The following is a 112,890-nucleotide window of genomic DNA, read 5'->3' as shown; positions in this document are numbered from 1 at the left end:
CGACTTCGTGGCGAACGATGTTCAGAACGCCACCGATCTTGAGGCCCGGAGACTTTTCTTCATTGACGAAGTGAACCGGGATTTCCACGGTGACGACGCTGTCCTTCGAAACGCGAAGGAAGTCGACATGCATGGTGAAGTCACGGACCGGATCCAGCTGGTAGTCCTTCGGCAGGACGCGGATCTTCTCGCCGCCAACGTCGATCGTGGCGATCGTGGTCATGAAACCACCGGCGTGAATCTTCTGGGTGACTTCCTTCGTGGAGAGGGCGATGGAAATCGGTGTCTGCTTGTCACCGTAGATGACAGCAGGAATAAGACCGTTGCGGCGAAGTTCACGGGAGGACCCCTTACCAACCCGTTCGCGCGTTTCGGCCTTGAGCTCATAGGATGCGTGGCTCATGGTCGTACCTTTCTGGTGTTTTTGGAGAGCTCATCCGCTTATCTAGCAAGACAGGATGAACCGAGACGTTTGACCGCCTCATCCGCGTTTGCCTCCAAGGGTGTCTGCGCGGACGCGCGTCCATAACCGAGAACGCTCCGAATTGCAAGCAAAGCCCGGTTTTGTCGACGAAACCCGGTTTTGCCGGAAAACCCGCTCGAAAGTGGCGACGCAACCTGAGTTGCACGTTATGCGAGACTTCCTTCAGGGATTGATAACCGTCAAATGATCAAGTCCGGATCACGTTAATCTCTCTTAGTCGTTGCATGGCACATTGCGCGCACGGTTAAAACAGGTGCCCCATGCTCAAGATTCTTTCCTGCATCGCAACAGACCATAACTATGGTCTGTTGGCCGTTGCAACGTTCGTCTGTATCCTCGGTTCGGTTCTGACCATGCGGCTCTATGCGCGTGTCAGGCGCACCGTCGGTGTGCAGAAGCTGAACTGGCTGTTCATGAGCGGGGTCATCGGCGGTTCTACCATCTGGACAACGCATTTCATCGCCATGCTGAGCTTCAGGCCTTCTCTCGAACACGCCTATGAGCCGATCCTGACAATGATGTCGCTCGGGGTGGCGATCGGCGTCACGACGTTCGGCTTCTTCATTACCGCCATGCGCAAGACCGGCCCGACCATCGAACTCGGCGGCGCCATCGTCGGCGCGGGTATTGCCATCATGCATTATATGGGCATGGCGGCCTATCAGATCGCTGGCCGTATGGAATGGGACTTTGGCTATTATGCAGCCTCGATCGTCCTGGGTATGAGCTTCGGCGCCCTCGCCACGAGCCGGATTGCCCGCCCGGTAACGCGCTTCTGCAAATATGGCGGCGTCGTCGCACTGATCCTGGCGATCGTCAGCATGCATTTCACCGGCATGACTGCCGTGACCATCATTCCCGATCCGATGATCGAACCGTCCGCGGCCCTTATTCCCGACAGCCTGCTGATCATCATGGTCATGGCGCTGACTTGCGTGATGCTGGGTCTTGGCGCATCGACCTACATTATCGACCTCCATTCGACGCAAGGGGCCGCCGAGCGGTTCCGCCATTTGTCGCTCCATGATCCGTTGACCGGCTTGCCGAACCGCGTCGCCTTCGGCGAGCATCTCGATGAAATCATTCGGCACCAGAAGGACGATACTGCGCGTGTCGCCGTACTCTCCTTCGACCTCGACCGCTTCAAGGACGTCAACGATGTGCATGGGCATGCGGCGGGTGACGCGGTCCTGCGTACGATCGCCGAGCGGATGTCCAAGGTTCTGGGCGAGGGGGAGTTCATTGCCCGGATCGGTGGTGATGAATTCGTCGCGCTCACCTCCAATTTCTTCCTGAAGAGCGAGGCAAAGACTTTTGCGTCGCGCCTGATCGCGGAGATCGGCAAGCCGGTCGAATGGCAGGGCACGACCTTTCTGGTCGGCACCAGCGTCGGCATTTCACTCTTTCCAGTCGATGCGCGTGCGCCCGAGGAGCTTCTGGCCCAGGCGGACCTGGCCATGTACCGGGCCAAGGCGGCCGGCTCCAATTCCATCCGGCTCTATGAGCCGTCCATGGATGACGCCGCCCGTGATCGCAGCATCCTTGCCATGGATATGCGTCGGGGCATCGACCGCAACGAATTCGAACTCTACTACCAGTACCAGAACAGTTCGCTGACGCGCGACGTCATCGGTTTCGAGGTCCTGCTCCGCTGGCATCATCCGGTGCGCGGCATGGTGCCGCCGATGGAGTTCATTCCGATTGCCGAGAAGAACGGCTTCATCCATGAACTGGGGGACTGGGTTCTTTTGACCGCCTGCCGGCAGGCCGCGTCCTGGGAAAACCCGATCAAGATCGCGGTCAATGTGGCGCCGGCCCAGCTTGCCGACACGAACTTTCCGAGCCGCGTGCGTGAAATCCTCGTCGAAACCGGTCTCGACGCCGCCCGCCTCGAACTGGAAATCACGGAATCCGGTATCATCGCCGACCAGCAGCACGCACTGCATATCATCCGGCAATTGAAGCAACTCGGCGTCAACATCGCCATGGACGACTACGGCACGGGCTATTCGTCTCTCTCGACCTTGCAGAATTTCCCGTTCGACAAGATCAAGATCGACCGGGCCTTTATCGACGGCGTCACCAGCAACCGCCAGTCGGCGGCGATCGTGCGCTCGACCATCATCCTTGCCCAGAGCCTCGATATTCCCGTGCTTGCCGAAGGGGTAGAGAACGAGGAACACATGGACTTCCTGCGCAACGAAGGCTGCCTGCAGGTGCAGGGATTTCTGTTCGGAAGGCCGATGCCACGCAGCGAAATCGAACATGTGGTCAATGCCGTCGCAAAGGGTGCCGGCAAATCCGAAAAAACAACCGAGCACGACGCACGCGAGGAAAGTGCCGCCGCCTGATCCATCGTTTCGGTTCTCCTGGGCCGAAAGTGGTCTGAGGCGACCATGACGCGGCCGCCTGGCCACGGGCGGGGCGTGCGATGTATCGCATCGATACACTTTTTGGGTGTATGTTCCTTCGGCCCGCGTCACGCATCACACGCGAAAAAGCGCTGTTTTCCGGGTATGCCGCTGGAAACGGGGCTGGTACTTCCGGCCGGCTTCCGCCAAAAAAAGTGACGCAACCGCCTTTAATGATTATTAGTGGTTGTGTGAAACGATGCCGAGCGTATCAACGCGGGTATTGTCTATGCTCAAGGTTCTTTCCTGTATCGCCATGGACCATAGCTACGGTTTTCTTGCATTTGCAACTCTTGTTTGCATATTGGGGTCGATCCTGACTGTCCGGCTCTACGCTCGCGTCCAGCGCAGCATTGGCATGCAGAAGCTGAGCTGGCTGGTCATGACCGGGGTTGTCGGCGGATCGACGATCTGGATGACGCATTTCATCGCCATGCTGAGTTTCAACTCGCCGCTGGCGCATGCCTACGAGCCGACGCTGACGATGGCGTCGCTGGCTGCTGCGATTGGTATCACCACCTTGGGATTTCTCGTCACCGCGACAGGCAAGCCTGGCGTCGCGATCGATCTCGGCGGCGGCGTTGTCGGGGCCGGCATTGCCATCATGCACTATATGGGCATGGCCGGTTACGAGATTGCGGGCCGGCTCGAATGGGATCCCGACTACTACGCGGCGTCCGTGTTTCTGGGCGTCGGCTTCGGCGCCGTCGCCATGAGCCGGATCGCGCGACCGGTCACGCGGTTTTGCCAGTATGGCGGCATCCTCGCCCTGATCCTGGCGATCACCACGATGCATTTCACAGGCATGAGCGCGATGACGATCATCCCGGATCCGCTTATTGTTCCCTCGGCCGATGTGATCCCCGATAGCCTGCTGACCGTTGTGGTTGCCATTGTCGGGATGATGCTGGTGCTTGGGGCATCGATCTACGCCATCGATCTTCATTCCACGCGGGGGGCAGCCGAACGGTTCCGTCATCTGTCGCTGCATGATCCGCTGACGGGACTGCCGAACCGCGTCGCTCTCGGAGAGCACCTTCAGGCGGTCATTCGCGGCCAGAAGGACGATGCTGGCGGGATCGCCGTCCTGTCCTTCGATCTCGATCGGTTCAAGGATGTCAACGACGTTCACGGCCATGCGGCGGGTGATGCCGTTCTGCGCGGTGTCGCCGAGCGCATGTCAAAGGTGTTGGGCGAGGGGGAGTTCCTTGCTCGCATGGGCGGTGATGAATTCGTTGCGCTGACCAGCAATCTATCCATTGGCAACGAAGCATCGGCTTTCGCGTCGCGGCTGATTGCCGCGATTGTCGGGCCTATCGAATGGGAGGGGAAAAACCTGCTGGTCGGCACCAGCGTCGGCATTTCTCTCTACCCCGATGATGCGCGCATGCCGGAGGAGCTTCTGGCGCAAGCGGACCTTGCCATGTATCGCGCCAAGGCTGTCGGCTCGAATGCCGTGCGGCACTATGAGCCGGCGATGGACGATGCGGCGCGCGACCGGAGCGCTCTCGCCATGGATATGCGCCAGGGCATCCAGCGCAATGAATTCGAACTCTACTACCAGTACCAAAACAATTCTCTGACCCGTGACGTCATCGGCTTCGAGGTTCTGCTGCGCTGGCATCATCCCGTTCGGGGCATGGTGTCGCCTGCCGAGTTCATTCCGATCGCCGACAAGAACGGCTTCATTCACGAATTGGGAGACTGGGTTCTGCGCACAGCCTGTCAGCAGGCGGCGTGCTGGAGGAATCCATTCAAGATCGCCGTCAATGTCGCGCCGGGCCAGCTTGCCAATGTCAACCTTGCGGCGCGGGTGCATGAGATTCTTCAGGAAACGGGCCTCCAGCCATCGCGGCTGGAACTGGAAATCACCGAATCCGGCATCATCGCCGATCAGCAGAACGCCCTGCGTGTCATCCGGCAGCTGAAGCAGCTGGGTGTCAGGATCGCCATGGACGACTACGGCACCGGCTATTCGTCTCTGACGACCTTGCAGAATTTCCCGTTCGACAAGATCAAGATCGACCGTGCCTTCATCAACGGCGTGACGACCAATCGCCAGTCAGCGGCGATCGTCCGGTCGACTATCATCCTGGCCGATAGTCTTGGCATTCCGGTTCTGGCCGAAGGCGTGGAACGCGAAGAGCATATGGCCTTCCTGCTGAAGGAGGGCTGCCCGCAGGTGCAGGGCTACCTGTTCGGCAGGCCGATGCCATTGAGCGAGATCAGCCATGTGGTCAACGCGCAGGCTGGAGATCGAGACGGCAGCCAGGCTGACAGCGACGAGGTGGAAATTGTTCCCATGCGCGCCGCCGTCGGATGATGGTGTCTTTCAGCGTCCACGGGACCGGGTGAACCGGGCAAGTGCGAGCATGAGACCGCCGGCCAGCAATCCCCAGAATGCGCCCGAAATTCCAGCGAAGCTGACGCCGGAGGCCGTTACCAGAAAGGTCACCGCGGCAGCTTCCCGGCTATCCTGCTCCTTGAAAGCCGCCATGGCGGAGCCCGCGAAGGCGCCGATCAGTGCAAGGCCGGCGACGGCTTGAATGAGGATCGGCGGGGCGAGGCTGACGAAAGCTGTCACGGTCGCGGCCATCAGGCCGAAGACAACGTAGCCGACACCGGCGACGATTGCCGACCAGTAGCGTCGGGCCGGATCGCGGTGCGCATCCTCGCCGGCGCACATGGCGGCCGTAATCGCTGCAAGATTGACCGCATGACCGCCGAAGGGCGCGCTCAGAATCGAAAACACTCCCGTGGTGGCAAAGAGCGGACCGGGTTGCGGCTCGTAACCGTTGACCTTCAAGACGGCAATACCCGGGATATTCTGCGAGGCCATGGTGACGATGAACAGCGGCAGGGCGATGCTGACGAGGCCGGCGATGGTAAAGGCGGGAGTGACCCATTCGACATGCGGGACGAGCGTCGCTGAAATCCGCGCCATGGCGTCGGCAGGCATATCGACGCCGAAGGTCAGCACCAGCACGAAGGCGAGAAGCGCTGCGGGCACGGCAAACAACCGGTTGATGCTACCGACGACGACCCAGGCGAGAACGATGGGCAGGCCGAACAGCGGGTTGAAGGCAATGGCCTTGACCGGCGCGAAGCAGAGCCCGATCAGCACGCCGGCAAGCATCGCATTGGCGAGAGCCGCCGGGATCGCCGCGACGGCGCGGCCGAGCGGTTTCCACAGTCCGGCAAGGATGATCAGCGCGCCGCAGATCAGAAATCCGCCGACGGCGGTGTTGAACCCGCCTTCCACCGCGCCGGAGCTTGCCAGCAGAGCCGCGCCCGGTGTCGACCAGGCGATGCTGACCGGCAGCCGTGTCGCGATGCTAAGTACGATGGCGCAAAGCCCCATCGCGATCGACAGCGCCATCAACCCGGACGCCGCCTGAGCCTCCGTGGCGCCGACCCCCGTCAACCCGTGCAGCACGACGGCAAAGGAACTGGCAAAGCCCACGAAGGCGGTGAGCAGGCCCATGAAAAGGCTCTGAAGCGAAAATTCACGAAGCATTGTGCAAGAAAACCAGGAGAGCGTGGGGATGAAAGCAACAAGTCTGCCCTATCACATCGTCAAATCGGCGCAATACCATGCCACCAATGCCGCTGACAAAAGTCGCCTTCGCCCCTTTTGTCTTTGACCTTTGTTCAACTGGACGGTTTATGGTGCCTACACGTATAGTGCGATGCGCGTCAGCCCTCGGGGAGGAGAGCCGATGAAACATTCAGATCACGTACAAGCAGTCGCACATCACACATCGGCGGCAGCCAGTTCGCCCGTGGCGGCCTCCTGGCGCCGGTGCCTGACGGTGCATGGCCTGTCTCCCGAGGAGGCCCGCTCGCCGCTTCGGCTGTCCGAGCAGGAATTCCGCGCTGCCCGTGAAAAATCCGGGCATCTGATCGAGGAGGCGCAGGGTGAACTCGACCGGCTGTTCTCGACGGTTGGCAAGGCTGGCTGCTGCCTGCTTTTGACCGATGAAAACGGTATTGCGCTCGAGCGCCGCGGCGCTTCGGGCGATGACAACGACTTTCGCGGGCTGGGGCTCTGGTCCGGCACGATCTGGAGCGAGGCAAGCGTTGGCACCAACGGCATCGGCACGGCGATTGCCGACGAGCGGGCCGTCGTCATCCAGCGCGACCAGCATTTTCTCAGCTGCAACACGGCTCTCAGCTGCGCCACTGCAATCATCCGCGATCATCGTGGCCAGATAGCCGCGGCAATCGATATTTCAACCTGTCGGGAGGACGCCGGCGAGATGGCCATGCTGCTCCTCTCGCAAGCGGTACGCGATGCCGCATCCCGGATCGAAGCCAATCTGTTCCGCCGCGCCTTCAACGGTGCGCGCATCCTGCTGGTGCCGGCCGACAGCAAGAGCAATCCGGGGCTCATCGCCATCGACCGCGATGATCTCGTGCTTGGCGCCACCCGCGCGGCCCGTCTCAAGCTTAATCTCGACGACCGGCGCATCGCCAGCGGTATTCCCGCCGCCGACCTGCTGAACGAAACGCCGATCGGGCAGGGCGAGGATCTTCTCGACGCCGAACGCGCAGCCCTTCGCCGCGTCCTGTCGCGGGCCAGCGGCAATGTCTCGCTGGCTGCCGATACTCTGGGGATCAGCAGGGCGACACTCTATCGCAAGATGAAGAAGCTCTCGGTCAATTGAGCTTCGCCGTATCGCTGATACTATTCTTGCTGCGTTGCAGCATGTTTGTTGCCGCCCGCGTGTCGCACATCTGAAACACTTGCAGACGCCTGCGGACACTGCGCCTCTACCTTCCAGGAGCCTTCAGGCGCACCTTTCCTCCCAGCAGATTGTTGGAGTCTGTTTTCGGAGGAGAAATCACATGTTGCATCAGAAAATCGTCGAAAACCCGTTCAAGCAGAAATATGGCAACTTCATCGGCGGCCAATGGCGCGAGCCGGTCAGCGGCCGCTATTTCGACAACACCACCCCGGTGACCGGCGGCGTGCTCTGCCAGATCGCCCGCTCGGAAGCAGCCGATGTCGAGCTGGCGCTGGACGCCGCGCATGCAGCCAAGGACAAATGGGGCCGCACCTCGTCGACCGAGCGCGCCAATATCCTGATGAAGATCGCGAGCCGCATGGAAGACAATATCGAGCTTCTGGCAAAGGCCGAGACCTGGGACAACGGCAAGCCGCTGCGCGAAACCATGGCCGCCGACATGCCGCTTGCCATCGACCATTTCCGCTATTTCGCTTCCTGCGTCCGCGCCCAGGAGGGCTCGATCGGCGAGATCGACCACGATACCGTCGCCTATCACTTCCATGAGCCGCTCGGCGTTGTCGCTCAGATCATTCCCTGGAACTTCCCGATCCTGATGGCTGCCTGGAAGCTTGCGCCCGCGCTTGCCGCCGGCAACTGCGTCATCCTCAAGCCTGCCGAACAGACACCGGCGTCGATCCTCGTCTGGATCGAACTCGTCGGCGACCTCCTGCCGCCCGGCGTGCTCAACATCGTCAACGGTTTCGGTCTTGAAGCCGGCAAGCCGCTCGCCACCAACCCGCGCATTAACAAGGTGGCGTTTACCGGTGAGACCTCGACCGGCCGGCTGATCATGCAATATGCCAGCCAGAACCTCATTCCGGTGACGCTGGAACTGGGCGGCAAGTCGCCGAACATTTTCTTCGAAGACGTCATGCGCGAGGACGACGACTATCTCGACAAAGCGCTCGAAGGCTTTGCAATGTTCGCGTTGAACCAGGGCGAGGTCTGCACATGCCCGAGCCGTGCGCTGATCCATGAAAAGATCTACGATCGCTTCATGGAAAAGGCGATTGCCCGTGTTGCGGCGATCAAGCAGGGCAACCCGCTCGACATGTCGACGATGATCGGTGCGCAGGCTTCCAGCGAGCAGCTGGAAAAGATCATGTCCTATATGGACATCGGCCGCCAGGAAGGCGCCGAAGTGCTGATCGGCGGCGAGCGCAACAATCTTGAGGGCGAACTTGCGGGCGGCTTCTACGTCAAGCCGACCGTGTTCAAAGGCCATAACAAGATGCGCGTCTTCCAGGAGGAAATTTTTGGGCCTGTCGTGTCCGTGACCACCTTCAAGACCGACGCGGAAGCGCTCGAGATCGCCAACGACACGCTCTACGGTCTCGGCTCGGGCGTCTGGAGCCGCGATGCTAACCGCTGCTACAATTTCGGCCGCGACATCCAGGCCGGCCGTGTGTGGACCAATTGCTACCATGCCTATCCGGCAGGGGCGGCGTTCGGCGGCTACAAGCAGTCCGGCATCGGCCGCGAGACCCACAAGATGATGCTCGATCACTACCAGCAGACCAAGAACATGCTGGTGAGCTACAGCCCCAAGGCTCTGGGTTTCTTCTGATTTAGCTTTACCTCCCCCTCGAGGGGGGAGGTCGCAGCGCAGCTGCGGGTGGGGGTGATCCATTGGGTTACGCCGAAGTTGCTCCCACCCAAATCTTAGTCACAGAACAAACAGGCGGATCATGACAGCGCTTTTCCCGACCAAGGCACTCGCGGCTGGTCACCCACCCCAGAGCTTGTGCTCCGACCCTCCCCCTCAAGGGGAGGGTAAATAATGACCGATACCCTCAACGGCGAACCGCGCGTGCTGGCCACGGACGCGGCGCTCGCCTTCATCAAGGAGATCCAGCAGGATCATCCGGACATCCTGTTCCATCAGTCCGGCGGCTGTTGCGACGGGTCATCGCCCATGTGCTATCCGGCTGACGACTACATCGTCGGCGATCATGACGTGAAGCTCGGCGAGATCGGCGGGGTGCCGGTCTATATCTCCGCCAGCCAGTTCGAGGTCTGGAAACATACGCAGCTGATCATCGACGTCGTGCCGGGCAGGGGCGGCATGTTCTCGCTCGACAATGGCCGCGAGCGGCGGTTTCTGACCCGCTCCAAGCTTTTCAATGGCGGCGAAGCCTGCGCCCTTCCGATCGTCAAGCGGGGATAGCACCACCCACCGGTTTCGACGATCGCGTTGCCCGCTAACTGTCGATATGCCGGAACGGAAATCGTCTCTAGACGGCTGACGCATCCTATGCATGATGCCGTCCGGTTGCGGCAAAACGGTGCCGCTTCATGACAGGGAACGAAGAAACGCATGCTTGAAAACGGTTACCACGACGTCCCTTCCGACAAGACCGTCAGCATCGTCACCTATCTGCAGATGTTCGAACGGCCACCTGCACGCGAGGAAGCAGTTGGACCGTGGACGTTGCGTCGTTATGAGAGGGTCGATCTGGAGGAATGCCGGGGGATCTACCGCAGGATCGGCGCCGAATGGCTCTGGTCTTCCCGCCTGCTGATGAGCGACGCGGAACTGGCCTCGAACGTCCATTCTCCGGATGTCGAGATGTATATTCTTGAGCTCGATGGCGTTGCCGAAGGCATCGCAGAGCTTGATTTCCGCGCATCCGGCGAATGCGAAATGACGTTTTTCGGGGTGTCTTCGGTGCTGATCGGCACCGGTGCTGGTCGCTGGTTGATGAACCGTGCGATCGACATGGCTTGGCGCCATCCGATTAAGCGGTTCTGGCTACACACCTGCACCTTGGACAGTCCGCCTGCGCTGCCGTTCTATATCCGATCCGGCTTCACGCCGTTCAAGCGCCGTGTGGAAGTTGCCGACGATCCGCGGCTGACTGGTCACAGTCCGAAAACCGCGGCGCCGCAATTGCCGATCCTCGTTTGAAGCCGGGACCGATCAATCGAACAAGCTGGAAACCGATTCTTCCTGGCTGGTGCGGTTGATCGCTTCGCCGATCAGGCTGGCGGTCGAGATGACGCGGATGTTGTGGGCGGACTGAACCGCCGTGGTCGGCTGGATACTGTCGGTGATCACCAGTTCCTTCAGCTTCGACGACGTGACGCGGGCAACCGCGCCGCCGGACAGGACGCCGTGGGTAATGTAGGCGGTGACGCTGGTCGCGCCGTTCTTCAGAAGAGCCTCGGCGGCGTTGCAGAGCGTGCCGCCACTGTCGACGATATCGTCGATCAGCAGACAGTCCTTGCCGGTGACGTCGCCGATGACGTTCATGACTTCCGACTCACCGGCCCGTTCGCGGCGCTTGTCGACGATCGCCAGCTGGCAGTCGAGACGCTTGGCGAGCGCACGTGCGCGCACCACGCCGCCGACGTCCGGCGATACGACCATAACGTTTTCGAGATTGTAGTTTTCCTTCACATCGCGCGACAGGATCGGCACGGCGTAGAGGTTGTCCGTCGGAATATCGAAGAAACCCTGGATCTGGCCGGCATGCAGGTCGAGCGTCAGCACGCGGTCGGCACCGGCCTCAGTGATCAGGTTGGCGACCAGCTTGGCTGAGATCGGCGTGCGCGGACCGGGCTTGCGGTCCTGGCGGGCATAGCCGAAATAGGGGATGACGGCGGTGATGCGGCGGGCTGACGAGCGGCGCATGGCGTCGATCATGATCAGCAGTTCCATCAGGTGGTCATTGGTCGGAAACGACGTCGACTGGACGAGGAAGACGTCCTCACCGCGCACGTTTTCCTGAATTTCCACGAAGATTTCCTGGTCCGCAAACCGTCTGACGGTTGCTTTGCCCAGGGGCAGGTTGAGATAATTGCAGATCGCTTCGGCGAGCAGCCGGTTCGAGTTGCCTGCGAAAACCTTCATCGATGGTCCGCCTGTGCTGGCGTGGGTCGTTACCCACGCAAATTCCGTAAGCCAGCCGGGGTCTCGATCGTCCCAAGCTTATGCGCGCTTCATAACGTCCTTGACTTTGAATGCAAGAGGATTGCCGCGTCGCAGCGTGGTTTATCCTAAAAAGTTTTCAGATAACGTGGCGAAGAGATGACAGCGGCAGTGTTTAACCAGCGTTGTTTTCGCGCCAGCTGAGATATTCGCCGATCGTTTTGGTGGCGATCGCCTGCATCGTCTGCGGCGGAACGACGGACCAGAGATCGGCGGCGGTGGCATCCACGGTGTCCTGCCCCTGAATGCGGTGCAGCCGGTTGCCCGTGCCGTCGAGGACGTCCCAGACATAGACGACCGTCGTCTTGCCGCCGTCGTTCAACACCGAGAAATAGCCCTTCAGGATATGCTGGCTGCTGGTGTCGGATGCGGCCTTGATGGTCAGGCCGTGCGAACGGGCCTCGCTGCCGAGCTGTTTCGACAGGGGCGTGACGGCCGTGACGGGGGCGCCGATGATCGGCAGAAAGCGGATCGTGCCTGCCGTTGCCGCAGGGGCGATCGCAGCGGCTTTTTGCTGTTGCTGGACTTGCGGCTTCTGCTCGGCTGCCTGCTCGACGGGCTCGGTGGATTGCTCGACTGGAGCCGTATTGTCATTTGAGGCAGTGTCCGCCGGTTCGGCGATAACCGGACGGCGCGTGATCCGCTGCTCCTGCGCCGGGACCTGGCCCTGCTGCAAGCGTCCGGCCTGCGCATCCAGCGATCCGGCGGGATCGGTATAGTCGGCGTCGCCCTGCGCCATCAGCGTGCCGCTCGGGCCTTCGGAAAAGCCCTCCTGTTCCGGCGCGGCAAGCTGCGAGGTTTGAACCGATGCCGTTGCTTGCGGAGCGACCTCGACCGTTTGCATGGAATCGAGATCGGTCTGGCTGACCGGTGGGGAGCGAAAGCTGCCGCCGCCGACGTCTACCTGCGGGGTCAGGTCGTCCATGCTGTTGCAGCCCGAGAGAGCTAGGGCAATTCCAAGGCTTGCAAGAAGCGTGATCGGCTTGCGCATTGTTCTACCGTCCGGTTTCCTCGGCGGCGGAGTGACAAAGGCCCCCACCTTTCTCCGCCAATCGGCCAAACGATAGCTCAATTTTCCTAAGCAGTTATGAAGTCCAGTCCGTAGCGCGACAGTGCCTTCGGCGCGCTTTCCGTCGTCAGGTAGGTCTGGCCGAGCGTCATGGCCGTGCCGCTGTCACTGTCCATGATGATCATGTGCACGAACAGCGACATGTCGGGAAGGATCTCCTGCGGATTGCCGATGTGGAACATCTGCTGCTCCATCCAGGAGGGCGAGAAGCGGGCGCCGAGCGAGTAGCCGCAGGCATTCAGCCGGTGACGGGTCAGGCCGCGCTCGTCCATGATCTTGGAATGAATGTCGAACACGGTGCCGAAAGTATTGCCGGGCCTCAAGACCATCTCGATCGCCTGAATGGTCTCGCGGCAGGCGCTGTAGAGTTCGCGGTGGCGATTGGTCGGCTCGCCGATGACGACGGTACGCATCATGGCGGCGTGATAGTGAGCGCTGACGCCGGCCCATTCCAGGGTCAACTGATCCTGAGCCTCGAGGGTACGGCGGCCCGCCTTGTACCGGCAGAGCAACGCGTCGGCGCCGGAGCCGATGATGAACTCGTTGGCCGGATAATCACCGCCGCCGGCAAAGACGGCACCCTGCATCGCCGCGAGAATGGCGGCCTCGCTGCCGCCGGCATGGATTAGCGGAATGGCGGCATCCAGCGCGTCGTCGGCAAGGCTCGCGGCCTTCTCGACATAAATGATTTCGGCTGGGCTCTTGATCAGGCGCAGGCGGCCGACCAGCAGCGAGGCATCGACCAGCTCGCCGAAATTCGTCAGCTGATGGTCGAGCAATCGGGCGATGCGGCCGGTCATGCCATGGGTATCGTATTCGATGCCGATGCGTGTGCCGAGCAGGTCGAGATCGCTGAGCAGGTTCTTAAGGTCCATCGTCGGATCGGCGTTGACCCGGTCGACCCAGACCTCGACGCGCTCGATGTTGGACGTGTGCTTGGCCTGGCGCAGGTCGGCCGAGCGGGTGAGCAGCACCATCGATCCGTCGGCCTTGACCACCAGCGTCTGGAAGAAGCAGTAGCCGAAGGTGTCGTAGCCGGTCAGCCAATACATGCTTTCCTGCGCAAACAGCAGCATGGCGGCAAGCTTTTCTTCCTTCATCTTTGCCGTCAGCCGGTCCAGCCGCGCTGAAAATTCGTCCTGCGTAAAATGCAGTGCCATGTCATGCCTCCCGAATGGATATTGCAGAGATTTGCCGGCCGTAATCCGGCTCGCTGCGATGGGTCGTGCGGCGGTAGGAGAAGAAACGCTCCTCGTCCGCATAGGTGCAAAGATCGAGATTTTCCGCCGTGACGCCCGCGTCCGCGAGCCGTTTGGTCGTCAGCCCCGGCAGGTCGAACATGGCGTGGCCCTCGCGCGGCGAAGGAGAGAAGAAGATCGCGTAGCCGGGGTCTTTTTCCAGGAACCGTTCGACGAATTCCGCGCCGACCTCGTAGTTTCGCCGGCTGATCGAAGGTCCAAGGCTTGCAATGATCCGCTCACGGCGGGCGCCGAGCGATATCATCGCGCCGATGGTGCTTTCGAGCACGCCGCCGAGCGCGCCCTTCCAGCCGGCATGGGCCGCGCCGATCACGCCTGCTTCGGCATCGGCAAAAAGAACGGGACCACAATCGGCCGACAGCACGCCGATCACCAGCCCCGGCGTCGCCGTCACCAGCGCGTCGGCCTCGGCCCTGGTGCCGTCATAGCTGCCATCGACGATGACCGCGTCCGGCGAATGGACCTGATGCACCGTTGCCAGCTTCTGCGGATCTGCGCCGAACCATGCGCTGACCCGCGCACGATTCTCTTCGACTCTGGCGCGCTCGTCATTGGACCCGAGCCCGACATTGAGGCCCCGGTAGATGCCGTCCGAGACGCCGCCTTTGCGGGTGAAATAGCCGTGCTTTACGGCCTTTCCGGCTTGCTCGGACAGCAGCGGGCTTTGGACAGGTGAGGGCAAGGCATCATCCTTCATCGGTGGTTTTGCCCTTTCAATATGCTGCGATGCGGTGGGTTTTCCGGGCATGCCGTTTTCGTCGGCCCGGGTGATTTGGCCGGATGTTGGCCTTAGGGGCCGCCGCTGTCAATCCACCGAAACGACAGCCGGCGTCGCCACCAGTCCTTCCGTGCCGTTACTTCTGGAAGGGCACAAGAGCGACGCTCGGGCTGCTGACGACGAGGACCTTGAACAATTCGCCCATTTTCCCTTCGCCGGCACCCGCCAGCCTTTCGGCATCCGCCCGGATGTTCTCCTGCATTGCCGTGTCCTTGCCGCGGCCGAGTGCTGCGGCTCGTTCGGCAAGGCCGAGGGCGATGAGAAAATCGCCTTGATAGGTCAGTCCGTTGATCTGCAAACCTTCGGTCACCGCTCGCCTTGCAAGCTGTTCGAAATCCACATGGCTGGTGATGTCGGCTTGCCCTGGATGTGCAAGCGGGTGGTCAAACTGGTGGTCGCGCACCGCCTGCAGCGTATCGCCGAGGCCCGTTGCCATATGACCGTAGTCGATGATCACCGCTGTGCCGCCGCCCGTGCGGAGGCGCTCGCTGAGCGCTGCCATGACCGCGTCACGGGCTGGCGCAATCTCGAATGCCGTGCCCAAGGGGGCGGTCTGGGCGGCAGGGGGCAGGAGGTCCGGATCGATCCCGGCGACGCCGGCCGCAAAGGTCAGCTCGCCTTCGGCGTCGAGGCCGACAAGGCGTTCCTTGAACCCTTGCGCCGTCTTGACGAACTGGCGGATCGGGATGGCATCGAAAAGCTCGTTGGCGGCCAGAAGCAGAAAGCCTTCCGGCAATGTATCGAAGCTGTCGTGCCAGGAAATCTTGAATTTGTGGGCAACAAGGGTCTGTTGTTGCACTTTCTGCAGCCGTTCGCTGGTCTCGACCAGATGTACGTTGGCCGCCTCATAGAGGGCAGGCGAGAGCTTGGCGATGACACGCAGGATATCCGACATCATCGTGCCGCGGCCCGGGCCGATCTCGGCGATGTTGACCGGGGCAGGTTCGCCGTGCCGCTGCCAGGCCTGAACGAGGAATATGCCGAGCATCTCGCCGAACAGCTGGCTGATCTCCGGCGCCGTGATGAAGTCGCCGGACTGGCCGAACGGCTCGCGCGTCTTGTAATATCCATAATCGGGATCGGCCAGGCACAGGGAAAAATAGTCGGTGACGCTGATCGGGCCGTTGGCCAGGATCAGCGCCTTGATCTTTTCTGCAAGGGGAGACGTCATTGCGCGCCCCTCAGATGAAGGCCGCGCTTGCCCGGCGGGCCCGCGCGATCGCCCACAGACCGATGAAGACCATCGGCAGCGACAAGAGCATGCCCATCGTCAGCCAGCCGCCAAAGAGATAGCCGAGTTGCGCGTCCGGCTCGCGGAAGAATTCCACGAAGATGCGGGCGAGACCATAGCCGGTGACGAAGACGCCGCAGACGAGGCCCGGTGTTTTCAGCGCGTGGCGGCGATAGATGAGAATGGCGAGAACGGTCAAAAGCACGAGGCCCTCGAGTGCTGCCTCGTAAAGCTGGCTCGGATGGCGCGCGAACGGGCCGCCGGTCGGAAAGACCACTGCCCAGGGCACCGACGACAGCCGGCCCCAGAGCTCGCCGTTGATGAAGTTGGCGATGCGCCCGAAGAACAGACCGATCGGGACAACGGCCGAGACGATATCGAACAGGCTCCAGACGGCGATCCTGTTGCGGCGGGCAAACAGGATCATGGCGATCATGGTGCCGATCAGGCCGCCGTGGAACGACATGCCGCCATTCCAGATTTCCAAAGCCCGGATCGGGTTGGCAAGCACGCTTTGAAGATCGTAGAACAGGATATAGCCGATGCGCCCGCCGCCGACGATACCGGCTGCGACCCAGAGCAGGAAATCGTCGAGCTGTACCTCGGTCGCAGCGGGCTTTCCGTTGCGCCAGAGGGATGCATTGCGGACCAGCCGGCGGGCATATTGCCAGCCGATCAGGATGCCGGCCACGTAGGCGAGGCCGTACCAGTGGATCTGCAAGGGACCAATGGAAATCAGCACCGGATCGATTTCCGGAAAAGGCATGATCGAGAAGAGTGTCGCTATTGTTTCCAAGGTCTTGCTTCATTCCAGTCCGTTGTTTGCCGGAACATGGCGCTCCGGCAAGGCAGGGTCAAGGCGGGCCGCTTGCAGGAAAGGCGGTCATCACCGGTATTTTTCCTTGCATCGGCCCGCTTGTCCTCCTACCTCCTCTGTCAAGTCCGCAATGCGGGCAAGGGACGATAGGGATCGGAGACCTAAGACGATGAGCACAGGCGCAAACCGTATTCTGGATGATTTCGCCAAGTTGATGACGGACGCGGCGGGCGCTGCCCAGGGCGTCCGCAAGGAAATGGAAACCGTTTTTCGCGCGCAGGGCGAGCGGCTTCTGAATTCCATGGATATTGTCAAGCGCGAGGAGTTCGAGGCTGTCAGGGAAATGGCGCTCAAGGCGCGTGATGAAAACGACGCGCTTCTGGCCCGCATCGCAGCCCTTGAAGCGCGCCTTTCAGAAACCGGCAAATGACGATTCCCGAAGCGGCGGCGTTGATTGCGTCGCCGCTTTTGATCCGCCCGCCGCGCCTGCGTCCCGGACCGGCACAGGGCACCGGGTTTTTGGCTCTGCCTGAAGGGCATTTTTCATAAATTTTTTACCCTGTGGACACTGCCGAAAAATGCTTACGGCAGAGTCGTTTAAGAACCTGGGCTGAATCAATTTAAGAGAGCCTATCCACAACCACCGGCGCTATTTTTCACGCGGGGGGCTTTCATGCGGACTCCGGCATTATACACTGATTTTAAATGATGATTCGAAACGGATCACGCAAGCTCCAGGCAGGGTACGTCAGCCAGGATGGTCGTGTTTCCGGTAATCATAAGTGTTCGTTTCTGGTGTTCGAGTTTGCTGCCCTCGTGTGTGAACGCGACGACGCATGTCTGCACCGGGACTTTTGGGGTGATGCATGAGCCTGATGGAACTGGAACTTGAGCGCCAATCGAACCCGGTCGATATGATCGAGTTCGTCGCAGCCAACAATGACTGGTGCTTCGAGCGCTCGGGCGAAGACGAAATCGCCATGACGGTCGAGGGCAAGTGGACCGACTATCATGTCTCCTTCTCCTGGATGGAAGAGTTCGAAGCGCTGCATCTTGCCTGCGCCTTCGATATCAAGGTTCCCGAAAGCCGCGTCAATGAAGTGATCCGGCTGCTCTCCCATATCAATGGCCAGGTGCTGATGGGCCATTTTGATCTCTGGCGCCAGGAAGACGTTGTGATCTTCCGCCAGTCGCTGTTGCTGTCCGGCGGCGCCGAGCCGACCAACCAGCAGGTCGAGGTGCTGCTTTCCAGCGCGCTCGAATCCTGCGAATCCTATTTCCAGGCCTTCCAGTTCGTCGTCTGGTCCGGCGTCGATGCGCAGAGCGCGGTCGAAGCGGTGATGTTCGAAACCGTCGGAGAGGCATGACGATGGCTGTGCTTGCGGCTGGTCCGATCGTTCTTGTCGGTGCCGGCAATATGGGCGGCGCGATGCTTGCCGGCTGGCTGAAAAGCGGCATCTCCGGTGCCGATCTGCTGGTGATTGATCCCGGTCCGCCGCCTGCCATGGCCAAGCTGATCGCCGACAATGGCGCACGCCACGAAACCGCAGCGCCCGCCGGATTGAAAGCCGGCGTCCTGTTCCTTGCGGTCAAACCGCAGATGATGGGCGCTGTGCTTCCTCCTTTGAGGGGGCTTGTCGGGCCTGAGACGATTGTGGTTTCGGTCGCCGCCGGAACGACGCTGTCCTTCATGCAATCGCATCTCGGCGACGCTGCCATGGTGCGTGCCATGCCGAATACGCCGGCGATGATCGGGCGCGGCGTTACCGGGGCCTTTGCCAATGGTGCGGTATCCGCTGAAAAGCGCGATCTCGTCCACAATCTCCTGAAAGTCTCCGGCCCGGTCGAATGGGTCGAAACCGAAGCCGATATCGATGCGGTCACTGCCGTGTCGGGTAGTGGCCCGGCCTATGTCTTTTATCTCGTCGAGTGCATGGCGGAGGCCGGCCGCAAGGCCGGTCTTCAGGCGGACCTTGCCATGCGGCTCGCACGGGAAACTGTCGCGGGGGCTGGTGAACTGTTGCACCAGTCCCCCGATGACGCCTCGAAGCTCCGCCAGAACGTCACGTCCCCGGGCGGTACGACGGCGGCGGCGCTCAACATCCTCATGGCCGATGACGGCATGCAGCCTCTGTTCGACAAGGCGATTGCCGCAGCCCGCAAGCGGGCGGAAGAACTGGCTGGCTAATTCGGGATTACTCCATGACCGAGACCATCACCTACGCCGATTTCGAGCGGGTCGATATTCGCACCGGCACGATCATCGAGGCTTCACCCTTTCCGGAGGCGCGCAAGCCGGCGATCAAGATCGTCATCGATTTCGGGCCGGAGATCGGGCTGAAGAAATCCTCGGCGCAGATCACCACGCATTATACGCCGGAAACGCTGGTCGGCCGGCAGGTGCTGGGCGTGGTCAATTTCCCGCCACGCCAGATCGGTCCCTTCCGCTCCGAAGTGCTGACGCTCGGTTTCGAGGATGAGGCCGGCGCCATCGTCCTCGCCGCGACCGACAAGCCGGTGCCGAACGGCAAACGGCTCTTGTAAGGATACATCCGATGGATATGGCCGCCGTCCGCGAATTCATCCGCGTCACCTGCCTGCGCGACGCGGCCATGGTTGCCGGCGATTGGTCCGCCACGCATGTCGTCTCGCTTCTCGATCCGGAACTCGCCGAACAGCATGTGCCGCGCATCTCGGGGGCAAAACACCATGTCGTGCGGTTGCGTGACCAGGAGAACGCAGTGGCCACCGGCCATTTTCCCGAAGCGATAACGGCATTTTTCGATGCGGTTCTTCCTGCCATCGAGCAGCAGGACAGCCGCATCGTCGTCCATTGCCATGCGGGCGTCAGCCGCTCCACAGCGTTTGCCTACGGCATTCTCGCCCACCGCTTCGGCGCCGGGCGCGAGGACGATGCGTTCGCGGCTCTGATGTCGATCGTCAACAAGCCCTGGCCGAACCGCCGTATCATCGAGATTTTCGATGCCCATTGGCAGAGGGAAGGGCGCTTGCTGGCCCCACTCGATGCGATGCGGGAAAAACATCCGAAGCGCATCGATGCCTGGCACCGCTTCAACGCACGGCGCGGAATGGGCGGCGGTTATTCGCGGTGAGCGGGCTCCTGATCCGAGGTTTTGGAACCTATGCTACCTTTTGAAGAGATATAGAAATGACCGTCTACGATCTCGATTTAAGCGATGCCAAGTTTGACATCATGGGGTGGCATGACTCCAGGGTGTATTCACTGATCTTGCCGAAGGACGATTGCAGCCTCACTATTGACCTAGATTATATATTCCAATGGCATCAACGTGATGGTCAGTTTGTCGGTTTTGATGTCGCTCCCTGCCTTTTGACTTTCCACAATATCTCGGGATTGAAGATCGCGCTGGATTATGCGAACCGCGGCTCTGCCTATATCAGCGACATCCACCGCAAAGGCCCTAAGCCAGCTCCCAAAGCGGGCGTGGAACTTTGGGAATACGAGATAGAGCTGGATAGCGGCACGATCTCGTTTACTGCCACGGGATACACGCAATCAGTAACGGGACCGATTGTCTTTTCCGAGTCGCAAGACCTTGGGCGGTAGGCGTCCTGCGGTTTTCAGCGCATTTGGTAGTGTTGATCGCCCGATCAAGCCGGTACCCGCACCACCGCCCGCAATCCTCCCATCGGACTATCCGACAGCGTGACATTGCCGCCGTGGCTTCGTGCGATGTCGCGAGCGATGGCAAGACCGAGGCCTGTGCCGGAACTGTCGAGATTGCGGGCCTCGTCCAGCCGGAAGAACGGCTTGAAGACGTCGTCGCGCGAACGTTCGGGAATACCGGGACCGTCGTCATCGACCGTGACCGTCAGCCATTTGGTGCTGTGCTTGGTGTCGATATGAACGGTGTTGGCATATCGGTAGGCATTGGACGCCAGGTTGGCGACCAGACGGGTAAACGCATTGGGGCGGACGCGGACATTGTCGTCGCCCTCGACGGACGTTGTCACTGTCTTGCCCTGCAGTTCGGCTTCCAGCGTCAGCCGGTTCATCAGGTCGCTGAGCTTCAATTGCCCGACATCTTCCTCCGCTTCGCCGCGGGCGAAGGCGAGGTAGCCCTCCAGCATGCTCTGCATGTCCTCGACGTCCTGGTTGAGGTTATCGAGATCGGCGCTGTCGCCGGCCAGCGCCAGCTGCAGCTTGAAGCGGGTGAGGATGGTGCGCAGGTCGTGGCTGACGCCGGTCAGCATGGCCGTGCGCTGCTCGATCTGACGCTCGATGCGCTCGCGCATCTGGATGAAGGCAAGGCCGGCACGGCGGATTTCGTCGGCGCCGCGTGGCGAAAAATCGTCGATCTTCTGCCCCTTGCCAAAGCTTTCGGCTGCCTTGGCAAGCGTCAGGATCGGCCGGATCTGCCCGCGCAGGAACAATATGGCGATCGTCAAAAGCACCAGCGAGGCACCGACCATCCAGACGATGAAGATATGGGTGTTGGAGGCATAGGCCTGGCTGCGACGGGCATAGACGCGCAGGATGCGCCGATCGTCGAGCTTGATGCGGACTTCGACAAGATCGGAATTGCCGACCGTGTCGATCCAGAACGGCTTGCGGATCTGGTCGGAAATCTCCTCGCTGAGGATCTGGTCGAGGATTTCGAAAAATGGTTTCGGCCGCGGTGCCGGCAATTCGCCATCGGGCTCGATGGAGACGCTGAGGTTCAGCCGCTCGCGGGCGATGCGGACGATGTCGGAATAGTCGCTGGTCGGCATCGCGTCGATCAGGTCGATGACGGCGGCGATATCGCCGGTGACGGCCCGCGACAATCGCTGGGTGACGAGCTGCCAGTGCCGCTCCATGAAGACGAAGGCGACGACCGACTGCAACAGCACCATCGGGATAATGACGATCAGCAGCGAGCGGGCATAAAGTCCCATCGGCAGCTGCCGGCGCAGCCAGCGGAGGGCGCGCTTCCAGGGCGTGTCGGCGGTGTGCGAGCGGTAGCGCCTCAGGATGTCAAAGCTCGCCATGGATGCCATCCAGCCGGGTCATTTTCTAGTCCACGCTCAGTCGGTAGCCGATGCCGCGCACCGTCTGGAGCCAGACGGGATTCGAGGGGTCGTCCTCGATCTTGCGGCGCAGGCGGTTGATCTGGACGTCGATGGTTCGCTCGCCGACCTCGGCATCGTCGCTGACCAGTTCATGGCGCGGGATGGTCTCGCCGGCGCGCTGCGAAAACAGCATCATGATCTCCTGCTCGCGATCGGTCAGCCGGATATGATCGGCGCCACGCCGGAGCTCCTTGCGCACGACGGAAAATGTGAAGGGGCCGAAAATCACCTGCTCCACCTTGGGTGCCTTTATCGGCGCGTTGCGTCTGAGGATATTGTTGATGCGCAGCACCAGTTCACGCGGATCGAAGGGTTTGGGCAGGTAATCGTCGGCACCGGCTTCCAGGCCCTCGATGCGAGCATTCGATTCCGCCAGCGCGGTCAGCATGATCACCGGCACCGTCTTGACCTTGCGCAGGCTCTGGGTCAGCGAGATGCCGGTTTCGCCGGGCATCATCACGTCGACGATCAACAGGTCGTAGTCGATGCCCTCGAGCTTGCGGCGTGCTTCGCCGGCATCCGCGGCGGTGGTCACGCGGAATCCCTTTTCCATCAGATAGCGGTTGAGAAGATCGCGGATACGGCGGTCGTCATCCACAACCAGCAGATGGGCGGCATCGTCGTCGATCCTCGTCGTCTTTATCATCTGTCGTATGCCCTGTCATCTCGCATAGGCCGGCCCCCGCGGGCCGGGATTTTCAATTGTCGTCGGCATTCTTCATGCCTGCCAGGAAGCGCTTGACCAGTTCCCGCGCGCCGGGACCGGTCTTGGCCATGGCGTCGGCGATGCGCCGCGATTGTGGCTCGGCCAAGGCTCTTGCGAGCGTCTTGCCTTCCTTCGTTGTATAGAGCTTGCGCTGCCTGCGATCCTCCGGCCCGGCAACTTGGTGAATATACCCTGAATCGATGAGCTGCTTCAAAACGCGAGCAAGGCTCTGCTTGGTGATCCGCAGGGTATCGAGCAGGTCGGCAACGGTCATGCCGGGTTCACGATCGACAAAATGCAGGACGCGATGATGGGCACGTCCGAAGCCGCGCTTTTCGAGAATCACGTCGGGATCCGAGGTAAAATCCCGATAGGCAAAGAAGAACAGCTCGATGATTTCAAAATCCACCGCTTCTATGGTGTCTGTCCCGGCCGCGGATGCGTCCTGTTCGGCTTTCTGGTTCGGCTGTCCTGCCACGCAGTCATTTCCTTTCAATTGCAATGCATTCTACGAAACATTCGAAAAAATATGTCAGTTATATTGACATATTTTTTCGCTATTGGTAAGCCACTGGTCGCAGAAGGGCGAACACCCGGCGCCATCCTATCCTTGAAGATAGGCCGCGCCGCGCCGATCTCCAATCCAAAATCACAATAGCGGATTTCCCTGCTTCGCGTTTGCCGATAAAGTGGAACAGGGATGACAATCAACACAAAGAATGGCGTATGGACGCCCAGGGATGAGACGATGGCAGCAGTTCCTTTTGATCAGTTGGACGGTCAGATCTGGTTCAACGGCGAGTTCGTCGACTGGAAGGATGCGAAGATCCACGTACTCACCCACGGTCTTCATTATGCCAGCGCCGTCTTCGAAGGCGAGCGCGCCTATGGCGGGCGCATCTTCAAGCTGACCGAACACAATCAGCGCCTGCACAAGTCGGCCGAAATCCTTGGATTCTCCGTTCCCTATTCCGTTGCCGAACTGGACGCCGCCACGGTAGAGCTTCTCAAGCGTCAGGGCTTTTCCGATGCCTATGTTCGCCCCATCGCATGGCGCGGCTCGGAAATGATGGGCATCTCCGCCCAGAACAACCGCATCAACGTTTCCATCGCCATCTGGCAGTGGGGCAGCTATTTCAATCCGGCCGAAAAGCTCAAGGGCATCCGCCTCGACATCGCCGAATATCGCCGCCCCGATCCGAAGACCGCGCCCTGCGCCTCGAAGGCCGCCGGCCTCTACATGATCTGCACCATTTCCAAGCACGCCGCGGAAGCCAAGGGGTATGCGGATGCGATGATGCTCGATTATCGCGGTCAGGTCGCCGAAGCGACCGGCGCCAACATCTTCTTCGTCAAGGACGGCGTCATCCACACGCCGGTGCCGGATTGTTTCCTCAACGGCATCACTCGCCAGACGGTCATCGAACTCGCCAGGCGCCGCGGATACCAGGTGGTCGAGCGGGCGATCATGCCGGAGGAGCTTGCGGGCTTCTCCGAATGCTTCCTGACCGGCTCCGCCGCGGAAGTCACGCCGGTCTCCGAGATCGGCCCTTATACGTTCAAACCGGCGACGATTTCCGAAACGCTGATGAACGACTATATGAAGGAAGTCTACCCTGTGGCGGCGGCGGCGGAATAAGCGGCTATCCTTGTCCGAGTTAAAAAAAAGGCGGCTCATGGGCCGCCTTTTCGTTTGATATTCAGCCAGGCTAAATGAGCGCGACCGGGTCCGGACCGCGCGAAATGGTTCAGGCTCTCTTTCCGCCCAGCACCAGACCTGCAAGACCGGTGAGCACGCCACCGCCGACAAGTCCGCCGATGGCCTGGGTGATGAGCCCAGCCGCAGCGGCTTCGCCGCCCAGCATCTGAACGAGAAATCCGCCGCCAAGGCCGCCGATCGCACCGACGATCGTGCGCACAACGACGCTGAGTGCCTGTTGCTTGAGAACCGCTCCAGCTGCGTTGCCGCCAGCGGCGCCGGCGATCAATTGCGTGATGATAGGCAATAATGCTTCCATTGCTCTCTCCCGTTTCAGCCACCGGCCCCCGGACTCAGTGGCACGCCGTCGATCCGGCATGCGCAGGTTGAGATGAAAATCCGCACGAGTCAATTTCGCAACTGCGAAATGAGCGTACTCAATAAATCGCCTTCAGGTGGAGAGAAAAGCCGGGCGAATTTCATCGGCCTGTCATGCAGGGCGATAACGGGAAGCGGGCTTGGCAAGGCGCTTCGTCGTTTTGCCCCGCCGACCCCAAAAACCGCGTTTCCCTTGCCGTCCCCTGCAAGCATTTGACGGTTGCCCGCCTGCCGCCGGCGTCTGTGCCTCGACCAGGCGCACCAGAGCGATGTTCCCCGCGGAACTGCGAATACCGGGAGAATGTAAAATATTGCACCCGTTCCGCTTTCCCGGAACCTTTGCGCAATTCCGGTGTTTAGACGCCGACAGAGGGGACCATCACGATGCAACAGGACATAACTCAGGATCCGCATTCGGCCGTGCGCCAGCTGCGCCCGGTCGTCATCACCGTCGTTGCCGCCAAGCTTGCAGTTTTTGCACTTTTGATGACCACGATCAATTTCCAGGCGCCGTTGCCGGCAACCGTCGAAATCGCCGAGATGCGCTAAAGCCATTTTCTCCGGTGCCGACGCAACGCAGCTGCTCTCCGCGCGATTGACCGTCTTTCCCGTTTTCATTGCCGCGCGTCCGTCCTATATGCTTTGCAACACATTGAGACAGCGAGGCGCAGGCGGCATGTTACAGGCGGGCATTATCCCGGTTACCCATTTCCAGCAGAATTGCACGGTGTTGTTCGACACCGACACCAAGGAAGGCGTGATCGTCGATCCGGGCGGTGATGTCGATATCATCCTCAAGACGATCAAGGAAAACGGCATCGCGCTGAAAGCGATCTGGCTGACCCACGGCCATATCGACCACGCCGGTGGCGCCAAGGAACTCAAGGAAGCCCTGAACCTCGATATCATCGGGCCGCACAAGGACGACCTGCCGCTGCTCGAACGGCTTGAAGCCCAGGCTGAGAAATTCGGACTGGCGATGAAGGTGGAGAACGTGCTGCCGGACCGGTGGCTGGAGGACGGCGACACGGTGTCCTTCGGCGATCACGTCTTCGAGGTCCTGCATTGCCCGGGGCACGCGCCCGGCCATGTCGTCTATTTCAACCGTAAACAGGGTTTCGCTCATGTCGGCGATGTGCTGTTTCGCGGCTCCATCGGTCGCACCGATCTTCCAGGCGGCAACCACCAGCAGCTTCTCGATTCCATCCGCGACAAGATCCTGCCGCTCGGCGATACCGTCGGTTTCATCTGCGGTCATGGTCCGGGTGGCCAGATCGGCGAGGAGCGCCGGACCAACCCCTATCTGCGTGGTTTGTAGGCCTCGCTGGTCAGCGCACGCGGAAGTGTCTTCAAAATCGGCACAACAAAAAAGGCACGCGCCGGCTGGCGCGTGCCTTTTTCACGGATTGGATACTGTCTCAGCCGGCGCGGCAGAAATATTCTCTGCCGTCATAACCGACGAAGGTGCCGGACCGGGAATCGAACGAGCGGTAACGCTGCGAGCAATAACGGTACCAGCCGGGGGACCAGGGCTCAAGCGCACCGTAGCTCTCGACCACCACGGGACGGGGGCGGCGATAGACCGGGCGCGGTTCGTAATATTCAGGTTCCGGATCGATATAGACCCGTTCCTGGTAGCGCGGCTGGCTGGCAATGGCACCGCCGATGATCACGCCAGTGGCAAGACCCAGTGCGCCAAGGGCAACAGCGTCGCCGTTGTTGTGGTGTCCACCGTGGCGATAGTAGTTGCGGCGTCCCCAGTCTTCGGCCTGCACCGGCGTGACTGCCGGAATGACAGTGGCAGCAGTGGCAAGGGCCAGAACAGCAGCTTTGATAAACTTGTTCATTGTTTTGATCCTGTGAATGGGCCGGACCGTTTCCGTCCTTCATGATGGAAACAGATTAATATGGCGAAACTGAATGCAGGCTGAATGAAAAAACCCGGCAACGAGGCCGGGCTTCAACGTGAATCGGTTTGCAGCGAGTGGACTGTTTAGCCCGAAACCTGCAGGTTGACCGCCTTCGGGCCTTTGCCGCGGCGATCCGGTTCCGTGTCGAAGCTGACCTTCTGATTTTCGGATAGTCCGTTCAGGCCCGAGGCCTGGACTGCGGAAATATGCACGAAGATGTCGGCGCCACCGTTATCAGGCTTGATGAAACCGAAGCCCTTGTCGGTGTTGAAGAATTTAACAATGCCAGTCTCGGCCATGCGTCAGGTCCTTTTTCCTCTGCCCGAATGCGGCGGGCAGCATTACGATGTTTGCCCCAGGGGCGTGCGGCAGGCAGTTCTCGACTATGAGGAAAGGGTCCTGTAATTGCAGCCAGCCATCGAAAAACTCTGTCTTTGCCTGACTGCCCGGAACATTTTGCGTGTCCGGCGCGCGTTATTTAAAGGTCTTCCCGTGTTCGCAAATTGCCCGAACACAGTAAGCTTGCTGTGTTTATTTTAAATTGGCAAGCAAAAGTTTTTTGAAACAAGTGTGCCATTTTGGTTTGTTTAAAAAGCAATCAACTGCCGAAAAATATGATTTTTCGGATTATATATTGCAAGCTATTGAAAATATTGCCGTTTGCTATTTTTTGCATATTTTTTAGGCTGTTTTCGGCAGGGTTGGCCATAGAGCGGCGTGGTACTCCGGTGCACGTCCATAGCTTCTTCAAATATTAACCGTTTGATAAAACTTGCAACTTCGTTGCGGGACCGTGCCGTTGCTCCAACATCGACTCTGTGGAAAGCAAGGGCCTGCCGCTCGCAAAGACCCATGCTTCGGCAGCAGCGGCCAAGTGCGCCGCCCCATACGACAAGGCGGAGCGATCAGCTCTTCTTGTCCGCAGCGGAGATCCGCAGCAGCGCGCCATCGTCTCCGTCCGTCAGCATCAGGATGGAGCCGTCGGGCGCTACCTTGACGTCGCGGATGCGTCCGAATTCGCCCTCGAACAGCCGTTCCTCCGAAACGACCGCGCCGCTGTCGTCCCGCTCCAGCCGTGCCAGCAGCTGATACTTCAGCGCCGCGACCAAAAGATTGCCTTCCCACTGCGGAAACATCGCGCCGTGATAGACATCGATGGCTCCGGGCGCGATCGACGGATCCCAGTAGTAGAGCGGCTGCTCGTAGCCGTCAGCGGCCTGGCCGACGCCGATCTCCACGCCGGAATAGTCTTTGCCATAGGTGATCACCGGCCAGCCGTAATTCCTGCCCGGCTGCGGCGTGTTGATCTCATCGCCGCCGCGCGCACCATGTTCGACGGTCAGCAACTGGTTGTTGGCGGGGTCGATAACGATCCCTTGCGGATTGCGGTGACCCTTCGACCAGATCTCGGGAAGCCCGGTCTTGCCGTCCTTATAGGGGCCGTCCTTATAGGGATTGCCCGACGGGATGCTGCCATCCGCGTTGATATGCAGAATGGCGCCCGCATGGTCGCGCATGTCCTGCGCGCGATCCCGTTCGCCGCGATCGCCGATGCCGAAAAACAAGCTACCATCGGCGGCGATGGCGATCCGTGATCCGAAATGCTGGCCCTTGCCGGTGAATCTGTTCATCCGAAAGAGCTCCTTCACCTCCGCCAGGCTCTTTCCGTCCTCGGCAAGCACGGCGCGCACGATCGCCGTTCCATAACCACCGCCCTCCGCAACCGCCATCGACAGGAACAGCGTCCGGCTGGTCGCAAAGCCCGGATCGAGCGCCACATCGAGAAGCCCGCCCTGTCCCTGGCGCGCCACCTCTGGAACGCCGGCGATCGGCTCCGAAAGTTTGCCGTCCCGGATGGTGCGAAGCGTGCCGCCAAGCTCGGTGACGATGAAGCTGCCGTCGGGCAACACCTCGACCGACCAGGGATTGTCCAGGCCGGAGGCAATCGTGCCGACCTGCACGGATGCTTTCTCCGTCGAAAATTGCGCTGGCTCCTGAGCGAAGGCCAGGGAAGGGGAAGGGGCAGAGAGAAGAGCCGCCGCCAGACCGGCGGATTTCAACAGGTATCCAGGTGTCGTCTTCATCTCGCGCTCCATGTGCTTCCCCTGGAAGCTGGGGTCTCAGACGACGGGATCAAGGCCGGTTAAAGGGTTTCTGCAATCAAAAGGATTTTACCGGGAGTTGAACGGGCTTATCGAGTGCCGAGAGCTTCGATTGTCCGGCGTCCGGAACAAGTTCCGCATTGACGATATAGCGCAAAGGGCCTTGCTCGGTCGCATCGAACGGCCAGCAGGTGGCAAGCGCCAGATTGCGGCCGGGCGCATCCGCGTTGATGCCGCTCTCGTCCCAGCGGGCGATCCGGCTGGTGCCGGCGCGGAAGGTGAGGTTTGTTCCATCCTTGCGGGTGACGAGCAGAAGGTCGCCCGGCTTGACGTCCTTCAGCCAGCGGAAATGCGTGTCACGATGGGCGGCGATGACGGAGGTGCCGAGTTCGCCCGGTGCCGGGGTGTTGGCCAGCCGCGCCGGCCCGAAGGCGAGCGCCTCGCCGCTGGCGCCGGAAAGCACGACGGCGGTCTTGCCGATGCGCGGAGCGGCGATCTCCGCCTCGGTGGAAAAATCGGCCCAGGGCCATGGTTTGACGTCCGCGTCTCCCTGCAGCTGCGCCTCGAAGCTGCGCTTCAGCAGCACCTGCGAAACCTCCGCCTTGGCCTTCATGTAGAAGCCCTTGCCGACCAGCATCAGGCCGGCGAGCGCCACGAGCAGGATCCCGGCCAGCACGACCGTCTCCAGCGCGTTGAGGCGCGCCAGAAAGCCGGCGCGCCCTTCGTCGGTGTGGTTGCCATCATTGCTGCGTTTATCTGACACGGCCGCGTGCCTCCAAAACAAGGCCGCGCAGCTGCCAGCGCCACAGGCTGAAGGTGGTGGCCGCCATCAGGGCGAAGGCGAGCAGCATCAGGCCGATCAGGATATGCCGGTCGGCCAGCGTCGCCGTCTGCGGCAGGTCCACCTGTGTCCCGGCATCGGCGATCAGGCCGGCTGCGCGCGCCGTTGGCGCCGCGGCCATGCGGTCGGCAACCAGCATTGCCTGTTCCTCGCTCTGTTCAAGCGACGCCTTGCGCTGGCCTTCCGGGATCGTCTGTTGCGGCTTTTCGCCAAAGACCTTGTCGAAGTCCCAACCGTCGGGCAGGTTGAGCGGCAGATCGGTGCTGGCCACAGGTTGGCCGGCGGGACGCGATGGCGTGACGTCGACGGCAACGAGACTGGTGACGCGCGAGACGAGATGGTTGGCAAGCGCCACCGTCTCGATCTGCTTGTCGAGCGTCGCCGCGTCGTTCACGGCATAGGCGCTGGCTTCGAGATCATCGATCTTGCGGCGTGCCCAAAGCTTGGCGATACCCTTGCCCTCGGAGGCCTTGGCAACGTCCATCTCGATACGCCAGGGCTGGCTGCCGGTCTTGCCGATGATCTGCAATTTGCCGACAGCCGATGTGCCGTCCAACTGTGCGGTCAGTGCCACCGGCTCGCCGCGATAGAGATCCGGCATCGGGTTTGGTGTGATATCCTGCGCATTCGCGCCATCGAAGGTCACGGCGATATCGGTCATGACAGGCTTTTCGAGCTTGTCGAACAGTTCGCCCATGCGGGCCGCGACCTGATCTTCCGAGCCGATCAGCGTAAACGTGCCACGGCCGATTTCGGCGGCCTTGGTCATGAAGTGAGTGTTGGGCGCCGAGCCGATGCCGACGGTGAAGACGCGGGCATCGCCACGATTCCTGGAGATTTCCGCGAACAGCTGTTCTTCGTTGCCGATTGCGCCATCGGTGAGGAACACCACCTGCCGCAGGGCACCGGGTTCGACGGTCCCTTGCGTGCGCAGCGCCGCCTCCAGCGCCGGCAGCATTTCCGTGCCGCCGTCCGCCGTCAGGCCGCGAACGAAGGCGATGGCATCCTCGCGCTTGTCCGGCGTCGCCTGGACCAGGGACGGAAAATGTACGCTCATCGTATCGTCGAAGCGGATGACGTTGAACCTGTCTTGCGGTTGAAGCTTGGAGATGGCCAGCGCCAGGCTTTCGCGGGCCTGCTCGATCGATTTGCCAGCCATGGAGCCGGAATTGTCGATGACGAAGACCACCTCGCGCTTCGGCCGCGCGTCTGTCGCGGCGGCATCATCGGCCGGCGGCGTCACGAAGCCGAGCAGATAGGTCTTGCCGTTCATCGTCTCGCGGAACAGGCCCGCATGCGGCGTCTTGCCGGCGCTCGCAGTCCAGCTCAGCTCGAAATCCTTGTCGGCCGGGACGCTGCCGCTCTTCAGCGAAATCGTCCGCGCCATGTCGTCGACGGTCTGCGTGTCTGTCGCATGGAATGGCGAGGTCACGTTGCCGAGCGGGAAACCGGCGTTCAGGTTGACCGTCAGCGTCACCGGATTGATCCGGGCGTTCTCGGCCGGGTCCAGCACCGGTGCCGTGATCCTGTCGCGATCCGGAACCGGGTCGTTGGCCGCATAACCGGAATTGGGGTCGAGATCGACGGTCTGGACGATCGGATCCGGATTGTAGCGGGGTGCGACGACCATCGGGAACCGGAGCGAAAATTCGCCGCCCGACTGATGCACGCTGCTCTGGTATTCGATCTGCACGACGATGGTTTCGCCGGGGCCGATATTGGCGACCTGGTTGGTGAAGATGTTGGGGCGCTGCTGCTCTAGAAGCGCCGTCTTCTTGCCCTCGGCCTTGGCCTGCTCATAAACCTTGCGGGCCTCTTCGCGGGCCTTGATCTCGCCCTCGATGAAGCGGTCGCCGATCTGCATCTTGAGCGTATCGACGGCGGAGTTTTCCGGCAGCGGAAAGACATAGGTGCCCTCGACCCAGCCCTTGCTCGGGTTCTGGAAGCGCTGGGTGACGCGGGTGCGGATGATCGGGCCGTTGACGTCGATCACCACGTCGGTCGCCAGGCGCGGCGCTTCGACGAAGGAGCCGGGCTCCTTGGAGGGGAAGAGCAGGGCGCCGGTGCCCATGTCGTTGGGATGCACATAGCCGGCGAAACGTTGCGGCTTGCCTTCGGCCGTTTCGGCTGCCGCGTGCGAGAAAAAGCCCATCGCGAAAAGCAGGACCAGAGTTACCGCCGCAAGGGCTGCGACCAGCAGATATTCGATGTGTCGGGTGTGCGAGCGGCTTGGCGGCGCTCCCGCATTTTCGGTGTCCAGAAGCATTGCAGGCCCCCTCGGCGCAAATGGATTCGTCTGCCATCAGAAAAGCCCCGGAAACCGGCTGCACAAGGACGGAATTGCGGCAGGCCAAGGCATTTGTTGTGACCAAATCAAGGCGTTGCGGAAATTCGTCAAAGCTTTTGTTTTTGATGAATAAATTCCCGTACAGGAACGTTATTCTCCCTCGTGTCCATGAGGCCGCAGCATCTTGCCATTTCTCTTTAGCCGGGTCGAAAAAGCAGAGTCGTTTCAGGTATCTGCGCAGCGTGGCCGACAAAGTGATTCATCCAATCGGGTGATGTCACCGATGAAACATTGTCATGGTCACGCATTTTGCCGACTTTTACGGGCATTTGCGCTTGAAACCGGGGCTGTCTTTCGACATACACCTAACCGCTATGGAGGCAGGCAGAGCCCGCTCCATTGGCCGCATGCTGTTTCAACCTGATCAGGACAAACATATCATGGCCTTTCTTGCCGACGCTCTTTCCCGTGTAAAGCCATCCGCCACCATCGCCGTTTCCCAGAAAGCCCGGGAGCTGAAAGCCAAGGGCCGCGATGTGATCGGGCTTGGCGCCGGGGAGCCGGATTTCGATACGCCGGACAATATCAAGAAGGCCGCCATAGACGCGATCAACCGCGGCGAGACGAAGTACACGCCGGTTTCGGGCATCCCGGAACTGCGCGAGGCGATCGCCAGGAAGTTCAAGCGCGAGAACAACCTCGAATACACCGCCGCCCAGACGATCGTCGGCACCGGTGGAAAGCAGATTCTTTTCAACGCCTTCATGGCGACGATGAATCCAGGCGATGAAGTCGTTATCCCGGCACCTTACTGGGTGTCCTATCCGGAGATGGTGTCGATCTGCGGCGGCACGCCGGTGTTCGTCGAAGCGACGCAGGCCAATAATTTCAAGCTGACCGCCGAAGACCTCGACAAGGCGATCACGGACAAGACCAAGTGGTTCATCTTCAACTCGCCGTCCAACCCGTCGGGCGCTGCCTACAGCCATGCGGAACTCAAGGCCCTGACCGACGTGCTGCTCAAGCATCCGCATGTCTGGGTGCTGACCGACGACATGTACGAACACCTGACCTATGGCGACTTCAAGTTCGCCACACCGGTCGAAGTCGAGCCGAAGCTCTATGACCGCACACTCACCATGAACGGTGTTTCCAAGGCCTATGCCATGACCGGCTGGCGCATCGGCTATGCGGCCGGCCCGCTGGCGCTGATCAAGGCGATGGACATGATCCAGGGCCAGCAGACCTCGGGCGCCTGCTCGATCGCCCAGTGGGCGGCTGTCGAGGCGCTCAACGGCACCCAGGACTTCATTCCGGAAAACAAGAAGATCTTCGAAGGCCGCCGCGATCTGGTCGTCTCGATGCTGAACCAGGCCAAGGGCATCGAATGCCCGTCGCCGGAAGGTGCGTTCTACGTCTATCCGTCCTGCAAGGGCCTGATCGGCAAGACGGCGCCTTCGGGCAAGGTCATCGAAACCGACGAGGACTTCGTTTCCGAGCTGCTGGAATCCGAAGGCGTCGCCGTCGTCCACGGCTCGGCCTTCGGCCTCGGCCCCAACTTTCGTATCTCCTACGCGACCTCGGAAGAGCTGCTTGAGGAAGCCTGCAAGCGCATCCAGCGCTTCTGCGGCGCCTGCAAGTAAGGAATCACTGCAATGCAACAGGAGCCCGCCGGAAACGGCGGGTTTTTTGTTGGTAGTCATTGGCTCCCATCGGGCAGTCAGCGTAGCGACATCTGGCCTAACAGCCTTAAATTACTGCCCCGAACACGCCCCGCGGGTTCCACTTCCGCGCGATTCCCGGTACATGACCGCCTGTCGAGGAGCCAAGTCATGAATATCGCGCCGCATCACAGGATCTACATCTGTTTCTTCCTGTTCGCCGTCTCGCTTGGGGCGCTGCTGGCCCGCATGCCTGATTTGCAAGTGGCTTTGAATGTCAACAAATCCGAGCTGGGACTGACCCTCATCGGCATGGCGATCGGTGCGCTGATTTCGCTGACATTCTCTTCGCCGCTGATCGCGCATCTGGGCGCGCGAACGACCGCCTTCGTGACCGTTCTTGGCACTGCTGCGTCGTTCGCAATCGTTCCCTGGGTCGGCGCGGCACCGATGGTTTTCTGCGTGCTGTTCGGGGCAGGGCTTCTGGCCGGCGCGCTGGAAATCAATCTCAATGTCGAGATCGACCGCCTCGAGGCGCAGCTCTGCCGCGGCATCATGAATCGTGCCCACGGTTTCTGGAGCTTCGGCTTCTTTGTCACGGCGCTGATCGCGTCGGCCGTGCGCCAGGCCGAAATCTCGATGCAGCTTCATCTTGCAGTCACGCTCGCTGTCGTTCTGATCGTCGGAACGATTGCCATTTCCGGCATCCGCAACGCGCCGGCGCGGGCTGTTGTGCATGAGGCGAAGGCGCCGCTGCTGGCCCTGCCGACCCTTGGCCTCCTGCCGCTCTGCATTATCGGCGTCGCTGCCTTCCTCGTCGAAGGTGCCGGCATCGACTGGTCGGCGATCTACATGCGTGACGTCTTCGCGGTCGAGCCGTTCATCGGCGGCCTCGGCCTGACGCTGTTCACCTTCTTCATGGCGATGGCACGACTATTCATCGACCCGGTCGTCGACCGGTTTGGCGCCCGCGCTGTCGCCACGGCCCTGCTGATCCTGTCGGCGATCGGCCTCAGCGCCGTCTGGCTGGCGCCGCACGCCTATGTCGCGCTGCTCGGCTTCGCGCTGATGGGGGCTGGATGCAGTGCGGTCTATCCGCTGGCGGTGTCGGCTGCCGCCCAGCGCACCGACCGGGCGGCGCAGGTGAATGTCGCAGCGCTCGGCCAGGTGACGTTCATCGTCTTCTTCCTCGCCCCGCCGCTGCTTGGCTTCATCGCCGAACATGCCGGCATCCGCACGTCCTACCTCGTCTGCCTGCCGTTGATCATCTATGCGCTGTTCTCGGTCAAGGCGCTGGCGCCGCGGCGAGGCCCGGAAGGCGCGGCGGATGGCTCATTGCCATCGCTCCCATAGGTGTTTGGCGGCTTGCGACACCAGTTCGTGTCGCCTCGTACCCTAAACAGACGCATTCTGTTGTCGCCGGATGACCCTGCGATCTCAGACAACCTTGGCGGCGGTCACTTCCACCTCGACCAGAAATTCCGGCCGGGTGAAGCCGCTGACGATGATCAGGGTCGAGACCGGTTTCGGCTCCAGTGTGTAGCGGTCGCGGACCGCCATATAGGCCGGAAAGTCCTCGCGTCTGGTGACGAAACCGCTGATGCGGATAACGTCGGCGAAGCTCATGCCGGCGTCCGACAGGATGGCGCCGATCGCCGCAAAGCAGAGTTCGGCCTGCGCCGTCACATCGGGCGGAATGGTGTCGTCGAGGCCGATCCCCAGTTGCCCGGAGGTTACCAGCAGGCTGGCGCCCGGCGGCACCATCAGGCCGTGATTGTAGTTGCCGAAGGGGCGGCGGACCGAGGGGGGATTGAAGGCGGTTTTTTCCGGCATCGGCTCAGAACCTCTCCATCTTCGCCTTCACCTTTGCCATGAAGCGCGACCGGGTTTCTTCCGTGCAATTGTTCATGTCGTAGTGGGCGAGAAAGGTGACAGGCGACCACGGATTGATCTGGGCGCGCAGCAACCGCTTGACGATCTTCTTCGGCGGATTGCCGGCGACAAACGCCCGGAACGGTGTCGCGCCATAGGTCATGACAGCGCCGAGCTTGCGGATATGGCGCAGCCGCGATTGAACCTTGCCGTCCACCAGCTCGAAGGAAATGCCCGGCAGCCAGACGCGATCGAAATAACCTTTCAGGATCGCCGGAAAGCCGAAATTCCAGACCGGCGTGACAATGACCAGCCCCTGCGCCGCCAGAAGCCGGTCGCAATAGTCCTTCACCAGCGCGGTATTGTCCGGATAGTCGTGATAGATCAGCCGGTCGCGGCGCGACAGGACCGGATCAAAACCCTCTGCATAGAGATTGCAATCATCGACGTCATGACCGGCCGCCTGAAGGCTTTCGCGGGTCAGCCGGTGCAGGGCGCCGCCGAAACTTTCCTCGACCGGGTGGGAATGCAGCAGCAGGACACGCATCAGACCCCCAGTGCCGCAAGGCCGGGGAAGAGGTAGTTCTTGCCGGCAGTAAAGTCGAAATCCGGATTGTCCCAGGCGATCATCTTGCCGGGGTTGAGCAGGCCCTTGGGGTCGGTCTGTTTCTTGAAGGCGAGCTGGGTCGTGTCGGTCTGCTTCATGCCGCCTTCTTCCAGTGTGTAGCGATGCGGATTGAAGATCGGGCAACCATTGTCTTCATGGATGCGGATGATTTCTTCCAGCCGCGCTTCAGTGGTGTAGCGCACCAGCGGCAGGCCTGAGCACTGGATGGCCGCATCGAATTTGATGAACTCGAGATGCCCCGGCACTTCGTCGCCGAAGATCTCCACCAGTTTCCCAACCTTGGCAACGTGATCGGGACCTGGGTACTGCACCTGCAGATAGGTGAAGTTCGGATCGACCTTCAGGGCGCGCAGCGTCGTGTGGTTCCAGGCGAGTTCATAGGCATGCGGGATGCCTTTCATGCTCTCGACCTTGTCGGAGCGAAACAGGATCTCGCCTTTCTGCTGGGCGACGAAGGCAGTGAACGGATCCATCGCATGCGGCGCGATCATGATCACCACGACCGACTGGTTGCGATCGCGCAGGAAGGGCTTGTGGCGGGTGAAATAGTCGTAAGGGATCGGGGCTGCGATCGGCGCCACCTCCTTCAGCAGCAGGCCGTTCATATGGCTGAGCGCATCGGAAAAGCGGACGGCCTCCATGAAGTCGTCATAGCCGACCAGAACGTCCACCCAGTCGTAGGCCGGGGCGAGCGGCATTTCGACTTCGGTGATAATGCCGTTGGTGCCATAGGCGTGGCTGACCTTCTGCAGGTCCCAACCGGTGAGGTCCAGCACCTGCGGTTCGGCCTCCATGGTGACGACGCGCAGGCGGAGAATATTGCCGAGATCGCGCAGCCCACCCCAGGTGATCGAACCGACGCCGCCCGATCCGCCGGCGATGAAGCCGCCGATGGTTGCGGTCTGGGCGGTCGAGGGGTGGAAGCGCAACTCCTGGCCGGAATGGGCCTTGGTCTGTTTGTCGAGCTGGGAAATGACGACGCCGGGCTCGCAGATAACCCGGCCGGGCTGGATGGATTTGACCTTGTCCATGCCGGCGAGGTTGAGGATGATGCCGCCCGAGAGCGGCATGGCCTGGCCATAGTTGCCGGTGCCGGCGCCCCGCGGGGTCACGGGTGCCCCGTGCGCGTAGGCGACCTTCAGGGTGCGGATAACCTCTTCCTCGGTCTTGGGCGAAACGACGAGGTCGCCGGTGACGTTCTCCAGCTGACCCTTCAGGATCGGTGAGTACCAGAAGAAGTCACGGCTCTTCTGGCGCACCAGCGCTGGATTGTCCTCGACGGCGATGCCTTCGAGTTCCTTCTTGATGGCGGCGTAGTCGGGCATGTCATGCTCCAAGGATCGGGTCGAGTTCGCGGTAGTCCGGCAGGCTGCGGTCGATGCCCATGCCATTCCGCATCACGATGCGGTCGGCCTGCGGACGGGAAAGGAATTCGCTCCAGCGGCGGGCGCTGAAAAGCACGAGATCGGCGGGACCGCCGACGGCAATGCGGCCAAGGTCCGGGCGGCCGAGAATATCGGCGGGCGAGGTGGTGACGACACGGGCCGCATCCGTCAGCGGATGATCGAGATGCAGGATGCGCACGGCCTCGCGGAAGACTTCGACCGGGTCCATGTCGCCATAGGCATAGAAGGGATCGCGGGTATTGTCCGACGACACGGCGGTGGCGACGCCGGCAGCCGCAAGCTCGTGAAACAGCGTCACCCCGCGCCAGCGCGGCGTGCGGCCCGGATGCCGGTCCTGCAGATACATGTTGCACATCGGCAGCGACACGACGGAGATGCCGGCACGGGCAACGAGGTCGATGGTGGTGCTTGCCACGTCCTCGTCCTGCCGGGCGAGAGAACAGCAGTGGCCGACGGTGACGACACCTTCGAAGCCATGACGAAGTTTGGCTTCGGCGATGGTCTTCAGTGTCAAAACCTGTTTTTCCTCGGTCTCGTCGACATGCAGGTCGATGTCGAAGCCGTTCTCCGCGGCAGTGCGAAACAGGAGATCGAGGCGCTCCTCCAGGTCCGGCATCAGGTAGGTGACGCCGCCCAGAACACCTTTTTGCTCCCGGATGACCGAAACAAGATCATCAAAAAACGCCTCGTCGTAAATCTTGTCGAGCGGGAACAGGGCGACCGCCTGCAGCGCAATCCGGTCTTTCCACGCCTCGCGGACCTCGGAGAACACCTCGAAGGAAATGCGGTGCTGGGGTGCAATGGAATCGAGGTGGGTACGGATCAGGTGGGTGCCATGCGCGTAGGCCGAGCGCAGTGAAAATTCCATCCGCGTCCTCACGTCGGAAGCCGACCAGTTGGCCTCGCGGTCGATGCCGACATTGTCGAGCGCGCCCATGAAGGTTCCGTCCGGGTTCGGGCGGCGCGGCCAGATGTGACCCTTGTCGAGATGGGTGTGCATGTCGGCAAAACACGGCCAGACCATGCCCTGGCGCAGATCAGCCTTCGGCAGTTCCGCCGGAGCGGTGCCTGCGGGCAGGACGGCGTCGATCTTGCCGTTGGAAATCACGATATCGACAGACGCCAACCCTTCGATGGCGGGGCCGGTGGACGCGGTCACCGCGATTGCCGGAACCGTGGCGTTGCTGAGCGCGAAATGCGGAGCGTCCGGCAGGAAAAGGAAAGGGGTCGACATCAGTTTTCCCTTTTCAGGCTGCTCTCGTGCCAACGATGCAGGCTCAGCCATGAGATGAAGGAGGTCAGCGCGAAGATCGCCACGCCGAGCAGCGACAGCAGGATCAGGGCTGCAAACAGCCGCGGAATGTTCATCCGGTACTGAGCCTCAAGCAGCCGGAAGGCAAGGCCGGAACCGGCGCCTGCCGAACCTGCCGCGAATTCGGCGACGACGGCGGCGATCAGCGCCAGCCCGCCGCCGATGCGAAGCCCGGTCATGAAATAGGGCAGGGACGCCGGAAGCTTCAAGTAGAGCAGCGTCTGCCAGCGCGACGCGCCGTAGAGATCGAACAGGTTCAAAAGGTTGTGATCGACGCTCTTCAGCCCCTGCACCATGTTCGACAGGATCGGGAAGAAGGCGACGAGAAAGGCGCAGATCAGCAGCGCAACCTGCGTCGAGGGTGCATAGATCAGGATCAAGGGCGAGATGGCGACGATCGGGGTCACCTGCAGGATGACGGCGATCGGGTAGAAGGCGATTTCGATCCAGCGTGATTGCACCAGGAAAACCGCAAACCCGACGCCGCCGATGAGAGCGAGAAGAAGCGACAGCAGCGTGATCTTGGTGGTGATCCAGAGCGCCGGCGACAGGGTGTGCCAGTCGGTGACGAGGGCGTTGGCAACGGCAACGGGGCTCGGCAGGATATAGGGAGGAACCCCGGAAACCGTGACGCCGATATGCCAGAGCAGGACCATGATCGCGAGCACGAAGAAGGGCACGAGAACGCGCAGCAGCAGGTCGCGGTTCCTGTTGCGGAAGGATGAGGGGATGACAGCGGATGTGTCGGACGCTGTGCCTTGCGTGCTCATCAGTGCTCTCCCGATCCGATAGCTTCGAGCAGCATGGTCGAGACTTTTTCGCAGGCCTGGCGATATTCCTCCGAGGTCCGGTAATGGGCGTCGCGCTCCAGGCTGGTGCGCAGCGGAAAGTCGGCATGGACGCGGCCGGGCCTGGCCTTCATCACCACGATGCGGTTGGATAGATAGGCGGATTCGAACACCGAATGGGTGACGAAGATCACTGTGATGCCGGTTTCCTTCCACAGGCGCAGCACGTCGTCGTTGAGCTTCTGGCGAGTGATCTCGTCGAGTGCGGCGAAAGGCTCGTCCATCAACAGCAGCTTCGGCTTCGTCACCAGCGCGCGGGCGATGGAGACGCGCATCTTCATGCCGCCGGAGAGTTCGCGCGGATAGGCGTCGGCGAAATCCTTGAGGCCGACGGTCGCAAGCGCCTCGACGATCTGCGGGCGGGCAGCGGCTTGCGAGACGCCGCGCAGTTTCAGCGGCAGATGGACATTGCCGAAGACGGTCTGCCAGGGCATCAGCGTCGGCTCCTGAAAGACGAAGCTGATGTCGCCTTCCGGCAGGCCTCTGGAGTTGATTCGTGAGCTTGGCCAGTCGATCTTGCCGGACGATGCGTCGCCGAGTCCGGCGATGATGCGCAGCGCCGTCGACTTGCCGCAACCTGACGGCCCCAGCAGGCTGACGAATTCTCCGCCTTCCACGACGAGCGACATGTCGGAGAGCGCCAGCGTGCCGCTCGAAAACCGTTTCGACACCGAATCCATGGCAACCAACGGCCGTTTGCGTCCGTCGATGGACCGCTTCGGCGCGTGCGTCCCTGCTAAAATCATTGCTGTCTCGGCTGTTGGACAGTTTCTGTGACCCGCCGCCAGGCCGGCGGCGGGAAATGACCGGGGTACCGTTATTTCTTCAGCGCCATGCCGACGCCCTTGCAGGTAAACTGCGCGGCAAAGGCCTTCTTGTAGTCGGTTTCGGCCTTGAACAGCTTCATGGCGACGCCGTCGTCGAAGAATTTCTTGTAGTGCTCCTCGGTGAGGCAGCCGATGCCTTTTTCAAGCGCCGCGCCGGATTCCAGAATGCCGTATTCCTTCATCTTGGCGATCGAATAGGCGATCTGGCCGTCGGTCATTTCCGGGTTGTCGGTCTTGATCAGGGCGTTGGCCTTGGCATTGTCGCCATAGAGATAGTTGTACCAGCCTTCGATCGAGGCATCGACGAAGCGCTGCACCAGGTCCGGGTTGGTTTCGACCAGCGATGCCTGCGTGGTGATCATCGTCGAATAGGGCGAGTAGCCGCTGTCGGCCAGCAGGAAGACCTTCGGCGTCATGCCAGCCTGCTTCTCGATCTCATAGGGTTCCGACGTCAGATAACCCTGCTGGGCGGATTGCTTGTCGGCGAGAAAGGGGGCCGGGCTGAAGTTGTAGGGCTTGTACTGCTCGTCCTTGAAACCGGGGAAGTTCGCCTTCATCCACTCGAAATAGGTGAGGTAGCCGTCCTTGCCCATGAAGATCGTCGGCAGTTTGGCCAGATCCTCGAATTTTTCGATGCCCTGATCCGGATGGGCGATCAAAACCTGCGGGTCCTTCTGGAAGATGGCGGCGACATCGACGATCGGGATACCCTGTTCGACAGCGGAAATTTCGGCCTGTGGGCTGCCCATGAAGAAGTCGATCTTGCCCGAAATCAGGAGCGCGCCGTTGGCGGCGTTCGGTCCTCCCTGTACGATCGTGACGTCAAGACCGTGCTTTGCATAGGTGCCATCGGCGACTGCCTGGTAAAAACCGCCATGCTCGGCCTGCGCCAGCCAGTTGGTGCCATAGGTCACCTTGTCGGCGGCGGCGGCCTGGGTGGATGCGAGGACCAAGGCGCCGAGGCCGGCAATGACAGGAATTGCATTCGATTTCAGTAGATTGCGCATTCTGCGTCGTTCCCCTTTGATGCAACGGACGGCCGTCATTGATCGTCCATTTTCTCCATTTGAGCGGTTGCTTTGCTCTTTGAAAAGCATCAAAATTCGTCCGCATTGATGCCTTTTAAGCATCTATCTGCGGACTGCGTTCAAAGTGTCGGTCCGCTGCGCGAACGATGAAAGAACAGGCTGATGCTGCATTCCCGAAAGCTGCAATATATCAACGAAATCGCCCGTTGCGGGTCCATTCGCAAGGCCGCCGCCCGCCTGAATGTCGCGTCCTCGGCGATCAACCGCCAGATCCTGGCGCTGGAGGAGGAAATCGGCGTACCGATCTTCGAGCGGCTGCCGCGCGGTCTGCGGCTGACGGCTGCGGGCGAACTCTGCATCGAGCATATCCGCGACGTGCTGAAGAATTACGAGCGGCTGGAATCGCGCATTCGCGGTTTGAAGATGCCGCAGGCGGGCAAGGTGTCGATCGTGACCACGGTCGGATTGGCAGCCGGGCCGTTGCCGGAAATCATCGCCAAGTTCATCGGCCAGCATCCGCGTGTGCGTATCCAGTTGCGCAACGACGGCGGCTCGACCACGCTTCACCCGGTTCTGACCGGCGAGGTCGATATCGGCCTCGGTTTCAATATCCCGGCGACGCCCGGCATCCGCACGCTTGCCAATTTCGACGTGCCGATCGGTGTCGTTCTGCCGCCCGGACACAAGCTGGCGGGCACCGGTCCGATCAGTCTCGCCGATGTCGTGCAGGAGCGGCTGGTGCTGGCGCAAACCGGCACCAGCCTGCGCGATGTCATCAATCTGGCGCTGGCGCCGCTGCCGGTTTCGGTGGAGCCGGTGGTGGAGACCAATGCCTCGGAGATGCTGAAACAGTTGGTCAAATCCGGCACCGGCCTGACCCTGCTCAACCCGCTGGATGTGATCGTCGAATGCCGGCGCGGCGAACTGGTGTTCCGCCCGATCGCCGAGACGCATTCCCGCCAGCCGATGAAGCTGTTTGCGCGGGCGCGGGCGCCGCTCGATGCCGCCACCAGCCTGTTCGTCGAATATCTGATGGCGGAATTGCTGGCGATGATGCAGGAACTGCAGACCAACGGTCACATTCTGGCGCCGGAAAAATGAGGCCGGACCGTTCCTATTTCGAATAGAGATGGGAGAGAGGGTAGTTGGTCAGATCGTCGAGAAGGTCGATGAAACCCTTTGCCTGGTGCCGGGCGATCAGCGCGCCCTTTTCCGCCGTGCCGAGCGACGCGTCGCCAACGACGCCGTTGGGGTTGAGATCATGGGCGATCCAGGCCAGTGAATGCGGTGGCAGGGGTTGCAGGTAGCGGGTGTTGTCCTTCATCCATTCGGCCCTGGAGGCGAAATTCTCGGCCTTGTCCATGCGCACCAGATCGGCACGGAAATGCAGCATCATCGAGGTTTCCATGTCGCCGCCGTGAATGCCGAACTTCTGCTCGTGTTCGCTGATCAGGCCTTCGGGGCTGCCGAAGCGCGACCACTGGGTGGCGACGACCGCCATGGAAAAACGCACGCGCAGTTCGCGCGCGACGATGTTCATGACATCGAGATTGCCGCCATGCGAATTGACGATCACCATCTTGCGCACGCCGGCTTCCGCCACCTTGCCGCCGATTGCGGTCCAGGCGGGAATGAGGATCTCCGCCCCGAGCGACAGGGTGCCGGGGCCGTAGATATGCTCGTTGGCCTTGCCGATCTCCTGCGTCGGAAGAACGAGAACGTCCAGTGTTTCCGGCAGTTGCTTGCGCACCTCGGACAGCATGCCGTTGGCGATGGTGACATCGGTGGAGATCGGCAGATGCGGACCGTGCTGCTCGGTGGAAGCGATCGGCAGGATGGCAATGGTCCGGTCGACCGACAAATGGGCGAAGTCGCCGGTATTCAACTCGTTCCAGAAAAATGGTCTGCTCATGGCTGCGTCCCCGCTCGTCATTCTAAGCGAGGAATACGGGAAGATTACGGGCAACGAAAAGCATCAATTTGCGCCCGGCGCGATGCCTTTTTGTGTGCGTTGTCTGCTCGCCGAAACAGATGTGCATTCAACACCCCGGCCGTCATATGCGTATTGATGCAATGGCTGAGCGCGGGCGCCTCTGCAATCCCGACTATTCGATGGTCCCGCCAAATGTTCCGGATTTCCCGATATAGGCCAGCAGTCCCTCCACCAGTACATCGAAGCTGGCGCGGCAGCGGGGCGTGGTCTTCAGGTTCTCGTGCATGACGACGAAGGTTTCGAGCGGCAGTTCGAATTCCGTCTCGAACAGCCGTACGATGTCGGGATCGCGCCTGGCGAGCGCCACCTGGCAGACGCCGATGCCGAAGCCGGCGCGGATCGCCGCCAGCTGCGCCAGGTTGCTGTCCGCCCGGAACGAGGGACGCATCAGCTCGATCAGCGGGACACGTTTGCGGATCGCCCGCACGAAGGCGCTTTCCCGGTCGAAGCCGATGGTGCGGTGGTGGAGCAGGTCTTCCAGCTTTTCCGGGAACCCGTGTTTGTCGAGATAGCGCCGGTGCGCGTGCAACCCGAGCGGAATGCCGCCGATCCGGCGGGTGATCAGTGCGTCCTGTTCGGGCGCTACCATGCGCACGGCGATATCGGCCTCCTGCCGCATCAGGTCCTCGACGGCATCGGACAGGGAAAGCTCGATGACGAGGTCCGGGTACCGGTCGTTGAGCGCCGCGAGCATCGGCGGCAGCACCTCGATGCCGATCACCTCGCTGGCACTGATGCGCACCGTGCCGCGCACACCGCCGCCCAGTCCAGTCGCTGTCCTGAGCAAGGCAGCCGCGTTGGCGGCCAGCTGTTCGGCATGCGGCCTGAGCTCGGTTGCCGCTTCCGTCGGGATCAGCCCCTGCGGCGAGCGGATGAACAGCTGGAAGCCGATGATATCTTCCAGCGCATCGATATGCCTGCCGATGGTCGGCTGCGTCAGCCCGAGTTCGCGGGCGGCGGCAGACAGCGATCCCTCCTGCAGAACGGTCAGGAAGGTGCGGTAGAAATCCCAGCTCGGTTCGATTTTGTTCATCTATTTTTGTATATCAGATAAATTGTTTTCGGCAATTTCGTTTATCTGTAATTGCGCTCAGGATGATCTCCATCGAACACGGAGATCAGACATGACCGGCGAAACAAGACAGACAGCCCTCATCCTTGGCGCCACCGGCGGCATCGGCAGCGCGGTTGCCCGAACCCTCAAGGCACGCGGCTGGGCGATCCGCGCCCTGCATCGCGACGCCGCCAAAGTCGCCCCGAAAAGCCCGGACTTCGAATGGGTGCAGGGCGACGCAATGAACGCCGGCGATGTGCTTGCCGCGGCACGAGACGCAAGCCTGATCGTTCACGCCGTCAACCCGGCCGGCTATCGCAACTGGGGCACGCTGGTCCTGCCGATGATCGACAACACGATCGCGGCGGCCAAGGCTGTCGGCGCCACGGTGCTTCTGCCCGGCACGATCTACAATTTCGGTCCCGACGCCTTCCCGCTGCTGCATGAAAAATCGCCGCAAAACCCGGTCACGGCAAAGGGAAAGATCCGCGCCGAGCTGGAACGCCGCCTGGAAAGAGCATCGCAGGATGGCGTTCGGGTCATCGTCGTCAGGGCAGGGGATTTCTTTGGTCCGGGCGCTGCCAACAGCTGGTTCTCCCAGGGACTTGTCACGCCCGGAAAGCCGGTCGCCACCGTCACCTATCCCGGCAGGAAGGGTACCGGCCATCAATGGGCCTATCTGCCTGACGTCGCCGAAACGATGGCGCGGCTGGTCGATCGCCGCAAAACGCTGGCGCCGTTCGCCGTCTATCACATGCAGGGTTTCTGGGATGAGGACGGTACACGGATGGTTGCCGCGATCCGCCGCGCCAGTGGCAACCCGGATATGAAGGTCAAGGCGTTTCCCTGGTGGATGATGCCGTTCGTCTCGCCCTTCGTGCCGCTGCTGAAGGAACTGCGGGAGATGCGCTATGTCTGGCAGGAGCCTTTGCGCATGCCGAACGACAGGTTGATCGCCGCCATCGGGGCCGAACCGTGGACGCCGATCGACGCGGCCGTGCGGGCGTCGCTTGCCGATCTCGGCTGCCTGCCGCCGGAAGCGGCGCTGCCGCAACGGGCTCTGCCGGCGCCGCGTCAAGGCGAAGCGGTCGAGGTCGCGGGATAATGCTTAGTTCTTGAAAACGATGCAGGCGCCGCCACCCTTGCGGATTTCAGTGCACACCGCATCGGCCTCGGCCCGCGTCTGGCGGCCGATGCGGGCGGTGTAGCGCAGCCGGGTACCGAAAGCTCTGTTGCGCTCCCGCTGGATCAGCGGCTTTTCGCTATTGAGCGGTGAGGGCATGCGGCTGACGGTGGCAAGGAACAGCCGCTCCGCCACGGATTTCTGGAAATGCGCCGAAAGTTGCGCTCCCCACGGTGCCCATGTGCCTTCTTCCTCGAATTCCACCTCCTTCAGGCGCCGTTTGCCGGCAAGGGCTGTGCAGGCGTCATAGAATGACTTGTCCTTGTCGAGCCGCAGGTCGAGCGAGGCCGGTGGATTGTCCTTCCATTCCTCCACCGGGTGGGCGGTGATGGCGAGCACATAGGCACGGGTCTCGTAAGGCAGGTTGCCGGTCGCCAGAAATGTGCCAAGACCGCCTTCTCCGGCATTGTAGGCGGCCGCGGCAAGGCCGAGATTGCCGAAGCGGTCGCGCAACGCATCGAGATATTCCGCCGATTTCCCCAGCGCTTCCAGCGCATCGAAGCTGTTGGAGAGCCCGCGCAGCTTCGCGGTTGACGGAATGAACTGCGCGATGCCCTCGGCTCCTTTGGGGCTGACGGCATCCGGCCGGAACAGGCTTTCCTTCCAGATCAGCCGTGCGAAGAAATCGGGCGGCAGGGCGTTGGTTTCGGCGAAATGGCCAAGGGCGGTGCAGATATCGCGGCTGAAGCTGCGGGCACGGACGCAGAGTGTCGTGCCGGCCGTTTCGGCGGAATACAGACACGGCGGTGCGCGCCATTCCGGCTGGGCTAGGGCGATGCTGGGGCTTGGGAACGTGCCGCTAGCCAGTGTAACGGCAAACAGCGCCGTCAGCCACGCCCGATCGTGCCGCTGTCCTTCGTGTTTCATCCGCAGAGCGACCATCCGCCAAACATCTCGATGGCCCTTGATAGCACCGATGCGGTGGTTTCGGGAGGCGGCTTATGCCTATTCCGGCAAGGTCAGCTGCATGAAGGTCAGGTCCAGCCAGCGGTCGAACTTGGTGCCGACCTCCTTCATCTGGCCGGTGATCTTGAAGCCGAGCTTTTCGTGCAGCCGGATCGATGCTTCGTTGCTGGCCTCGATGCCCGCCACCATCACATGTTTGCCGCAGGCCGCCGCGCGCTCGATCAGGGCCAGCATCAGCAACCTGCCGATGCCGCCGCCGCGCTGGTTCTTCTCGACATAAACCGAATGCTCGACCGTGTGGCGGTAGCCGTCAAAGGCTCTCCAGTCGCCGAAGGAGGCATAGCCGGCGATCGTGCCATCGTCGGCAACGGCCACCAGCACCGGATAGCCGAGACGCTTGCGATCAGCCAGCCAATTGGCACGGTTTGCAAGATCGACCTGTGTGTCGTTCCAGATCGCCGTCGTGTTCAGCACGGCATCATTGTAGATGTCGCGAATGGCGGGCAGGTCGGTCTCCTCGGCGTCGCGCAGGTGCATCAGGTGTCTCCAGCAGTTTGCCGAAGCTCTATGCCGCGGCAGCACCGTTGTACAGCCGGTAAATCATCCCTTGCCCGAAACAGGCCAAGTACCGCTGGCAAGCTCCGCGGCGGCAATTTCCGCGACATGAAGAGCCGGTGCCGGGTCGTCGCCATCCTCAAGCGACCACGCGGCGGAAAGTCCCGCATAGGCGAGGATCCAGCGCAATAACCGCTCCGGCGCAAGGCCTGATTCCCGTACGACGATGGGCAGCTGGCGGCGCAGTCTTGCCGGGTCCTTCGCCGCCGCCGGGTCCGGATTGCAGAACAGGTTGGCATAGTCATAGCCGCGTTCGCCGAACAATCCCTTCGGGTCGATCGCCAGCCAGCCCCGGTCTTCGAAATCGAGGATATTGCCGTGGTGGATATCGCCGTGCAGGACGCCGATCTCCTGGGGCATGGCAAGCAGCGCTTTTGCGACAGCGTTCGAGTTGCCAAACATGCCGCCGTGGGCGGAAGCCGCCGCTTCCAGCGCGCGGAACCGGATGTCGAGGGGGACAAGCTCGGGATAGGGTTTGGCAGGCGGCCTGTGAAGGGTTTGAACGGTCCTGCAGATGATCCGGCTTGCCGCGTCATCTTCGCCATTCATCGCCATGAACAGCAGCGAGCGCTTGCCTTCAGCCCGTTCCAGCAGGATCGCCTCACCGTCACGGGCATAGACCTTGGCAGCACCTTCGCCGTCCCACCACTGCATCAGCAAGCCGCCGCGCGTTTCCTCAGCGATGGTCGCTACCTTCAGCATGGCGGGCAGGCCCTGCCAGCGGACGGGGAGGAGGCGGCTGGAGTGGGTGACGACCGGCGCGCCGTCGGGCGTGAGTCCCCATGCCTTGATGTAAGGGTCAAACATTGCAGGCCCTTCGCTTGAAGATTTTCAAGGTTGGAGAAACGGTGGTTCGCTTCCTCTTCTCCCCGCAGGGGAGAAGAGGCAATAAGCGTCACCCCGCGAGGCATGCGGTGCACGAGTTTGGCGCAAGAGGTCACCCCACCCCGGCACCGCGTGCCGACCCTCCCCCTCAAGGGGAGGGTGGATTATCAAGCGACCTGCTGCTCGAGTACCGGGTAATCCGTATAACCCTTGGCACCGCCGCCGTAGAACGTGGCCTGATCCGGCGTGTTGAGTGGCGCATTGTCCTTCAGGCGCTGCACCAGGTCCGGATTGGCGATGAACGGCTTGCCGAAGGCGACGAGGTCGGTCTTGCCCTCAGCGACGGACTGGATGGCGAGTTCGCGGTCGTAGCCGTTATTGGTCATCCAGGCCGCTTCGCCGCCGGCCTTTTCATAGGCCTGGCGCAGCGCCTTGTAGTCGAAAGGCTTGTCGCCCTGCTGGAAATCGCGCGGGCCGCCGGTCGCACCCTCGATGACGTGGATGTAGGACAGCTTGTACTTGGCGAGGCCCTCGACGACATAGGTGAACAGCGTCTGCGCATCCGGATCGGAGCTATCGTTGGCCGGCGTTACCGGCGAAATGCGGATGCCCGTGCGGCCCTCGCCGATTTCCCTGGCGATGACGTCGACGACCTCAAACAGGAAGCGGGCGCGATTTTCGATCGGGCCGCCATATGCGTCGGTGCGCACGTTCGAGCCCGAACGCAGGAACTGGTCGATCAGGTAGCCGTTTGCCGCATGGATCTCGACGCCGTCGAACCCGGCATCGATGGCTGCGCGGGCCGCCTTGTGATAGTCTTCGAGGATACCCGGGATTTCGGAGAGTTCGAGCGCGCGCGGCTCGGAAGTCTCTGCGAATGTGCCGGTGCCGTCTTCGTTGATCAGATAGGTCTTCGACTTCGCCTGAATGGCGGAGGCAGACACCGGCTTGCCGCCGTTCGGCTGCAGCGAGGTGTGGGAGATCCGGCCGACATGCCACATCTGCACGACGATCTTGCCGCCGGCCTTGTGCACGGCGTCCGTCACCTTGCTCCAGCCGTCAAGCGCTTCCTTGGTATAGAGGCCCGGAACGTCGGCATAGCCCTGGCCCTGATGGGTGATCGCGGTTGCTTCGGTGATCAGCAGGCCGGCGGTGGCGCGCTGCTCGTAATAGGTGACGTTGAGCGTGTTCGGCACGGCGCCCGGCGAGCGGTTGCGGGTCAAAGGCGCCATCACGATACGGTTGGCAAGTTCGATGTCGCCGATCTTGATCGGGTCGAAGAGGGAAGTCATGGGAAGTCCTTTTCGTTCGTTACGGGTGTTATTGTCTTGAGAGGATAAAACCTGGGGTCAGCCTGCCCGTCAGAGCGTGTTGCCGATGTCTTTCAGGAACGTCTCGATTGTTTCTTCGTTCCGCTTGTAGAAAATCCACTGACCGACACGTTTGGTGGTAACGAGGTCTGCTCGCTGCAGGATCGACAGATGACCGGAAACGGTCGATTGCGACAGGCCGCAGCGCTCGAACTGGCTGGCGCAGATGCCCATGTCGAGTGGATGGTGCTGGTCGGAAAAATGCGCCTCCGGCTCCTTCATCCAGCCAAGCATCTCGATGCGCTTGGGATGCGCCAGTGCTTTCAAGATTTCGTCCCTGTCCATCGATCGTCTCTGTATCGTTAAATCCCGATATACCGATACGTAGATCGGGATATGCCGATATTCAAGTCACGTCTTTGTGAGGAGTGTTCAGGAGGTGATTGGGCTGGACCGCGAAATTCTGGGCAAAAAAAGAGGGCCACTGGAGGTCAGGGCCCTTTTTGAGATGTGAAGGTTAAAAACCTCCAGAGGGGAACAGCTGCTGCGGTGGCACTGGGAGGAAGAAGACCACCATGTGCATCAGCTTGAAGGGATATGGGAAAGTGCTGCGCAGATTTCAATGCTGGGGGCCAAGAAAAATTGCAACTTTAAGGATGTGCTTGAAATCAGGGCAAAAAAAGAGGGCCACAAGAAAAACTTGGGCCCTTTATAGTTATGAAGGTATTTAAACCTCCAGAGGGGAACAGCTGCTGCGGTGGCACTGGGAGGAAAAAAGCCACCAAGATGCATCAGCTGCAGTCGGTATGATGGTTTTTTGGGCTATTCGCAATCATTTAATATGCATGACAGCCATGTGCTGAGCGCAGCTCTGCGTATTTTTGAGGCGATTTCCCGCGTGAGCCACTTGCACGGAATGAGCGTATTGGAAAAACACAAATTAAAACAGCAGTTTGTCTAGTCGGAATATAGAGAGCATTTTTTGTGCAGCTGCGAAGGCCGCATCAGAAGTTCCAGTTGCGTGCCTTGGCGACGATGAAATCGCGGAAGACTTTCAGCTTGGCGGCGTTCTTCATCTCGTCCGGATAGCAGAAATAAGTATCGAAGGACGGAATATCGGCACCGATCGGCAGTTGAATGAGGCCGGGATCGCGACCGACGATATAGTCGGGCATCATGGCGATGCCGATGCCGAGCAGGCAGGCGCGCTTGATCGATGTCTGGCTGTTGATCTGCAGATGCGAGGGGCGGGGATTGTCCGAATCGCGTCCGGCGATCTCCAGCCAGTTGACGTCGAGCAGATAGTTGGGGGCCGGCTCGCCGAAGGTGATGATGCGGTGGTTGTCGAGATCCTCGATCGACTGCGGCTCTCCGTACTTGTTGATGTAGGAGGGAGCGGCATAGACATGCATGTGCACGGTGAAGAGCTTGCGCTGGATGAGATCGGACTGCTGCGGCTGGCGCAGCCGGATGGCGCAGTCCGCGTGGCGCATGTTGACGTCCAGTTCCTCGTTGTCGAGGATCAGCTGGACCTGCATGTCGGGATAGAGCGACAGGAATTCCTGCACCTTGTCGGTGAGCCAGCCCTGGCCGAGGCCGACGGTCGTGGTGATGCGCAGCTTGCCGGTGGGCTTGTCGGTGTTCTCCGTCAGCTGGACCTTGACGCCTTCGAGCTTCATCAGCACTTCGTGGGCGGTCCGGTAGAGGATTTCGCCCTGTTCGGTGAGGATCAGGCCACGGGCGTGGCGGTGGAACAGCTTGATGCCGACATCCTGCTCGAGCGAGCTGACCTGCCGGCTGATGGCCGATTGCGAAAGGTGCAGTTTGTCGGCCGCATGGGTGAACGATCCCGCTTCCGCCGCCGCATGGAAAATACGCAGTTTGTCCCAGTCTAGCGGCATGCCGTCCCCCATAGGTACTTGTGGCGGAAAACGGCCTCGTTGTTCCCCGCCATAAGGCTGATTGGTCTGTTCCCACTCAGGAGCGGCCTTTGACCGCTCCCATCATTCGCGGCTTCTATTCGGCCGCAATTGCGACAGGCATGTGGCCCGCCAGGTATTTTTCTGCCTCGAGCGCTGCCATGCAGCCCATTCCCGCAGCCGTGATCGCCTGACGGTAGATATCGTCCGTCACGTCGCCCGCCGCGTAGACGCCTGCAACATCAGTGGCAGTCGAATCGGGAGCTGTCCAGAGGTAGCCGTTCGGCTTCAGCCTCAACTTGTCCTTGAAGAGCTCGACCGCAGGCGCATGGCCGATCGCCACGAACACGCCGTCGATCGGCATCTCGCTTAAAGCACCCGTCTTGGTGTTGCGCAGCTTGACGCCGCTGACGGAGGCCGGCATCGGCGGCTTGGCGGCAGCGCCGGTATATTCCGTCACCTCGTGATCCCAGAGGATCTCGACGTTTGCCTTGGCGAACAGCCGTTCCTGCAGGATTTTTTCGGCGCGGAAATGATCGCGGCGATGTACGACGGTCACGGTCTTTGCCAGGTTCGACAGATAGAGTGCTTCCTCGACAGCCGAATTGCCGCCGCCGACCACGATCACGTTCTTGTTGCGATAGAAGAAGCCGTCGCAGGTGGCGCAGGCAGAAACGCCGAAGCCCATGAAGGTCGGCTCGCTGTCGATGCCCAGCCATTTCGCCTTGGCGCCGGTGGCGATGATCAGCACATCGGCCGTCCAGTCGGTACCGCTGTCGGTCTTGAGCCTGAACGGCCGCACCGAGACATCGACATCGGTCACGAGGTCGTTGACGATCTCGGCGCCGACATGAGTTGCCTGCTTCAGCATCTGCTCCATCATCCAGGGACCTTGGACCGGATCGGCATAGCCCGGATAATTCTCGACATCGGTGGTGATCATCAACTGGCCACCCTGTTCCATGCCGGCGATCAAAACCGGATTGAGCATGGCGCGCGCCGAATAGATCGCGGCGGTGTAGCCTGCCGGGCCGGAGCCGATGATGAGAACTTTGGTGTGTCGGGCAGTCATGGTCCGGGTCCTTCGATGGCCGGGACGGTATAGCAGCGTCCGGCTTCGTCAAATGGTGAGAAAATCCTATCTAGTTTAGGGATTCTCGCAGCCCTGTTTCAAGGGCGGCGCTGTTGATACACACAGATGTGTTGCTCCATTGCCCCGGTTTCGTGAGGTTTTTGTGCATGACACACGAAGACGCCCTCGTTTTTCCATCCGAATACGTGTTACCGACGAGCCTTGTGACAATGGCCGATCGGGATCGAACTGGCAGTGAAAAAACGGCAATCCTCATACCCGTTGGAAAATCCGGACGATTTCGATTACGGTCGTACGCTGTTTCACAGATTCCGGACATGGCTCGATAGCCGTCGTGTCGCAGCCCGGCTTAGGAACAGGACCGAAACAGCGCCATTGTCGCCTTTGTCACCGGGCACCTTCCGACCGCTTCAGGATCGCGACGTGCCGTTGCTTTTCCTGGCACATAACGATCTCAAATTCATACGCTCACTGCTTGCCCATTATCGCGCGCTCGGCGTTACCCGATTCATCTGCGTCGACGACCGGTCCGATGATGGAACCCGTGAATTGCTGTGCGCCCAGCCCGACGTCGACGTCTGGACGTCCTCCGTGCGCTACGGCGAAGCCCGGCGCGGAAAGCTCTGGCGCGAGGCGCTGTTTGCTCGTTACGGCAAGAACCGCTGGTATCTCAATATCGACGCGGACGAATATCTCGTCTACGACCGCTGCTTCGAAAAGCCGTTGCCTGATCTGATTGCCAGGCTGGAAAGTCTGGGCGTGAGGCGTTTCGCAGCCCCGATGATCGACATGTATCCCGGCGGCAGCGTCAGTGCCTTTGCCTTCGACGGTGCGACGGAGGCCATGCCCTGGGAGATTGCCGACTGCATCGACGGCACCGGCTACGTCATCGAGAAGACCAAGCGCTTTCTCAGCCTTGCCGGCGGTCCGCGCCGCCGCAAATTTGCCGCGGAAGCCGAAATGATGAAGTACCCGCTGATATACTGGGACGACGAATGCAGCTTTGGCATCAGCATCCATCAGCCGCTGCCCTTCGATCGCAATTTCTCGCCTATCTGCGGCGTGCTGCTGCATTTCAAGTTCTTCGCCGATTATCACGAGAAGACACGGGCTGCGGTAGCCGACAAGCAGTATTTCGGCGGTGCGCGCGAGTACCAGCGCATCCTCGATACGGTCGAGGCCAGCGGCGATCTCGATTTCGTTTATGATGGCACCCTGAAATATTCATCGCCGGAGCAATTGATCGAGCGCGGCTTCATGCGGCCGGTCTGGTCGGCCGATCGCCGCGTGGAGACTTAGAGGCGCCATGCGCATAGGATCGATTTCCCATTACTTCTGTCTTTTCCGCGGATTACTGCTGCCGGGACATTTGCGTGTCGGCCGGAAGGCTCAGATCCGGTGGGGCGCGTTCATCGACGCCTATCGCGGGCGTGTGGTGATCGGCGACAGGTTCAAGATACACCGGGGCGGTTTCATCGATGCCCAGAAGGGCAACATCGAGATCGGCTCGAACGTGTCGATCAATCCCTATAGTATCCTTTATGGTCTTGGAGGGATCAGGATCGGCAACGACGTCCGGATCGCCGCCCATGTCGTGATCGTTTCGTTCGACCATCGTTATGACGATGTTGCCAAACCCATTACCATGCAGGGTGTCATCGCCAAACCGATCGTTATCGAGGACGATGTCTGGATCGGTGCCGGCGCGAAGGTATTGGGTGGCTCCCATATATCCAAGGGCTGTGTCATCGGTGCAAATGCGGTGGTTAAAGGCAGGACGGAGCCTTATGGAATTTATGTTGGCAGCCCGGCGCGGCTTTTGAAGTATCGCGGGCAATAGCAATAAAAGGTCCCACAGAAGGTGGACCGGCAAGAAAAGCGGGAAGCTCAACCATGGTGATGCGCGTCGAACTTGATGCTATCGATATGAAAATTCTGCGCGAACTCCAGAATGACGGGCGGATGACCAATGTCGAACTAGCCGAACGTGTCGGTATATCGGCGCCGCCGTGTCTGCGCCGCGTGCGCAAGCTGGAGGAGGCCGGTATCATCCGCGGCTATCGCGCCCTCCTGAATGCACCGGCGCTCGGCTATGATCTGGTTGCCTTCTGCATGGTCGGCCTCAAGCATCAGTCCGATGCCAACCTCAAGGCGTTTGCCAAGCAGACCGCCAATTGGCCGCTGGTGCGCGAGGCGTGGATGGTCTCCGGCGAATCCGATTTTCTCCTGCAATGCGTGGCTGAAAACCTTGCGGGCTTTCAGGATTTCGTTATTGAAGAGCTCACGGCTGCGGAGAATGTGGATACCGTGCGAACGATGTTGACCATCCGGCAGGTCAAAGATGTTTCTCTTATAGAGATCTAGGCGTCCTGCTTTCTACTGCCGCGCAGGTGTCTCCGCTTATCACGATAGGATCAGGTGTTTTGAAAAGATTGCTGCGGTCGCTGCGCAAAAGCTTCAGGTACATGTTCAACGTGCGCACCGTCCGCCTTGGCGGTGTTGCGATTGATACGACAGTCGGTCACATCCCGGAAAACGTCCGCGAGCTGATCTTTCGCGAGATTTATGAAGACACCGAACGCGACTTGATCGGCAAGATCCTGAAGCCCGGCATGCGCACGCTGGAGATCGGCACAGGCATCGGCTTCGTCAGTCTTGTTGCAGCGCGTATCTGCGGCGAAAGCAATGTCTTCTGCTACGAGGCCAACCCGGAGCTCGAGCCGACGATCCGGCGGAATTTCGCGCTCAACGGCATGACGCCGAACCTGACCATGCGGGCTGTGACCGTCGATGGCGCGCCGATCACCTTCTTCAAGAGTGACAACATCATCTCGTCCAGCCTCTATGACCGCAAGCGTGACGACAAGCAGATCGTCGTGGAAAGCGAAGCGCTCAGCGATGTTCTGGCAAAGCATGATCCGTCCGCATTGATCATGGATGTCGAAGGGGCCGAGATCGATCTCCTCGGCGATGTCGATCTGAAGAACATCACCCATATCATCGTCGAATTGCATCCGCACATCGTTGGCGACGCTGCCATTTCAACGCTTATCGCCAGCCTGAACGCGCGCGGCTACGTCATGCGCAGCAGCAACCGGAAAACCTCCCATTTTTCCCGCGCAGCCTGAAAAGCCCCTTCCATGCCATCAAAACTCCCGCTCTCCGCCTTCATCATCTGCCTGAATGAAGAAGCCTATCTCGGCAATTGCATCGAGAGCCTGGAGAGCTGCGCCGAAATCGTCGTCGTCGATTCCGGTTCGACAGATGGCACGGCTGCGCTGGTGCAATCCTATACCGACAAGGGCTGGCCGATCCGTTTCCTGTTCGAGCCCTGGCGTGGTTATGCGGGCCAGAAACAGTTCGCGCTCGATCAGTGCAGCCAGCCCTGGTGCCTGAACATCGATGCCGACGAGCGGCTGGACGAACCGTTGCAGGCCTTGCTGCCGTCGCTGATCGGAGCGCCCGCGGAAACCGTCGGCTGGCGCGTTGCCCGCCGGCCCTATCTGATCGGCTATGGCTACACGCCGGACACGGTGCGCGAGCGCAAGAACCTGCGGCTGATCCGCAAGGGCAGGGGCGCCTACGATCTTGCCCAGAAGGTCCATGAGGGCATCGTGCCGGACGGCAAGGTCGAGGCGGCGGCGACCGGCAGCCTGTTGCACTACCGCCCGCTGATCATCGATGAGCAGATCCTCAAGGAAAACAAGTATTCGACGCTGAAGGCCGACCAGCAGTTTGCGGCCGGAAAACCGCCACGTCCCTACAAGATGCTGTTCAGCCCGCCGCTCTATTTCCTGCGGCTTTATTTCCGCAACGGTCTCTGGCGCTGCGGCTTTCCCGGTTTCATCGAGGCTGCGACCGGCGGTGTCTACGCCTTCCTGACGGCGGCCAAGATCTACCAGCGGCATGCGCTGCGGCGGAAGCCGAATTTCGACGACATGGAGCGCGCGCGACGCGGCAAATGAGGACGTCATGAAGGTTATGCACTATCACTTCGGCAAGGACGGCGGCGCCGAGCGCTTCTTTGTCAACCTGGTCAATGCCCTTCACGATCGCGGTGTCGAGCAGCGCATGCTGATCCGCCCGGATCGCAGTTGGCGCAAGGATATCGAGGCGTGCGGGACTGTCTACGAAGGTGTTTTCCGTCGCGTCTCACTGTCCCGATTTCTTCTGCAGGCCAGAATGAAGAGCGTGCTCCGCGAGTTTCGGCCCGATGTCATCATGGCCTGGCAATTGCGGGCGAGCCGCTTCATGCCGCGGTGGGACGACGCGTTTCGCCTGTCGCGCCTTGGGGATTATCCCGAACATCTCGACTACTACAAGAATGTCCAGACCCTTGTTTGCATAACGCCCGATATGGCCGACAAGGTGCGGAAGATGGGCTGGTCGCGCGACATCGAGGTGATTGCCAATTTCACTCGGGCAAAGCCCGTTGATGCCGTTCAGCGCAGCGAGTTGCAAACCCCCGACGACGCTTTCGTGGTTGCCGGAATGGGCCGTTTTGTCCCGCGCAAGGGTTTTGACTACCTGATCCGGGCGATTGCCAATGTCCCTAATGCCTATCTCTGGCTGCTCGGTGACGGGCCAGAGCGCGACAACCTGGTCAAGCTGGTCACCGATCTGGGCATTTCCGACCGTGTGCGGTTCCCGGGGTGGAAAACCAACGCCTATGGCTATCTTGCCGCCGCCGATGCCTTTGCCGTCACGTCGCTGCACGAACCGCTCGGCAATGTCTGTTTCGAGGGGTGGGGCGCCGGAAAGCCGACCATCGCAGCACGCGCTGAAGGTCCTTCATGGGTGATGACGGATGACGTCGATGCGCTGATGGTCGATTGCGCCGATGCCGCAGGTCTGACAGCCGCGATAGAAAGATTGCGGGCAGATCCAGCTCTCCGCCAGCGCCTCAGCGATGGCGGACAGGCGACGTTGCGCCAGCGCTTTTCCGAGGATGCGATCAGTGCTGCTTACATCGACCTCTTCCAACGCGGATCTGCCTCCCGATGAAGGTTTCGCATTTTCATTTTGGCAAGGACGGCGGGGCGGAACGTTTTTTCGTCCATCTCGTCAATGCGCTGTCGCGTCGCGGCATAGACCAAACGGCGGTCATTCGCCCCAATCGCGTCTGGCGACGGGATATCAACAATGCTGTTGGCGTGACGGAGAGCAATTTCCGCAATCTGTCGCTTGATCGGGTCCTGCTGCCCAGGAAAGTCCTGCGGATGGCGACGAGCAGCAAACCGGATGCGCTGATGGCGTGGGCGCCGCGGGCGAGCGAACTGATGCCGGACTACAAGGGTTGCATCAAGATCTCGCGGCTCGGCGATTATCCCACCCGGCTGCACTATTTCAAGAACACCGACGTGATCGTCTGCAACACGCCGGGCATTGCCGATCATGTGCGCAGTCTCGGCTGGACGCGCGGCGTCGAGGTCATCTCCAACTTCACCAACGCCGAGCGCGTCACGCCGGTTGACCGCAAGAGCTTGAACACGCCAGAAGATGCGCCCGTCGTCATGTCGATGGGGCGTTTCGTGCCGCGCAAAGGCTTTGCTCTGCTGACCGAGGCTGTGGCCAAGCTGCCTGGCGTCTATCTCTGGATTGCGGGTGACGGCGAGGAGATGGAGAATGTCCGCAAGCTGGCCGCCGATCTGGGTGTCATCGACCGGGTCCGCTTCCTCGGCTGGCAGAAGGACACGCGGCCCTACGTGGCCGCCGCCGATATCTTCGTCATGCCGTCGAGCCATGAGCCGCTCGGGAATGTCATCCTTGAAGCTTGGGCACAAGGCAAACCGGTCGTTTCCAGCCGTTCCGAAGGTCCGACCTGGTTCATGCGCGATGGAGAGAATGGCCTGCTCGCCGATATCGGCGATACCGATGGTTTCAGCAGGGCGATCGAACGGCTGATCAATGACAAGCAACTGGCGGATCGTGTCGCGCTGGGCGGGCACGAGACGCTGGTTGGCCAGTTTTCCGAAGAGGCCGTCGCCAACGCCTATATCGAACTGTTCAAGCGCAAGCCTTAAGCGCCGCTCAGCAGCCGTTCATAGACCGCGCCGATGCTCGACGCTTCACCGCGGATGCTGAAACTCTCGATCGCGCGGGCAAGGCCGCGCTCGCCCGCCAGTCTTGCCCGCTGCGGATCGTCCATGAGCAGAGCGGCGGCATCCGTCATGGCGGCCAGTTCGTTGGCCGGTATCAGGATGCCGGTCTCGTCCTTGCCCGTTGACAGCAGTTCGGAAAAGGCGCCGACATCGGTCGCCACGACCGGCACCTGCGTCGCCATCGCCTCAAGCGGGGTGAGGCCGAAACCCTCCCAGCGCTGCGGCGCGATGAACAGGTCGAGCGCGCGATACCATTCCGGGATGTTGGTGTGTTCGCCGACGAACAGGATGCGGTCGGCGAGACCGGCCCGTTTGACCTTGTCCTTCAGGTCATTTTCGAACGCAACATGGGCCGGCGTCGCACGGCCGGCGATGATGGCGATCCAGTCGGGCCTCTGGGGCAAAAGGCTGATCATGCTGTCCACGAAGAGGTCGGTGCCCTTCTGGTGGCGCACCCGGCCGAAGCAGCCGGCGATCTTCCTGTCCGCCGGCAGGCCGAGCACTGTCTTGGCGGCGGCCTTGTCTGTGGCCGGAAAGAAGCGCTGCGTATCGATCCCATGCATGATGGTGGTACTCGGCACGTCCAGATAGGCGGCGGTACGGTTGCTGGTGGCGATCACTGCGTCCATGCGCCGGACAAGGAATTTGGTCCAGCCGGAATGCTTGCGCTGCGAGGCGGAGGTGAAGACGATCTTCAGCCTCATCCGCAGCACATCGCGCAGAAAAACCGCCGGCAGCATCTCGACATTGCGGCGGGCATGCCAGACGCGCAAGCGCCGGCCCCTGGGCCGGGCCCAGAGTTTCAAAAGAGCGCCATAGCCGATGTGGGGCAAAGCTTCCGGCAGGCCGGGCCCGAGGGTCGCAACCTTCTGGCCGAGCGCGCGCTGCACGGGAACAAGCTGGATGATGGTGGAGGTGACGCCGGAAAGGCGGCGCTTGAAGTTCGGCGCGATGATCTCGACGTCGCTGATGTCTTCCACGCTTTGCAACCCTTTTCGTCGTCTAACAGAAAAAGCCCGGAGGCAGCTTTATGCGCCGTCCGGGCTTTTAAATGGACATGCCGGGGATCAGCCCCAGTTGATCGCGAGGATCTCGTAGGCCTTCGAGCCGCCGGGGGCGACGACTTCGATCGAATCGCCGACCTCCTTGCCGATCAGCGCACGGGCGATCGGCGAGGAAATGGAGATGCGACCCTGCTTCACGTCGGCTTCCTGGTCGCCGACGATCTGGTAGGTCTTGTTCTCCTCGGTGTCTTCGTCGATCAGCTTGACGGTGGCGCCGAACTTGATCTTCGAGCCGGACATCTTCGACAGGTCGATGACTTCGGCGCGCGCAACGTAATCCTCGACTTCGCCGATGCGGCCTTCGTTGTGGCTCTGGGCTTCCTTGGCCGCGTGATATTCCGCGTTTTCCGAGAGGTCGCCATGGGCGCGTGCTTCGGAAATTGCTTCGATGATCCGCGGGCGTTCTTCCTGCTGGCGCCAGCGCAGTTCTTCCTGCAGCTTGGCAAATCCGCTCTGAGTCATCGGTACTTTTTCGACCATTTCACTGTCCTTCATAGTCCATGCTTTGCCCGCTTCAGGCAGGCTTAGCACAAAAGAAAACGGTCACCGGAGCGCTAACCCCGGAACCGTGAGAAACATTTGAACAATGCTTATAGCAGAAAGCGGAGTCCAAAAGCCAGATTATTCGATTGAGGCAGGCATGAGGGATGACGAACATGAGCGTCCCAATCCGCGCGATAAACGCGCCGATGGTTTTGGTGACTTTTCCATGTGTTCGATCAGGGCATGAATTTCCCTTGTAATATTTGCGGGCTTCGAATGCATTAAGCGTGTTCGGAATTATGTAGAAATAAATTTCATTTTTCTAATATTTTGAAATTCCAGGTTGTGTTTTGCGGCCTTTCGCATTGATATTCCCGGGTTTGACATGGAATTCTTTTTGACCCTTGGGAGCGATGGTTATGCCCAACGATTACATCTTCACCGCGCGCAGGCGTGTCGGGGAGAAATTCACCGATGAACCCGGCCCCGTGCGGTTTCTCAAAGTACCGGCATCGGTCCAATCCTATGATGCGAGACATGTCATATCGAGCCCAAACGATTGGGCCGCCGAGGTTCAGGGACTGGCGGATGGTGACGAAAATCCAAACTCCATCGGCCCCAAGGGCGATGTCCTGATTTTCGTTCACGGCTATAACAACGACATTCCCATTATCCTCGACCGCATGCGGCAACTGCGCGCAGACATGGTTGCAGAAGGTTGGCACGGCGAAATCGTCGCCTTCGATTGGCCGAGCAACAACCAGACCCTGAACTATTGGGAGGATCGCTCGGACGGTGCCGGCGTGGCTGCCGAACTCGTAGCGAAAGGCATCGTTCTGCTGAAGAAGGGCCAGGATGCCGGCTGCGAAACGAATGTCCACGTCATGGGACATTCGACGGGCGCCTACGTGATCATGGAGGCGTTCGCGCAGGCCGAGAAGCGCGGCGATCTGTTCAAGAGCGACTGGCGCGTGGGGCAGGTTGCCTTTATCGGTGGCGACGTGTCTTCCGACAGCCTGACATTATCGAGCGAATGGGCACAGCCGATGTTCCGCAGGATCATGCGGTTGACCAATTATTCCAATCCTTTCGATGCTGTCCTTGCCGTATCCAATGCCAAAAGACTCGGTGTGTCGCCTCGTGTGGGGCGCGTCGGTCTGCCCGCAATCGTCAATGCGAAGGCCATCAATGTCGATTGTGGCGCCTACTTCAACACGCTCAACCCGAAGACGGCAAAGGTGATCGGTTCGTGGACGCATTCATGGCATATCGGCAACCGCGTTTTCGCGCGTGACCTGGCAATGACCCTTGAAGGTGCGATCGACCGCAACGCTATTCCGACGAGAGCGATTGAGCATGACAGGCTTATCCTGCAGGACAAGCCGAGACCGAAGTTCCAGTCGGAATGGGATGTCAAGACCGATGCGAAAAATGCCGCGCCGCGCATCTGACCGGGGATATGCTGTCGGCGCAATGGATTTCCGCTCGCTAGGGCATGAACCGGCGTGATGCCCCCGACGGAACCGCGAGGCGGCAAAACAGCGCTTCGGTCGGCTTTCCGGATTTCGGCCTCCCGAAGAAAATTCCGCCGTCCGCAAAATAGCGCTTTACCTCAACAGCACTTGAGGTTGTAACAGTCGTGCTTCCCTACTGGAGACGGAAGCATGACGACTGACAATATCCCCTATATGGACGAGAAAATGACTGGCAGCGCCGTGGAGACTTCGGCCGGATGGGGCGAGCTGCTGCGGCCGCGTTACCTTGTTTCGACGGTAACACTTTGCCTCGGCGTCGCCCTGTTCGCTTTCAACGAGTTCTTCATCTCCACGGCCCTGCCGACGGCGGTCGAGGATCTTGGCGGCGCCGCCCTTTTGTCCTGGGCCTTCACTCTTTATCTCGTCTTCGCCATTATCGGCGGTCTGGTCGCGGCCAATCTCAAGCAGCGGTTCGGCGCACGCAACACGCTGCTCTCTGCGGCGATCGTCTTTGTCGCCGGCACTGTGCTGGCAACATTTGCAACCGACATGACACAGGTGCTTGCCGGGCGGCTGCTTCAGGGGGCGGGCGAGGGCATCGTCGCAGCGCTTTGCTATGCGCTGATTCCTGAGCTTTTCCCCTCGCGGCTGGTGCCGAAAGTGTTCGGTGCGGAAGCGATCGTCTGGGCCATGGCCGCCTTTTCCGGACCGCTGGTCGCCGGTGGCCTGACCGAGCATTTCTCCTGGCGGGCCGCCTTCTTCGTCAGCATCCCGGCGGCCATCATCTTCATCATCCTCGTGGTCGCCATCGTGCCGCGCGGCGTGTCCGGTTCGGGACCGACATCGGCCATTCCGTTCGCGCGGTTGGCCGCAGCGGGTGCTGGCATCCTGATGATTTCCCTTTCGGGCATTGCTGGCGGCACCGTGTCCATGGCGTCGCTGCTGATCGGTGCCACCTCGGTGCTTGCGACCGTCGTTTACCTCGATCGCCGTTCGGGCAACCCCGTTCTGCCGAGGGCTGCCTTCACCGTCCGCAAGGCGCTGGGAACGGGGCTGTGGGTGATCCTGCTGATGCCGCTGGCTCAGGCGGCCGGATCGGTCTTTCTCGTCTACAGCCTGCAGCATCTCTGGAAACTCGGGCCGACCGCGGCCGGCGCGCTCAGTGCCGTCATGGCAATCTCCTGGAGCGTCACTGCGATAGGCGTTGCCAGCGTCCGGTCGCTGACATTGCGCAACCGCATCATGCTGGCGGGGCCGGTGCTGCTTCTGGCGGGGCTTGTCGCCGTCATGACGGCGATCGGCACCGGCGCGCTCTGGCTTATCCTGCCGGGGCAGGCCGCGATCGGCGCCGGTTTCGGCACGTCATGGGGCACGCTCAGCCAGTTGCTGATGGATGTGTCCACAGATGCCGAGCGCGACAGGACATCGGCCATGCTGCCGACGCTGCAATCGGCGGGCTACGCCATCGGCGCCGCCGTCTTCGGGCTCGTGGCCAACGTCATGGGGTTTGGCGAGGCCGCATCGGTAGAGACGATGCGCAATGCGATGCTGCTGGTTTTCGGCACCGGATGCGTGATTGCCGCCGCGTCGGTTTTCTTTGGGATGATGACGGCAAGACTGGCCCGCATCGAGGCCAAATTCTGAGAGCGTATGATGCAGAAGCGGCGCCCTCTCGGGCGCCGCTTGAAACCGTCAATCCTGGAAATAACTCTGCAACGTCCGGACTTCGAGGCTTCCGGCCTTCAGTGCCTTGATCGCCCGTGCCGCCGCTTCGGCGCCTGCCATCGTCGTGTAGTACGGCACCTTCTGCATCAGCGTCGCCCGGCGCAGCGATTTTGAGTCCGAGATCGCCTTGGAGCTGTCCGTCGTGTTGATGACCAGATGGACCTGGCGGTTGCGGATGGCGTCCTCGATATGCGGACGGCCTTCCTGCACCTTGTTGATCTTGGTGGCGGTGATGCCGTTTTCACCGAGGAAGCGGGCGGTGCCGCCGGTTGCCAGCACCTTGAAGCCGATCTCGGTCAGGTGACGGATGGCGGGCAGGACCCGTTCCTTGTCCTCGTCGCGCACCGACACGAACACCGTGCCTTCGCGCGGCAGGTCGACGCCGGCGCCGAGCTGGGCCTTGGCAAAGGCCAGCGCAAAATCGGTGTCGAGGCCAATGACTTCGCCGGTCGAGCGCATTTCCGGGCCGAGCAGGATATCGACGCCGGGGAAGCGGGCGAACGGGAAGACGGCTTCCTTGACCGCGATGTGGTTGAGATTGCGCGGGTCCGGCTTCTTGCCATAGGCGGCAATCGCGTCATCGAGCTTTTCGCCCGCCATGATGCGGGCGGCGATCTTGGCGATCGGCGCGCCGATGGTCTTGGCGACAAAGGGCACGGTGCGCGAGGCGCGCGGGTTGACTTCGAGAACGTAGATCGTGCCGTCCTTGATGGCATATTGCACGTTCATCAGGCCGCCGACCTTCAGCGCCTTGGCCATCGCCTTGGTCTGGCGCTCCAGTTCGTCGACGATCTCGTCGGAGAGCGTGTAGACCGGCAGCGAGCAGGCTGAGTCGCCCGAGTGAATGCCGGCTTCCTCGATATGCTCCATGATGCCGGAGACGAAGACGGTCTCCCCATCGGAGAGCGCGTCGACGTCGACCTCGACGGCATTGGTCAGGTACGAGTCGAACAGCAGCGGGTTCTTGCCGAGCAGCGTGTTGATCTGGCCGGTCTTGTCGTTCGGATACCGCTGCTTGATGTCTTCCGGAACGAGACCCGGAACCGTATCGAGCAGATAGGTCTGCAGCATTGATTCCGAATGGATGATCTGCATGGCGCGGCCACCCAAGACATAGGACGGGCGCACGACCAGCGGGAAGCCGATTTCCGATGCGACGAGGCGGGCCTGCTCGACCGAATAGGCGATGCCGTTGTTGGGCTGGTTGAGGTCGAGCTTCATCAGCAGCTTCTGGAACCGGTCGCGGTCTTCGGCCAGATCGATCATATCGGGTGCGGTGCCGAGGATCGGGATGCCGTTCTTTTCCAGCGCTTCGGCCAGCTTCAGCGGCGTCTGACCGCCGAACTGGACGATGACGCCGTGTAAGATCCCGTTTTCCTGTTCGGCGCGGAGGATTTCGATGACGTCTTCGGCCGTCAGCGGCTCGAAATAGAGGCGGTCTGAGGTGTCGTAGTCTGTCGAAACCGTTTCCGGGTTGCAGTTGACCATGATCGCCTCATAGCCGGCATCCTTCAGGGCGAAGGCGGCATGGCAGCAGCAATAGTCGAACTCGATGCCCTGGCCGATGCGGTTTGGGCCGCCGCCGAGGATAACGACCTTCTTGCGGTCGGAAATCTGCGCTTCGGAGCGTGCAGCGCCATCGAACGGCGTCTCGTAGGTCGAGTACATATAGGCCGTCGGCGAGGCGAATTCAGCGGCGCAGGTGTCGATGCGCTTGTAGACCGGACGCACATTCAACCGGTTGCGCAGTTCGGCGACTTCCTTCGGGCGGCTCTTCGACAGTGTCGCAAGCCGCGCATCGGAAAAGCCCATCGCCTTCAGCATGCGCAGGTTTTCGGCGTCATCCGGCAGGCCGTGTTCGCGCACGCGGGCTTCCATGTCGACGATTGCCTTGAACTGCGCGATGAACCACGGGTCGATCTTCGATCCGTCATGTACGTCGGCCTCAGACATGCCCATGCGCAGTGCCTGGGCGACCATGCGCAGCCGGTCCGGCGTCGGCGTGCCGATGGCGGCGCGGATGGCGTTGTGGTTGTCGCCGGTTTCTTCCAGCCCGGGGATCTCGATTTCGTCGAGACCGGTGAGGCCCGTTTCAAGCCCGCGCAGCGCCTTCTGCAGCGATTCGGCAAAGGTACGGCCAATCGCCATGACTTCGCCGACCGACTTCATTGCCGTCGTCAACGTCGTGCCGGCGCCGGGGAACTTTTCGAAGGCGAAACGCGGGATCTTGGTCACCACGTAATCAATGGACGGTTCGAACGAGGCAGGCGTCGCGCCGCCGGTAATGTCGTTGTCGAGTTCGTCGAGCGTGTAGCCGACGGCCAGCTTGGCGGCGATCTTGGCGATCGGGAAGCCGGTGGCCTTCGAGGCCAGCGCCGACGAGCGCGACACGCGCGGGTTCATCTCGATGACGACCAGACGGCCGTCCTTCGGGTTGACGGCGAACTGCACGTTGGAGCCGCCGGTCTCGACGCCGATCTCGCGCAGGACCGCGATCGAGGCGTTGCGCATGATCTGGTATTCTTTGTCGCTCAGCGTCAGGGCAGGAGCAACCGTGATACTATCGCCGGTGTGCACGCCCATCGGATCGATGTTCTCGATCGAGCAGATGATGATGCAGTTGTCCGCCGTGTCACGGACCACTTCCATCTCGTATTCCTTCCAGCCGAGCACCGATTCCTCGATCAGCACTTCGGTCGTCGGCGAGGCGTCGAGGCCGGAACCGATGATCTCGAAGAATTCCGAGCGGTTATAGGCAATGCCGCCGCCGGTGCCGCCCATGGTGAAGGAAGGGCGGATGATGGCGGGAAGACCAATGGTGTCGAGCGCCTGCGCGCCGATCGCCATGGCATGGCTCATGTAGCGCTGCTTGCGGTCGGTTTCGCCGAGGTTCCAGGTGTTTTCCAGATCGTCCAGTGCTTTGTCGAGGGCCGCGCCCGAGAGGGAGGCCTTCAGCTTGTCGCGCTCGGCGACATGCAGCTTGCGGTCGATGTCCTTGATCTCGGTGGCGTTGGCGAGCAGCGACTTCGGGGTTTCCAGTCCGATGCGCGACATGGCTTCGCGAAACAGCGCCCGGTCTTCCGCCATGTCGATGGCTTCCGGCTTGGCGCCGATCATCTCGACATTGTAGCGGTCGAGTACGCCCATCCTCTTGAGGGAAAGGGCAGTGTTCAGCGCGGTCTGGCCGCCCATCGTCGGGAGCAGCGCGTCGGGGCGTTCCTTGGCGATGATCTTGGCGACCACTTCCGGGGTGATCGGCTCGACATAGGTCGCATCCGCCATGTCGGGGTCGGTCATGATCGTGGCGGGGTTGGAGTTGACCAGGATGACCCGGTAACCCTCTTCCTTCAGCGCCTTGCACGCTTGTGTGCCGGAATAGTCGAACTCGCAGGCCTGGCCGATGACGATCGGTCCCGCACCGATGATGAGGATCGATTTAATGTCTTGGCGCTTTGGCATGGTCTCTATCCGCTTTTCAGGCTGCGCGAAAAACCGGCCAGGGTGGGAAATCACCGGTCGGGGCGCGCATGCTTGGTCTTTTCAGGCTAGAAGCGGCTTATAGGGAAATGTGAGGGGGAGCGGAACCCCGAAAATGCGGGTTTCGACAGGAAAAAACGAAAGATTCACTTCGTTGGGGCCTGGCTCTTCGAATGAGAACCTGTGCCGCAGGACGATCCGGATCAGGCGGCGTCGACGAGTCGTTTCTGGATCTTTGCTTTTGCCGGATCGACGTGATCGCCGGCTCTGTCTTCCCACCAGCCACCGAGCGCATCGATCAGCGGCACGAGCTTGAGGCCCGATGCTGTGAGATCGTAGTCGACGCGGAGCGGATATCCGGGATAGGCCGTGCGCCGGATGATACCCGCGACCTCCAGCTTGCGCAGTTCCAGCGCCAGCATGCGGTGCGATAGTGTCGGGTTGTCGCGCTGCAGATCGCTGAACCGTTTCGTGCCGTCCTTCAGATAGTAGAGCAGCAGCGTCGGCCAGCGGCCGCTCAGTACACGCATGACTTCTTCGATCGGGCAGTTGGAGACGACGTCTTTCATGAGGCGGGTCCTGGTTACAAAATAGTGCGTAATTTACATGGGGCCGCCAGAGGGTAGGGTCAACCATCGCTGCGCAGCGTGACCTCAACAACAAAAGAGATACGAAAAATGGAACCTATCCTCCTTTACGGCTTCCCGTCCGGAAGCTCGATGGGGCTCGTCGCTGCGTTCGAACATGTCGGCCAGCCCTACCGCCTCTGCCGCGTCGATATGCTCACCGAGATGAAGAACGACACCTATGCCCGGCTCAACGGCCGTCAGGAAACGCCGGTGCTGATCACCGATGAGGGCCGGGTGCTGACCGAAACCATGGCGATCGCCGCATGGCTGGAAGCGCGCGATACGACCCGCCGCATCAGCTTCGATCGCCGCTCGCCGGAGGCGGATCGGATGCATCAGCTGATGGCCTTCGTGAACACCGGCTTCACCGCCGCCTTCACGCCGCTCTGGGCGGCCTTCGAAATGGAAACGGCAAAACCCGAAACACTCGCGGTTTTGCGCGATTTCGGCCGCGCGTCCGTAGCACTGCGCCACGCACAGCTCGAAGCGCTGATCGGCGACACGCCCTTCCTCGTTGGCGACCGCCTCACATTGGCGGATACCACACTCATCGGTGTGGCCCGTTGGGCGGAGTTCCACGAGGCCGTCGACGGCAATGCCTATCCCAGGCTCGCCGCCCTGCGCCGCCGGATCGAGGCCGAATCGGTGGTGCAATACGCCTTGGCCATCGAGGATGGTGAAAAGCCGGCCGGATCGGGTGCCTGCCTGGGCCAGGTCCCACTGACGGACGTGATCAAGCGCTTCGCCGCCTGATCCAAAAAACTATCGCCGCCGCAAACCATCAGTGCAATTTTAGCGCGTATGTTTTGCGGCGGTTCGAGATGAGAGGCGACTCCTTTGAAAATAGCGTGTAGGAATTGGTTGGATGCGGCGCTGTCTTGACTGAAGTGCGGCCTGCAAGTCCGGAACAGGCACGACCATATGATCAATTTTCAGAATCTCGAAGACGCGCAAAGGCTGGCCCAGGCGATCGTCAACACGATTCACGATCCGCTTCTCGTCCTCGACAAGCGCTTCCATGTGCTGGCCGCCAGCCGATCCTTCTACGAGACGTTCAAGGTGAATGCCGAGGATACCTATGGCCGGTTGCTCTACACGCTCGGCGATGGCCAGTGGGACATACCCGCACTGCGTCTGCTCCTGGAAACGATCATTCCGGCACAGGCCGCCATGGACGGTTTCGAGGTCGAGCACGATTTCCCCGGCCTCGGCCGCAGGAACATGCTGCTGAACGCGCGGCAGGTGGTCTACGGCGAGGGCTCCGACGCGACGATCCTGCTCGCCTTCACCGACATCAGCGCCCGGCGGGCGGTCGAGCGCGAGAAGGAAGTCCTGCATGAACGCACCCAGGAGCTGCTGCTCCAGAAAGGCGTCCTGCTTCAGGAAATGCAGCACCGCGTTGCCAACAGCCTGCAGATCATTGCCAGCATCCTGCTGCTGAAGGCCCGTGCGGTGACGTCGGAGGAGACGCGCCGCGATCTGCAGGATGCGCATCAACGGGTGATGTCGGTCGCCGAGGTGCAGCGCCACCTTCATGTGACCGGCGGCATCGACCAGATCGAGGTCGGTTCCTACCTGTCGAAGCTCTGCGGCAGCCTGGCATCCTCGATGACGGGCGGGAGCCAGCCGATCGACATCAAGGTGTCGGCCGAAGACGGCCGGATCGGCTCCGATCAGGCGGTCAGCCTCGGTCTCATCGTCACCGAACTGGTCATCAACGCGATCAAGTATGCTTTTCCTGTCCCCAACTCCGGGGCGTCCATCGATGTGTCCTACGAGGTGAACGGCAGTGACTGGAAGCTTGTCGTTTCCGACAATGGCGTCGGCAAGACTATAGTGCCCAACGTCAAGTCAGGCGGAGGCTTGGGCACGGCCATCGTGCAGGCGCTGGTCAAGCAGCTGGGCGCGCAGATCGAGACGACATCTGGCGATACAGGGACGGCCGTGTCGATCGCACATGCAACCTTCACCGCGCGTCTGCCGGAAGCAGCTTAAGGCATGTTCCGGCAGCCATTTGTCCTCTCAACTATCGCGGGCGGTTGACTGCCTGCCGGTGATGCTGTCGATGTGGATGGTGAAGAAGACCGGCGCAATCGCCTTTTCGCCGGCAACAGCCGTGCCCGGCTTCAAGGCGCCCGGCTCCCACCAGTTCGCCCGTTTTTCCAGCAGGGACCAGGCGTGAATCCGTTCGTCGTGCCATTGCGGGTTGTCGGGGAGTTCTTCATAGCTGCCCTCGACGACAACGCTTCGCCACTCCTCATTGTCCTTGATCTCGCCAACCTGAACGCAGACCTGCGGGTTGGCTCTCAACCAGTCGATTTTCTGTCCGGGCATCGAAAAACCGTAGAGACTGGGAGATTCAAAAGCATACTGGATCGGCACGACATACGGCCGATTGTCCTTGGCGCAGGCAAGGTGGGCAATGTGCCCGCGCGACAGGACGTCGGCGCAGTCCTTGCTGGTCATCTCTTTCACGATCATAACGGCTCCGTTCCTTCCGGACATCGATTGTCCATCGGCAATGGTAGCACGGTTCGCGATCCGGTTTTCTAAATTCGGGTCCCGATGGACGAACGGCCGCAGCCTGATCGTTGCGTTTCTGCCGCCGCTACGCCGATGCTGCCATCGCCAGCACCTTCACTTCTCCCGCGACCGGCGGGTTGCGGATCACTTCCGGCGCCTCTTCCAGCGTGATTTTTCGCGAGATCAGCTTTTCGACGTTGATCACCCCTGAGGCAACCAGATCGGCGGCCCGGCGGTGGGTGAAGGGATTGATGAAGGAGCCGAGTACCCTGAGTTCCCTGAAGAGGATGTCAAACGGCTCGATCCGCACCTTCTCCCCCTGCGCCATGACGCCGAGGATGACGACGGTGCCGCCGGCCTTGGCAAGTCTTGTCGATTGCTCGACCGTCGCGGCGACGCCGGCGCATTCGATCACCACGTCCACCCCGCCCGGAACCAGCCCGTCAGGCCCCGCGATCTGCGCGATGATGTCGTCGGCGGAGGGATCGACGCTTGCCGTTGCGCCCAGCTCTTCGGCCAGTTTTCGTTTCGATTCCTGCCGTGTGGACAGAATGACGGTCGTCGCACCCGCCAGCCGCGCCAACTGGACCGTCAAAAGCCCGATGACGCCGCCGCCGAGCACCACGACGGATGAACCGGCCTTGATCTCCGCCATGTCGATGCCGTGCAGGCAGCAGGCGAGCGGCTCGCAGAAGGCGCCATGACTTGGGTCGAGGCTGAGCGGAATCTCGAAGGCCTGTTTCTGCGGCACGATGACATAATCGGCGAAACCGCCGTCGCGGCTGATGCCGATGGCTTTCAGATTGCGGCAGAGGTTGACCCGGCCCGCCTGGCATTGCGGGCAGCGGCCGCAGGAAATGTTCGGGTCGCCGGTGATCCTAGCGCCCAGCTTGAAGCCCTTCACGTCGCCGCCCATCGCCTCGACGATGCCTGAGAATTCGTGACCGAGCGTGACGGGCGGCGTCGAGGGAAACTCGCCATGCAAAAGGTGGCGGTCGGTGCCGCAGATGCCGCAAGCCTCGACACGCACCAGGAGGTCGTCCGGGCCGGGCACGGGTTTTTCCACCTCGCGCACGAAAAGGTTGCCGATCGATTCCAGGCGCATGGCTTTCATAGGATCGTTCCTCCCAAAACAATGTCCGCCATTCTGGCATGGCCCGTTGCTAGGTGCCAACCGTCGATCCGATTTTTAGGCGGTGAAAAACTTTGTCGTTTTGGTCTTGTACAAAATCGCCTCTGGCGCGTTATATGATCTTGAAAAGGTTAGACGGCCGCTAGGGCAGAGACGGGGAGATCACATCATGGAATGGAAGGGCCGGCGCCAATCGGGCAATGTCGAGGACGAGCGCGGATCAGGTCCGGTGCAGGGCGGCATGGGCGGCAATCCGTTCGGGCGCGGCGGCGGCTTCCGTCTCCCCACCGGTGGTGGCGGTCGCGGCGGCGGCATGAGCATCGGCACGATCATCTTCCTCGTCGTCATCTATTTCGTGCTCAAGATGATGGGCATCGACATGCTGCAGGTGATGGAGGGCGGACAGGTCAATTCGCCTGGCGTCGAGCAGAGCCAGTCCGGGGCGCCGCAGGGTTCGGCGCAGGAGGAGGAAACCAAGGCTTTCGTCTCGACGGTGCTGGCCGAGACTGAAGACACCTGGAACGGCATTTTCCAGGCCAGCGGCGAAACCTATGTCGAGCCCAAGCTCGTGCTGTTCCGCGACGGCGTCAATTCAGCCTGCGGCATGGCCTCGTCGGCCAGCGGTCCGTTCTATTGCCCGGGCGACCAGAAGGTCTATCTCGACATGGCCTTCTTCGATGAACTGGCCCAGAAATTCGAGGCTTCGGGCGATTTCGCCGAAGCCTATGTGATCGCTCACGAGGTCGGCCATCACGTGCAGAACCTGCTCGGAATCCTGCCGAAGGTCAACGCCCAGCGCCAGCGCATGAGCGAGGCCGATTCCAACCAGATGTCGATCCGCGTCGAACTTCAGGCGGATTGCTTCGCCGGTATCTGGGGCAAGTACACCCAGCAGAAGGGTCTGCTTGATCAGGGGGACCTCGAAGAAGCGCTCAACGCCGCCACCCAGATCGGCGACGATACGCTGCAGAAGCGGACCCAGGGCTATGTCGTCCCGGAAAGCTTCAACCATGGCACCTCGGCTCAGCGCTCGACCTGGTTCAAGCGCGGCTTCGACAGCGGCAAGCTGTCGGCCTGCGATACGTTCAAGGGCAATATCTGAGCGAAAGCCGGCGCGCCGCCATCCCGGCGTGCCGGCTTTATTCGCGATGCCACGGAAACAGTGAGCGGTTTGCGGGTTCGAAAAAATTTCATTCTTCGCGATGCGGCGGATCGCAAAAGGGACCGGACAACCTATATCTCTCCTGACCGGGGCGGCACGCCGACGGTAAAGCCGGCCGAAAGCTGGACGGCCAGTGAAGGAGACCAAGCATGCGGAAATTCATTGCCCTCACATTTGCGGCCACCGCGCTGGCCCTGTCGGTCCCGCCATCTGCCGGCGCCACAGAGACGCTCGGCACCATTCTTTTCGGCCACCCTTCCGAGCCCGGCATAGCTGTCATCTTCCTGCGCTCAAGCTACCATGATGACGACACAGTCTCTTCGATCTATCGCCATCCGTCCGCAGCCATGCTTGCGCGCGCGCAGGCCGAAATCGCCTCCAATCCGGTTATAAAAGCGTCGCTTGAACGCCGGAATATCCGGCCCCAGAACGTCCTTGCCATTCAGACCGCGCTTGATGGCGGCAAAGTCATCTATGCGAGATGACAGCCGCGCTACTACCGAAGTGACGGCGGCAGTCGGCGCATTGGCGGCAAGATATTCCGGTTTTTGATGTGTTGAGGAGAAAGACAGTGAAGAAGATCGTCACGCTTGTTCTGACCGCAGCTCTTTTATCCGCCGCCGGCAGCGTTCCGCTCATCGGAACCGCCTATGCCCAGAAGGCGCATTCGAGCCGCCCGGTCAACACCAATCCCCGGGTCACGGTGATCATCATCCGCGATTATATCGGTCCGGATGATTTCCAGCAGGTGCCGCGAACCTACCGGTATCCCTCGGCGCAGACCTATGCGCGCGGGCAGGAAGAGATCCGTTCCACGCCCAACATCCGCGCTGCCCTGCAAAAGAGAGGCATTCCGGCGCGCAACGTCAACGGCGTCCAGACCGCCTTCAATGGCGGCAAGATCGTCTATGTAAGATGATCGCGGGGATGATGCGCCATAGCGCCACAAGTGGTTGGGGTTCGGGCCTCTGGGGTTCAGGCAACGAATAGGCCGCCACTGGATACCACCCCGGCGGATTTTCTCTCCTTGAGGGGAGACCCAATGTCTCGGCAGTCTCCCTTTTCTCCCCATCGGGGAGAAGGTGCCCGTAGGGCGGATGAGGGGGCGGCTGGCTCAGAATATGCGGACGCACCCCCTCATCGTCTCGCTTTGCTCGACACTTCTCCCCGTTGGGGAGAAGAGGGAAGGCGCCGCCAATACTGCGCAATCCATACACAATCGCTTCCCCTCAACGGGAGGTAAAAGCGCCTTACTTCTCACTGTCCATATGCGCGAGCATCGCCTCGGGATAACGTCCACCGGCAGCCGCATTCTTGGGCACGGCCGCTTCGATGGCGGTGAGATCGGCGGCCGACAGGTTTATGCCCTGCGATCCCAGCGCTTCCTCCAGCCGCTCGACTTTTCGCGCGCCGATCAGCGGAATGATGTCGCTGCCCTTGGCCGCCACCCAGGCAATGGCGATCTGCGCCACCGAAACGCCCTTTGCTTGCGCGATTCTGCGCAGGGCTTCGACGAGTTCGAGGTTGCGGTCGACATTTTCGCCCTGGAAGCGCGGGCTGTGGGCGCGGAAGTCGCCCTTGCTCTGTCCGTGGCCCTTCTGCCAGTGGCCGCTGATCAGGCCGCGCGACAGCACGCCATAGGCGGTGACGGCGATGCCGAGATCGCGGCAGGCGGGCAGGATCGTATCCTCGATGCCGCGCGAGATCAGCGAATACTCGATCTGCAGGTCGACGATCGGGTGGACGGCGGCGGCTCGTCGGATCGTATCCGCGCCGACTTCCGAGAGGCCGATATGGCGGACATAGCCGGCCTTGATCATATCGGCGATGGCGCCGACCGTATCCTCGATCGGCACGTTCGGGTCGAGCCGGGCAGGGCGGTAGATGTCGATATAGTCGACGCCGAGCCGTTGCAGCGAATAGGCGACGAAGTTCTTCAGTGCCGCCGGACGATTGTCCATGCCGTTGAAGCCGCCGTCGCGGTCGCGCAGCGCGCCGGTCTTGACGCTGATGATCACCTTGTCGCGGGCGACAGCCTTCAGCGCCTCGCCGATCAGCATCTCGTTATGGCCCATGCCGTAGAAATCGCCGGTATCGAGCAGGTTGATGCCGGCATCGAGGGCCGCATGGATGGTGGCGATCCCGTCCGCCCGGTCGGAAGGCCCGTACATGCCGGACATGCCCATGCAGCCGAGGCCGAGGGTCGAGACGGAGGGGCCGGTCTTGCCGAGTTGAACATATTTCATGTCGCTTCTCCTTGGTTTCAGCCGCGCAGGCGGCGTCGTGTTCGGACGTGGTTTTACCGCGAAAGACTTTGTGCGATAATCCGCCTCAACGCGCACAAGCTGTTTGGAAAATCGTACAATGACCGATCTGCCGCTGGCCGACCTCGATGCCTTTACCGCCGTGGCGCGGGAGCGCAATTTTCGCGCCGCCGCCCGCCGGCGTGGCGTTTCGGCATCCTCGCTCAGCGAAGCGCTGCGGCGTCTTGAGGAGAGGCTCGGCGTCCGCCTGCTCAACCGCACCACCCGCAGCGTCACCCTGACGGAGGCGGGCGAACAGCTGATGGAAAGGCTCTCGCCGGCGCTCAGTGAGGTTGCCCTGGCGCTCGACCAGATCGGCAGCTTTCGCGACACCGCCACCGGGACCCTGCGCCTGAACGTCGCCACCGTCGTTGCCCGCGCCGTCCTGCCGGATCTTATCGCCGATTTCCTCAAGGCCTATCCCGGCATCACGCTGGAGGTCAGCGCCGACGACAGTTTCATCGACGTGCTGGCCGCCGGTTTCGATGCCGGCGTGCGTTATGACGAGCGGCTGGAAAAGGACATGATCGCGGTGCCGATCGGCCCGCGCCGCCAGCGCTTTGTCACCGCCGCGTCCCCCGCCTACCTGCTTGCCCATGGTGAGCCTCGCCACCCGCGCGACATCCTCGATCATGCCTGCATCCGTCACCGCTTTGCCAGCGGCAACATGCATTCATGGGAGTTCGAACGTGGCGACGAGACGGTACGCATTTCGCCGAAGGCCCGCATCACCGCCAATACGCTGGAGCTGGAAATCAGCGCCGCGATTGCCGGCCTCGGCATCATCGCCACATTCGAGGACTTCCTGGCGCCCGCGATTGCCCGCGGCGAGCTGGTGCCCATCCTTGCGGACTGGATGCCGGACTTTCCCGGCCCCTATCTCTATTATGCAAGCCGCAAGCACATGCCGCCGCCGCTGCGGGCCTTCGTCGATTTCCTGAAGAGCCGGCCGCGAAGCTAGCCGCTCAACCCCACATCAATGTTCCCGAAGCAATCATCACGAACATTGAAATGTTCACGTATTGTTTCGGTCTCTTTTTTTCGATAGAGACGATTTGCCAGTCCCCGTTCGCGTTCTGTATCCGCGCAAGGGCGGATGCAAAAAGAGGTTTGTTCGATGATCGACCCCAAGTCAGCGCGGCGCGGCCTATTCCTCGTTTTCGTCATCCTGTTCCTCGATATCATGGGCATCGCCATCATCGTGCCGGTGTTGCCGGCCTATCTGAAGGAGCTGACGGGCGATACGATCAGCGAAGCGGCGGTCGATGGCGGCTGGCTGATGCTGGTCTATTCCGGCATGCAGTTCGTCTTCGCGCCATTGATTGGCAACCTGTCGGATCGCTTCGGCCGGCGGCCTATCCTGCTTGCCTCTGTCCTGACCTTTGCACTCGATAATCTGATCTGCGCGTTGGCGGCAACCTACTGGATGCTGTTCGTCGGACGGGTGCTGGCCGGCATCAGCGGCGCCAGCTTTTCCACTGCCGCAGCCTATATCGCCGATGTCAGCGACGATACCAACCGTGCCAAGAATTTCGGCCTGATCGGTATCGCCTTCGGTACGGGGTTTGCGCTCGGGCCGGTGCTGGGCGGCCTTTTGGGCGAATTTGGCCCGCGCATTCCCTTCTATGGTGCCGCCGCCCTGTCCTTCGTCAACTTCGCCGTCGCCTGGTTCCTGCTGCCGGAGACGCTGGAAAGTCACAACCGTCGCCGTTTCGAATGGAGGCGCGCCAATCCGCTGGGTGCCTTGAAACAGATGCGCAACTATCCTGGCATCGGCTGGGTACTGCTGGTGTTCTTCCTGTTCTGGCAGGCGCATGCGGTCTATCCGGCCGTCTGGTCCTTCGTCGCCTCCTATCGCTACAATTGGAGTGAAGGACAGATCGGCCTGTCGCTCGGCATCTTCGGTGTCTGTGGCGCGCTGGTCATGGCCTTCGTGTTGCCGAAGGCTATCCCGCGTCTTGGCGAGTGGAAGGCAGGCGCGGTCGGCCTGATTTTCACCGGTCTCGGCCTTTTCGGCTATGCCTTCGCGTTCCAGGGCTGGATGATCTATGCCGTCATCCTCGCCACCTGCCTCGAAGCGCTCGCCGACCCGCCGCTGCGCAGCATCGCGTCTGCCAAGGTGCCGCCATCGGCGCAAGGAGAGCTGCAAGGCGCGCTGTCGAGCATTTCCAGCTTCACAACGATCCTCGGACCGCTGATGTTCGCGCAAATCTTCAGCGTTTTCACCGCGCCACAGGCCACCGTCACCTTCGCTGGCGCCCCCTATCTTCTTGGCGCCGTCTTCGTTGCTTTGGCCGTTACGATTTACCTTCTGAAGGTGCGGCCGATACCCGCGGCGGCGGAAGACGGCAATGATCTGGCACGGGCGGTGTGAGGCATCGCTTGGCCCTTCCTTGTTTTTACTGCGACGCCGGTTTGCCGGTCACATCATCCAGGACCATCTGATTGAGGGCGCACCACATGGGATAGTTCACATAGCCGCCGTGGTCTGCGATGACGTTGGAAAAGGCCCGCATGTTCCAGAACGGCGAATTTGCCGGCTCATATGATATATCGCCGCGGCTGTGTTCTGGCCAAAGTACCTGTCTGATCTGGTAGTTGACCCTTGGCGTTCGGGATACAAATGTGAGTTTGTTTTGTCCGTGCTCGGTGTAATGGCTGTCCCATCCGGAGGGGGAACGCTGCCGCGTTGCGCTGAGCCAGCCGTCCATGCTCACGCATTGAGTATCTGTTCTTGTCGCTGATTGCGCGTAACTGGTATTTTTCTCCGACCCGTCGTTGGTAACGATCTCGTGTGTCGCGCCAAAATGGTAGTTCTTTCGCGGAAGTACGTGTCCGATCGCATGGCGCCGGTCTTCGGCTAAGCGCAGGACTGCCAGCTGCCCAGCCGGAAAAGCCACGCCGGTAGCCCAGTCATAGGCCACCTTCTTGCCCTTCGTTTCACTCACCGCCCAGTTGTCGGTCGCGGTGAGCGAAACATAAATCGGACGTTGCCTTTGCGGGTATTCCTTTTCCCAGGCAGACGTTCGATCGATAGCGGCGATATCCCCGCTGACGCCGGCCACCTTCGATCGCATGGCCTTCTGTATATCGATCCAGTTGTGCGCTTCCGATGCCGGGTTGATGAGGACGGTCAAATCGCCCAGAAGCGGAGTCATTTCCGTTCCCGTTTTGTGTGCGATGACGGAATTGATGGCTCTCGTTTTCAATCCGGTCGCCAGCAGGTTGCCACCGAAGGAATGGCCGATGACCATCATTTTATCAGCATCCGGATTGCCGGGATCAAGGTTGAGCTGTGCTTGAATTTCGTCGATCTGCTCGATGACGAAGGGCGCGTGTTTTTCGCTCTGACGTTTGCGTGCCCAGAACGTCGGAGCGGCCAGCGCGGTGCCGATTGTTTCGTTTGCCGGTTCGTGGACGGATTTCCCCCGCCAACCTATATAGACCCCGACAACCTCCGTATCGCAATAGCGGCGTTTCTCCTGGCAGCGCCAGTTCAGGAAGCTTCTGGCGTAGGCCAGCAGGACCCGAAATCGGCGGACATCGTTGTCCTGCAGATTGGCATCATGGCGCCAGCCGTGGACGAAGGTAATGACGTATTTCTGTTTGTCGGATTGCAGCGCAGCCAAAAGTGCCTGGCTTTGCGCTGATGCCTTGCCCGGTTGATGCTTCAAACCCAGCGATCTTTCGTCAAACTCCAGAAACGCCAATTTGTAGCGCTTTTCGTTCTCCGCCAGCCAGCCCTCGTTTCCTGCTTCCGGCAACCGGTAGGTCGCGATCATGCAGGAATATCCTGTGCCGTTCGGTGTTTCGATGCCGTCTTCATCGGTTGTAAAGACGCCGGAACAGCCGGGCTCGCCGGCTCCCCTGTAGAGAGCCGAACTGGTCGAGGTGCAGCCCATGAGAAGGCTTCCCGCAAGCAGAACGCCAGCCATGAGCAAACAGTGTCTTTTTTCTCGATCGAATTTCATGAAGGCCCCCGCCAATTCATGACGAGTAGATCATATTCTTGAGCGCAATCAAGAGTTGATTTTTGCGTGTATTGTTGCCCTGGGTTTGCACGAAAAACGATCAATTTTTGTGATGTTTGGATGAAAATATAAGCACTTTGGCCTTTGTTGCTGGTGCTTTGCGACCGGTTGTTCTATTTCCGTCTCTTCCGTCGTGCGGCCCATTCCGGCTGCGACGAAGCCAAGGCTCGTTTCTCATCATGCTGACTTCGACCCCAAATCAGGCGGCCGTCCGCACAGATAACTCCTGGCCGGCGCATTATCGCGCCAGCATCGTGCTGGGCGTGCCCTTCGTTGGCGCGCAGCTGGCGCAGTTTGCCATCCATGCCACCGATGTACTGATGGTCGGTCGTCTCGGTACGACGGAACTGGCGGCGATGGTTCTGGCCGCCCAGATGTTCTTCACCGTCTTCATCTTCGGCTCCGGATTTGCCAATGCCGTCGTGCCGATCGTAGCCCAGGCCGAAGGGCGGGGCGACCGCGTTGCCGTTCGCCGCGCCGTGCGCATGGGCATGTGGGCCGTGCTCGGCTATGGCGTGCTGACGATGCCTGTCCTGTGGCAGGCGGAACATGTTTTGCGGATGCTCGGTCAGCAGCCGGAGGTGGCGGCTCTTGCCGGAAGCTATCTGCGCGTTGCGCTCTGGGGCATGTTCCCGGCATTGCTGTTCATGGTCCTGCGCGGGTTCCTGAGCTCGCTGGAACGCGCCGGCATCATCCTCTATGTGACGATCATCGTGCTGCTCAGCAACGCGGCGCTGTGCTACGTGTTCATCTACGGTCATTTCGGCGCGCCTGCGCTCGGCATCGTCGGTGCCGCCATCTCGGCGTTCGTGGTCAACACGCTGAGCTTCGTGCTGCTCTATGCCTATATCCAGCTTCAGCCGCAGACCCGTTCCTACGAGATATTCGTGCGCTTCTGGCGGCCTGACTGGCCGGTGCTGAAGGACGTCGTCAAGCTCGGCCTGCCGATCGCCGTCACCATCCTGGCCGAGGTCAGCCTGTTCACCGTCGCCTCGCTTTTGATGGGCATGATCGGCACCGTCGAACTCGCTGCCCATGGTATCGCCCTGCAGTTCGCCTCCATCGCCTTCATGGTGCCGCTCGGTCTGGCGCAGGTGGCCACCGTGCGCATCGGTCTTGCCCATGGCAGGCGGGATGCCGAGGGGATCAAGCGGGCGGCGATTGCCGTGCTGGTCATCGGCTGCGGATTTGCCCTGATCGGCAGCTTCGTCTTCGCGGTGTTTTCGCACGAGCTTGCCGCGATGTATCTCGATACAAGCCGGCCGGATGCGGCGCAGGTTCTCGCCTATGCCGGTCCGCTGATCGTCATCGCCGGAGCGTTCCAGCTGGTCGATGGCGTCCAGGCCTTGGCCGCTGGCATGCTGCGCGGCCTGAAGGACACTACCGTGCCGATGATCCTGGCGCTGGTGTCCTACTGGGCGATCGGTTTTTTCGCCGCCTATCTGCTCGCCTTCCATTTCGGCTTCGGCGGCGTCGGCGTCTGGTACGGCTTCGTCCTCGGCCTTGCCGCCGCCAGCATCACGCTGACCTGGCGCTTCTTCCGGTTTCTGTCGCGGGAGCGGAAGTTGCTGGCTCTACCGGCATAGGACGATCTGTCAAGCGCGGAGATGGACATGCCGGAAAACGCACTGAACTTTCAGCCGGAACTGATCGGTGAAACGCTTGTTCTGCGTCCCCTGAAGGCCGATGATTTCGACGGGCTCTATGCGGCCGGCAGTGATCCGGCCGTCTGGGCAGGGCACCCGGCCAGGGAACGGTACAAGCCGGATCTTTTCCGCCAGTATTTCGACGCCCAGTTGGCCAGCAAGGGCACGCTGGTTTTCATCGATCGGGCTACCGGTAAATTGATTGGCTGCTCGCGCTATTACCTGGCGCCGGACCAGCCGCAGGCGGTCTCGATCGGCTTCACCTTCCTCAACAATGCCTACTGGGGCGGGGCGACCAATTTCGAGATCAAGCGCCTGATGCTCGATCATGCTTTCAAGAGCGTCAATGACGTGTGGTTCCACATCGACCCCGCCAATATCCGCTCGCAGAAGGCGACCGCCAAACTCGGCGCGACGCATGCCTATGATGCGGTGCTGGATATTTCCGGTTCGCCGGTGAACTGGATGTGCTTTCGACTGACGCGGGATGCCTGGGCCAGGGTGAAGTCAGCGGAGGGACACTGAACTGGAAGCCCGATCGCAGCCTTGCTGTGTTATTTTTGTTCTTTATTTGTTCCGTTTTCTCGTTTAGGCTGGCGATGATCAAACGGAGGATAAAATGACCGCTTATGCGACTGTTGGAACATTGGATCATGCAGCGTCGGTGCGCTTCTACGACGCGACCCTGGCCACAATCGGCTGGAGCGCCCACGCCAACTATCCGGGCTGGCGTGGCTATACACTGGGCGGGACTGGCGAAGGCTTCCTTCTGTGGGTCTGCGAACCGTTCAACAACGAACCGGCGACACCCGGCAACGGCACCATGGTCGGCTTCATGGTGAAATCGCATGCGGAGGTCGATGCCTTCTACCATGCGGCGCTCGCCAATGGCGGCACCGACGAAGGAGCGCCAGGCGCTCGTCCGCAATATGGGCCGGACTGGTACTCGGCCTATATGCGCGACCCGGCCGGCAACAAGCTGTCCGTGGTCTTCAACGGCTAAACGCAAAAGCCTCGGTACTCCTTTGAGAGACCGGGGCTTTTCGCCGTTCAATGACGCTAAATCTCAACGTTCTGCGAGGGCCGGTTCGCCCTTCTTCTCGCGCACCAGGTTGATGAAGCGGCGGAAGAGGTAGTGGCTGTCCTGCGGGCCTGGCGAGGCTTCCGGGTGATGCTGGACCGAGAACACCGGCTTGCCGGTGAGGCGCAGGCCGCAATTGGTGCCGTCGAACAGGGAAACGTGAGTCTCTTCAACGCCTTCCGGGAGGGACTTCGAATCCACCGCGAAGCCGTGGTTCATCGAGACGATCTCGACCTTGCCGGTCGTATGGTCTTTCACCGGATGGTTGGCGCCGTGGTGGCCCTGATGCATCTTCTCGGTCGTGGCGCCGAGCGCAAGACCGAGCATCTGGTGGCCGAGGCAGATGCCGAATAGCGGGATATCGCTCTTGATCAGTTCCTGGATCACCGGAACCGCATATTCGCCGGTCGCTGCCGGATCCCCCGGGCCGTTCGACAGGAAGATACCATCCGGCTTTTGCGCCAGAACCTCTTCGGCCGATGTCGTTGCCGGCATCACGGTAACCTTGCAGCCAAGGCCTGTGAACAGGCGCAGGATGTTGCGCTTGACGCCATAGTCGAGCGCCACGACATGATGCGTCGTGTCGGCCTCGGTCAGTTCGTCGTAGCCTTCGTTCCAGACCCAGGGCTTTTCGCTCCAGCGCGAGGTCTGGCCGGAGGAGGCTTGCCTTGCGAGGTCGAGTCCTTCGAGCCCACTCCAGGCTTTCGCTTCCGCCTTCAGCGACTCGATGTCGAAGACGCCGTTCGGGTCGTGGGCGATCACCGCGTTCGGGGCGCCGTTCTCGCGGATCCAGGCCGTCAGCGCCCGCGTGTCGATGCCGCTAAGCCCGATGATACCGCGCGCCTTCAGCCAGGCGTCGAGATGCTTTTCGGCGCGGTAGCTGGACGGCGCGGTGATGTCGGCCTTGAAGATGACGCCGACCGCGCCGTGGCGGGCTGCCGGCGTCAGGTCCTCGATATCCGCGTCATTGGCGCCGATATTGCCGATGTGCGGGAAGGTGAAGGTGACGATCTGGCCGAGATAGGACGGGTCGGTCATGATCTCCTGGTAGCCGGTGAGCGCCGTGTTGAAGACCACTTCGGCCTGCACCTTGCCGGTGGCGCCGATGCCCTTGCCCTCGATGACGGTGCCATCGGCCAGAACGAGCAGGGCGGTTGGTTTTGCGGTGGTCCAGGGCGCTGTCGCGGTCATAATCTTCATCCCGTTCAGGCGGCGCATGGCGGACGTTCAAGGGAACGCCGGCCGGCCGTTTTGGTTTGCAGGCGGGCAGATGCGGGCGATGGGCGCGCGCTGTCAGGCCTGGTCACGATGTTGGTGCAGGTGACGGTCAATAGCCGCAGCATCCGCCAAGGTCAATCTTGAAGACGGGCGGATCGGGCTTTTCCTTATGCTTTTACCGCGGATTGACGCAATTCGTTTGCTCCCTCTCGTCCGGCTGGTTTATGAAGCGCCATCAAACAGGAGTAAGGACAATGATACGCGATCAACTCGCTGCCGCCCTCAAGGATGCGATGAAATCGAAGGATGCGCCGCGGCTTTCTACCGTCCGTCTGATTCAGGCCGACATCAAGACCCGCGATATCGCCAATCGCAGCGCCGGCAAGGGCGAGGCCAGCGACGACGAAATTCTGCAGATCCTGGCAAAGATGGTCAAGCAGCGCGAGGAATCGGCGAAGATCTACGAAGACAACGCCCGCCCGGAGCTTGCCGCCAAGGAACGCGCCGAGATCGTCGTCGTGCAGGGCTTCATGCCGAAGCAACTGTCGGACGCGGACGTGCGCGCCAATGTCGCCGCGGCGATCGCGGAAGCCGGTGCAAGCGGCCCGAAGGACATGGGCAAGGTCATGGCCGTGCTGAAGGAGCGTTATGCCGGCCAGATGGACTTTTCCAAGGCATCGTCCGTGCTCAAGGAACTGCTGTCAGCTGCCTGACGCCCGGTACCGGCGACGCGGCTTCCGCATGGAACGCCGCGTCGATGATGGCGAATTTTTCCGCCTGGTAGATCCAGTATTCCTTGACGAACCCCTGCGAAAGCCAGAGCATGTTGCGGCGCGAGACGGTTTCGAAGCTGACGCTGCCCATTTCGGCCGCCTTGCTCATCAGCCGTTTCAGATGCGTCTTTGAAATCATGTAGGACTGGCAGATATCGGCCGATGAAACCGGGCCGATCATCGTGCGCGGTGCATCCGGATCGAATTCGGTGATCATCGAGATGAAGTAATCCATCACCACACCGCCGGAGTTGGCCCATGTAAAGAGATTGAACGTCTCGCCGGGATTGCGGACGCCGTGGTTTTCCAGGAGACCAAGCGCGATGATCGGCTGCAGCCGGGTAAACAGGGCGGGGTTTTCCGTCAGCGAAACCGCCCGGTTTCCGCCGTCCAGCGTGTCGAGGATGGCCAGATGCGCGTAGAGCCACCTGACCACCTGCTGGACCGCGGTATCGGTCGGCTCCAGTGGCCGCATGCGATTGTCGGGCGGATTGTCGCTGGCACGCACGAAACGATAGGCCAGCATTTCCTGGATGAAGGTCGCCGCCGTGTTGCGGCTGGCAATGCCGTGATCGATCGCCTTGCTGACGAAGCGCCCGGCATAAAGCTGTTTCGTCGGATCGGCTGGGTCACGCCCATAATGCAGCGAAAGCCCGAGCTGCGCCATCAGCCAGCGCTGTTGCGAGGCAAAGATCGAGGACATTCGCGGATTTTCGGCGAACATCGCCGTCATCTGCCGCGCATAGATCCGCATGGCTTTGAAGAAGGTGGTGTTGGAAGCAAGCTCGTTCGCTGAGAAAATCATCGCGGGAATCCGAAAGGGCCATGAACACTTCATTGCCTTTGTATACGTTTGCTATCAACATTTTATTCAAGGAATATGTCATGTCCACGGGGGCATGCGCGGTTTCCAGCCGGATGCCACGTGCGATGGCCTGTGAATTGCGGGTATGACCTCCACCCTCGCTGGCGCGGGCGCGGTTTGCCGCCTATATGGAAGCCAGCCCAGAGGTATTCATGCGATTTTCCAACTCTTTCCTTGACGAGATCCGCGACCGCGTTCCCATTTCGGACGTGATCGGCAAACGCGTCACCTGGGATCGCAAGAAAACCAATGCCTCGCGCGGCGACTACTGGGCCTGCTGCCCGTTCCATGGCGAGAAATCCCCGAGCTTCCATTGCGAGGACCGCAAGGGCCGCTACCATTGCTTCGGCTGCGGCGTCTCGGGCGATCATTTCCGCTTTCTTACCGATCTCGACGGCATGGCCTTTCCCGAAGCCGTGCAGCAGGTCGCCGATCTCGCCGGCGTCGCCATGCCGCAGCCCGATGTCGAGGCGGAAAAGCGCGACCGCCAGCGCACCGGCCTGCAGGATGTCATGGAAATGGCGACGCAGTTCTTCGAAGCCCAGTTGCAGACCGCGAACGGCGCCAAGGCGCGGGCCTACCTGCGCGACCGCGGCCTGACGGGCCGCACCATCGAGACTTTTCGCCTCGGCTATGCGCCGGAAAGCCGCAATGCGCTGAAGGAGCATCTCGCCGGCAAGGGTGTGCCCAAGGACCAGATCGAGGCCTGCGGCCTCGTCGTCCATGGCCCGGATATCCCGGTGTCCTACGACCGTTTCCGCGACCGCATCATGTTCCCGATCCTGTCGTCGCGCGAAAAGGTCATCGCCTTTGGCGGCCGCGCCATGTCGCCGGACGCGCCGGCGAAATACCTCAATTCCAACGAGACCGAGCTCTTTCACAAGGGCAACGTGCTCTACAACTTTTCCCGCGCGCGCAAGGCGATGGGTGGCGCTGACGGCGCAGGCACCATCATTGCCGTCGAAGGCTATATGGACGTCATCGCCCTGCATCAGGCCGGCATCGAGAATGCCGTTGCCCCGCTCGGCACCGCGCTGACCGAAAACCAGATGGCATTGCTGTGGAAGCTCACCCAGCAGCCCGTTCTCTGCTTTGATGGCGACGGCGCCGGCATCCGCGCCGCCAACCGGGCGGTGGACCTGGCGCTGCCGCATCTGAAGCCCGGCTTCTCAGTCCGCTTCGCCATGCTGCCGGATGGCAAAGACCCCGACGATCTGGTGCGCCACGAAGGCCGCGCGCCGTTCGACAAGGTGATGGCGTCTGCCCGCTCGCTGTCGGAAATGGTCTGGCTGCGCGAGGCGCAGGCCGGCTCCTTCGATACGCCGGAGAGCCGCGCCCAGCTGGAGGCGACACTGAAGCAGGTCGTCTCGGTGATATCAGACGAAAACGTCCGCCGCCACTATGGCCAGGATGTCCGCGACCGGCTCAACCAGTTCTTTCAGGGTGCTTCGCGCCAGCAGAACGGCCAGCGCGGTTTCGACCGCAACCAGCGTCAGGGCGCCAACCGCAATGGCGGCCAAGGTCGCGGCGGCCAGCCGGGCGGGCGTATGTCGGAACGCTCCGGCATTTCCGATCGTCTCGCCCGCTCGTCGCTGGTCAGCGGTCATCAGGCCCTGCCGCCGCTGCGCGAAAGCGTGCTGGCGCTGACCATCGTCAATCATCCGCAACTACTGTTCGAGGAATATGACGAGATTTCCGCGATCGAATACGACAATCGCGACCTGCAGCGCTTCTGGTCGTCGGTGCTCAACGCCGCCGCCGCCAAGGGTCCGCGCCTGTCGCGCGAAATCCTCGTCGAGCAGTTGGAAACCGAAGGCTTCGGCGACCTGCTGAAATCGCTCGACCAGCAGATCCGCTTCGCCCGCCTGTGGACCGCGACGACTGCCGCAGCACCGGAAGACGCCCGCGAAGGCTACCTCCAGGCGCTGGCTTTGCACCAGCGCACCAAGGCCCTGCTCTGGCAGCGCCGCGAACTCGAAAGCGAGCTCGCCTACGCAACGGAAGAAGGCGACGACGACACCGTCAGCCAGATCCTGCGCAACTTGCAGGAGGTGCAGCTGGAAGTGACGCGGCTGGAAAACCAGGAGGCGATCATTGACGGCTTCGGCGTGCTGTCGGGACGGGTGAAGGGGCCGGCGGGGAAGTAGGGGGCAGCCTTGGCCCCCTTGTCTATTCTCCGGGCGGAACATTCGCCCGAGCGGGGATCGTCTGGGCGCGTTGCCCGATGTTTCGGCCGTATTGGTGAAACGGCAGCTCGATGAAAACATAGGAGAGCCGCGAGATCACCAGGGTTCCGGCCAGGGTTGCGCAGACAAGAACAGCGAACTGCGGCCAGGGTTCATCGATGCCCAGCGCCTGAACCGCGCGCAGCACCAGGATCAGGACGATCATGTGGGAAAGGTAGACCGAGTAGGCCATGCTGCCGATCCACTGCAGCGGCCGCGCATTCGCTACCCTGCTGAAAAGTGCCGCCGCCCCGCCTTCCTTTTCCCGGGCGCAGATCACCAGCATGATGACCGTCGCCCAGATGAGATACGGCAGGACACTGACCGATCGCTGCAGCAGCAATCCCGCGATCACAAGCGCCCAGACTTTCACGATCGGTATCGATCGCAGCGGATGGGCTTCTCTGTCCCGGTATTTCATGAAGATGAACGTCGCGATCCCGAGGGTAAAATCGAGAAGCCATCCGCCGATGAAGCTTTCCGGCATTCGCGGCAGGATAAACGCAACCGCAAGGGCGCCGAGAAGCAGCAGCCCGATACGGATCGCATTCATCTTCGTCGTCAGCACGGCAATGAAAAACGGCGCTATCAGATAGTATTGCCATTCCAGGGATATGCTCCAGGCCTGTCCCAGAAATGCATAGTCTGTCGACGGAAGCAGGCTTGGCGGCACGAGACCGTGCAGCGCCGGCAGATGTGCTGCGAGATGCCAGGGCCAATAGGTGATCGTATCGGTCGCGATCTTTATTCTCGCCGCCTGCATCACGCCGGAGGGTGCATTCAGCCAGGTTTCCAGGGCGAAATTGGCCAGGAGGACGGAAAGCGCCAGGTAAAACAGGTAGACCGGGAAAATTCGGAACGCCCGGCGCGTGATATAGAGGCCATAGCCCTCCGGCTTCTTGTCGATCAATGCGGCGATGGCAAAGCCGCTTAAGAGAATGAACACGGTGACGGCGTAGAAATTGTAGAGCTTTGCTTCGATCAGGCGTCCGTGCAGGACAGAGGCGGTCGCGACGTGCCCAACCACGACCCAGATCGCCAGAACCCCGCGCAGGGCTTCGAATTCTTTTACGTACCGCATCAAACCACCGTTCATTCGTGCTGTTGCGTCGGCATCATCTTAGTGCACTGCAGCAATTTTTAGTCAACCGCTGAAGATGGGTGCCCGGTTCCCGAAATTGGGCGGTTCCGCCGCGACACGCTTTTCACCATGGCGGAGATACTCGAAGGGCTGCAGGGCGCGTTAGCCTCTTGCCGAGGGGGCGATGAATTGCAAAAGTCGGTTTTCAACGCGGGACCTGCGGCGCCGTTTTGCAAGTCCGGAGGAGGGGAACCATGACTGAAATCACCTTGCTGGCTTTCGCACTCGTTTCGTTCATCGGCATCGCCACGCCCGGTCCGACCGTGCTTCTGGCGCTGACCAACGGCTCGCGCTTCGGCGTGCGTCGCGCGCTCATCGGCATGGTCGGCGCGGTGCTGTCCGATTTTGTCCTGATCGGCGCTGTCGCCTTGGGGCTCGGGGCGCTGCTGGCGGCGTCCGAATTCTGGTTCTCGGTGGTCAAATGGATCGGCGCCGGTTATCTCGCCTTTCTCGGCATCATGCTGCTGCGCTCCAAAGGCACGTTGAGCGAGACCCTGCACGGCACGGCGGAGAGCGGTTCTGGATCGGCGCGCGCCATCTTCCTGAAAAGCTTCCTGGTCGCCGTCACCAACCCCAAGGGATACCTGTTCTTCTCGGCCTTCCTGCCGCAATTCATCGTGCCGGTGGAACCGCAGGTCCAGCAATATGCCGTTCTCGCCCTTGTCTTTGCGACAATCGATTTTCTGGTCATGTTCGGTTACGCAACGCTCGGCTCGCAGGCCGTGAAGGTGCTGAAAAAGTCCGGCGCGCTGTGGCTCGACCGCATCTGCGGCGGCGCGCTTCTGGCGCTCGCCGGTTCGCTGGCGTTTTACCGGCGCTCGAGCGTTTGATAGTTTGGCGGTGATGATGGATGGGGTCGCGGTATCGCGTTGCTCACCGACCAGCTGTGCGGGATGTACGCATGTCGATGAATCCTGTGGGCTGAAAAGCGAAGTCCAAGCTTGATAATCGCGCCGACAAGGCCTTTAAGACAATCTGCAAAAAAGGATTGTTGGACATGGCGACAAGCGTTCTGGATGCGAGCGGCGGCGTAAAGCAGGTGATTTGCATCAACTGGGGCACCAAATACGGTCCCCCCTTCATCAACAGACTGTATGCGATGGTCGCTCGCAATATCACGCCGCCATTCACGTTCACATGCTTTACGGACAACCGTGCCGATCTGCGTCCTGAAATCCTCTGCGAGGACCTGCCGCCGCTTGACGTTGAGAATATGCCGGTCAACACGAAAGGCATCTGGCCGAAGGCCCGGCTGTGGGGTCCCAAACTTGGCAGTCTGACCGGTCCTGTCCTGTTTCTGGATCTCGACCTGGTTATCGTCGGTTCGCTCGATGGGTTTTTCGAATGCGGCAAAGCCGACGACCTGTTCATGGCGCGAAATCAGACCACGCCCTTCGAACGGCTCGGGCAGAGTTCAGTGTTCCGGTTCTCGGTGGGGACATTGTTGCCATTGCAGGAAAAATTTCGCGCTAACCCGCAGAAGGTTGCAGACGAGTATCGTTTCGAACAGCGTTTCGTGACGCGTAACGCACCGGGAGGCGCAAAGTTTTTTCCGCGTCGCTGGGTGCTGCATTTCAGGCAGGATTGCCGGCGCCCATTTCCTCTCAATTATGTCCTGCCGCCACGCCTGTTGCCCAACGCCCGCGTGGTGCTGTTCCCGCGTGATATCTTGCCGCAGCACGCCATCGACGGGCAATATGGCTATAGAGGCCGCATCGGCTCACGCCGCGACCATATTCTTGGCGTGTTCGATGCAAAGAAGAGGGGAAAGCGATGGCCCTTTCGCTATTTGCGGCAATTCATACTTCCCTCTCCATGGGTTGCCGATCACTGGCGCGAATGAGGCTGAATGCCGATCATCCGCTCTCGCTTGATGGCACGTGACACTGTCTTTCCGTATCGATATCCAGTGCGGAATCATGCGAGAGTGACGGGCTGCAAGAGAAAGATTTCATGTCCCAGCTGCAAAGACCCGATGCGATGCCCCGGATGACCGAACGGCCGTTCGACGCCGCGTCTGGCCGCAAAAATCCCCTCGACATCCTGAAAACCGTCTACGGCTATCCGGCCTTTCGCGGCAAGCAGGCCGCCGTGGTTGAACGGGTTGTGTCGGGCGGCGATGCCGTCGTGCTGTTTCCGACCGGTGCCGGCAAGTCGCTCTGCTTCCAGATCCCCGCGCTTTGCCGCGATGGCGTCGGCATCGTCGTCTCGCCGCTGATTGCGCTGATGCGCGATCAGGTCGAGGCGCTGAAGCAGCTTGGCGTCAGGGCGGCGGCACTCAATTCGTCGCTGACGCGCGAAGAATTCCTCGATGTCCGCCGGGCGATCGCAAACGGCGATCTCGATCTTCTCTACGTAACGCCGGAGCGCATCGTCACGCCGGCCTTCAAGGAGATGATCGGCAATGCGAAGATTTCGCTGTTTGCCATCGACGAGGCCCATTGCGTCTCCCAGTGGGGCCATGATTTTCGCCCGGAATACCGCGAACTGGGCCAGCTTGCCGAGCATTATCCGGGCGTGCCGCGCATGGCGCTGACGGCGACGGCCGATCCGCATACCCGCGAAGACATTATCGACAAGCTGTCCTTGCGTTCCGCCGAAGTCTTCACCACCTCGTTCGATCGTCCCAACATCGCCTATGAGATCGTCGAGCGCGACCAGCCGCGCCAGCAGCTGTTGCGCTTCCTGTCGCGCCACAAGGGCTCGAGCGGCATCGTCTATTGCCTGTCGCGCGCCAAGGTCGAGGACACCGCCGAATGGCTGAACGGGCAGGGTATTCGCGCGCTTGCCTATCACGCAGGCATGGACCGCTCGGTGCGCGATGCCAATCAGGATGCGTTCCTGAAGGAAGAAGACCTCTGCCTGGTCGCCACCGTTGCCTTCGGCATGGGCATCGACAAGCCGAACGTGCGTTACGTCGCCCATCTCGACCTGCCGGGCTCGGTCGAGGCCTATTACCAGGAAACCGGCCGTGCGGGGCGCGACGGCCTGCCGTCCGATGTCTGGATGGCCTATGGCATGGCCGATGTCATCCAGCGCGGCCGGATGATCGATGGCGGCACCTCGGGCGACGATATCAAGCGGGTCGAGCGCGCCAAGCTCAACGCGCTGCTTGCCATCTGCGAGACGCCCGGCTGCCGGCGGCAATCGATCCTTGCCCATTTCGGCGAGGCGCATGCCGGCAAGTGCGGCAATTGCGATACCTGCGTCAATCCGGTCGAAACCTGGGATGGAACCGACGCCGCCATCAAGGCGCTGGCCGCCATCTACCGCACCGGCGAACGTTTCGGCACCGGCCACCTGATCGACGTGCTGCTTGGCAACGAGAACGAAAAGACCACCCGTTTCGGTCATGCCGACATGCCGGTCTTCGGCGCCGGCAAGGATATCCCCTCGAAAACCTGGCAGTCGGTCTATCGCCAGCTTCTCGCCGCCGGTCTGGTTAGTGTCGATCACGAGGCCTTTGGCGCGCTGAAGCTGGAGCCAGACGCCCGCGCCGTCTTCAAGCGCGAACGCGAGGTCCGCTTCCGCAAGGACCGGCCGACGACGGGCAAGGCCGCGCGTCACTCGAAGGGCGGCTCGCCGGCTGCGAAAGCCGAATTGTCGGGTGGCGACCAGGATCTGTTCCAGCAGTTGCGGGCGCTGCGCGCCGGCCTCGCCAAGGAGATGGGCGTGCCCCCTTATGTCATCTTCCCGGATACGACGCTGATTGCGCTTTCCAAGGAGCGGCCGCAGACCCGCGACGCGCTTTTGGGCATTTCCGGCATCGGACAATCGAAGCTGGAACGCTATGGAGATGCGTTTCTGAAGGTGATTAGGGCATTCGAGTAGGCTCGTGTTCCGCAGCTGAGCGGCTTGCTCGTTCTTCTCCCCAGTGGGGAGAAGCGCCGGATGAGGGGGCGGCTGGCTCCGAATTTGCCGAACCACTCCCTCATCGCCTCGTTTCACTCGGCACTTCTCCCCGATGGGGAGAAGTGGGAGAATGTCGCCTACATCCGCACCGTCATGCCACCGTCCACCGTCAGCACATGGCCGTTGACGAACGACGCTGCGTCGCTTGCCAGAAACAGCGCGGCACCGGCGATCTCGTCGGGCCGGCCCCAGCGCTGTGCCGGGATGCGCTGGCGCACGAAGGGCATCAGCTCCTCGTTGGCCGCCATCGCCGCGTTGGTTTCGGTGGCAAACCAGCCGGGTGCAATCGCGTTGCTGGTGATGCCATGGGGACCGAATTCAACCGCCATCGAGCGCATCAGCCCGGTCAGGCCCTGTTTGGCGGCGGGATAGATGCCGTCGCCCGGCATCGCCACCTGGCCGTTGATCGAGGTGATGGCAATCAGCCGCCCGTGTTCGCGGCGCTTCATGATCGCGGCGGCATCGCGCGACAGGGTGATGGCGGCGATCAGGTCGGTGCGGATGAGGTCGAGAACGGCGTCGTCGTCGAATTCGGCCAGTGGCCGTCGGTCGCGGGCGCCGACATTGTTGACGAGGATGTCGAGCCGGCCGTGCCGTTGCTCGATGCCGGCAAGCGTGGCGCGCTGCGCCTGCCGGTCCGCGATGTCGAAGGCCGCGGCTTCCGCGCTGCCGCCCGCAGCTGCGATCTTGCCGACGGCGTCCTCAAGCGTCGCCACCGTGCGTCCGCTGACGACGACATGCGCTCCGGCCTCGGCCAGCGCCCGGGCGATCTCCAGTCCGAGCCCCCGCGCGCCGCCGGTCACCAGCGCCACCCGGCCTTTCAGGGAAAATCTGTCGAAGATGCTCATGGTGCCCTCGTCGCATGGATATATGTGCCCATCGACACCGAAATACTGGACTCAGTCAATTAGTTTTTGTTGTCTCGGCCTCTTCGCAGCGTCAATGTGAAGGCCGCGTGCTGTTTTGAAACACCCTTCGTCGCATCCGGACAAGGCCGGCCGATCGTCCTGTCGCGTCAACGCCGCCGCCCGCCGCTGTCTTCTGCTTTCTTCAGCGCAGGAATATGATAGGTCTCCATCGCAACCCGATATCAGCTTGGAAAGCGGCCTTCATGACGTCAGCCTTCATCAAACATCTGTCCTCCGAACTCGAAGGCCTGAAGTCCGCCGGGCTCTACAAGACCGAGCGCGTGATCGTCTCCAAGCAGGCCGGCGAGATCGAGGTCGCGTCCGGTGCCAGGGTGCTGAATTTCTGCGCCAACAACTATCTCGGCCTTGCCAACAACGCGGAACTCGCCGAGGCCGGCAAACAGGCGCTCGACCGCTACGGCTACGGCATGGCCTCCGTCCGCTTCATCTGCGGCACGCAGGAAGAGCACAAGCAGCTGGAAGCCCGCATCTCGTCCTTCCTCGGTCTGGAGGACACGATCCTCTATTCCTCCTGCTTCGACGCCAATGGCGGGCTGTTCGAGACGCTCCTGAACGAAGAAGACGCGATCATCTCCGATGCGCTCAACCACGCCTCGATCATCGACGGCGTGCGCCTCTCCAAGGCAAAGCGCTTCCGCTACGCCAACAACGACATGGCCGCTCTCGAAGAGGAACTGAAAAAGGCCGAAGGTTCGCGCTTCAAGCTGATCGCCACCGACGGCGTCTTTTCCATGGACGGCATCATCGCCAATCTGCAAGGCGTCTGCGATCTCGCCGAAAAATACGGTGCCATGGTCATGGTCGATGACAGCCACGCCGTCGGTTTCGTCGGCAAGCATGGCCGTGGTTCGGCCGAATATTGCGGCGTCGAGGGCCGGGTGGACATCATCACCGGCACGCTCGGCAAGGCGCTCGGCGGCGCCTCCGGCGGCTATACGTCGGCAAAGGCGGAAGTGGTCGACTGGCTGCGCCAGCGCTCGCGTCCCTACCTGTTTTCCAACACGCTGGCTCCCGTCATCGCGGCCGCCTCGCTGAAGGTGTTCGACCTGATCGACAATGGCGATGCCCTGCGCGCGCGGCTGGAAGCCAACGCCATCCTGTTCCGCACTGAAATGAGCAAGCTCGGCTTCACGCTGGCCGGCGAGGGACACCCGATCATCCCGGTGATGCTCGGCGATGCGTCGCTTGCCCAGGCCTTTGCGGCAAAAATGCTGGAAAAAGGGGTCTACGTCGTCGGCTTCGCCTTCCCGGTCGTCCCCAAGGGCCAGGCACGCATCCGCACCCAGATGTCGGCCGCCCACAGCGAGGCGGACGTTCGGCGGGCGATCGCGGTGTTCGAGGAGGTCGGCAAGGAACTGGGGGTGATTTGATGCCCCTGCCTCCCCCTTGTGGGGGGAGGTCGCAGCGAAGCTGCGGGTGGGGGTGACCACCGCGAACACCAAGGTCAATTGCATATGCCGCAGATCATCCCACCCCGTCGCTGCGCGCCGACCCTCCCCCTCAAGGGGAGGGTGGAAGACATTCGCCGCCGATGACAAAAATATTCTGAGGAACCACCCATGACCAACATGATGAAAGCCCTCGTCAAATCCAAACCGGAAGTCGGTCTCTGGATGGAAAACGTGCCAGTGCCGGAACCCGGCCCCAACGACGTGCTGATCAAGGTGAAGAAATCCGCCATCTGCGGCACCGACGTGCATATCTGGAACTGGGACCAGTGGGCGCAGAAGACCATTCCGGTGCCGATGGTGGTCGGCCACGAGTTCGTCGGTGTGATTGCTGAGATCGGTTCGGCCGTCACCAGGTATCATGTCGGCGAGCGCGTCTCGGGCGAGGGGCACATCGTCTGCGGCAAGTGCCGCAACTGCCGGGCGGGCAGGGGACACCTCTGCCGCAACACGCTCGGCGTCGGCGTGCATCGGCCCGGCTCCTTCGGCGAATATGTCTGCATTCCGGAATACAATGTCGTCGCCATACCCGACGAGGTGCCGGACGAGGTCGCCGCGATCTTCGATCCCTTCGGCAATGCCGTGCACACCGCTCTATCCTTCGATGTCGTCGGCGAGGACGTGCTGGTGACCGGCGCCGGGCCGATCGGCATCATGGGGGCGATGGTTGCCAAACGCTCCGGCGCCCGCAAGGTCGTCATCACCGACATCAATCCGGTGCGGCTGGCATTGGCTGAAAAGATGGGCATCGATTATGTCGTCGATGCCTCGAAGGAAAACCTGTCGGACGTGATGAAGCGCATCGGCATGACCGAGGGTTTCGATGTCGGGCTGGAAATGTCGGGGGCTGCCCCTGCCTTCCGCGACATGATCGACAAGATGAACAATGGCGGCAAGATCGCCATTCTCGGCATTGCGCCGACCGGTTTCGAGATCGACTGGAACAAGGTGATCTTCAAGATGCTCAACCTGAAGGGCATCTATGGCCGCGAGATGTTCGAGACCTGGTACAAGATGATCGCCTTCGTCCAAGGCGGCCTCGACCTGTCGCCGATCATCACCCACCGCATCGGCATCGACGATTTCCGCGATGGCTTCGAGGCGATGCGCTCGGGCAATTCCGGCAAGGTGGTGATGGACTGGTAAGTCGGCTGGTGCTTGAGACCATGCATCTCCAAGGTCGTGGCCTTGGGCAGTCTTCTTGTCCGCGCGCAGATTCCGCGGGCCCTTGTCTTTTGATGAACAGTTCCTACATTCCGGGCATGGAACTGAATCCCTGAAGCACACAGCTTGATTCAGCCTTTTTTGCCGATTTGAACGGTTTTTCGCCGGAAATGCTTGACGGGACCGAAAATTGTGGGAATCACCATTTCTAACACAGAAGGTGAAATGGGTACGGCGGATACGACCATCATGAAAATGATGTCCAGATGGCACTGCTGTCGCAGCCGGCCGGTGGAACCGCGGTGACTATCGTGGTTAATCAGGAATTAAATATCATCCCTTTACGTCAGGGGTAATGATTCGCGGTGGGAGCGGTTGACGCGCCCACGCCCTCCCGGGGGTTTGGCCCCTGAAAGGGTTTGCACCGCTCACACGTTGAATGCTGTCCAGGAAAGCGACGATATAAATGGCAACCAAAGTCAAAGAGAACGAAGAAGCAGAAGCCGAACGCGAAGGCGCACCCGACGGCCCGCTTCTCGATCTCTCGGATGACGCGGTCAAGAAGATGATCAAGGCCGCCAAGAAGCGCGGCTACGTGACCATGGACGAGCTGAACTCCGTCCTGCCTTCCGAAGAGGTGACCTCCGAGCAGATCGAGGACACGATGGCGATGCTGTCCGACATGGGCATCAACGTCGTCGAGGACGAGGAAGCCGACGAAGGCCCCGCCGCTGCCGAGGAAGAAGACAGCGATTCCGACGGCGAGAGCGAAGGCGGCGAACTGGCGCCGTCGAGCGGCACAGCCCTTGCCACTGCCAAGAAGAAAGAACCGACCGACCGCACCGACGATCCGGTGCGCATGTACCTGCGCGAAATGGGCTCGGTGGAGCTCCTGTCGCGCGAGGGCGAAATCGCCATTGCCAAGCGCATCGAGGCCGGCCGCGAAACGATGATCGCGGGCCTCTGTGAGAGCCCGTTGACGTTCCAGGCCATCATCATCTGGCGCGACGAACTCAACGAAGGCAACACGTTGCTGCGCGAGATCATCGATCTCGAAACCACCTATTCCGGTCCGGAAGCCAAGGCGGCACCGCAGTTCCAAAGCCCGGAAAAGATCGAAGCCGACCGCAAGGCGGCCGAGGAAAAGGAAAAGAACCGCAAGCCGCGTGCCGGCGACGACGACGTGACCAATGTCGGCGGCGAAGGCCAGCCGATGGAGGAAGAGGAAGAGGACGACGACGAATCGAACCTCTCGCTCGCCGCCATGGAAGCGGAACTGCGTCCGCAGGTCATGGAAACGCTCGACATCATCGCCGAGACCTACAAGAAGCTGCGCAAGCTGCAGGACCAGCAGGTCGAAGCCCGCCTGCAGGCGACCGGCACGCTGTCGCCGGCCCAGGAGCGCCGCTACAAGGAGCTGAAGGACGAGCTGATCACGGCTGTGAAGTCGCTGTCGCTCAACCAGAACCGCGTCGACAGCCTCGTCGAGCAGCTTTACGATATCTCCAAGCGTCTGATGCAGAACGAGGGCCGCCTGCTGCGTCTGGCCGAATCCTACGGCGTCAAGCGTGATAGTTTCCTGGAGCAGTATTCCGGCGCCGAACTCGATCCGAACTGGATGAAGTCGATCGCCAATCTGGCCGCCAAGGGCTGGAAGGAATTCGCCAAGAACGAAGGCACGATGATCCGCAACATTCGCGGCGAGATCCAGAATCTCGCCACGGAAACCGGTATCTCGATCTTCGAATTCCGCCGCATCGTGTCGATGGTGCAGAAGGGCGAGCGCGAAGCCCGCATCGCCAAGAAGGAAATGGTCGAAGCCAACCTTCGCCTCGTCATCTCGATCGCCAAGAAATACACCAACCGCGGCCTGCAGTTCCTCGATCTCATCCAGGAAGGCAATATCGGCCTGATGAAGGCGGTCGACAAGTTCGAGTACCGCCGCGGCTACAAGTTCTCCACCTATGCGACCTGGTGGATCCGGCAGGCGATCACCCGTTCGATCGCCGACCAGGCCCGCACCATCCGCATTCCGGTGCACATGATCGAGACGATCAACAAGATCGTCCGCACATCGCGGCAGATGCTGCACGAGATCGGCCGCGAGCCGACGCCTGAAGAACTGGCAGAAAAGCTCGCCATGCCGCTCGAAAAGGTCCGCAAGGTCCTGAAGATCGCCAAGGAGCCGATCTCGCTCGAAACCCCGGTGGGTGACGAAGAGGATTCGCATCTCGGCGACTTCATCGAGGACAAGAACGCGCTGCTGCCGATCGACGCCGCCATCCAGGCGAACCTGCGCGAAACGACGACCCGGGTTCTGGCATCGCTCACCCCGCGCGAGGAACGCGTCCTGCGCATGCGCTTCGGCATCGGCATGAACACCGATCATACGCTTGAGGAAGTCGGCCAGCAGTTCTCGGTCACCCGCGAACGTATCCGCCAGATCGAAGCCAAGGCGCTGCGCAAGCTCAAGCACCCGAGCCGGAGCCGCAAGCTGAGAAGCTTCCTCGACAGCTGATCCGGCAAAAGCAGATTTGACTACCACGAGCGGCCCGGATGCGGCCGCTCGCTGCAATGTGGAATACTCTCCATTTCTTTCAGCCGCTTTGATTTGTCGCGAAACCTGGAGTTTCACGACGGCGAGCCCGCATGACCCTTCCCGACTGATCGTGAATCATTGAGCTTGCGAATCGCATAAGTGTGTGCTTATGTGTCGGCATGATTGAGAACGATATCTTCAAGGCTCTGGCCGATCCGACCCGCTGTGCGATCTTCGAGAAACTGGCATCCGGCAGCATGAACGCCAGTGCCTTGCGGCAGGGCATTGAGATCAGCCAGCCGGCCATGTCCCAACATCTTTCGGTTCTGCGCAATGCAAAACTCGTGCGGGAAGAACGGCAGGGCCGTTTCGTAAACTACGAGGTCGATCCAGATGGCTTGGCGCTGATAGCCGGATGGCTGGCGAAGTATCGCGCCTACTGGCCCGCACGCATCGACGCTTTGAAAGTCTTGCTGAGGGATATGGACCAATGAACGGTATCGAGGTTGAGGAGCAGGCGAAGGACATAGTGCTCGAATACGAACTCGAGGCATCACCTGAAAAAGTCTGGCGAGCGATCAGCATCCCGGCGTTTCGCGAGAAATGGCTGCCGAAACGGCAACTGGCCGATGCCGAGCCGGTCTCCTCGACGCCCGGCGAGGAAATTCGCTACAGAATGCGGGACGACGAGCCGCCCTTCCTCGAAAGCATCGTGGCGTTTCAGCTCAGGCCCAATGCCGTTGGTGGCACCAGGCTTAGAATCATCCATGAGCTGGCGGATGCGCGACTGGAGCGGCCTCCCCGAAGGGCTGCCAACACCAACCGGTTCTGCCTGATGCGCGCCGCCTGACGGCTCGCTTCTCCCCAAAAATTCTGGAAAGAAGGAATTCGCCGATGCGCGAAGCGATGCAACTCGTCCCCATGGTGATAGAGCAATCAAGCAGGGGCGAGCGGTCTTTCGACATCTACTCCCGCCTTTTGCGAGAGAGGATCATCTTCCTCAACGGCGAGGTGAACGACGCCGTCGCGTCTCTGGTTTGCGCGCAACTTCTGTTTCTGGAAGCGGAAAATTCCAAAAAGCCGATCAGCCTTTATATCAATTCTCCCGGCGGTGTCGTGACAAGCGGCCTGGCCATGTATGACACTATGCGCTTCATCCGTGCGCCGGTGCATACGCTGTGCATGGGAACGGCCCGTTCGATGGGATCGTTCCTGTTGATGGCGGGCCAGTCAGGTGAGCGGACCGCCTTGCCCAATGCCAGCATCCATATCCATCAACCCCTGGGAGGCTTCCAGGGACAGGCATCGGACATGCTCATCCATGCCGAGGAAATGAAGCGGACCAAGCACCGTATGACGCGGCTCTATGCCGAGCATTGCGGTCGCAGCTTTGACGAGTTCGAGCGCGCCATGGATCGCGACCGTTTCATGACGGCAGAGGAAGCCGTGGAATGGGGGCTCATCGACCGCATTCTGCAGGTTCGTGAAGAGGACCAACTTGAATCCGCAGAGATATAGCGATCGCTGGCATCCGGGGGCGGTCGGGTTGCTTCCGTTTTCACTGTTTGCGGTCGTGCGCATCAGGCGTAAAATCCCTCCCGGATGCGGAGATGAGGCGATGCTTTGCGAGATGGCGTCGCAGGGGAGGTGTGCTATGACCATGTATATCTTGCTGATCAACTGGACGGAGCAGGGCGTCAAGAATGTGCGCGAGTCACCGAAACGTCTCGACGCGGCGAAGAAACTGCTGAAGGATATGGGTGGCTCGTTCAAGGACTTCTATCTGACCATGGGCGACCATGACATGGTGGCGGTCTGCGAGGCGCCCGACGACGCGGTTGCCGCGCGTTTCGCCCTTTCTCTCGGAATGGGCGGCAATGTGCGCACCCGCACGTTGAAGGCATTTCCGGAAGCCGCCTATCGCGAGCTGATCAACTCGCTGGGCTAGGGCGCGTCGTGGCGATCCCGGCAGGGCCACGCTGACGAAGCTTTTGTCGTGAGGAGAACCGGATGCATGAAAAACCGATGAAAATTCCAGGCTCCGATCATCCGATCACCATCACGCCGAACCCGGGCCGCGTTGTGGTGACGGCCGGCGGAGAAACCGTCGCCGACAGCTGCAATGCGCTCACTTTGCGCGAGGCGTGCTATCCGGCGGTACAGTACATCCCGCGCGCCGATGTCGATATGGCGCGTTTGGAGCGCACCGACCATGCCACCTATTGCCCCTACAAGGGCGATTGCTCCTATTTCAGCGTGCCTGCCGGCGGCGAACGGCTGGTGAATGCCGTCTGGTCCTACGAGGCGCCCTATGCTTCGGTCGACGCGATCAAGGGTCACCTGGCCTTCTATGCCGATCGCTTCGAGATCACCGGCCGCGAGGCTTGAGCGAGGGGCGTGGTTCGGCGCCGTGCGTTCGCGGATCGCTAGGAACGCGGCAAGTCGCGTGCTACTGAGACGTGAGCCGGCCGAACACACCGGCGGAATTTTGTCTTTTCCCGTTCCCGCCGGTCACGCTCCGGTCAGTATCCGGCCGTATTCACCGACACATGCAGCAGACTCTGAAAAAATGGCGGGGAACATTCGGCGCGGGGCTTGTCGCGTCGCTCGTGCTGCATGTCGTGCTTGCCGTCGTGCTGCTTTTCCGCCTGCCGCTCGATCCGCCGCAGCCTGAGAAGGAGGAGACGGTCAAGGTCGAGATGGTGCCCGAACCCGAGAAGAAGCCGGAGCCTGAGAAGAAGCCGGAACCTGAAAAGAAACAGGAACCCGTGGCGAAGCCGGAGCCAGAAACCAAGCCGCAGGAAAAGCCCGAGCCGCAGCCAAAGCCGGCGGAAGACGCAAAGCCCGTCGAAAAGCCGGTCGAACAGGCCGAGAAAAAGCCTGCGGCGAAGTCTGAAGAGCAGCCGGCGAAAAAACCGGAGACAAAGCCTTCCGAAGCGCAAAAGCTGGAAGAGCGGAAAGCGGAGGCTGCGCTACCCCTGCCGCAGGCATTCGAGTCTGCCGCAAAGGAAGGCGGCAAGGAAGCGGGCGGTGATCGTCCGTCGGAGCCGGAGAAAAAGCCTGATAGCGAGCCCCGGGCCGAACGTTCCATCCCGCCGGTTGAGAGCGTGCCGCAGAAAACCGAGCAGGATCTTGGCAAGCCGCAGGACAAGCCGGTGGAGACGCCCACTGTCGCCAAGCCGCCCGAACTCGATCTGCCGGAATCGGCGAATGCCACTGATGTGTTCAACGAAGGTGAGGCGCTGATCGAAAACGTGCCGACACCACAGACGCGACCGAAAGACATCGCCACGGACAATAAGGCGGTGAGCCAGGAGATTGCGTCGGCTGACGCTCTGACCGCGGAAGCGAGACCCCAGCGCCCGCCATCGGAGTTGAAGAAGGCAAGCGAACTCTATTCCGCCAAGACGCTTTCGGATCCCCGTATCCATCAGGCGCTTGGCAAGCTGCCGAAGGAACGGCGGATTGTGCAGATATGCATGATCGAGACGCTGGAGCAGGTCCGCCGTGCCCGGCCGGATACCGTGCCGCAAGGGCTGTTTTTCGATCCGCGCAATGGGTCGCCGATCTCGGGCGAGGTTATGACGGCCAATGGCGCCGCCTACAAGACTGCCGGAGGATGGATCGACGTCGATTTCAAATGCACCGTCAATGCCGACGCTGACGGGATCACCGCCTTCAGCTTCGCGGTTGGTGGGTCGGTGCCGAAAAGCCAGTGGCAAGCGCGGCGGTTTCCGGCGGAGTGACCCGCCGCGCCTTTTTCCTACTTGTAAAACCCCTCGCGCAGGTTGAGGCCGTGTTCCAGCCAGACTTTCATGGCGCAGAGCGCGCCCGTCCAGCCCTCGCAATTGCCGTAGGATCCCTTGAGCCCGCCGGGCGTTTCGGGCCAGCCTTCCTCGGTGATCGCCACCAGCGTCCGCCCGTCGTCAAGGGCCTCGAAGGTCATGGTCACCGTCGTGTCGTAGCCGACCGGCTGCGGGCTGCCCTCGTTTGCCGCCCACTGGAAGACGATCTTCTTGTCCTTGACCACATCGACCACCTTGACCGGAAAGGCGCCGGGAAAATCGTGGAAATCCCAGGTGACGGTGGCGCCGGTCTCCAGTCGGCCCTTGGCGCCGCCGGTGGTGAAATAGCGTGACAATTGCGCCGGGTTGACCACCGCCTCGAAAACCTCTGCGACCGGTTTGGCGATCCGGCCGGCGACCCTGAATTTCAGTTCCATGATGTTTTCCTCCCGTTTTCTGCTTGTTCTGGCTCTCATTATGTTATAAAAAAATAACATGTCAATCGATGATGAAAACGATAGAATCTTCAAGGCCTTGGCTGCCTCCAGCCGACGCATGATGCTCGATATGCTGAAGGACCAGCCGCAGACGACGGGAGAATTGTGCGCGCGGTTTCCAGCGCTCGACCGCTGCACGGTGATGCAGCACCTGAAGGTTTTGGAAGAGGCGGATCTGGTGATCGTCAGGCGCGAGGGCCGCGAGCGCTGGAACTATCTCAACCCGCTGCCGATCAAGGATATCCACGACCGCTGGATCGGCGCCTATGCCGCACAGGCGGTCAGTCTGCTCGCGCGCCTCAAGGATGACCTCGAAGGGTAGGGGCGGGTCAGCCCCCGGCCGCCGCCTTTTCCAGCGCGGCCACGTCCAGCTTCACCATGCGCATCATCGCGTCCATGGTTCGTCCCGCCCTGGCCGCATCGGGATCGTTGAGCAGTCGCATCAACGCATCGGGGATGATCTGCCAGGAGACGCCGAAGCGGTCGGTCAGCCAGCCGCATTGCTGCGCATGTCCGCCTTCCAGCAGGCTGTCCCAGTAGTGGTCGACCTCCGCCTGGTCGGCGCATTTGACGAAGAAGGAGATGGCGGGCGTGAAATGATAGTGCGGACCGCCATTCAGGCCCATGAATTCCTGGCCTTCCAGCTCAAAGGCGGCGGTAAAGGTTTTTCCGTCCGGGCCGCGCTTGTGATAGGTCACCTTCGCATTCCTGAAAATCGATGTGTAGAATTCCAGCGCCTCGTCGAGGCGGTCGTCGAACCAGAGAAACGGCGTGATCTTCTGCATGCTCTTTTCCTCCCTTTGAATGTCTCCCCGCTTCGGGCGCCTCCGCACCCTCCCTCCCAGTCAACGCCCATCCGCCGAAAAAGGCCAGTCGAAAAATCGCCGCGACCCAGCTTGTTTCATCGAAAAACATATCGTAAGATATGTCTAGTGTTACATCTTACGAAGGGAAATAGTATGCGCGGACGTCACGGCGGACATCATGGGCACCCCAATCACGCTCATCCGAGTCACGACGGCTCCTGCCGGGAGCGTCATGCTCACGGACGCCACGGTCCAGGACGTTTCGAAGGCGGCTTTGCCTCACCGGGCGGTTTTCGCGCCGGCCGCAAGCTCTCTTCCGGCGATCTGCAATTGCTGATCCTGGCGCTGCTCGCCCGCCAGCCGGCCCATGGCTACGAGTTGATCCGCACCATCGAGGAACTGTCCGGCGGCTTCTACGTGCCGAGCCCCGGCATGATCTATCCGGCTTTGACCTATCTCGACGAAATCGGTCATGCGACGGCCGAAGCGGACGGCAACAAGAAGCTGTTCAGCATGACGGACGCTGGCCGCGCCGCGCTCGAAGCTGACCGGGCAGGGGCCGATCGCATTATCGAAGGGCTCGGCCGCATCGGCTCAAAGATGGATGCCGTGCGCGATGTCATTGAGGGGCGGGGACCGCCGTCGGGCGAGGACCCGGAAGCCCATGGCCACCACGCGCTGGAAATCGCCCGCCAGGCCATCAAGGCCTCGCTCTTCCACAAGCGGGGCTGTTCGCCGCAGGAGGCGACACGGCTGGCGGATATCCTGCGCCGCGCTGTCGAAGAGATCAATCGCGGTTAGCCGCACCCAAATTGAAGGACTTCCCATGACCGAAAGACACGCCGTCGCGCGCGTCCGCCACGAACTGCGCCGCCGTCTTCTGACCGTGAAGACGGCCGAGCGCCTGACCCCGCAGATGGTGCGCGTTACCTTGACCGGCGACGATCTCGCCGGCTTCGTCAGCGCCGGCTATGACGATCACGTCAAGCTTTGCCTGCCTCTGGCCGGGCAGGATACCCCTGTCTGGCCCGCAGGTCCGGATGCGCCAACTCTCCCCGAGGGCACCGTTGCCTCCCCCATGCGCGATTTTACCCCGCGCCGCCATGATGCCGCGGGCGGTGAACTGGTGGTCGATTTCGCCATCCACGAAGCCGGTCCCGCGACGGAGTGGGCGTCGGCCGCCGGACCGGGCACCACGCTCGGCGTCGCAGGCCCGCGCGGTTCCTTCGTCGTCACCGACGATTTCGACTGGTATCTGCTGATCGGCGACGAAACGGCACTTCCCGCCATCGGCCGCAGGCTCGAGGAGTTGCGCGCGGACGTACCGGTCATCGTCATCGCCACCGTTGCGAGCGCCGAAGAAGAACAGACCTTCGAAACCCAATCCATACTCGAAACCCGCTGGGTCCACCGCCCGCTGAGCCGCGCCAGCGATCCCGCCCCCTTGCTCGACGCCGTCAAGGCGCTGACCCTGCCGGAAGGCGACGGCTACGTCTGGATCGCCGGCGAAAACGACACGGTCAAGCTGCTGCGCAAGCATCTGGTCGACGAACGCGGCCACAACCGCGCCTGGATCAAGGCTGCCGGCTACTGGCGCAAGGGCAGCGCCGGGTTCCACGAGAACCATAACGAGGGGTGAAAACTCCGCTGAAGGGCACAGGACATAACGGCCGCGCGCACGGAGTGTTCGCGGCCGTTCCGTTTCCCATTCGGGGCGATCCTGGGTATTCATGCGGACGCAATCGGGTTAGTTTCCTCGCCTGAAGACAGGAGACATCATGAGCGAGACGCGACGCAAGCTGACGACCATCTTCTCCGCCGATGTTCAGGACTATACGCGCCTGATGGGCGCGGACGAGGAAGGCACGCTGGCACTGCTGAAGCGGTATCGGGATGCGATGTCGCGCCTGATCGGGTCGCATGGCGGGCGCGTGATCAACACCTGGGGCGACGGGGTGATCGCCGAATTCCCGAGTGTCGTCGAGGCGGTGCGTGCCGCCGTGGACGTTCAAAACGAGCTGGCCGGCCTCAATGCGGTGCGGCCGGCGGATGGCCGCATGCTGTTTCGCATCGGCATCAATCTCGGCGATGTGATTGTCGAAGGCGACGACATCTATGGCGACGGCGTCAATATCGCTGCGCGGCTACAGGCCTCGGCGGCGGCCGGCGGGATCGTCATATCGAATACGGTCTATGATCAGGTCCGCAACAAGGTGGCTGTCGGCTTCGATTTTCTCGGACCGCTCCAGATCAAGAATGTCGCGGATGCCGTGCCGAGCTATGCCGTGCGCATCGGCGACGCCACGGGCGAGGCACCGCCACCGGTAACAGTCGTGCATCATCAGGATGCCGCCCCGGCAAAGTTCGGCCCGCAACCGGGCGCAAGAGAAGCGGGTGCAAGAGAAGCGGGTGCAAGAGAACCGGACGCAGGAAAACTGAACATAAGTGCCGGCAGGAAGTTTGGTCTGCTTTCCCTGGCCGTCGCTGCCCTGGTTGCCGTCAACCTTTTGTCCTGGCGCGGCGTTTTCTGGGCAGCCTGGCCGCTTCTCGGCCTTGCCTTTCTGGTCGTCATGGCCTGGGTTCGGACGCAGACCCGCATCGACCGGCGCCTTGCCGCCCTCGGTGTCGTCGGGCTCGCCACTGTCGCCATCAATCTTTTGGCCTGGAATGGAACATTCTGGGCGATCTGGCCGCTTCTGGCCGTCGCCGTTGCTGCCGGCGCTCGATGGATGACGCGCGGTTGAGGCCTTGCCGGGGTTTTATGAGAATCATGGCGCAGGCCGTAAGGCATGGGTGTGTTCAAGGTGGCGGATTGCGGTTGACGCAAGCTGAAGTGAAACTTTGCGTCATTTGGCCATGGGGTTGCGTCACCGCTCAATTCTTCGTTAATTTATTGACCGCATCTTGATTCCGGTCCTTGAAGGGAATGCAGGAAATGGCAGTCGCAAGGATATTCGGAAAGTCCTCCATGGAGGCGTTGCAGCGGGAGACTGATCGCCTGGCTGCGCTGGAACGCCTCGACCTCCTCGACACTCCACGGGACGAAGGCTTCGATCGGATTGTGCGATTGATCAAGGCTGTCTTTGCGGTCGATATCGGGCTGGTGTCCCTGATCGACGCACATCGCCAGTGGTACAAGGCTTGCTCGGGCCTTTCATCCGACGAGGTGTCGCGCGAAGACACGTTCTGCCGCCATGTCGTCGATCGTGAAGAACCGATTGTCGTGACTGATGCCACGAAAGACCAACGTTTTTCGTACCATCCGGCCGTGACGGGGGAGACCCATATCCGGTTTTATGCAGGCGTACCGCTGAAAACGAAAGAGGGGCATATAATTGGAACGGTATGCGCGATCGACCGCAGCCCGAGATCGTTCGGCAACAGGGAACTCGCCATTCTCGAGGAACTGGCGGGCGCCGCGATGGACCGGATCGAGTTGTTGCAGTCGGCAGCAACCGACAGCTTGACTGAGGCCTTGACGCGGCGTGCCTTCAAACAGGAGGCCGATCTGTTCATCTCCCTGGCCCTGCGCCATCAGCATGATCTGTCCTGCATCGTCCTCGACATCGATCACTTCAAACAGGTCAATGACACCTACGGGCATGCCGCGGGAGACGAAGTTCTGAAATCGGTGGCGGCGACCTGCAAGGCGGCGCTGAGGGCGGGGGATCTGTTCGGCCGTCTCGGGGGCGAGGAGTTCGCCATCATCCTTCCGCATGTCGACCGGGAAGGCGCTGTCGCCGTCGCTGAAAAAGTGAGAAGCGCAATCTCGTCGCAGCCAGTTTGTGGCGACTACGGCACGCTGAGCGTCACGGCCAGCCTGGGCATAGCGGGACTGTCGATCGTCAGCAAGGACATAGAGACCCTGCTGGCCCAGGCGGATGCTGCCATGTACCAGGCCAAGAACAGGGGCCGGAACCGTTGCGTTTCGTGGAGCACCGTCCAGGCTGAACATACGATGGGTTCGAGGCGGCGGGTGCTGAAGGCGGGTTCCATCCTGTTCAATGATCGGCGCTCGACCATTGACTGCACGGTCAAATCTCTCGGCATCGATAGCGCCGGCCTTTCCGTTTCCAGTTCCGCCGGCATTCCGCCCGAATTCGTTCTGTCTATCAAGGGGGAAGGATTCGAAACCAATTGCCAGATCATCGCGCAAGACCGGCAAAACCTCGAAGTGGTTTTCAGGTAACTCGGCTAGCAGGTAACCCGGCTAGGTTATTTGGGCTGAGAGCCCCGGATGCAGTCACACGCGGCGCCTGAAAAAGCATATCGTTGTCGTCTCCGCCGTCAGCACGTCGTTTCCAACGGCGGAAGAAACGACGAGTTCAGCCATTCTTGCCGATCGCAGAATTCACCATGCCGGCAGGCGACGGCACCCTCTGAATTGCCGGCTAAAACGCAAAAGCGGCGCCGTATCTTGCCGCAGAGTGTGGCTTAATACCAGCGCCCGCGCCCGAACCAGCCGCCGCCGAGTACGAGAACGATAAGAACGATGATGAGAAGTGTGGTGGTATCCATGGACGTCTCCTCGAAGTACCCTGACCATCTCCATCGTGCCTATTTGCACGGTGCGTTGATCATGATGGCACTCCAGCATACTCAAACGTCCGGAACCGGGTTTGGTTCCATTTGCAGGGCGCGCTGGCCTTGCCCCCCTCAAATTCATCCCCGCAATGTCGTGCCGCACCCCTCCCGTCCCGCCGCCGGTTTGCCATGCTGGCGAGGCAAACCGGAGCGTCTGACGAAACTTGGAATGAACCGGACCGGGCGCTAAAGCGCCATGTCCGGAACACGGCGAACATCGCCGGTCGGGGTGGCGGTGCCCGGTTTGCCCAGCGCGGAGGTATCGATGGCCGGCGGGGCGATGGCCAGTTGCAGCCGGTCGGCCGTCCTGGCCCATTCCTGCGCCAGTGCCTGCGGGTCCTCGTTGAGCTTGGTGCCGTAGCTCGGCACGATCGCGCGGATCTTTGCCTGCCATTCGGGCGTGGCGAGCCGGTCGGAAAACACCTTCTGCAGCACATCGAGCATGATGGGGGCCGCGGTGGATGCGCCCGGCGAAGCGCCGAGCAGGGCTGCGACGCTGCCATCCTGCGCTGCGACGATTTCGGTTCCGAGCTTCAGGACGCCGCCCTTTTCTTCGTCGCGCTTGATGATCTGCACGCGCTGGCCGGCCTGCCACAAACGCCAGTCCTCGGCTTTGGCATGCGGGAAATATTCCTGCAGCGCTGCCAGACGGTCCTCGTCCGACATCAGCAATTGCCCGGCCAGATATTCGACCAGATCGAACTCGTCCAGCCCGACGCGGATCATCGGCCAGATGTTGTCCAGCGTCACCGAGGCCGGAAGGTCGAAGTAGGAACCGTCCTTGAGGAACTTCGTGGAGAAGGTGGCGAACGGTCCGAACAGAACGACGCGCTTGCCGTCGAGCATGCGCGTATCGAGATGCGGCACGGACATTGGCGGCGCACCGGTCGAGGCCTGACCATAGGCCTTTGCCAGATGCTGGCTGACAATATCGGGATTGTCGCAGACGAGGAACGAGCCGCCGACAGGGAAGCCGCCGTAGTCGTCGCCTTCGGGAATGCCCGACATCTGCAGCAGGGGCAGGGCGCCGCCACCGGCGCCGAGGAACAGGAATTTCGCGTTGATCGCGCCCTTGTCGGAGCCGTCCTTGGTATCGACATAGCTGACGCGCCAGGTGCCGTCCTCATTGCGCTGGATATCGCGCACCTCGCTGGAGGTGGTCAGCGTGAATGTCGACTGGCTCTTCAGATGCGCGACATACTGGCGGGTGATCTCGCCGAAATTGACGTCGGTTCCCAGCGGCGACCAGGTGGCTGCGAGCTTTTGCGAACGATCGCGCCCTTCCATCATCAGCGGAACCCATTTGGCGATCTCGTCGTGATCGGTGGAGAACTGCATGCCGGAGAACAGCGCGCTCGCCTTCAGCGCTTCGTAGCGCTTCTGCAGGAACTGCGTATTCGCGTCTCCCCAGACAAAGCTCATATGCGGCGTGGAATTGATGAACGAGCGCGGATCCTTGAGAACGCCCCTGTCGAGCTGATGGCTGAGGAACTGCCGCGTGATCTGGAAGGATTCGTTGATCTCGACCGCCTTGGTGATGTGGACGGTGCCGTTCTCGTCCTGCGGCGTGTAGTTGAGTTCGGCCAGGGCAGAGTGACCGGTACCGGCATTGTTCCAGCCGTTGGAGCTCTCCATCGCGACATCGTCCAGCCGCTCGATCATCTCGATGGTCCAGGAGGGTTCCAGTTCGGTGAGCAGAACACCAAGCGTCGCGCTCATGATGCCGCCTCCGACAAGCAGCACATCGACCGTCTTTTCGGAAGGAACCGCCCAGCTCGGCAGCGCGGAAAGGCTGAGGGCCACAGCACCCGTGGCCGCGGAGCCGAGAAGTTGGCGCCGGCTTATCTCGAAACGAGAATGTTCGATGTTCGCGGGGATGTTATCGTCATGAGTGGGCATCTCAAACCTCAAATTGCCTGGCTCCCGATCCTCCCGAGGTGCGCTATAAGCGAAACCCCATACAGTGACAAGGCCCCAGACGGTGACGAGGTCCCCAACATTCACGACGCTATTCCGCCGCATCGTGTGCAACTTTCGGCCTGCTTGATTTGACGCTCTACATTGTTAGGGCCACTGCCGGCCTCTCAAAGCGCAAGCCGAGCACGAGGGGCACGCTGATCGCGTAGACGACGACCACCGACAGCCAGATCGCTCCGGGCCACTCTGACCTGACGACGAAATAGAAGCTGGAGAATGCGAGGGGAGCGGCGATCGAGGCGAGGCTGACCGCCGACGCGAGCACACCCTGGAACTGCCCCTGCTGGCTCTCATCCACCTGCCGGGTCGCCAGCGACTGCAGGGCCGGCACGCCGATGCCGGCAAGCGCGAAAATCGGCATGATCGCGAAGATCATCCAGCTCTCAGTGGCAAACGCCATGCCGATCAGTGCCATACAGGCGCTGGCAACGCCGGTCAGGATCGCTGCTCGCTCGCCGAGCAGCTTGACCGCGGGGCCGGGCAGGAACGCCTGGGCGAGGGTCTGGCAGACGCCAAAACTGCCCAGCGAAAGGCCGATCCAAAGACCGTTCCACTGAAACGTGTCGCTCCCCCACAAGGCCCAGCAGACGCCGTAGGCCTCGCCGGTGGCGCTGAAGACGAAAAAGATGACGATGATGGGCAGCAGGCTCTTCATCGAGAACACCCAGCGCAGCGGCCGCAAAGGGTTGAGCGAAGCCAGATCGATTTTCTCCCGGCTGGGGATGCGTGACTCCGGCAGGATGAAGAACGCCAGGAGGAGGTTGAAGCCATTGAGCGCCGCCGCCGCGATGAAGGGCAGCTGCAGCCAATGGTCGCCGAGGACGCCGCCGAGGACGGGACCGATGATGAAGCCGATGCCGAACATGGCGTTGAACAGGCCAAAGCGGCGCGCGCGCGTGTCCTCGGGGGAAATGTCGGTGATATAGGCGGCTGCGACGGAAGTGTTGGCACTCGTCAGGCCGGCGATGGCCCGCCCGATCACCAGCATCCAGAGACTGGGCGCAAAGGCCAGGAACAGGTAGTTGACGGCCGCTCCGGCGAGCGAGATCAGGAGCACCGGCCGGCGGCCGAGCCGGTCGCTCAGCGAACCGAGTACCGGTGCGAAAACGAACTGCATGACCGCGTAGAGAGCTGTCATGACGCCGATATAGGGCGCGACGTTTTCAGCGTGGGTCACGTCCTCCAGCAGCGAAGGCAGGATAGGAAAAATGAGGCCGATGCCGACGGCATCAAGGACAATGGCAGTGAAGATGACGATGAGTGGTTTGTTCATGACGTGTTCCGATGAACGCGCGCATGCAGCGCCGTTGGGCGCCGATGGCTGCGATTGGGCCCGACGCTGTCAGGCGGTACTTTTTGGGAACGCTGGCCGAGCCATGCTTGAAAGCGCATGGGTGGCGTGTGCTTGACCGCCTGGACGACAATTCGTCCACCTGTTTACTCCGCTACTGGGCGGATCAAGGGAAGCGGTCGCTTTTCGCGACTGCTGTTCATTTACGCCCGAAGACCGTACGCGGCAAGTGCCTTTGTTGGCGATGACGAAGGACTTGATATGAGAGCTGCTCCTGGCCCATGGTAGCGCCATCGGCGTCGCTGCCGCTCCCGATGACGAGGTGCGAGTATCCGCTGTTGGCGTGGAGCGCGCCGATCTCCCCTCTCGCGAACGTTTCTACCGCGTGCCGACAATGACGGTCGCGGTCGAACGAAGCCGTACCTGGCCGTCCTGCATGGACTGTCGCGCCAATGCCAGGACCTCGGCGCGGATTTGCGCTTGCGTCGCCATATCGGCTTTCGCAAGCCCCGCGACCACGGGTGCTGCGATGTCCGTCATGAAGTCCCAGTACCTTTCGGGCGATTGGTGGGTCATGACGGATGAAACCTCCTCCTCGCTGATCTCTGCCAGGCCGGCTTCTTCGAAGGCGGCACGCATCAATCCAGCCGGGGCGCACCGAAAGAGCCCCGGCGATCCGGGCGGCGGCGCGGGCATCTCCACATGACGAGCAATCGTCGACATGATCGTCGTTGCCCACGGGTTTTTGTCCGGCCCGCTCCAGACTGCCGCGCAGATCCGTGTGCCGGGTTTCGCCACCCGTGCAAATTCGCGAGCGGCAAGTGTGATGTCGGGAAAGAACATGAAGCCGAAGCGGCACAAAACGCCGTCGAAGTGCGCGTCGGGGAAGGGTAAGGCTCCGGCGTCGCATGCCTTGGTTTCGAAATTCGACAGGCCACGGCGGGCTGCATTCTCGGCGGCGACCGCCAGCATGCGCTCGGAGAGATCGGTTACGGTCACCCGCCCGCGCGGCACCATAGCCGCCGCGGTCAGGCCAGGTTCGCCGGTTCCGGCAGCAACGTCAAGGACGTGCGAGTGTTCACGCAAATTCGCGCGCCGCAGCATTGCATCACCAAACGGAGCCAGCCAGCCGAGAACCAGCTCGTCCCATTTCTGCCAGCCGGTGGAAAAACGATCCCACGTGGCGCGCTGCTGATCGCGGATCTCATCGAAGCTTCCAGGCATGCCCGTCGTCCTTCCATGAAAGACCTCCCCGGCCGGAGAGGTGCCATATTATGGACCGTCCGGACCGGGTTGCAATCAAATAGGACGCGGAGGCCTCGTTACGAGACGTTGCTAGTATGACGTTTGTCGTACCCGCCTGATTGCCGCCGCGATAGCGAGGTCGCGTTGTTCGTCGTCTCCCTCCACGTTCCAGGCTGCGGAAAGACAACCGTAGCAGAACGCTTGGTCAAGCAGCCGGCGCGGGTCGATGTCCAGAGTCCGGGAGAAGACATCCGTCATCTGCGCGATGCGTCGAGGGTCGAGACAAAGATCGTCTCTGTCAGCCGGGTCGTAGAACATGTTGGCAGCACCAAAGCCTACGTCGCCGATGAGGCCGACGGGATCGATCACCAGCCAGCCGCGATCGGAGAGCATGATGTTTTCATGATGCAGATCGCCATGTAACCCGCGCAGTCTGGTGGCATCGCTTATCAGCCGATCGGCAAGGATCGCCGCGTCGACATAGTCCGTTTGGCGGCCCGCATTTCGATCATCACGCGCCCGCTGAAACAAAGCCTCGAAGCGGTCCCGGATCGGGAGAAGAGCGGAAGGCAGAGGTTCATCTGATGCTGCATACAGCTCAGCCATGAGCTCCGCGGCAATTTCGGTCGCGTGACCGTCGCCCTGTTCGGCAACGACGTGAGAGAGTATGCGCTCCCCTGCATATTCGAGCAGCATCTGATTGTTTTCGCGGCCGAGCAGGCGAACTGCGCCCCTGCCGTTGCGCCATGCCAGATAGTCGGCCCCGCGAAGTTCATCAGCAATGTCGTCTATGGGTTTCAACGCCTTGACGATTGCAGGAGCCCCGTTTGGCAACAGGACTTTCCAGATAAAACTTGAAAACGTGTTTGCAATGAGAACGGGTTCCGAGACATTCCAATGAACAGGAAGATCGAGTGGCATAGACGTCAATGTCAAATCGCAGGTCCAATCGCAGGTGGCAGGCAAGGCGCCCGCGATCCGGTCGTGCGGGGCCAAAATTCTTGCCGCATGATGTTTGGGGATGGATCCTCGGGTCAAGCCCGGGGATGACGACCTTTGGGGTTTGGCCAAGTCGTCGGATACCGAGGAATGCGAAGTGCCTTGTTTGAAACCGCGCGTCCATCCCCTCCGTCATCCGCGTTCATTCCCTCCGTCATCCGCCCCTTTCCTCCGTCATCCTCGGGCCTGACCCGAGGATCCACTCCCAAGCATCACCAGCGCATGCGCCACACCAAAAAAATTCATCCCCGCAAATCCCCGCCCTTTGGTTCCGTGCCATCATGACTTCGTTCCGCCGAGGATACACCGGTTTGCGTTGCCGGCGAGGCGGGGCCGGTGCCCGGACGGTTTGGCGAAACGCGCGCGAAATCCCCGGGGCTGCGTGAAAGGCGG

108 protein-coding genes (1 of these 108 only partly in view) are annotated in these 112,890 nt (G+C 61.2%); 57 read left to right on the top strand and 51 right to left on the bottom strand.

Translation table 11 applies throughout. The annotated features are described in order from the left end of the window. On the bottom strand, positions 1-403 hold the 5' portion of the coding sequence (locus J2Z75_RS22725; RefSeq protein WP_209855063.1) for a 50S ribosomal protein L25/general stress protein Ctc. 203 nt of this gene lie to the left of the window's left edge; 403 of the gene's 606 nt are visible here — the first part of the coding sequence; its start codon is at positions 401-403; the stop codon falls past the left edge of the window. 341 nt (positions 404-744) lie between these two features. Between J2Z75_RS22725 and J2Z75_RS22720 the strand changes: the two genes are divergently transcribed. Beyond that, a complete protein-coding gene (locus J2Z75_RS22720; RefSeq protein ID WP_209855062.1) occupies positions 745-2,835 on the top strand; it encodes a putative bifunctional diguanylate cyclase/phosphodiesterase in 2,091 nt (696 codons plus the stop codon). A gap of 289 nt (positions 2,836-3,124) precedes the next feature. Then, positions 3,125-5,218, top strand: a complete 2,094-nt coding sequence (locus tag J2Z75_RS22715; protein ID WP_209855061.1) for a putative bifunctional diguanylate cyclase/phosphodiesterase — start codon at positions 3,125-3,127, stop codon at positions 5,216-5,218. 9 nt (positions 5,219-5,227) lie between these two features. Here the strand turns inward: J2Z75_RS22715 and J2Z75_RS22710 are convergent, their stop codons facing one another. Then, the gene (locus J2Z75_RS22710) at positions 5,228-6,412 is read right to left on the bottom strand and encodes a benzoate/H(+) symporter BenE family transporter (protein ID WP_209855060.1); all 1,185 of its coding nucleotides are present in this window, start codon (positions 6,410-6,412) and stop codon (positions 5,228-5,230) included. A 202-nt stretch (positions 6,413-6,614) separates the two neighbouring features. On the opposite strand from J2Z75_RS22710, the gene J2Z75_RS22705 reads away from it, so the two are divergent. From J2Z75_RS22705 to J2Z75_RS22690, 4 genes are all read left to right on the top strand, one after another. Beyond that, positions 6,615-7,562: a helix-turn-helix domain-containing protein gene (locus tag J2Z75_RS22705; protein WP_209855059.1), complete on the top strand. Its 948-nt coding sequence runs from the start codon at positions 6,615-6,617 to the stop codon at positions 7,560-7,562. A 181-nt stretch (positions 7,563-7,743) separates the two neighbouring features. Continuing rightward, a complete protein-coding gene (gene adh / locus J2Z75_RS22700; protein ID WP_209855058.1) occupies positions 7,744-9,252 on the top strand; it encodes an aldehyde dehydrogenase in 1,509 nt (502 codons plus the stop codon). Positions 9,253-9,465: 213 nt separating this feature from the next. Beyond that, a complete protein-coding gene (locus J2Z75_RS22695) occupies positions 9,466-9,852 on the top strand; it encodes a DUF779 domain-containing protein (RefSeq protein WP_209855057.1) in 387 nt (128 codons plus the stop codon). A 150-nt stretch (positions 9,853-10,002) separates the two neighbouring features. Next, complete coding sequence (locus J2Z75_RS22690; protein ID WP_209855056.1) at positions 10,003-10,593, top strand: GNAT family N-acetyltransferase; 591 nt, start codon at positions 10,003-10,005, stop codon at positions 10,591-10,593. 12 nt (positions 10,594-10,605) lie between these two features. Here J2Z75_RS22690 and J2Z75_RS22685 read toward each other — a convergent pair whose 3' ends face one another. From J2Z75_RS22685 to lgt, 6 genes are all read right to left on the bottom strand, one after another. Further along, complete coding sequence (locus J2Z75_RS22685) at positions 10,606-11,538, bottom strand: ribose-phosphate pyrophosphokinase (protein ID WP_060638931.1); 933 nt, start codon at positions 11,536-11,538, stop codon at positions 10,606-10,608. Positions 11,539-11,731: 193 nt separating this feature from the next. Continuing rightward, a complete protein-coding gene (locus J2Z75_RS22680; RefSeq protein ID WP_209855055.1) occupies positions 11,732-12,607 on the bottom strand; it encodes a hypothetical protein in 876 nt (291 codons plus the stop codon). Positions 12,608-12,693: 86 nt separating this feature from the next. Next, on the bottom strand, positions 12,694-13,845 hold the full coding sequence (locus J2Z75_RS22675) for a M24 family metallopeptidase (RefSeq protein WP_209855054.1): 1,152 nt from the start codon (positions 13,843-13,845) through the stop codon (positions 12,694-12,696). 1 nt (position 13,846) lies between these two features. Further along, a complete protein-coding gene (gene pgeF, locus J2Z75_RS22670; RefSeq protein WP_209855320.1) occupies positions 13,847-14,641 on the bottom strand; it encodes a peptidoglycan editing factor PgeF in 795 nt (264 codons plus the stop codon). A gap of 157 nt (positions 14,642-14,798) precedes the next feature. Further along, a complete protein-coding gene (locus J2Z75_RS22665) occupies positions 14,799-15,893 on the bottom strand; it encodes a class I SAM-dependent methyltransferase (protein WP_209855053.1) in 1,095 nt (364 codons plus the stop codon). 10 nt (positions 15,894-15,903) lie between these two features. Continuing rightward, a complete protein-coding gene (gene lgt / locus J2Z75_RS22660) occupies positions 15,904-16,749 on the bottom strand; it encodes a prolipoprotein diacylglyceryl transferase (protein WP_209855052.1) in 846 nt (281 codons plus the stop codon). A 190-nt stretch (positions 16,750-16,939) separates the two neighbouring features. Between lgt and J2Z75_RS22655 the strand changes: the two genes are divergently transcribed. From J2Z75_RS22655 to J2Z75_RS22630, 6 genes are all read left to right on the top strand, one after another. Then, a complete protein-coding gene (locus J2Z75_RS22655) occupies positions 16,940-17,200 on the top strand; it encodes an accessory factor UbiK family protein (RefSeq protein ID WP_209855051.1) in 261 nt (86 codons plus the stop codon). Between the two features lie 436 nt (positions 17,201-17,636). Then, a complete protein-coding gene (locus J2Z75_RS22650) occupies positions 17,637-18,137 on the top strand; it encodes a type III secretion system chaperone family protein (RefSeq protein WP_209855050.1) in 501 nt (166 codons plus the stop codon). Then, entirely contained in the window at positions 18,134-18,958 is an 825-nt protein-coding gene (proC, locus tag J2Z75_RS22645) for a pyrroline-5-carboxylate reductase (protein ID WP_407692805.1), read from the top strand. Before J2Z75_RS22650 ends, proC begins: the two co-directional genes overlap by 4 nt. A gap of 14 nt (positions 18,959-18,972) precedes the next feature. Then, positions 18,973-19,314 carry a tRNA-binding protein gene (locus tag J2Z75_RS22640; protein ID WP_209855048.1) on the top strand — a complete coding sequence of 114 codons (342 nt, stop codon included), beginning with the start codon at positions 18,973-18,975 and terminating at the stop codon, positions 19,312-19,314. 11 nt (positions 19,315-19,325) lie between these two features. Continuing rightward, positions 19,326-19,883 (top strand): dual specificity protein phosphatase family protein, encoded by a 558-nt coding sequence (locus tag J2Z75_RS22635; protein ID WP_209855047.1) that lies wholly within the window; start codon positions 19,326-19,328, stop codon positions 19,881-19,883. 56 nt (positions 19,884-19,939) lie between these two features. Beyond that, positions 19,940-20,359 (top strand): hypothetical protein, encoded by a 420-nt coding sequence (locus J2Z75_RS22630; RefSeq protein WP_209855046.1) that lies wholly within the window; start codon positions 19,940-19,942, stop codon positions 20,357-20,359. Between the two features lie 44 nt (positions 20,360-20,403). Here J2Z75_RS22630 and J2Z75_RS22625 read toward each other — a convergent pair whose 3' ends face one another. The 3 genes from J2Z75_RS22625 to J2Z75_RS22615 are packed head-to-tail and all read right to left on the bottom strand — an operon-like array spanning position 20,404 to position 23,048. Next, positions 20,404-21,783, bottom strand: a complete 1,380-nt coding sequence (locus J2Z75_RS22625; protein ID WP_209855045.1) for an ATP-binding protein — start codon at positions 21,781-21,783, stop codon at positions 20,404-20,406. Positions 21,784-21,808: 25 nt separating this feature from the next. Next, the gene (locus J2Z75_RS22620) at positions 21,809-22,510 is read right to left on the bottom strand and encodes a response regulator (RefSeq protein WP_209855044.1); all 702 of its coding nucleotides are present in this window, start codon (positions 22,508-22,510) and stop codon (positions 21,809-21,811) included. Between the two features lie 52 nt (positions 22,511-22,562). Next, positions 22,563-23,048, bottom strand: coding sequence for a MarR family winged helix-turn-helix transcriptional regulator (locus J2Z75_RS22615; RefSeq protein WP_209855043.1), 486 nt, complete (start codon positions 23,046-23,048; stop codon positions 22,563-22,565). A gap of 270 nt (positions 23,049-23,318) precedes the next feature. On the opposite strand from J2Z75_RS22615, the gene J2Z75_RS22610 reads away from it, so the two are divergent. Next, positions 23,319-24,209, top strand: coding sequence for a branched-chain amino acid aminotransferase (locus tag J2Z75_RS22610; RefSeq protein ID WP_209855042.1), 891 nt, complete (start codon positions 23,319-23,321; stop codon positions 24,207-24,209). A 109-nt stretch (positions 24,210-24,318) separates the two neighbouring features. On the opposite strand, the gene J2Z75_RS22605 is transcribed toward J2Z75_RS22610, so the two are convergent. Continuing rightward, on the bottom strand, positions 24,319-24,588 hold the full coding sequence (locus tag J2Z75_RS22605) for a hypothetical protein (RefSeq protein ID WP_209855041.1): 270 nt from the start codon (positions 24,586-24,588) through the stop codon (positions 24,319-24,321). A 443-nt stretch (positions 24,589-25,031) separates the two neighbouring features. Here J2Z75_RS22605 and J2Z75_RS22600 point away from each other — a divergent pair, with 443 nt between their 5' ends. Both J2Z75_RS22600 and J2Z75_RS22595 read left to right on the top strand, forming a co-directional pair. Further along, complete coding sequence (locus tag J2Z75_RS22600; RefSeq protein ID WP_209855040.1) at positions 25,032-25,196, top strand: hypothetical protein; 165 nt, start codon at positions 25,032-25,034, stop codon at positions 25,194-25,196. 127 nt (positions 25,197-25,323) lie between these two features. Beyond that, a complete protein-coding gene (locus J2Z75_RS22595) occupies positions 25,324-25,965 on the top strand; it encodes an MBL fold metallo-hydrolase (protein WP_209855039.1) in 642 nt (213 codons plus the stop codon). 100 nt (positions 25,966-26,065) lie between these two features. On the opposite strand, the gene J2Z75_RS22590 is transcribed toward J2Z75_RS22595, so the two are convergent. The 5 genes from J2Z75_RS22590 to J2Z75_RS22570 form a co-directional block, all read right to left on the bottom strand. Then, on the bottom strand, positions 26,066-26,494 hold the full coding sequence (locus J2Z75_RS22590) for a BA14K family protein (protein ID WP_209855038.1): 429 nt from the start codon (positions 26,492-26,494) through the stop codon (positions 26,066-26,068). 146 nt (positions 26,495-26,640) lie between these two features. Next, positions 26,641-26,856 (bottom strand): cold-shock protein, encoded by a 216-nt coding sequence (locus J2Z75_RS22585; RefSeq protein ID WP_037098666.1) that lies wholly within the window; start codon positions 26,854-26,856, stop codon positions 26,641-26,643. Positions 26,857-27,462: 606 nt separating this feature from the next. Further along, positions 27,463-28,641, bottom strand: coding sequence for a PQQ-dependent sugar dehydrogenase (locus J2Z75_RS22580; protein WP_234937511.1), 1,179 nt, complete (start codon positions 28,639-28,641; stop codon positions 27,463-27,465). Between the two features lie 76 nt (positions 28,642-28,717). Continuing rightward, positions 28,718-29,422 (bottom strand): class GN sortase, encoded by a 705-nt coding sequence (locus J2Z75_RS22575; protein WP_209855036.1) that lies wholly within the window; start codon positions 29,420-29,422, stop codon positions 28,718-28,720. Continuing rightward, positions 29,412-31,766 carry a marine proteobacterial sortase target protein gene (locus tag J2Z75_RS22570; protein WP_209855035.1) on the bottom strand — a complete coding sequence of 785 codons (2,355 nt, stop codon included), beginning with the start codon at positions 31,764-31,766 and terminating at the stop codon, positions 29,412-29,414. The genes J2Z75_RS22575 and J2Z75_RS22570 overlap by 11 nt, the downstream gene beginning before the upstream one ends. Positions 31,767-32,227: 461 nt before the next feature. Here J2Z75_RS22570 and J2Z75_RS22565 point away from each other — a divergent pair, with 461 nt between their 5' ends. Together J2Z75_RS22565 and J2Z75_RS22560 are read left to right on the top strand one after the other, a co-directional pair. After that, positions 32,228-33,430 carry a pyridoxal phosphate-dependent aminotransferase gene (locus J2Z75_RS22565; RefSeq protein WP_209855034.1) on the top strand — a complete coding sequence of 401 codons (1,203 nt, stop codon included), beginning with the start codon at positions 32,228-32,230 and terminating at the stop codon, positions 33,428-33,430. Between the two features lie 189 nt (positions 33,431-33,619). Continuing rightward, positions 33,620-34,801 (top strand): MFS transporter, encoded by a 1,182-nt coding sequence (locus J2Z75_RS22560; RefSeq protein WP_209855033.1) that lies wholly within the window; start codon positions 33,620-33,622, stop codon positions 34,799-34,801. 84 nt (positions 34,802-34,885) lie between these two features. Here J2Z75_RS22560 and J2Z75_RS22555 read toward each other — a convergent pair whose 3' ends face one another. The 7 genes from J2Z75_RS22555 to J2Z75_RS22525 form a co-directional block, all read right to left on the bottom strand. After that, positions 34,886-35,281, bottom strand: coding sequence for a RidA family protein (locus tag J2Z75_RS22555; protein WP_209855032.1), 396 nt, complete (start codon positions 35,279-35,281; stop codon positions 34,886-34,888). Between the two features lie 4 nt (positions 35,282-35,285). Beyond that, positions 35,286-35,867, bottom strand: coding sequence for an NAD(P)H-dependent oxidoreductase (locus tag J2Z75_RS22550; RefSeq protein WP_209855031.1), 582 nt, complete (start codon positions 35,865-35,867; stop codon positions 35,286-35,288). Continuing rightward, entirely contained in the window at positions 35,867-37,273 is a 1,407-nt protein-coding gene (locus tag J2Z75_RS22545) for an FAD-binding oxidoreductase (RefSeq protein ID WP_209855030.1), read from the bottom strand. The genes J2Z75_RS22550 and J2Z75_RS22545 overlap by 1 nt, the downstream gene beginning before the upstream one ends. A gap of 1 nt (position 37,274) precedes the next feature. Then, the gene (locus J2Z75_RS22540) at positions 37,275-38,588 is read right to left on the bottom strand and encodes a cytosine deaminase (protein ID WP_209855029.1); all 1,314 of its coding nucleotides are present in this window, start codon (positions 38,586-38,588) and stop codon (positions 37,275-37,277) included. Beyond that, positions 38,588-39,436, bottom strand: a complete 849-nt coding sequence (locus tag J2Z75_RS22535) for an ABC transporter permease (RefSeq protein ID WP_209855028.1) — start codon at positions 39,434-39,436, stop codon at positions 38,588-38,590. The genes J2Z75_RS22540 and J2Z75_RS22535 overlap by 1 nt, the downstream gene beginning before the upstream one ends. Beyond that, positions 39,436-40,260: an ABC transporter ATP-binding protein gene (locus J2Z75_RS22530; protein ID WP_209855027.1), complete on the bottom strand. Its 825-nt coding sequence runs from the start codon at positions 40,258-40,260 to the stop codon at positions 39,436-39,438. The genes J2Z75_RS22535 and J2Z75_RS22530 overlap by 1 nt, the downstream gene beginning before the upstream one ends. Positions 40,261-40,331: 71 nt before the next feature. After that, the gene (locus J2Z75_RS22525; RefSeq protein ID WP_209855026.1) at positions 40,332-41,348 is read right to left on the bottom strand and encodes an ABC transporter substrate-binding protein; all 1,017 of its coding nucleotides are present in this window, start codon (positions 41,346-41,348) and stop codon (positions 40,332-40,334) included. Positions 41,349-41,531: 183 nt separating this feature from the next. On the opposite strand from J2Z75_RS22525, the gene J2Z75_RS22520 reads away from it, so the two are divergent. Continuing rightward, positions 41,532-42,470 (top strand): LysR family transcriptional regulator, encoded by a 939-nt coding sequence (locus J2Z75_RS22520; RefSeq protein ID WP_209855025.1) that lies wholly within the window; start codon positions 41,532-41,534, stop codon positions 42,468-42,470. A 13-nt stretch (positions 42,471-42,483) separates the two neighbouring features. Here the strand turns inward: J2Z75_RS22520 and J2Z75_RS22515 are convergent, their stop codons facing one another. Beyond that, a complete protein-coding gene (locus J2Z75_RS22515; RefSeq protein ID WP_209855024.1) occupies positions 42,484-43,281 on the bottom strand; it encodes a creatininase family protein in 798 nt (265 codons plus the stop codon). A 193-nt stretch (positions 43,282-43,474) separates the two neighbouring features. Next, a complete protein-coding gene (locus J2Z75_RS22510; protein ID WP_209855023.1) occupies positions 43,475-44,395 on the bottom strand; it encodes a LysR family transcriptional regulator in 921 nt (306 codons plus the stop codon). 91 nt (positions 44,396-44,486) lie between these two features. Between J2Z75_RS22510 and J2Z75_RS22505 the strand changes: the two genes are divergently transcribed. After that, a complete protein-coding gene (locus J2Z75_RS22505) occupies positions 44,487-45,521 on the top strand; it encodes an NAD(P)H-binding protein (protein ID WP_209855022.1) in 1,035 nt (344 codons plus the stop codon). 3 nt (positions 45,522-45,524) lie between these two features. Here the strand turns inward: J2Z75_RS22505 and J2Z75_RS22500 are convergent, their stop codons facing one another. The 7 genes from J2Z75_RS22500 to trxB form a co-directional block, all read right to left on the bottom strand. After that, positions 45,525-46,466, bottom strand: a complete 942-nt coding sequence (locus tag J2Z75_RS22500; protein ID WP_234937510.1) for a lytic transglycosylase domain-containing protein — start codon at positions 46,464-46,466, stop codon at positions 45,525-45,527. A 78-nt stretch (positions 46,467-46,544) separates the two neighbouring features. Continuing rightward, entirely contained in the window at positions 46,545-47,042 is a 498-nt protein-coding gene (locus tag J2Z75_RS22495; protein ID WP_209855020.1) for a GNAT family N-acetyltransferase, read from the bottom strand. 63 nt (positions 47,043-47,105) lie between these two features. Continuing rightward, positions 47,106-47,927: an aminoglycoside phosphotransferase family protein gene (locus J2Z75_RS22490; RefSeq protein WP_209855019.1), complete on the bottom strand. Its 822-nt coding sequence runs from the start codon at positions 47,925-47,927 to the stop codon at positions 47,106-47,108. A 185-nt stretch (positions 47,928-48,112) separates the two neighbouring features. Next, positions 48,113-49,237: an alkene reductase gene (locus J2Z75_RS22485; protein WP_209855018.1), complete on the bottom strand. Its 1,125-nt coding sequence runs from the start codon at positions 49,235-49,237 to the stop codon at positions 48,113-48,115. Positions 49,238-49,306: 69 nt separating this feature from the next. After that, on the bottom strand, positions 49,307-49,600 hold the full coding sequence (locus tag J2Z75_RS22480; RefSeq protein ID WP_209855017.1) for an ArsR/SmtB family transcription factor: 294 nt from the start codon (positions 49,598-49,600) through the stop codon (positions 49,307-49,309). A 659-nt stretch (positions 49,601-50,259) separates the two neighbouring features. Then, positions 50,260-51,156 carry a LysR family transcriptional regulator VtlR gene (locus J2Z75_RS22475; protein ID WP_209855016.1) on the bottom strand — a complete coding sequence of 299 codons (897 nt, stop codon included), beginning with the start codon at positions 51,154-51,156 and terminating at the stop codon, positions 50,260-50,262. A 115-nt stretch (positions 51,157-51,271) separates the two neighbouring features. Further along, the gene (gene trxB, locus J2Z75_RS22470; protein ID WP_209855015.1) at positions 51,272-52,246 is read right to left on the bottom strand and encodes a thioredoxin-disulfide reductase; all 975 of its coding nucleotides are present in this window, start codon (positions 52,244-52,246) and stop codon (positions 51,272-51,274) included. A 318-nt stretch (positions 52,247-52,564) separates the two neighbouring features. Here trxB and J2Z75_RS22465 point away from each other — a divergent pair, with 318 nt between their 5' ends. Genes J2Z75_RS22465 through J2Z75_RS22435 form a run of 7 tightly spaced genes read left to right on the top strand, consistent with a single transcriptional unit; the run spans position 52,565 to position 58,290 of the window. Beyond that, positions 52,565-53,566, top strand: a complete 1,002-nt coding sequence (locus tag J2Z75_RS22465) for a glycosyltransferase family 2 protein (RefSeq protein ID WP_407692807.1) — start codon at positions 52,565-52,567, stop codon at positions 53,564-53,566. Positions 53,567-53,573: 7 nt separating this feature from the next. Then, positions 53,574-54,107 (top strand): acyltransferase, encoded by a 534-nt coding sequence (locus tag J2Z75_RS22460; protein WP_209855013.1) that lies wholly within the window; start codon positions 53,574-53,576, stop codon positions 54,105-54,107. A gap of 53 nt (positions 54,108-54,160) precedes the next feature. Continuing rightward, a complete protein-coding gene (locus tag J2Z75_RS22455) occupies positions 54,161-54,631 on the top strand; it encodes an Lrp/AsnC family transcriptional regulator (RefSeq protein WP_209855012.1) in 471 nt (156 codons plus the stop codon). Positions 54,632-54,690: 59 nt separating this feature from the next. Then, the gene (locus J2Z75_RS22450; RefSeq protein ID WP_209855011.1) at positions 54,691-55,395 is read left to right on the top strand and encodes an FkbM family methyltransferase; all 705 of its coding nucleotides are present in this window, start codon (positions 54,691-54,693) and stop codon (positions 55,393-55,395) included. A gap of 12 nt (positions 55,396-55,407) precedes the next feature. Then, a complete protein-coding gene (locus tag J2Z75_RS22445) occupies positions 55,408-56,232 on the top strand; it encodes a glycosyltransferase family 2 protein (protein ID WP_209855010.1) in 825 nt (274 codons plus the stop codon). Between the two features lie 7 nt (positions 56,233-56,239). Then, positions 56,240-57,271 (top strand): glycosyltransferase, encoded by a 1,032-nt coding sequence (locus tag J2Z75_RS22440; protein WP_209855009.1) that lies wholly within the window; start codon positions 56,240-56,242, stop codon positions 57,269-57,271. Further along, positions 57,268-58,290 carry a glycosyltransferase gene (locus J2Z75_RS22435; protein WP_209855008.1) on the top strand — a complete coding sequence of 341 codons (1,023 nt, stop codon included), beginning with the start codon at positions 57,268-57,270 and terminating at the stop codon, positions 58,288-58,290. The genes J2Z75_RS22440 and J2Z75_RS22435 overlap by 4 nt, the downstream gene beginning before the upstream one ends. Here the strand turns inward: J2Z75_RS22435 and J2Z75_RS22430 are convergent. Continuing rightward, positions 58,287-59,348, bottom strand: a complete 1,062-nt coding sequence (locus J2Z75_RS22430) for a glycosyltransferase family 4 protein (RefSeq protein ID WP_209855007.1) — start codon at positions 59,346-59,348, stop codon at positions 58,287-58,289. The two genes, J2Z75_RS22435 and J2Z75_RS22430, sit on opposite strands and share 4 nt — an antisense overlap. 87 nt (positions 59,349-59,435) lie before the next feature. Then, positions 59,436-59,912, bottom strand: a complete 477-nt coding sequence (greA, locus tag J2Z75_RS22425; RefSeq protein ID WP_037098620.1) for a transcription elongation factor GreA — start codon at positions 59,910-59,912, stop codon at positions 59,436-59,438. Positions 59,913-60,334: 422 nt separating this feature from the next. On the opposite strand from greA, the gene J2Z75_RS22420 reads away from it, so the two are divergent. Next, positions 60,335-61,366 carry an alpha/beta fold hydrolase gene (locus J2Z75_RS22420; RefSeq protein ID WP_209855006.1) on the top strand — a complete coding sequence of 344 codons (1,032 nt, stop codon included), beginning with the start codon at positions 60,335-60,337 and terminating at the stop codon, positions 61,364-61,366. Positions 61,367-61,603: 237 nt separating this feature from the next. Beyond that, positions 61,604-63,034 carry an MFS transporter gene (locus tag J2Z75_RS22415; protein ID WP_407692806.1) on the top strand — a complete coding sequence of 477 codons (1,431 nt, stop codon included), beginning with the start codon at positions 61,604-61,606 and terminating at the stop codon, positions 63,032-63,034. A 48-nt stretch (positions 63,035-63,082) separates the two neighbouring features. On the opposite strand, the gene carB is transcribed toward J2Z75_RS22415, so the two are convergent. Both carB and J2Z75_RS22405 read right to left on the bottom strand, forming a co-directional pair. After that, a complete protein-coding gene (carB, locus tag J2Z75_RS22410; RefSeq protein ID WP_209855004.1) occupies positions 63,083-66,574 on the bottom strand; it encodes a carbamoyl-phosphate synthase large subunit in 3,492 nt (1,163 codons plus the stop codon). A 221-nt stretch (positions 66,575-66,795) separates the two neighbouring features. Further along, on the bottom strand, positions 66,796-67,161 hold the full coding sequence (locus J2Z75_RS22405; RefSeq protein WP_209855003.1) for a winged helix-turn-helix transcriptional regulator: 366 nt from the start codon (positions 67,159-67,161) through the stop codon (positions 66,796-66,798). 108 nt (positions 67,162-67,269) lie between these two features. Between J2Z75_RS22405 and J2Z75_RS22400 the strand changes: the two genes are divergently transcribed. Beyond that, entirely contained in the window at positions 67,270-67,974 is a 705-nt protein-coding gene (locus J2Z75_RS22400; RefSeq protein WP_209855002.1) for a glutathione S-transferase family protein, read from the top strand. Between the two features lie 168 nt (positions 67,975-68,142). Further along, complete coding sequence (locus J2Z75_RS22395) at positions 68,143-69,216, top strand: sensor histidine kinase (RefSeq protein ID WP_209855001.1); 1,074 nt, start codon at positions 68,143-68,145, stop codon at positions 69,214-69,216. Between the two features lie 27 nt (positions 69,217-69,243). Here the strand turns inward: J2Z75_RS22395 and J2Z75_RS22390 are convergent, their stop codons facing one another. Together J2Z75_RS22390 and J2Z75_RS22385 are read right to left on the bottom strand one after the other, a co-directional pair. Further along, the gene (locus J2Z75_RS22390; RefSeq protein ID WP_209855000.1) at positions 69,244-69,702 is read right to left on the bottom strand and encodes a pyridoxamine 5'-phosphate oxidase family protein; all 459 of its coding nucleotides are present in this window, start codon (positions 69,700-69,702) and stop codon (positions 69,244-69,246) included. A gap of 127 nt (positions 69,703-69,829) precedes the next feature. After that, entirely contained in the window at positions 69,830-70,858 is a 1,029-nt protein-coding gene (locus tag J2Z75_RS22385; protein WP_209854999.1) for a zinc-dependent alcohol dehydrogenase family protein, read from the bottom strand. A 187-nt stretch (positions 70,859-71,045) separates the two neighbouring features. Between J2Z75_RS22385 and ypfJ the strand changes: the two genes are divergently transcribed. From ypfJ to J2Z75_RS22370, 3 genes are all read left to right on the top strand, one after another. Next, the gene (gene ypfJ / locus J2Z75_RS22380; protein WP_209854998.1) at positions 71,046-71,978 is read left to right on the top strand and encodes a KPN_02809 family neutral zinc metallopeptidase; all 933 of its coding nucleotides are present in this window, start codon (positions 71,046-71,048) and stop codon (positions 71,976-71,978) included. Between the two features lie 209 nt (positions 71,979-72,187). Then, positions 72,188-72,523 carry a hypothetical protein gene (locus J2Z75_RS22375; protein ID WP_209854997.1) on the top strand — a complete coding sequence of 112 codons (336 nt, stop codon included), beginning with the start codon at positions 72,188-72,190 and terminating at the stop codon, positions 72,521-72,523. Between the two features lie 86 nt (positions 72,524-72,609). Then, positions 72,610-72,957: a hypothetical protein gene (locus tag J2Z75_RS22370; protein WP_209854996.1), complete on the top strand. Its 348-nt coding sequence runs from the start codon at positions 72,610-72,612 to the stop codon at positions 72,955-72,957. A 331-nt stretch (positions 72,958-73,288) separates the two neighbouring features. Here the strand turns inward: J2Z75_RS22370 and J2Z75_RS22365 are convergent, their stop codons facing one another. Further along, a complete protein-coding gene (locus J2Z75_RS22365; RefSeq protein WP_209854995.1) occupies positions 73,289-74,284 on the bottom strand; it encodes an aldo/keto reductase in 996 nt (331 codons plus the stop codon). Positions 74,285-74,402: 118 nt separating this feature from the next. On the opposite strand from J2Z75_RS22365, the gene J2Z75_RS22360 reads away from it, so the two are divergent. Both J2Z75_RS22360 and J2Z75_RS22355 read left to right on the top strand, forming a co-directional pair. Beyond that, complete coding sequence (locus tag J2Z75_RS22360; RefSeq protein WP_209854994.1) at positions 74,403-75,302, top strand: LysR family transcriptional regulator; 900 nt, start codon at positions 74,403-74,405, stop codon at positions 75,300-75,302. A gap of 156 nt (positions 75,303-75,458) precedes the next feature. Further along, complete coding sequence (locus J2Z75_RS22355) at positions 75,459-76,715, top strand: TCR/Tet family MFS transporter (RefSeq protein WP_209854993.1); 1,257 nt, start codon at positions 75,459-75,461, stop codon at positions 76,713-76,715. Positions 76,716-76,740: 25 nt separating this feature from the next. On the opposite strand, the gene J2Z75_RS22350 is transcribed toward J2Z75_RS22355, so the two are convergent. Beyond that, entirely contained in the window at positions 76,741-78,312 is a 1,572-nt protein-coding gene (locus J2Z75_RS22350; protein ID WP_209854992.1) for a hypothetical protein, read from the bottom strand. Between the two features lie 239 nt (positions 78,313-78,551). On the opposite strand from J2Z75_RS22350, the gene J2Z75_RS22345 reads away from it, so the two are divergent. The 3 genes from J2Z75_RS22345 to J2Z75_RS22335 all read left to right on the top strand — a co-directional run bounded on the left by J2Z75_RS22345 (position 78,552) and on the right by J2Z75_RS22335 (position 81,021). Then, positions 78,552-79,958, top strand: coding sequence for an MATE family efflux transporter (locus J2Z75_RS22345; RefSeq protein WP_209854991.1), 1,407 nt, complete (start codon positions 78,552-78,554; stop codon positions 79,956-79,958). A 27-nt stretch (positions 79,959-79,985) separates the two neighbouring features. Further along, positions 79,986-80,543, top strand: coding sequence for a GNAT family N-acetyltransferase (locus J2Z75_RS22340; protein WP_209854990.1), 558 nt, complete (start codon positions 79,986-79,988; stop codon positions 80,541-80,543). A 94-nt stretch (positions 80,544-80,637) separates the two neighbouring features. After that, the gene (locus tag J2Z75_RS22335) at positions 80,638-81,021 is read left to right on the top strand and encodes a VOC family protein (protein WP_209854989.1); all 384 of its coding nucleotides are present in this window, start codon (positions 80,638-80,640) and stop codon (positions 81,019-81,021) included. A 63-nt stretch (positions 81,022-81,084) separates the two neighbouring features. On the opposite strand, the gene carA is transcribed toward J2Z75_RS22335, so the two are convergent. Next, positions 81,085-82,290, bottom strand: a complete 1,206-nt coding sequence (gene carA, locus J2Z75_RS22330) for a glutamine-hydrolyzing carbamoyl-phosphate synthase small subunit (RefSeq protein WP_209854988.1) — start codon at positions 82,288-82,290, stop codon at positions 81,085-81,087. A 281-nt stretch (positions 82,291-82,571) separates the two neighbouring features. On the opposite strand from carA, the gene J2Z75_RS22325 reads away from it, so the two are divergent. After that, positions 82,572-83,030 (top strand): GatB/YqeY domain-containing protein, encoded by a 459-nt coding sequence (locus tag J2Z75_RS22325; RefSeq protein ID WP_209854987.1) that lies wholly within the window; start codon positions 82,572-82,574, stop codon positions 83,028-83,030. Here J2Z75_RS22325 and J2Z75_RS22320 read toward each other — a convergent pair. Then, on the bottom strand, positions 83,005-83,895 hold the full coding sequence (locus J2Z75_RS22320; RefSeq protein WP_209854986.1) for a hypothetical protein: 891 nt from the start codon (positions 83,893-83,895) through the stop codon (positions 83,005-83,007). The genes J2Z75_RS22325 and J2Z75_RS22320 overlap by 26 nt on opposite strands. A gap of 212 nt (positions 83,896-84,107) precedes the next feature. On the opposite strand from J2Z75_RS22320, the gene dnaG reads away from it, so the two are divergent. Further along, positions 84,108-86,102, top strand: a complete 1,995-nt coding sequence (gene dnaG / locus J2Z75_RS22315) for a DNA primase (protein WP_209854985.1) — start codon at positions 84,108-84,110, stop codon at positions 86,100-86,102. A 22-nt stretch (positions 86,103-86,124) separates the two neighbouring features. On the opposite strand, the gene J2Z75_RS22310 is transcribed toward dnaG, so the two are convergent. After that, entirely contained in the window at positions 86,125-87,261 is a 1,137-nt protein-coding gene (locus J2Z75_RS22310; RefSeq protein ID WP_209854984.1) for an acyltransferase family protein, read from the bottom strand. A gap of 254 nt (positions 87,262-87,515) precedes the next feature. On the opposite strand from J2Z75_RS22310, the gene J2Z75_RS22305 reads away from it, so the two are divergent. From J2Z75_RS22305 to recQ, 3 genes are all read left to right on the top strand, one after another. Next, positions 87,516-88,151: a LysE family translocator gene (locus tag J2Z75_RS22305; protein WP_209854983.1), complete on the top strand. Its 636-nt coding sequence runs from the start codon at positions 87,516-87,518 to the stop codon at positions 88,149-88,151. A 167-nt stretch (positions 88,152-88,318) separates the two neighbouring features. After that, positions 88,319-89,164 (top strand): glycosyl transferase, encoded by an 846-nt coding sequence (locus tag J2Z75_RS22300; RefSeq protein WP_209854982.1) that lies wholly within the window; start codon positions 88,319-88,321, stop codon positions 89,162-89,164. 137 nt (positions 89,165-89,301) lie between these two features. Then, entirely contained in the window at positions 89,302-91,152 is a 1,851-nt protein-coding gene (recQ, locus tag J2Z75_RS22295; protein ID WP_209855318.1) for a DNA helicase RecQ, read from the top strand. Positions 91,153-91,310: 158 nt separating this feature from the next. Here recQ and J2Z75_RS22290 read toward each other — a convergent pair whose 3' ends face one another. Beyond that, positions 91,311-92,081 (bottom strand): SDR family oxidoreductase, encoded by a 771-nt coding sequence (locus tag J2Z75_RS22290; RefSeq protein WP_209854981.1) that lies wholly within the window; start codon positions 92,079-92,081, stop codon positions 91,311-91,313. A 263-nt stretch (positions 92,082-92,344) separates the two neighbouring features. Between J2Z75_RS22290 and J2Z75_RS22285 the strand changes: the two genes are divergently transcribed. From J2Z75_RS22285 to J2Z75_RS22245, 9 genes are all read left to right on the top strand, one after another. Continuing rightward, positions 92,345-93,532: a glycine C-acetyltransferase gene (locus J2Z75_RS22285; RefSeq protein ID WP_209854980.1), complete on the top strand. Its 1,188-nt coding sequence runs from the start codon at positions 92,345-92,347 to the stop codon at positions 93,530-93,532. Positions 93,533-93,721: 189 nt separating this feature from the next. After that, a complete protein-coding gene (gene tdh, locus J2Z75_RS22280) occupies positions 93,722-94,756 on the top strand; it encodes an L-threonine 3-dehydrogenase (RefSeq protein ID WP_209854979.1) in 1,035 nt (344 codons plus the stop codon). Between the two features lie 484 nt (positions 94,757-95,240). After that, positions 95,241-97,292, top strand: coding sequence for an RNA polymerase sigma factor RpoD (gene rpoD, locus J2Z75_RS22275; protein ID WP_209854978.1), 2,052 nt, complete (start codon positions 95,241-95,243; stop codon positions 97,290-97,292). Positions 97,293-97,492: 200 nt separating this feature from the next. Next, on the top strand, positions 97,493-97,807 hold the full coding sequence (locus J2Z75_RS22270; RefSeq protein WP_209854977.1) for an ArsR/SmtB family transcription factor: 315 nt from the start codon (positions 97,493-97,495) through the stop codon (positions 97,805-97,807). After that, the gene (locus J2Z75_RS22265) at positions 97,804-98,163 is read left to right on the top strand and encodes an SRPBCC family protein (protein ID WP_209854976.1); all 360 of its coding nucleotides are present in this window, start codon (positions 97,804-97,806) and stop codon (positions 98,161-98,163) included. Before J2Z75_RS22270 ends, J2Z75_RS22265 begins: the two co-directional genes overlap by 4 nt. A 44-nt stretch (positions 98,164-98,207) precedes the next feature. Then, a complete protein-coding gene (locus tag J2Z75_RS22260) occupies positions 98,208-98,831 on the top strand; it encodes an ATP-dependent Clp protease proteolytic subunit (protein ID WP_209854975.1) in 624 nt (207 codons plus the stop codon). 136 nt (positions 98,832-98,967) lie between these two features. Further along, positions 98,968-99,261, top strand: coding sequence for a GYD domain-containing protein (locus J2Z75_RS22255; RefSeq protein WP_209854974.1), 294 nt, complete (start codon positions 98,968-98,970; stop codon positions 99,259-99,261). A 62-nt stretch (positions 99,262-99,323) separates the two neighbouring features. Next, positions 99,324-99,701 carry a DUF427 domain-containing protein gene (locus tag J2Z75_RS22250; RefSeq protein ID WP_209854973.1) on the top strand — a complete coding sequence of 126 codons (378 nt, stop codon included), beginning with the start codon at positions 99,324-99,326 and terminating at the stop codon, positions 99,699-99,701. Between the two features lie 161 nt (positions 99,702-99,862). After that, positions 99,863-101,059, top strand: a complete 1,197-nt coding sequence (locus J2Z75_RS22245; protein ID WP_209854972.1) for a DUF930 domain-containing protein — start codon at positions 99,863-99,865, stop codon at positions 101,057-101,059. A gap of 17 nt (positions 101,060-101,076) precedes the next feature. On the opposite strand, the gene J2Z75_RS22240 is transcribed toward J2Z75_RS22245, so the two are convergent. Beyond that, entirely contained in the window at positions 101,077-101,535 is a 459-nt protein-coding gene (locus J2Z75_RS22240) for an SRPBCC domain-containing protein (protein ID WP_209854971.1), read from the bottom strand. A 58-nt stretch (positions 101,536-101,593) separates the two neighbouring features. On the opposite strand from J2Z75_RS22240, the gene J2Z75_RS22235 reads away from it, so the two are divergent. After that, a complete protein-coding gene (locus J2Z75_RS22235; RefSeq protein WP_209854970.1) occupies positions 101,594-101,917 on the top strand; it encodes an ArsR/SmtB family transcription factor in 324 nt (107 codons plus the stop codon). A 7-nt stretch (positions 101,918-101,924) separates the two neighbouring features. Here the strand turns inward: J2Z75_RS22235 and J2Z75_RS22230 are convergent, their stop codons facing one another. Next, a complete protein-coding gene (locus J2Z75_RS22230) occupies positions 101,925-102,380 on the bottom strand; it encodes a VOC family protein (protein WP_209854969.1) in 456 nt (151 codons plus the stop codon). 174 nt (positions 102,381-102,554) lie between these two features. On the opposite strand from J2Z75_RS22230, the gene J2Z75_RS22225 reads away from it, so the two are divergent. The 4 genes from J2Z75_RS22225 (at position 102,555) to J2Z75_RS22210 (ending at position 106,590) form a co-directional block, all read left to right on the top strand. Beyond that, the gene (locus J2Z75_RS22225; RefSeq protein ID WP_209854968.1) at positions 102,555-103,202 is read left to right on the top strand and encodes a PadR family transcriptional regulator; all 648 of its coding nucleotides are present in this window, start codon (positions 102,555-102,557) and stop codon (positions 103,200-103,202) included. Positions 103,203-103,227: 25 nt separating this feature from the next. Further along, positions 103,228-104,040: a siderophore-interacting protein gene (locus J2Z75_RS22220; protein ID WP_209854967.1), complete on the top strand. Its 813-nt coding sequence runs from the start codon at positions 103,228-103,230 to the stop codon at positions 104,038-104,040. Positions 104,041-104,179: 139 nt separating this feature from the next. Then, positions 104,180-105,145: an adenylate/guanylate cyclase domain-containing protein gene (locus J2Z75_RS22215; RefSeq protein WP_209854966.1), complete on the top strand. Its 966-nt coding sequence runs from the start codon at positions 104,180-104,182 to the stop codon at positions 105,143-105,145. A 191-nt stretch (positions 105,146-105,336) separates the two neighbouring features. Next, entirely contained in the window at positions 105,337-106,590 is a 1,254-nt protein-coding gene (locus J2Z75_RS22210; protein WP_209854965.1) for a sensor domain-containing diguanylate cyclase, read from the top strand. A 581-nt stretch (positions 106,591-107,171) separates the two neighbouring features. Here the strand turns inward: J2Z75_RS22210 and mqo are convergent. The 4 genes from mqo to J2Z75_RS22190 all read right to left on the bottom strand — a co-directional run bounded on the left by mqo (position 107,172) and on the right by J2Z75_RS22190 (position 112,419). Next, complete coding sequence (mqo, locus tag J2Z75_RS22205) at positions 107,172-108,884, bottom strand: malate dehydrogenase (quinone) (RefSeq protein ID WP_209854964.1); 1,713 nt, start codon at positions 108,882-108,884, stop codon at positions 107,172-107,174. Positions 108,885-109,041: 157 nt separating this feature from the next. Continuing rightward, positions 109,042-110,235 carry a TCR/Tet family MFS transporter gene (locus J2Z75_RS22200; protein WP_209854963.1) on the bottom strand — a complete coding sequence of 398 codons (1,194 nt, stop codon included), beginning with the start codon at positions 110,233-110,235 and terminating at the stop codon, positions 109,042-109,044. A 396-nt stretch (positions 110,236-110,631) separates the two neighbouring features. After that, positions 110,632-111,477 carry a class I SAM-dependent methyltransferase gene (locus J2Z75_RS22195; RefSeq protein WP_209854962.1) on the bottom strand — a complete coding sequence of 282 codons (846 nt, stop codon included), beginning with the start codon at positions 111,475-111,477 and terminating at the stop codon, positions 110,632-110,634. Between the two features lie 111 nt (positions 111,478-111,588). Next, positions 111,589-112,419: an APH(6)-I family aminoglycoside O-phosphotransferase gene (locus J2Z75_RS22190; protein WP_209855316.1), complete on the bottom strand. Its 831-nt coding sequence runs from the start codon at positions 112,417-112,419 to the stop codon at positions 111,589-111,591. Between the last annotated feature and the right edge of the window lie 471 nt (positions 112,420-112,890).

It is taken from the genome of Rhizobium herbae, from assembly GCF_017873135.1.
GTDB classification, from domain to species: domain Bacteria; phylum Pseudomonadota; class Alphaproteobacteria; order Rhizobiales; family Rhizobiaceae; genus Pararhizobium; species Pararhizobium herbae.
This window is presented reverse-complemented; position numbering and strand designations above follow the sequence as displayed.

Bases quoted from the DNA above. Each gene is read 5' to 3' on its own strand.
- J2Z75_RS22520 (WP_209855025.1), top strand. From the start codon at position 41,532: ATGCTGCATTCCCGAAAGCTGCAATATATCAACGAAATCGCCCGTTGC.
- J2Z75_RS22610 (WP_209855042.1), top strand. From the start codon at position 23,319: ATGGCAGCAGTTCCTTTTGATCAGTTGGACGGTCAGATCTGGTTCAAC.
- pgeF (WP_209855320.1), bottom strand. From the start codon at position 14,641: ATGAAGGATGATGCCTTGCCCTCACCTGTCCAAAGCCCGCTGCTGTCC.
- J2Z75_RS22335 (WP_209854989.1), top strand. From the start codon at position 80,638: ATGACCGCTTATGCGACTGTTGGAACATTGGATCATGCAGCGTCGGTG.
- proC (WP_407692805.1), top strand. From the start codon at position 18,134: ATGACGATGGCTGTGCTTGCGGCTGGTCCGATCGTTCTTGTCGGTGCC.
- J2Z75_RS22625 (WP_209855045.1), bottom strand. From the start codon at position 21,783: ATGGCGAGCTTTGACATCCTGAGGCGCTACCGCTCGCACACCGCCGAC.
- J2Z75_RS22665 (WP_209855053.1), bottom strand. From the start codon at position 15,893: ATGACGTCTCCCCTTGCAGAAAAGATCAAGGCGCTGATCCTGGCCAAC.
- J2Z75_RS22555 (WP_209855032.1), bottom strand. From the start codon at position 35,281: ATGCCGGAAAAAACCGCCTTCAATCCCCCCTCGGTCCGCCGCCCCTTC.
- J2Z75_RS22535 (WP_209855028.1), bottom strand. From the start codon at position 39,436: ATGAGCACGCAAGGCACAGCGTCCGACACATCCGCTGTCATCCCCTCA.
- J2Z75_RS22400 (WP_209855002.1), top strand. From the start codon at position 67,270: ATGGAACCTATCCTCCTTTACGGCTTCCCGTCCGGAAGCTCGATGGGG.
- J2Z75_RS22720 (WP_209855062.1), top strand. From the start codon at position 745: ATGCTCAAGATTCTTTCCTGCATCGCAACAGACCATAACTATGGTCTG.
- J2Z75_RS22640 (WP_209855048.1), top strand. From the start codon at position 18,973: ATGACCGAGACCATCACCTACGCCGATTTCGAGCGGGTCGATATTCGC.
- J2Z75_RS22680 (WP_209855055.1), bottom strand. From the start codon at position 12,607: ATGCGCAAGCCGATCACGCTTCTTGCAAGCCTTGGAATTGCCCTAGCT.
- J2Z75_RS22395 (WP_209855001.1), top strand. From the start codon at position 68,143: ATGATCAATTTTCAGAATCTCGAAGACGCGCAAAGGCTGGCCCAGGCG.
- J2Z75_RS22530 (WP_209855027.1), bottom strand. From the start codon at position 40,260: ATGATTTTAGCAGGGACGCACGCGCCGAAGCGGTCCATCGACGGACGC.
- J2Z75_RS22255 (WP_209854974.1), top strand. From the start codon at position 98,968: ATGACCATGTATATCTTGCTGATCAACTGGACGGAGCAGGGCGTCAAG.
- J2Z75_RS22675 (WP_209855054.1), bottom strand. From the start codon at position 13,845: ATGGCACTGCATTTTACGCAGGACGAATTTTCAGCGCGGCTGGACCGG.
- J2Z75_RS22695 (WP_209855057.1), top strand. From the start codon at position 9,466: ATGACCGATACCCTCAACGGCGAACCGCGCGTGCTGGCCACGGACGCG.
- J2Z75_RS22290 (WP_209854981.1), bottom strand. From the start codon at position 92,081: ATGAGCATCTTCGACAGATTTTCCCTGAAAGGCCGGGTGGCGCTGGTG.
- J2Z75_RS22495 (WP_209855020.1), bottom strand. From the start codon at position 47,042: ATGCACCTGCGCGACGCCGAGGAGACCGACCTGCCCGCCATTCGCGAC.
- J2Z75_RS22650 (WP_209855050.1), top strand. From the start codon at position 17,637: ATGAGCCTGATGGAACTGGAACTTGAGCGCCAATCGAACCCGGTCGAT.
- J2Z75_RS22360 (WP_209854994.1), top strand. From the start codon at position 74,403: ATGACCGATCTGCCGCTGGCCGACCTCGATGCCTTTACCGCCGTGGCG.
- J2Z75_RS22445 (WP_209855010.1), top strand. From the start codon at position 55,408: ATGCCATCAAAACTCCCGCTCTCCGCCTTCATCATCTGCCTGAATGAA.
- J2Z75_RS22440 (WP_209855009.1), top strand. From the start codon at position 56,240: ATGAAGGTTATGCACTATCACTTCGGCAAGGACGGCGGCGCCGAGCGC.
- J2Z75_RS22510 (WP_209855023.1), bottom strand. From the start codon at position 44,395: ATGAACAAAATCGAACCGAGCTGGGATTTCTACCGCACCTTCCTGACC.
- J2Z75_RS22475 (WP_209855016.1), bottom strand. From the start codon at position 51,156: ATGCCGCTAGACTGGGACAAACTGCGTATTTTCCATGCGGCGGCGGAA.
- J2Z75_RS22350 (WP_209854992.1), bottom strand. From the start codon at position 78,312: ATGAAATTCGATCGAGAAAAAAGACACTGTTTGCTCATGGCTGGCGTT.
- J2Z75_RS22655 (WP_209855051.1), top strand. From the start codon at position 16,940: ATGAGCACAGGCGCAAACCGTATTCTGGATGATTTCGCCAAGTTGATG.
- adh (WP_209855058.1), top strand. From the start codon at position 7,744: ATGTTGCATCAGAAAATCGTCGAAAACCCGTTCAAGCAGAAATATGGC.
- J2Z75_RS22345 (WP_209854991.1), top strand. From the start codon at position 78,552: ATGCTGACTTCGACCCCAAATCAGGCGGCCGTCCGCACAGATAACTCC.
- J2Z75_RS22485 (WP_209855018.1), bottom strand. From the start codon at position 49,237: ATGACTTCCCTCTTCGACCCGATCAAGATCGGCGACATCGAACTTGCC.
- J2Z75_RS22565 (WP_209855034.1), top strand. From the start codon at position 32,228: ATGGCCTTTCTTGCCGACGCTCTTTCCCGTGTAAAGCCATCCGCCACC.
- J2Z75_RS22365 (WP_209854995.1), bottom strand. From the start codon at position 74,284: ATGAAATATGTTCAACTCGGCAAGACCGGCCCCTCCGTCTCGACCCTC.
- mqo (WP_209854964.1), bottom strand. From the start codon at position 108,884: ATGCCCACTCATGACGATAACATCCCCGCGAACATCGAACATTCTCGT.
- J2Z75_RS22455 (WP_209855012.1), top strand. From the start codon at position 54,161: ATGGTGATGCGCGTCGAACTTGATGCTATCGATATGAAAATTCTGCGC.
- J2Z75_RS22300 (WP_209854982.1), top strand. From the start codon at position 88,319: ATGGCGACAAGCGTTCTGGATGCGAGCGGCGGCGTAAAGCAGGTGATT.
- J2Z75_RS22285 (WP_209854980.1), top strand. From the start codon at position 92,345: ATGACGTCAGCCTTCATCAAACATCTGTCCTCCGAACTCGAAGGCCTG.
- J2Z75_RS22375 (WP_209854997.1), top strand. From the start codon at position 72,188: ATGCGGAAATTCATTGCCCTCACATTTGCGGCCACCGCGCTGGCCCTG.
- J2Z75_RS22235 (WP_209854970.1), top strand. From the start codon at position 101,594: ATGTCAATCGATGATGAAAACGATAGAATCTTCAAGGCCTTGGCTGCC.
- J2Z75_RS22225 (WP_209854968.1), top strand. From the start codon at position 102,555: ATGCGCGGACGTCACGGCGGACATCATGGGCACCCCAATCACGCTCAT.
- J2Z75_RS22460 (WP_209855013.1), top strand. From the start codon at position 53,574: ATGCGCATAGGATCGATTTCCCATTACTTCTGTCTTTTCCGCGGATTA.
- J2Z75_RS22570 (WP_209855035.1), bottom strand. From the start codon at position 31,766: ATGCTTCTGGACACCGAAAATGCGGGAGCGCCGCCAAGCCGCTCGCAC.
- J2Z75_RS22415 (WP_407692806.1), top strand. From the start codon at position 61,604: ATGGACGAGAAAATGACTGGCAGCGCCGTGGAGACTTCGGCCGGATGG.
- J2Z75_RS22265 (WP_209854976.1), top strand. From the start codon at position 97,804: ATGAACGGTATCGAGGTTGAGGAGCAGGCGAAGGACATAGTGCTCGAA.
- J2Z75_RS22260 (WP_209854975.1), top strand. From the start codon at position 98,208: ATGCGCGAAGCGATGCAACTCGTCCCCATGGTGATAGAGCAATCAAGC.
- J2Z75_RS22585 (WP_037098666.1), bottom strand. From the start codon at position 26,856: ATGGCCGAGACTGGCATTGTTAAATTCTTCAACACCGACAAGGGCTTC.
- J2Z75_RS22250 (WP_209854973.1), top strand. From the start codon at position 99,324: ATGCATGAAAAACCGATGAAAATTCCAGGCTCCGATCATCCGATCACC.
- J2Z75_RS22320 (WP_209854986.1), bottom strand. From the start codon at position 83,895: ATGATTTTCTCAGCGAACGAGCTTGCTTCCAACACCACCTTCTTCAAA.
- J2Z75_RS22390 (WP_209855000.1), bottom strand. From the start codon at position 69,702: ATGATCGTGAAAGAGATGACCAGCAAGGACTGCGCCGACGTCCTGTCG.
- carB (WP_209855004.1), bottom strand. From the start codon at position 66,574: ATGCCAAAGCGCCAAGACATTAAATCGATCCTCATCATCGGTGCGGGA.
- J2Z75_RS22325 (WP_209854987.1), top strand. From the start codon at position 82,572: ATGATACGCGATCAACTCGCTGCCGCCCTCAAGGATGCGATGAAATCG.
- J2Z75_RS22550 (WP_209855031.1), bottom strand. From the start codon at position 35,867: ATGCGTGTCCTGCTGCTGCATTCCCACCCGGTCGAGGAAAGTTTCGGC.
- J2Z75_RS22505 (WP_209855022.1), top strand. From the start codon at position 44,487: ATGACCGGCGAAACAAGACAGACAGCCCTCATCCTTGGCGCCACCGGC.
- J2Z75_RS22420 (WP_209855006.1), top strand. From the start codon at position 60,335: ATGCCCAACGATTACATCTTCACCGCGCGCAGGCGTGTCGGGGAGAAA.
- J2Z75_RS22630 (WP_209855046.1), top strand. From the start codon at position 19,940: ATGACCGTCTACGATCTCGATTTAAGCGATGCCAAGTTTGACATCATG.
- J2Z75_RS22710 (WP_209855060.1), bottom strand. From the start codon at position 6,412: ATGCTTCGTGAATTTTCGCTTCAGAGCCTTTTCATGGGCCTGCTCACC.
- J2Z75_RS22540 (WP_209855029.1), bottom strand. From the start codon at position 38,588: ATGTCGACCCCTTTCCTTTTCCTGCCGGACGCTCCGCATTTCGCGCTC.
- J2Z75_RS22310 (WP_209854984.1), bottom strand. From the start codon at position 87,261: ATGCGGTACGTAAAAGAATTCGAAGCCCTGCGCGGGGTTCTGGCGATC.
- J2Z75_RS22270 (WP_209854977.1), top strand. From the start codon at position 97,493: ATGATTGAGAACGATATCTTCAAGGCTCTGGCCGATCCGACCCGCTGT.
- J2Z75_RS22595 (WP_209855039.1), top strand. From the start codon at position 25,324: ATGTTACAGGCGGGCATTATCCCGGTTACCCATTTCCAGCAGAATTGC.
- J2Z75_RS22190 (WP_209855316.1), bottom strand. From the start codon at position 112,419: ATGCCACTCGATCTTCCTGTTCATTGGAATGTCTCGGAACCCGTTCTC.
- J2Z75_RS22305 (WP_209854983.1), top strand. From the start codon at position 87,516: ATGACTGAAATCACCTTGCTGGCTTTCGCACTCGTTTCGTTCATCGGC.
- recQ (WP_209855318.1), top strand. From the start codon at position 89,302: ATGCCCCGGATGACCGAACGGCCGTTCGACGCCGCGTCTGGCCGCAAA.
- dnaG (WP_209854985.1), top strand. From the start codon at position 84,108: ATGCGATTTTCCAACTCTTTCCTTGACGAGATCCGCGACCGCGTTCCC.
- J2Z75_RS22480 (WP_209855017.1), bottom strand. From the start codon at position 49,600: ATGGACAGGGACGAAATCTTGAAAGCACTGGCGCATCCCAAGCGCATC.
- J2Z75_RS22340 (WP_209854990.1), top strand. From the start codon at position 79,986: ATGCCGGAAAACGCACTGAACTTTCAGCCGGAACTGATCGGTGAAACG.
- J2Z75_RS22240 (WP_209854971.1), bottom strand. From the start codon at position 101,535: ATGGAACTGAAATTCAGGGTCGCCGGCCGGATCGCCAAACCGGTCGCA.
- J2Z75_RS22515 (WP_209855024.1), bottom strand. From the start codon at position 43,281: ATGAGCAGACCATTTTTCTGGAACGAGTTGAATACCGGCGACTTCGCC.
- J2Z75_RS22195 (WP_209854962.1), bottom strand. From the start codon at position 111,477: ATGCCTGGAAGCTTCGATGAGATCCGCGATCAGCAGCGCGCCACGTGG.
- J2Z75_RS22525 (WP_209855026.1), bottom strand. From the start codon at position 41,348: ATGCGCAATCTACTGAAATCGAATGCAATTCCTGTCATTGCCGGCCTC.
- J2Z75_RS22245 (WP_209854972.1), top strand. From the start codon at position 99,863: ATGCAGCAGACTCTGAAAAAATGGCGGGGAACATTCGGCGCGGGGCTT.
- J2Z75_RS22620 (WP_209855044.1), bottom strand. From the start codon at position 22,510: ATGATAAAGACGACGAGGATCGACGACGATGCCGCCCATCTGCTGGTT.
- carA (WP_209854988.1), bottom strand. From the start codon at position 82,290: ATGACCGCGACAGCGCCCTGGACCACCGCAAAACCAACCGCCCTGCTC.
- J2Z75_RS22685 (WP_060638931.1), bottom strand. From the start codon at position 11,538: ATGAAGGTTTTCGCAGGCAACTCGAACCGGCTGCTCGCCGAAGCGATC.
- J2Z75_RS22580 (WP_234937511.1), bottom strand. From the start codon at position 28,641: ATGAAGACGACACCTGGATACCTGTTGAAATCCGCCGGTCTGGCGGCG.
- greA (WP_037098620.1), bottom strand. From the start codon at position 59,912: ATGGTCGAAAAAGTACCGATGACTCAGAGCGGATTTGCCAAGCTGCAG.
- J2Z75_RS22560 (WP_209855033.1), top strand. From the start codon at position 33,620: ATGAATATCGCGCCGCATCACAGGATCTACATCTGTTTCTTCCTGTTC.
- J2Z75_RS22490 (WP_209855019.1), bottom strand. From the start codon at position 47,927: ATGTTTGACCCTTACATCAAGGCATGGGGACTCACGCCCGACGGCGCG.
- J2Z75_RS22500 (WP_234937510.1), bottom strand. From the start codon at position 46,466: ATGAAACACGAAGGACAGCGGCACGATCGGGCGTGGCTGACGGCGCTG.
- J2Z75_RS22220 (WP_209854967.1), top strand. From the start codon at position 103,228: ATGACCGAAAGACACGCCGTCGCGCGCGTCCGCCACGAACTGCGCCGC.
- J2Z75_RS22385 (WP_209854999.1), bottom strand. From the start codon at position 70,858: ATGAAAGCCATGCGCCTGGAATCGATCGGCAACCTTTTCGTGCGCGAG.
- J2Z75_RS22435 (WP_209855008.1), top strand. From the start codon at position 57,268: ATGAAGGTTTCGCATTTTCATTTTGGCAAGGACGGCGGGGCGGAACGT.
- trxB (WP_209855015.1), bottom strand. From the start codon at position 52,246: ATGACTGCCCGACACACCAAAGTTCTCATCATCGGCTCCGGCCCGGCA.
- rpoD (WP_209854978.1), top strand. From the start codon at position 95,241: ATGGCAACCAAAGTCAAAGAGAACGAAGAAGCAGAAGCCGAACGCGAA.
- J2Z75_RS22690 (WP_209855056.1), top strand. From the start codon at position 10,003: ATGCTTGAAAACGGTTACCACGACGTCCCTTCCGACAAGACCGTCAGC.
- J2Z75_RS22230 (WP_209854969.1), bottom strand. From the start codon at position 102,380: ATGCAGAAGATCACGCCGTTTCTCTGGTTCGACGACCGCCTCGACGAG.
- J2Z75_RS22405 (WP_209855003.1), bottom strand. From the start codon at position 67,161: ATGAAAGACGTCGTCTCCAACTGCCCGATCGAAGAAGTCATGCGTGTA.
- J2Z75_RS22545 (WP_209855030.1), bottom strand. From the start codon at position 37,273: ATGCCCGACTACGCCGCCATCAAGAAGGAACTCGAAGGCATCGCCGTC.
- J2Z75_RS22605 (WP_209855041.1), bottom strand. From the start codon at position 24,588: ATGGAAGCATTATTGCCTATCATCACGCAATTGATCGCCGGCGCCGCT.
- J2Z75_RS22215 (WP_209854966.1), top strand. From the start codon at position 104,180: ATGAGCGAGACGCGACGCAAGCTGACGACCATCTTCTCCGCCGATGTT.
- J2Z75_RS22715 (WP_209855061.1), top strand. From the start codon at position 3,125: ATGCTCAAGGTTCTTTCCTGTATCGCCATGGACCATAGCTACGGTTTT.
- J2Z75_RS22200 (WP_209854963.1), bottom strand. From the start codon at position 110,235: ATGAACAAACCACTCATCGTCATCTTCACTGCCATTGTCCTTGATGCC.
- J2Z75_RS22600 (WP_209855040.1), top strand. From the start codon at position 25,032: ATGCAACAGGACATAACTCAGGATCCGCATTCGGCCGTGCGCCAGCTG.
- J2Z75_RS22210 (WP_209854965.1), top strand. From the start codon at position 105,337: ATGGCAGTCGCAAGGATATTCGGAAAGTCCTCCATGGAGGCGTTGCAG.
- J2Z75_RS22635 (WP_209855047.1), top strand. From the start codon at position 19,326: ATGGATATGGCCGCCGTCCGCGAATTCATCCGCGTCACCTGCCTGCGC.
- J2Z75_RS22590 (WP_209855038.1), bottom strand. From the start codon at position 26,494: ATGAACAAGTTTATCAAAGCTGCTGTTCTGGCCCTTGCCACTGCTGCC.
- tdh (WP_209854979.1), top strand. From the start codon at position 93,722: ATGACCAACATGATGAAAGCCCTCGTCAAATCCAAACCGGAAGTCGGT.
- ypfJ (WP_209854998.1), top strand. From the start codon at position 71,046: ATGGAATGGAAGGGCCGGCGCCAATCGGGCAATGTCGAGGACGAGCGC.
- J2Z75_RS22705 (WP_209855059.1), top strand. From the start codon at position 6,615: ATGAAACATTCAGATCACGTACAAGCAGTCGCACATCACACATCGGCG.
- J2Z75_RS22355 (WP_209854993.1), top strand. From the start codon at position 75,459: ATGATCGACCCCAAGTCAGCGCGGCGCGGCCTATTCCTCGTTTTCGTC.